Annotated in this window: 100 protein-coding genes, 1 tRNA gene and 1 pseudogene; 41 read left to right on the forward strand and 61 right to left on the reverse strand. The window is 70.5% G+C overall.

The window, feature by feature from the left end:
- The 4 genes from SSP29_RS36165 to SSP29_RS36180 all read right to left on the reverse strand — a co-directional run.
- The coding region (locus SSP29_RS36165; RefSeq protein WP_089105146.1) for an AAA domain-containing protein at nt 1-1,276 on the reverse strand (1,276 nt) is incomplete at its 3' end.
- Complete coding sequence (locus tag SSP29_RS56955) at nt 1,273-2,898, reverse strand: hypothetical protein (RefSeq protein ID WP_089105147.1); 1,626 nt, start codon at nt 2,896-2,898, stop codon at nt 1,273-1,275. The genes SSP29_RS36165 and SSP29_RS56955, both read right to left, overlap by 4 nt.
- A complete protein-coding gene (locus SSP29_RS36175) occupies nt 2,889-4,094 on the reverse strand; it encodes a hypothetical protein (protein WP_150135572.1) in 1,206 nt (401 codons plus the stop codon). Before SSP29_RS36175 ends, SSP29_RS56955 begins: the two co-directional genes overlap by 10 nt.
- Nucleotides 3,991-4,944, reverse strand: a complete 954-nt coding sequence (locus SSP29_RS36180; protein ID WP_089105148.1) for a phosphatase PAP2 family protein — start codon at nt 4,942-4,944, stop codon at nt 3,991-3,993. The genes SSP29_RS36175 and SSP29_RS36180 overlap by 104 nt, the downstream gene beginning before the upstream one ends.
- Before the next feature lie 222 nt (nt 4,945-5,166).
- Between SSP29_RS36180 and SSP29_RS36185 the strand changes: the two genes are divergently transcribed.
- Entirely contained in the window at nt 5,167-5,763 is a 597-nt protein-coding gene (locus tag SSP29_RS36185; protein WP_089105149.1) for a histidine phosphatase family protein, read from the forward strand.
- Nucleotides 5,764-5,993: 230 nt separating this feature from the next.
- Here the strand turns inward: SSP29_RS36185 and SSP29_RS36190 are convergent, their stop codons facing one another.
- On the reverse strand, nt 5,994-7,418 hold the full coding sequence (locus tag SSP29_RS36190; protein ID WP_089105150.1) for an NsdA family TPR-like regulatory protein: 1,425 nt from the start codon (nt 7,416-7,418) through the stop codon (nt 5,994-5,996).
- Between the two features lie 255 nt (nt 7,419-7,673).
- Between SSP29_RS36190 and SSP29_RS36195 the strand changes: the two genes are divergently transcribed.
- Entirely contained in the window at nt 7,674-8,087 is a 414-nt protein-coding gene (locus tag SSP29_RS36195; protein WP_089105151.1) for a hypothetical protein, read from the forward strand.
- A 36-nt stretch (nt 8,088-8,123) separates the two neighbouring features.
- Nucleotides 8,124-8,993 (forward strand): spermidine synthase, encoded by an 870-nt coding sequence (locus SSP29_RS36200; RefSeq protein WP_089105152.1) that lies wholly within the window; start codon nt 8,124-8,126, stop codon nt 8,991-8,993.
- A gap of 209 nt (nt 8,994-9,202) precedes the next feature.
- On the opposite strand, the gene SSP29_RS36205 is transcribed toward SSP29_RS36200, so the two are convergent.
- Entirely contained in the window at nt 9,203-9,727 is a 525-nt protein-coding gene (locus SSP29_RS36205; RefSeq protein ID WP_089105153.1) for a hypothetical protein, read from the reverse strand.
- A gap of 98 nt (nt 9,728-9,825) precedes the next feature.
- Here SSP29_RS36205 and SSP29_RS36210 point away from each other — a divergent pair, with 98 nt between their 5' ends.
- From SSP29_RS36210 to SSP29_RS36230, 5 genes are all read left to right on the forward strand, one after another.
- Complete coding sequence (locus tag SSP29_RS36210; protein ID WP_089105154.1) at nt 9,826-10,536, forward strand: response regulator transcription factor; 711 nt, start codon at nt 9,826-9,828, stop codon at nt 10,534-10,536.
- Entirely contained in the window at nt 10,533-11,963 is a 1,431-nt protein-coding gene (locus tag SSP29_RS36215) for a sensor histidine kinase (protein ID WP_150135574.1), read from the forward strand. Before SSP29_RS36210 ends, SSP29_RS36215 begins: the two co-directional genes overlap by 4 nt.
- Nucleotides 11,964-12,095: 132 nt before the next feature.
- A complete protein-coding gene (locus SSP29_RS36220; protein ID WP_089105155.1) occupies nt 12,096-13,568 on the forward strand; it encodes a glycoside hydrolase family 18 protein in 1,473 nt (490 codons plus the stop codon).
- A 97-nt stretch (nt 13,569-13,665) separates the two neighbouring features.
- Nucleotides 13,666-13,977 (forward strand): trypco2 family protein, encoded by a 312-nt coding sequence (locus tag SSP29_RS36225; protein WP_089105156.1) that lies wholly within the window; start codon nt 13,666-13,668, stop codon nt 13,975-13,977.
- The gene (locus SSP29_RS36230) at nt 13,964-18,202 is read left to right on the forward strand and encodes a trypsin-like peptidase domain-containing protein (RefSeq protein WP_089105157.1); all 4,239 of its coding nucleotides are present in this window, start codon (nt 13,964-13,966) and stop codon (nt 18,200-18,202) included. The genes SSP29_RS36225 and SSP29_RS36230 overlap by 14 nt, the downstream gene beginning before the upstream one ends.
- Before the next feature lie 39 nt (nt 18,203-18,241).
- On the opposite strand, the gene SSP29_RS36235 is transcribed toward SSP29_RS36230, so the two are convergent.
- The 5 genes from SSP29_RS36235 to SSP29_RS36255 all read right to left on the reverse strand — a co-directional run bounded on the left by SSP29_RS36235 (nt 18,242) and on the right by SSP29_RS36255 (nt 23,939).
- Complete coding sequence (locus tag SSP29_RS36235) at nt 18,242-18,925, reverse strand: hypothetical protein (RefSeq protein WP_089105158.1); 684 nt, start codon at nt 18,923-18,925, stop codon at nt 18,242-18,244.
- Between the two features lie 232 nt (nt 18,926-19,157).
- A complete protein-coding gene (locus SSP29_RS36240; RefSeq protein WP_438363832.1) occupies nt 19,158-20,570 on the reverse strand; it encodes a GH1 family beta-glucosidase in 1,413 nt (470 codons plus the stop codon).
- A gap of 117 nt (nt 20,571-20,687) precedes the next feature.
- Complete coding sequence (locus SSP29_RS36245; RefSeq protein ID WP_089105160.1) at nt 20,688-21,587, reverse strand: carbohydrate ABC transporter permease; 900 nt, start codon at nt 21,585-21,587, stop codon at nt 20,688-20,690.
- Nucleotides 21,588-21,597: 10 nt separating this feature from the next.
- Nucleotides 21,598-22,608, reverse strand: a complete 1,011-nt coding sequence (locus tag SSP29_RS36250) for a carbohydrate ABC transporter permease (protein ID WP_089105356.1) — start codon at nt 22,606-22,608, stop codon at nt 21,598-21,600.
- Nucleotides 22,609-22,613: 5 nt separating this feature from the next.
- Nucleotides 22,614-23,939: an ABC transporter substrate-binding protein gene (locus SSP29_RS36255; protein ID WP_089105161.1), complete on the reverse strand. Its 1,326-nt coding sequence runs from the start codon at nt 23,937-23,939 to the stop codon at nt 22,614-22,616.
- Nucleotides 23,940-24,280: 341 nt separating this feature from the next.
- On the opposite strand from SSP29_RS36255, the gene SSP29_RS36260 reads away from it, so the two are divergent.
- A complete protein-coding gene (locus SSP29_RS36260) occupies nt 24,281-25,336 on the forward strand; it encodes a LacI family DNA-binding transcriptional regulator (protein ID WP_089105162.1) in 1,056 nt (351 codons plus the stop codon).
- Between the two features lie 153 nt (nt 25,337-25,489).
- Here the strand turns inward: SSP29_RS36260 and SSP29_RS36265 are convergent.
- The 9 genes and pseudogenes from SSP29_RS36265 to SSP29_RS60285 all read right to left on the reverse strand — a co-directional run.
- Nucleotides 25,490-25,906 (reverse strand): annotated as a pseudogene (locus tag SSP29_RS36265) (methyltransferase); the annotation flags it as partial.
- A 412-nt stretch (nt 25,907-26,318) separates the two neighbouring features.
- Complete coding sequence (locus tag SSP29_RS36270; protein ID WP_089105163.1) at nt 26,319-27,113, reverse strand: SDR family NAD(P)-dependent oxidoreductase; 795 nt, start codon at nt 27,111-27,113, stop codon at nt 26,319-26,321.
- Between the two features lie 107 nt (nt 27,114-27,220).
- Nucleotides 27,221-27,796, reverse strand: coding sequence for a TetR/AcrR family transcriptional regulator (locus SSP29_RS36275; protein ID WP_089105164.1), 576 nt, complete (start codon nt 27,794-27,796; stop codon nt 27,221-27,223).
- Between the two features lie 220 nt (nt 27,797-28,016).
- Nucleotides 28,017-28,370, reverse strand: coding sequence for a hypothetical protein (locus SSP29_RS36280; protein ID WP_089105165.1), 354 nt, complete (start codon nt 28,368-28,370; stop codon nt 28,017-28,019).
- 480 nt (nt 28,371-28,850) lie between these two features.
- On the reverse strand, nt 28,851-29,003 hold the full coding sequence (locus SSP29_RS58775) for a hypothetical protein (RefSeq protein ID WP_167450075.1): 153 nt from the start codon (nt 29,001-29,003) through the stop codon (nt 28,851-28,853).
- Nucleotides 29,004-29,122: 119 nt separating this feature from the next.
- Nucleotides 29,123-29,195, reverse strand: a tRNA-His gene (locus SSP29_RS36290).
- A gap of 124 nt (nt 29,196-29,319) precedes the next feature.
- Nucleotides 29,320-29,922 carry an oligoribonuclease gene (gene orn, locus SSP29_RS36295; protein WP_089105167.1) on the reverse strand — a complete coding sequence of 201 codons (603 nt, stop codon included), beginning with the start codon at nt 29,920-29,922 and terminating at the stop codon, nt 29,320-29,322.
- 469 nt (nt 29,923-30,391) lie between these two features.
- The gene (locus tag SSP29_RS36300; RefSeq protein WP_089105168.1) at nt 30,392-31,564 is read right to left on the reverse strand and encodes a helix-turn-helix domain-containing protein; all 1,173 of its coding nucleotides are present in this window, start codon (nt 31,562-31,564) and stop codon (nt 30,392-30,394) included.
- Nucleotides 31,565-31,941: 377 nt separating this feature from the next.
- Entirely contained in the window at nt 31,942-32,277 is a 336-nt protein-coding gene (locus SSP29_RS60285; protein ID WP_150135577.1) for a hypothetical protein, read from the reverse strand.
- A gap of 352 nt (nt 32,278-32,629) precedes the next feature.
- Between SSP29_RS60285 and SSP29_RS36310 the strand changes: the two genes are divergently transcribed.
- The 7 genes from SSP29_RS36310 (at nt 32,630) to SSP29_RS36340 (ending at nt 41,221) form a co-directional block, all read left to right on the forward strand.
- The gene (locus tag SSP29_RS36310; protein ID WP_089105170.1) at nt 32,630-33,157 is read left to right on the forward strand and encodes a universal stress protein; all 528 of its coding nucleotides are present in this window, start codon (nt 32,630-32,632) and stop codon (nt 33,155-33,157) included.
- Nucleotides 33,158-33,310: 153 nt separating this feature from the next.
- Nucleotides 33,311-33,877: a GPR1/FUN34/YaaH family transporter gene (locus tag SSP29_RS36315; protein ID WP_089105171.1), complete on the forward strand. Its 567-nt coding sequence runs from the start codon at nt 33,311-33,313 to the stop codon at nt 33,875-33,877.
- A 284-nt stretch (nt 33,878-34,161) separates the two neighbouring features.
- Nucleotides 34,162-36,195 (forward strand): Hsp70 family protein, encoded by a 2,034-nt coding sequence (locus SSP29_RS36320; RefSeq protein WP_089105172.1) that lies wholly within the window; start codon nt 34,162-34,164, stop codon nt 36,193-36,195.
- Nucleotides 36,192-37,541 carry a GTPase gene (locus SSP29_RS36325; protein WP_089105173.1) on the forward strand — a complete coding sequence of 450 codons (1,350 nt, stop codon included), beginning with the start codon at nt 36,192-36,194 and terminating at the stop codon, nt 37,539-37,541. Before SSP29_RS36320 ends, SSP29_RS36325 begins: the two co-directional genes overlap by 4 nt.
- Nucleotides 37,542-37,555: 14 nt before the next feature.
- Nucleotides 37,556-38,167 carry a nucleotide exchange factor GrpE gene (grpE, locus tag SSP29_RS36330; RefSeq protein ID WP_145968988.1) on the forward strand — a complete coding sequence of 204 codons (612 nt, stop codon included), beginning with the start codon at nt 37,556-37,558 and terminating at the stop codon, nt 38,165-38,167.
- Nucleotides 38,164-40,071: a dynamin family protein gene (locus SSP29_RS36335; RefSeq protein WP_089105175.1), complete on the forward strand. Its 1,908-nt coding sequence runs from the start codon at nt 38,164-38,166 to the stop codon at nt 40,069-40,071. The genes grpE and SSP29_RS36335 overlap by 4 nt, the downstream gene beginning before the upstream one ends.
- 79 nt (nt 40,072-40,150) lie before the next feature.
- Entirely contained in the window at nt 40,151-41,221 is a 1,071-nt protein-coding gene (locus SSP29_RS36340) for a 5'-methylthioadenosine/S-adenosylhomocysteine nucleosidase family protein (RefSeq protein ID WP_089105176.1), read from the forward strand.
- Nucleotides 41,222-41,272: 51 nt separating this feature from the next.
- Here the strand turns inward: SSP29_RS36340 and glmS are convergent, their stop codons facing one another.
- Nucleotides 41,273-43,090 (reverse strand): glutamine--fructose-6-phosphate transaminase (isomerizing), encoded by a 1,818-nt coding sequence (gene glmS, locus SSP29_RS36345; protein ID WP_089105177.1) that lies wholly within the window; start codon nt 43,088-43,090, stop codon nt 41,273-41,275.
- A 20-nt stretch (nt 43,091-43,110) separates the two neighbouring features.
- Nucleotides 43,111-43,368 (reverse strand): hypothetical protein, encoded by a 258-nt coding sequence (locus SSP29_RS36350; protein ID WP_089105178.1) that lies wholly within the window; start codon nt 43,366-43,368, stop codon nt 43,111-43,113.
- A 165-nt stretch (nt 43,369-43,533) separates the two neighbouring features.
- Here SSP29_RS36350 and SSP29_RS36355 point away from each other — a divergent pair, with 165 nt between their 5' ends.
- Nucleotides 43,534-45,096, forward strand: a complete 1,563-nt coding sequence (locus SSP29_RS36355) for a purple acid phosphatase family protein (RefSeq protein WP_089105179.1) — start codon at nt 43,534-43,536, stop codon at nt 45,094-45,096.
- 92 nt (nt 45,097-45,188) lie between these two features.
- Here the strand turns inward: SSP29_RS36355 and SSP29_RS36360 are convergent, their stop codons facing one another.
- A complete protein-coding gene (locus SSP29_RS36360; protein WP_089105180.1) occupies nt 45,189-46,067 on the reverse strand; it encodes a DUF4429 domain-containing protein in 879 nt (292 codons plus the stop codon).
- A 149-nt stretch (nt 46,068-46,216) separates the two neighbouring features.
- On the opposite strand from SSP29_RS36360, the gene SSP29_RS36365 reads away from it, so the two are divergent.
- Nucleotides 46,217-47,788 (forward strand): beta-N-acetylhexosaminidase, encoded by a 1,572-nt coding sequence (locus SSP29_RS36365; RefSeq protein WP_089105181.1) that lies wholly within the window; start codon nt 46,217-46,219, stop codon nt 47,786-47,788.
- An 81-nt stretch (nt 47,789-47,869) separates the two neighbouring features.
- On the opposite strand, the gene SSP29_RS36370 is transcribed toward SSP29_RS36365, so the two are convergent.
- The 6 genes from SSP29_RS36370 to SSP29_RS36395 form a co-directional block, all read right to left on the reverse strand.
- On the reverse strand, nt 47,870-49,639 hold the full coding sequence (locus SSP29_RS36370; protein ID WP_089105182.1) for an IucA/IucC family protein: 1,770 nt from the start codon (nt 49,637-49,639) through the stop codon (nt 47,870-47,872).
- A complete protein-coding gene (locus SSP29_RS36375; RefSeq protein WP_089105183.1) occupies nt 49,636-50,181 on the reverse strand; it encodes a GNAT family N-acetyltransferase in 546 nt (181 codons plus the stop codon). Before SSP29_RS36375 ends, SSP29_RS36370 begins: the two co-directional genes overlap by 4 nt.
- The gene (locus SSP29_RS36380; RefSeq protein ID WP_089105184.1) at nt 50,178-51,461 is read right to left on the reverse strand and encodes a lysine N(6)-hydroxylase/L-ornithine N(5)-oxygenase family protein; all 1,284 of its coding nucleotides are present in this window, start codon (nt 51,459-51,461) and stop codon (nt 50,178-50,180) included. Before SSP29_RS36380 ends, SSP29_RS36375 begins: the two co-directional genes overlap by 4 nt.
- The gene (desA, locus tag SSP29_RS36385; RefSeq protein ID WP_089105185.1) at nt 51,445-52,887 is read right to left on the reverse strand and encodes a lysine decarboxylase DesA; all 1,443 of its coding nucleotides are present in this window, start codon (nt 52,885-52,887) and stop codon (nt 51,445-51,447) included. Before desA ends, SSP29_RS36380 begins: the two co-directional genes overlap by 17 nt.
- 145 nt (nt 52,888-53,032) lie before the next feature.
- Complete coding sequence (locus SSP29_RS36390) at nt 53,033-53,869, reverse strand: siderophore-interacting protein (protein ID WP_089105186.1); 837 nt, start codon at nt 53,867-53,869, stop codon at nt 53,033-53,035.
- Nucleotides 53,870-53,915: 46 nt separating this feature from the next.
- A complete protein-coding gene (locus SSP29_RS36395; RefSeq protein ID WP_089105187.1) occupies nt 53,916-54,962 on the reverse strand; it encodes an ABC transporter substrate-binding protein in 1,047 nt (348 codons plus the stop codon).
- Between the two features lie 237 nt (nt 54,963-55,199).
- Here SSP29_RS36395 and SSP29_RS36400 point away from each other — a divergent pair, with 237 nt between their 5' ends.
- The gene (locus SSP29_RS36400) at nt 55,200-55,511 is read left to right on the forward strand and encodes a hypothetical protein (protein ID WP_145968989.1); all 312 of its coding nucleotides are present in this window, start codon (nt 55,200-55,202) and stop codon (nt 55,509-55,511) included.
- Nucleotides 55,512-55,647: 136 nt separating this feature from the next.
- On the opposite strand, the gene SSP29_RS36405 is transcribed toward SSP29_RS36400, so the two are convergent.
- The 7 genes from SSP29_RS36405 to SSP29_RS56965 all read right to left on the reverse strand — a co-directional run bounded on the left by SSP29_RS36405 (nt 55,648) and on the right by SSP29_RS56965 (nt 59,978).
- The gene (locus SSP29_RS36405; protein WP_089105189.1) at nt 55,648-56,130 is read right to left on the reverse strand and encodes a hypothetical protein; all 483 of its coding nucleotides are present in this window, start codon (nt 56,128-56,130) and stop codon (nt 55,648-55,650) included.
- 132 nt (nt 56,131-56,262) lie between these two features.
- Nucleotides 56,263-56,589, reverse strand: coding sequence for a DUF6087 family protein (locus tag SSP29_RS36410; protein ID WP_089105190.1), 327 nt, complete (start codon nt 56,587-56,589; stop codon nt 56,263-56,265).
- A gap of 105 nt (nt 56,590-56,694) precedes the next feature.
- Nucleotides 56,695-57,810, reverse strand: coding sequence for an ATP-grasp peptide maturase system methyltransferase (gene tgmC / locus SSP29_RS36415; RefSeq protein WP_245883435.1), 1,116 nt, complete (start codon nt 57,808-57,810; stop codon nt 56,695-56,697).
- A complete protein-coding gene (tgmB, locus tag SSP29_RS36420; RefSeq protein ID WP_089105191.1) occupies nt 57,800-58,741 on the reverse strand; it encodes an ATP-grasp ribosomal peptide maturase in 942 nt (313 codons plus the stop codon). The genes tgmC and tgmB overlap by 11 nt, the downstream gene beginning before the upstream one ends.
- Nucleotides 58,742-58,770: 29 nt before the next feature.
- Nucleotides 58,771-59,073: a putative ATP-grasp-modified RiPP gene (gene tgmA / locus SSP29_RS36425; protein WP_089105192.1), complete on the reverse strand. Its 303-nt coding sequence runs from the start codon at nt 59,071-59,073 to the stop codon at nt 58,771-58,773.
- A gap of 117 nt (nt 59,074-59,190) precedes the next feature.
- Complete coding sequence (locus SSP29_RS36430) at nt 59,191-59,523, reverse strand: phage tail protein (protein ID WP_150135581.1); 333 nt, start codon at nt 59,521-59,523, stop codon at nt 59,191-59,193.
- 23 nt (nt 59,524-59,546) lie between these two features.
- A complete protein-coding gene (locus tag SSP29_RS56965) occupies nt 59,547-59,978 on the reverse strand; it encodes an ATP-binding protein (RefSeq protein WP_089105357.1) in 432 nt (143 codons plus the stop codon).
- 253 nt (nt 59,979-60,231) lie between these two features.
- Between SSP29_RS56965 and SSP29_RS56970 the strand changes: the two genes are divergently transcribed.
- The 3 genes from SSP29_RS56970 to SSP29_RS36450 all read left to right on the forward strand — a co-directional run bounded on the left by SSP29_RS56970 (nt 60,232) and on the right by SSP29_RS36450 (nt 63,818).
- Nucleotides 60,232-61,488, forward strand: coding sequence for a helix-turn-helix domain-containing protein (locus SSP29_RS56970; protein WP_089105194.1), 1,257 nt, complete (start codon nt 60,232-60,234; stop codon nt 61,486-61,488).
- The gene (locus SSP29_RS36445) at nt 61,473-62,003 is read left to right on the forward strand and encodes a GNAT family N-acetyltransferase (protein WP_089105195.1); all 531 of its coding nucleotides are present in this window, start codon (nt 61,473-61,475) and stop codon (nt 62,001-62,003) included. Before SSP29_RS56970 ends, SSP29_RS36445 begins: the two co-directional genes overlap by 16 nt.
- Before the next feature lie 600 nt (nt 62,004-62,603).
- Nucleotides 62,604-63,818, forward strand: coding sequence for an IS110 family RNA-guided transposase (locus SSP29_RS36450; protein ID WP_089105196.1), 1,215 nt, complete (start codon nt 62,604-62,606; stop codon nt 63,816-63,818).
- Between the two features lie 16 nt (nt 63,819-63,834).
- Here the strand turns inward: SSP29_RS36450 and SSP29_RS52630 are convergent, their stop codons facing one another.
- The 3 genes from SSP29_RS52630 to SSP29_RS36465 all read right to left on the reverse strand — a co-directional run bounded on the left by SSP29_RS52630 (nt 63,835) and on the right by SSP29_RS36465 (nt 67,808).
- Complete coding sequence (locus SSP29_RS52630) at nt 63,835-64,251, reverse strand: hypothetical protein (RefSeq protein WP_145968990.1); 417 nt, start codon at nt 64,249-64,251, stop codon at nt 63,835-63,837.
- Nucleotides 64,252-64,422: 171 nt separating this feature from the next.
- The gene (locus tag SSP29_RS36460) at nt 64,423-66,960 is read right to left on the reverse strand and encodes an NB-ARC domain-containing protein (protein WP_245883437.1); all 2,538 of its coding nucleotides are present in this window, start codon (nt 66,958-66,960) and stop codon (nt 64,423-64,425) included.
- Nucleotides 66,961-67,424: 464 nt separating this feature from the next.
- Nucleotides 67,425-67,808 (reverse strand): hypothetical protein, encoded by a 384-nt coding sequence (locus tag SSP29_RS36465; RefSeq protein WP_150135586.1) that lies wholly within the window; start codon nt 67,806-67,808, stop codon nt 67,425-67,427.
- A 303-nt stretch (nt 67,809-68,111) separates the two neighbouring features.
- Between SSP29_RS36465 and SSP29_RS36470 the strand changes: the two genes are divergently transcribed.
- Together SSP29_RS36470 and SSP29_RS60290 are read left to right on the forward strand one after the other, a co-directional pair.
- Entirely contained in the window at nt 68,112-68,627 is a 516-nt protein-coding gene (locus tag SSP29_RS36470) for a hypothetical protein (RefSeq protein ID WP_145968991.1), read from the forward strand.
- A gap of 66 nt (nt 68,628-68,693) precedes the next feature.
- Nucleotides 68,694-69,071, forward strand: a complete 378-nt coding sequence (locus tag SSP29_RS60290) for a hypothetical protein (RefSeq protein ID WP_150135587.1) — start codon at nt 68,694-68,696, stop codon at nt 69,069-69,071.
- A gap of 259 nt (nt 69,072-69,330) precedes the next feature.
- On the opposite strand, the gene SSP29_RS36480 is transcribed toward SSP29_RS60290, so the two are convergent.
- Nucleotides 69,331-69,861, reverse strand: a complete 531-nt coding sequence (locus SSP29_RS36480; protein ID WP_245883439.1) for a PaaI family thioesterase — start codon at nt 69,859-69,861, stop codon at nt 69,331-69,333.
- 125 nt (nt 69,862-69,986) lie between these two features.
- Nucleotides 69,987-70,493: a winged helix-turn-helix transcriptional regulator gene (locus SSP29_RS36485; RefSeq protein WP_089105201.1), complete on the reverse strand. Its 507-nt coding sequence runs from the start codon at nt 70,491-70,493 to the stop codon at nt 69,987-69,989.
- Between the two features lie 137 nt (nt 70,494-70,630).
- Here SSP29_RS36485 and SSP29_RS36490 point away from each other — a divergent pair, with 137 nt between their 5' ends.
- Nucleotides 70,631-72,226 carry an MFS transporter gene (locus SSP29_RS36490; protein ID WP_089105202.1) on the forward strand — a complete coding sequence of 532 codons (1,596 nt, stop codon included), beginning with the start codon at nt 70,631-70,633 and terminating at the stop codon, nt 72,224-72,226.
- 75 nt (nt 72,227-72,301) lie between these two features.
- Here SSP29_RS36490 and SSP29_RS36495 read toward each other — a convergent pair whose 3' ends face one another.
- The 4 genes from SSP29_RS36495 to SSP29_RS36510 are packed head-to-tail and all read right to left on the reverse strand — an operon-like array spanning nt 72,302 to nt 77,962.
- Nucleotides 72,302-73,462, reverse strand: coding sequence for an acyl-CoA dehydrogenase family protein (locus tag SSP29_RS36495; RefSeq protein WP_089105203.1), 1,161 nt, complete (start codon nt 73,460-73,462; stop codon nt 72,302-72,304).
- A 5-nt stretch (nt 73,463-73,467) separates the two neighbouring features.
- The gene (locus SSP29_RS36500; protein WP_089105204.1) at nt 73,468-74,415 is read right to left on the reverse strand and encodes a hydroxymethylglutaryl-CoA lyase; all 948 of its coding nucleotides are present in this window, start codon (nt 74,413-74,415) and stop codon (nt 73,468-73,470) included.
- Complete coding sequence (locus SSP29_RS36505; RefSeq protein WP_089105205.1) at nt 74,412-76,334, reverse strand: acetyl-CoA carboxylase biotin carboxylase subunit; 1,923 nt, start codon at nt 76,332-76,334, stop codon at nt 74,412-74,414. Before SSP29_RS36505 ends, SSP29_RS36500 begins: the two co-directional genes overlap by 4 nt.
- An 11-nt stretch (nt 76,335-76,345) precedes the next feature.
- A complete protein-coding gene (locus tag SSP29_RS36510) occupies nt 76,346-77,962 on the reverse strand; it encodes a carboxyl transferase domain-containing protein (RefSeq protein WP_089105206.1) in 1,617 nt (538 codons plus the stop codon).
- Between the two features lie 86 nt (nt 77,963-78,048).
- Here SSP29_RS36510 and SSP29_RS36515 point away from each other — a divergent pair, with 86 nt between their 5' ends.
- The 5 genes from SSP29_RS36515 (at nt 78,049) to SSP29_RS59160 (ending at nt 82,659) form a co-directional block, all read left to right on the forward strand.
- On the forward strand, nt 78,049-78,654 hold the full coding sequence (locus tag SSP29_RS36515) for an SACE_7040 family transcriptional regulator (protein WP_089105207.1): 606 nt from the start codon (nt 78,049-78,051) through the stop codon (nt 78,652-78,654).
- Between the two features lie 448 nt (nt 78,655-79,102).
- On the forward strand, nt 79,103-80,260 hold the full coding sequence (locus SSP29_RS36520; RefSeq protein WP_089105360.1) for an acyl-CoA dehydrogenase family protein: 1,158 nt from the start codon (nt 79,103-79,105) through the stop codon (nt 80,258-80,260).
- Between the two features lie 35 nt (nt 80,261-80,295).
- Entirely contained in the window at nt 80,296-81,162 is an 867-nt protein-coding gene (locus tag SSP29_RS36525; RefSeq protein WP_089105208.1) for an acyl-CoA thioesterase, read from the forward strand.
- Nucleotides 81,163-81,171: 9 nt separating this feature from the next.
- Nucleotides 81,172-82,203 (forward strand): cation diffusion facilitator family transporter, encoded by a 1,032-nt coding sequence (locus SSP29_RS36530; RefSeq protein ID WP_089105209.1) that lies wholly within the window; start codon nt 81,172-81,174, stop codon nt 82,201-82,203.
- A 123-nt stretch (nt 82,204-82,326) separates the two neighbouring features.
- Nucleotides 82,327-82,659, forward strand: coding sequence for a hypothetical protein (locus SSP29_RS59160; protein WP_150135590.1), 333 nt, complete (start codon nt 82,327-82,329; stop codon nt 82,657-82,659).
- A 96-nt stretch (nt 82,660-82,755) separates the two neighbouring features.
- Here the strand turns inward: SSP29_RS59160 and SSP29_RS36545 are convergent, their stop codons facing one another.
- Entirely contained in the window at nt 82,756-83,544 is a 789-nt protein-coding gene (locus SSP29_RS36545; protein ID WP_089105210.1) for a phosphatase, read from the reverse strand.
- Between the two features lie 65 nt (nt 83,545-83,609).
- A complete protein-coding gene (locus tag SSP29_RS36550; RefSeq protein ID WP_174856038.1) occupies nt 83,610-85,145 on the reverse strand; it encodes a PucR family transcriptional regulator in 1,536 nt (511 codons plus the stop codon).
- A gap of 124 nt (nt 85,146-85,269) precedes the next feature.
- Between SSP29_RS36550 and SSP29_RS36555 the strand changes: the two genes are divergently transcribed.
- From SSP29_RS36555 to SSP29_RS36565, 3 genes are all read left to right on the forward strand, one after another.
- Nucleotides 85,270-86,733: a sodium:solute symporter family protein gene (locus tag SSP29_RS36555; RefSeq protein ID WP_089105212.1), complete on the forward strand. Its 1,464-nt coding sequence runs from the start codon at nt 85,270-85,272 to the stop codon at nt 86,731-86,733.
- A gap of 67 nt (nt 86,734-86,800) precedes the next feature.
- Nucleotides 86,801-87,769 (forward strand): agmatinase, encoded by a 969-nt coding sequence (gene speB, locus SSP29_RS36560; protein WP_089105213.1) that lies wholly within the window; start codon nt 86,801-86,803, stop codon nt 87,767-87,769.
- The gene (locus SSP29_RS36565) at nt 87,766-89,451 is read left to right on the forward strand and encodes a thiamine pyrophosphate-binding protein (RefSeq protein WP_089105214.1); all 1,686 of its coding nucleotides are present in this window, start codon (nt 87,766-87,768) and stop codon (nt 89,449-89,451) included. Before speB ends, SSP29_RS36565 begins: the two co-directional genes overlap by 4 nt.
- A gap of 7 nt (nt 89,452-89,458) precedes the next feature.
- Here SSP29_RS36565 and SSP29_RS36570 read toward each other — a convergent pair whose 3' ends face one another.
- Nucleotides 89,459-90,442 carry an ArsR/SmtB family transcription factor gene (locus SSP29_RS36570; protein WP_089105215.1) on the reverse strand — a complete coding sequence of 328 codons (984 nt, stop codon included), beginning with the start codon at nt 90,440-90,442 and terminating at the stop codon, nt 89,459-89,461.
- A 244-nt stretch (nt 90,443-90,686) separates the two neighbouring features.
- Between SSP29_RS36570 and SSP29_RS36575 the strand changes: the two genes are divergently transcribed.
- Together SSP29_RS36575 and SSP29_RS36580 are read left to right on the forward strand one after the other, a co-directional pair.
- Entirely contained in the window at nt 90,687-91,139 is a 453-nt protein-coding gene (locus SSP29_RS36575; protein ID WP_145968992.1) for a hypothetical protein, read from the forward strand.
- A 64-nt stretch (nt 91,140-91,203) separates the two neighbouring features.
- Nucleotides 91,204-92,076, forward strand: a complete 873-nt coding sequence (locus SSP29_RS36580) for a hypothetical protein (protein WP_089105217.1) — start codon at nt 91,204-91,206, stop codon at nt 92,074-92,076.
- Between the two features lie 45 nt (nt 92,077-92,121).
- On the opposite strand, the gene SSP29_RS36585 is transcribed toward SSP29_RS36580, so the two are convergent.
- The 5 genes from SSP29_RS36585 to SSP29_RS36605 form a co-directional block, all read right to left on the reverse strand.
- Complete coding sequence (locus SSP29_RS36585; protein WP_089105218.1) at nt 92,122-92,478, reverse strand: peptidase inhibitor family I36 protein; 357 nt, start codon at nt 92,476-92,478, stop codon at nt 92,122-92,124.
- Between the two features lie 138 nt (nt 92,479-92,616).
- The gene (locus SSP29_RS36590) at nt 92,617-93,423 is read right to left on the reverse strand and encodes an endonuclease I family protein (protein WP_089105219.1); all 807 of its coding nucleotides are present in this window, start codon (nt 93,421-93,423) and stop codon (nt 92,617-92,619) included.
- Between the two features lie 134 nt (nt 93,424-93,557).
- Nucleotides 93,558-95,894, reverse strand: a complete 2,337-nt coding sequence (locus SSP29_RS36595; RefSeq protein ID WP_089105361.1) for an ArnT family glycosyltransferase — start codon at nt 95,892-95,894, stop codon at nt 93,558-93,560.
- 115 nt (nt 95,895-96,009) lie between these two features.
- The gene (locus tag SSP29_RS36600; protein WP_089105220.1) at nt 96,010-97,065 is read right to left on the reverse strand and encodes an esterase-like activity of phytase family protein; all 1,056 of its coding nucleotides are present in this window, start codon (nt 97,063-97,065) and stop codon (nt 96,010-96,012) included.
- Between the two features lie 110 nt (nt 97,066-97,175).
- Nucleotides 97,176-98,021, reverse strand: a complete 846-nt coding sequence (locus SSP29_RS36605) for a serine hydrolase (protein WP_089105221.1) — start codon at nt 98,019-98,021, stop codon at nt 97,176-97,178.
- A gap of 104 nt (nt 98,022-98,125) precedes the next feature.
- On the opposite strand from SSP29_RS36605, the gene SSP29_RS60295 reads away from it, so the two are divergent.
- A complete protein-coding gene (locus tag SSP29_RS60295; protein ID WP_150135594.1) occupies nt 98,126-98,626 on the forward strand; it encodes a hypothetical protein in 501 nt (166 codons plus the stop codon).
- A gap of 30 nt (nt 98,627-98,656) precedes the next feature.
- On the opposite strand, the gene SSP29_RS36615 is transcribed toward SSP29_RS60295, so the two are convergent.
- Together SSP29_RS36615 and SSP29_RS58780 are read right to left on the reverse strand one after the other, a co-directional pair.
- Nucleotides 98,657-98,953, reverse strand: coding sequence for a hypothetical protein (locus SSP29_RS36615; RefSeq protein ID WP_089105222.1), 297 nt, complete (start codon nt 98,951-98,953; stop codon nt 98,657-98,659).
- Nucleotides 98,914-99,084, reverse strand: a complete 171-nt coding sequence (locus tag SSP29_RS58780) for a hypothetical protein (protein ID WP_167450077.1) — start codon at nt 99,082-99,084, stop codon at nt 98,914-98,916. The genes SSP29_RS36615 and SSP29_RS58780 overlap by 40 nt, the downstream gene beginning before the upstream one ends.
- Before the next feature lie 107 nt (nt 99,085-99,191).
- On the opposite strand from SSP29_RS58780, the gene SSP29_RS36620 reads away from it, so the two are divergent.
- On the forward strand, nt 99,192-99,986 hold the full coding sequence (locus tag SSP29_RS36620; RefSeq protein ID WP_089105223.1) for a helix-turn-helix domain-containing protein: 795 nt from the start codon (nt 99,192-99,194) through the stop codon (nt 99,984-99,986).
- Nucleotides 99,979-100,191 (forward strand): DUF397 domain-containing protein, encoded by a 213-nt coding sequence (locus tag SSP29_RS58785; RefSeq protein ID WP_150135596.1) that lies wholly within the window; start codon nt 99,979-99,981, stop codon nt 100,189-100,191. The genes SSP29_RS36620 and SSP29_RS58785 overlap by 8 nt, the downstream gene beginning before the upstream one ends.
- A gap of 171 nt (nt 100,192-100,362) precedes the next feature.
- Here SSP29_RS58785 and SSP29_RS36630 read toward each other — a convergent pair whose 3' ends face one another.
- Both SSP29_RS36630 and SSP29_RS36635 read right to left on the reverse strand, forming a co-directional pair.
- A complete protein-coding gene (locus tag SSP29_RS36630; protein ID WP_089105224.1) occupies nt 100,363-102,105 on the reverse strand; it encodes an MOSC and FAD-binding oxidoreductase domain-containing protein in 1,743 nt (580 codons plus the stop codon).
- A gap of 126 nt (nt 102,106-102,231) precedes the next feature.
- Nucleotides 102,232-103,221, reverse strand: a complete 990-nt coding sequence (locus tag SSP29_RS36635; protein ID WP_089105225.1) for a helix-turn-helix transcriptional regulator — start codon at nt 103,219-103,221, stop codon at nt 102,232-102,234.
- Between the two features lie 232 nt (nt 103,222-103,453).
- Between SSP29_RS36635 and SSP29_RS36640 the strand changes: the two genes are divergently transcribed.
- Nucleotides 103,454-103,837, forward strand: coding sequence for a VOC family protein (locus SSP29_RS36640; protein WP_089105226.1), 384 nt, complete (start codon nt 103,454-103,456; stop codon nt 103,835-103,837).
- 78 nt (nt 103,838-103,915) lie between these two features.
- Complete coding sequence (locus tag SSP29_RS36645) at nt 103,916-107,719, forward strand: ABC transporter ATP-binding protein (RefSeq protein ID WP_089105227.1); 3,804 nt, start codon at nt 103,916-103,918, stop codon at nt 107,717-107,719.
- Nucleotides 107,720-107,776: 57 nt separating this feature from the next.
- Here the strand turns inward: SSP29_RS36645 and SSP29_RS36650 are convergent, their stop codons facing one another.
- From SSP29_RS36650 to SSP29_RS36670, 4 genes are read right to left on the reverse strand one after another with little or no spacing between them, the layout of a single operon-like run.
- Entirely contained in the window at nt 107,777-108,580 is an 804-nt protein-coding gene (locus tag SSP29_RS36650; RefSeq protein ID WP_089105228.1) for an MBL fold metallo-hydrolase, read from the reverse strand.
- Nucleotides 108,577-110,202, reverse strand: a complete 1,626-nt coding sequence (locus tag SSP29_RS59385; protein ID WP_150135598.1) for a zinc-binding dehydrogenase — start codon at nt 110,200-110,202, stop codon at nt 108,577-108,579. The genes SSP29_RS36650 and SSP29_RS59385 overlap by 4 nt, the downstream gene beginning before the upstream one ends.
- 26 nt (nt 110,203-110,228) lie before the next feature.
- Nucleotides 110,229-110,789, reverse strand: coding sequence for an ester cyclase (locus SSP29_RS36665; protein WP_089105229.1), 561 nt, complete (start codon nt 110,787-110,789; stop codon nt 110,229-110,231).
- Between the two features lie 10 nt (nt 110,790-110,799).
- Nucleotides 110,800-111,912: an MBL fold metallo-hydrolase gene (locus SSP29_RS36670; protein WP_089105230.1), complete on the reverse strand. Its 1,113-nt coding sequence runs from the start codon at nt 111,910-111,912 to the stop codon at nt 110,800-110,802.
- Between the two features lie 99 nt (nt 111,913-112,011).
- On the opposite strand from SSP29_RS36670, the gene SSP29_RS36675 reads away from it, so the two are divergent.
- On the forward strand, nt 112,012-112,689 hold the full coding sequence (locus SSP29_RS36675; RefSeq protein ID WP_089105231.1) for a TetR/AcrR family transcriptional regulator: 678 nt from the start codon (nt 112,012-112,014) through the stop codon (nt 112,687-112,689).
- Nucleotides 112,690-112,719 lie beyond the last annotated feature (30 nt).

A 112,719-nucleotide genomic window follows, 5' to 3' on the forward strand; every position in this document is an offset into this window, starting at 1 on the left:
AGCCGTCGGGGAACTTCACGAGGGTTCCCAGCTGGACCGGTTCTGTCGACGGGTAGTCGTCCAGGAGGTCGGTCACGCCGGCGCGGCAGATCATGATGCAGGCCTGGCGGTGGCGGGAGGCGAGGACGCAGAGGCGGCCCGTCTCCAGGTGGAAGGCGGTGGCGTCGGGGCGGCCGGAGAGCGGGTGGAGGACGACCGTCACGTCGTACTCACGGCCCTGGAGGCGGTTCGCCGTGTCGACGGTGACGTCCGCCGCGCCCAGCTCCGCCAGGGCCGCGCGGACGGCCGCCGCCTGGTCGCGGTGGGCGGTGCCGACGGCGATGCGGTCGGCGGTGAGCGGCGCGGGGTCGGGCGAGCGTTCGGAGAGGGACGAGCCGCCCCGGTCGAGCAGGCGCCGTACCACCGCCGCCACCGCCCGGACCGCCTCCGGGTCGGTGCGCGGGGTGTGCCGGGCGGGCAGCTCCAGCAGGCCCCAGCCGGACTCCGCCGCCTCGTCGATCACCCGGTCGGGCCCGGAGCCGTCGGAGGGGACGGCGAAGGCGAGGCGCCGGTCGCCGTGGTCGGTGCCGCTGCGGAAGGGGGTGTACGGGTAGAACGCGCCGGAGACGAGAGGGGCCGCGGAGGCCGGCAGGCGCCAGGAGACCGGGAGGCGGTGCTGGGGGAGCCCCGGGTTGTGGGCGAGGAGGGTGGAGACGGCGGAGGCCGACGGGTCGTACGACAGGCCCGCCCACTGCTCGCTGCCCACGATCGCGAACGGGTCCAGCTGGCCGGGGTCGCCCACGAACAGCGCCCGTTCGAACAGGCCGGCCACGGCGAGCAGCGAGTCCGAGCGCATCTGGTACGCCTCGTCGACGATCGCGTGCCGCCAGGGCTCGTCCACCTTCACGTGCGCCCACTTCGCGGCGGTGGACAGCACGACCTGCGCTTCCCTGAGGTCGGCCGCCTTCGCCGACTTGCGGACGCTCGGCAGGTCGTCCAGCGCCTTGTCGTACGGGTCGGCGTCACTGCTGTGGAGGCGGCCGACGGGGAGCTCCGGGTTCTTCTCGGCGAGCCGCAGGACGAGGTCGTCGACCTGGGCGTTCGTCTGCGCGACCACCATCAGCGGGCGGCCCGCGCCGGCGAGTTCCAGCGCGGCGCGGACCACCAGCGTGGACTTGCCGGCACCCGGCGGGGAGTCCACGACCACGCCCCGGTCGGTACCGTGCAGGGTGTCGTGCAGGATCGCGGCCGTGGCCTGTGCGGCGGCCGCCCCGGGATCGAAGTCCGTGGTCGTCACAGGATGTCCTCCGGCGTCGCGGTGTCGGCCGCCTCGGGTGCCGCCTCGCCCGGCGGGCCGCCGTGCGTCCACGGGGTGTCCTCCGGGTCGGGCAGCTTGGCGCCGCCGCGCTGCTCGTGTTCGAACAGGGTGAAGACGAGCCGGTCGCCCTTCTCCGGCACGGAGCCCTCCTCGGGTTCCTTGCCGCGGCCCATCTTGTCCAGGACGCGCAGCACCAGGACCCCCTCGCCCTCGTACCCCACGAACTCCGTCGACTGCGGCCTGCCGCCCAGCGAGCGGTACGCCTTGGCGCGCTCGCCCAGCTGCGGCCGGTCCTCCGTGCGCACGGTCAGCAGCGGGCGCGGGCTGGGCCGCCTGCCCTCGCTGTACGCCATGACGACATCGAGGACCTCGCCCGCGAACGCCTCCCCGGACAGCCGCCGCCCCGCCATCACCAGCGGGTCGTCGAGGGCCTCCTGGGCGTCCAGCCGGGCCTGCTCCCGCTCGCGCGTGGCCAGCTTGTTCGCCGCGGTCACCGCGTCGTCGCGGCGCGGCTGCGGGGGTTCGCCGGCCAGCACCCGGTCGCGGTGACCGGTGAACGACCAGCGGTCACGCGTCCAGCGCTCCTCGGCCCGGGCGCCCTCCGGCAGCCCGCGCAGCAGGTCGAGGCCCTGCCAGACCGCGTCCCAGGTGGGCCGGGTACGGCTCTCCACCAGTGCGCGGATCTCCCGCTCGGCCGCAGTGAGGATCGCCAGCCGGTCGTCGGCCTGCAGGCCGTCCTCGGCCGCGGCGAGGGCGGTGCGGGCCCGGTCGTAGCGCTCGAAGGCGGGGGCCAGCAGCTTGTTGTCGAAGGCCGGGTCGGTGGCGGGGCCGGCCGGCGGGCACAGCAACTGCCCGTCGCCGTCCCGCGCCAGCTCGGCCGTGAGCGCGGCCGCCGCGCCCGTGCTGCCCGACTGGGGGTCCCCCCGGTCGAGCGAAGCCGAGACTGGGGGAGGGGCGATCCAGGCGAGCAGCGCGCCCAGGTGCTGGTCCTCGATGCCGGACTGGCCGGTCGCCCAGTGCCGGGACAGCAGGTCCGTCATGGCGAGGAGCAGGGCGGAGCCGGGGACCCGGGCGCGCTCGCCGAAGTGGGTGAGCCAGCGGCCGAGCAACGGCACCCGGGGCGGGGCCGGGTAGGGCGCCTCCGGGTCCTGCTCCGCCGTGCGCCGGAACCGCATCGACCGCCCCAGCAGCCGTACGAACTCGACGCCCGCGCGGCCCGGGACGATCAACTGGGGTGCGTCCGCGCACAGTTCGACCTCGACCTTGACCCGCTTGCCGGTCTCCGGGTCGGTCTCGGTGCGCTCGGCGGCCTCGACGCTGTCCGCGTAGGAGTCCAGGTACGGCAGGACGACGTCGGCGAGCTCGGCGAGGAAGGCGAACCGCAGGTCCCGGTCGCGCGGCTGGGGTACGACCAGCAGGCGCGGGGCGTCCCGGTCGGTGCCGACCAGGGCGCCGAGCGGGGCACCGGCCTCACCGGCGGTGGTGAGCGGCACGAACACCAGCGGGTGGTCGGAGAGGTGCCGGTGGCGGACGGTCGCGGCGGGCTGCGCGGTGCCCGTGCTCACCGCTTCGAGGCGGGCGAGGGTGGTGATCAGGGACACAAGGCCCCCTGGGCATCGGCGTCGGCACTGGCACTGGCGCTCAGGGCTTCGGCGCGCAGGGCCGCCGCCCGGCGCAGGGCCGCCACCGCCGGGTCGGCCGGGTCGCCGCTCTCGCCGCGCGCCGCCGACAGCACGTCCTCGACGGTGGACAGCCCGCCCAGCTCGGCGCGGGCCGCGCGGCCCAGCGCGGTCACCTCGTCGGCCGCGCGGGAGCGCTGCCGGCAGTGGAAGGCCAGTTCACAGGCGGACAGGCACTCCGGCGCGTAGGCCGCGGGGACGGCGTCCACGGCCGCCGTGAGCTGCTCCGCCGGCAGGTCCGGGGCGAAACAGGTGCCCTCCGGGAGGGTGTCGGCGATGTCCTGGATGCGGGTGAGCCGGGCCAGCTGGCGGGCGGTGACCGCGCGCTGCTTGCGGACGTCCACGGCGGCGGCGGTGGGCAGGTTGGCGAAGTCCTTGGGGCAGACGAGGAGTACGTCGTGGCGGACGCGCGGGGCCGGGGCGAGCCGGGCCGCGACCTGCTCCAGGGCCAGCACGTACACCGCGGCCTGCCGGGCGGCCGCGCCCACCTTCGCCGGGTCGGCGGAACCGTCCAGCATCGGGAAGGACTTGATCTCCACGACCGTCCAGCTGCCGTCCGGGTGCACGACCACCGCGTCCGGCTCCAGGAAGGCGGGGGAGCCCGCCACCTCCAGGGCCAGCATCGGGTGGTCGAACAGCGCCCAGCCGCCCGCCTCGACGGCCTCGCGCAGCGCCAGCGCCGTACGGGCCGTACGCCCCTCGGGCCCGATCGCGGAGAGGCCCGGCACGGCGGCCCGCTCGGCCGGCTCGGCCCCCGGGTCGAGGTGGGTGCGCACCAGCCGCAGCAACTCGGCGCCGCCGTCCGCCTTCACCTTCGCCTCGAAGGCGTTGCCCCGGGTCAGTGCGAACTGCGACTGGCCGAAGGCCGACGGTGAGCCGAGGGCGCCCGCCAGCGCGGTCTTGTCCACCCCGGCGCCGTCCAGGATCGCCCGCCGCCTGCACCCCGGGTTCGCGGCGAGCGCCGCCAGGGCGCGCGCGTCGAGGGCCTTGGCCGGGACGGCGGGGCCGCGCAGCTCAGCGAGCCGGTGCCGGAGCGCCGTCCCCCGCGTCTGTGGGGGAGGCGTCGGGTTCGGCTGCGGCGGCGAGCCGGGACTCGCGCTGCGAAGGAATTCGCTCACCCGCCGAAGTCTGGCATCCGCCACTGACAATCGGGGTGCCTGCGCCGTCCGAGCGCGCTGCGACGAGGGAGGCGCCCGGGGTGATCCGCACCCTGACGAGTTCCGCGGCCCGCATCACGTACGGTGCCAGCAGGTAGCCCGCGCCCATCACGGCCGCGCCCGCGACCGCGTCCAGGAAGTAGTGGTTGGCGGTGCCCATGACCACGATCGCGGTCAGCAGCGGGTAGGCCACACCGAGCACCTTGGTCAGGCGGTTGCCGCCGTGGCGCCAGAGCATCACCCCGCACCACAGCGCCCAGCCGCAGTGCAGGCTCGGCATCGCCGCGTACTGGTTGGTCATGCCGCCGAGACCGCGCGGCGCACTGGCGTCGCCGCCCCACCAGCCGTACGAGCTGTACTGGGCCATCGTGTCGACGAAGCCGTACTTCACGTCCAGCAGCCGGGGCGGGCAGGTGGGCAGCAGGGTGAAGCCGATCAGGCCGATGAACGTGGACGTCATCAGCCAGGTGCGGGCCCGCCGGTAGACCTCGGCGCGCTTGCGGAACAGGAAGACCAGGATCACCGGGGTGATCAGGTAGTGCAGTGAGGCGTACCAGAAGTCCGCGGGTATGCCGAGCCAGGCCTCCCGGGTGAAGAGGCGGTTGAGCGGGTGCTCGGCGTTGAGGTGCAGGGCCTTCTCGATGCGCAGGATCGCCAGGCCGTGGTCGACGGCGGTGGCCGTGTCCCCGCGCGCCAGCAGGCGGCCGGCCGAGTAGCAGGCGTACACCAGCAGGATCAGGGGCAGCTCGGTCCACCAGCGCAACCGGGTTCGCGCAGCCGCCTCGGTGCCTGGTTTCTCGGTCTGCGGCATCCGACTGCCTCCCCCTTCTCGTCCCTGTCCGCGCGGCACCCGGCGGGCCGACCGTGACACTTTACGTTGCGCGCATTAGCGCCCATGCGGGGCGCTCAGACCTCAAAGACGCCGGGGACGCGCCCCGGGTTGCCCGCTCCCGGCTCGTTCCCGGCGTGTTCCCAGCGTGGGTGATGATGGAGGTGTCCCGCCTCCGAATTTCTCCCGAAAGGTTCCCTCTCCATGGCACCGCGCATCCTGCTGGCCCGGCACGGACAGACGGAGTGGTCACTGTCCGGCAAGCACACCGGCAGGACCGACGTACCGCTCCTGGAGGAGGGCCGGCGGGGGGCCAAGTCGCTCGGCGAGCGCCTGCACCGGCCGCCGTTCGACGGCCTCGCCGACGCCGAGATACGCACCAGCCCGCTGGCACGCGCGCGTGAGACGTGCGAACTCGCCGGGTTCGGCGAGCGGGCCGAGCGGTGGGACACGCTGATGGAGTGGGACTACGGGGCGTACGAGGGCCTGACCCCCGCCGAGATCCAGTCCGTCCGCCCCGGCTGGCTGATCTGGCGGGACGGGGTGCCCGGGGGCGAGTCCCTGGCGGAGGTGACCGCGCGGGCGGACGAGGTGGTGTCCTGGGCGCGGTCGGCCGACCGGGACGTACTGGTGTTCGCCCACGGGCACATCCTGCGGTCGATCGGGGCGCGCTGGCTGGGCCTGCCGCTGGACTTCGCGGCACGGATCCGCCTGAACCCGACGTCGTTGTCGGTACTGGGCTGGGCCTATGGGGAGCCTGCCATCGAGAGCTGGAACGATCTGGGGCACTTGGTCGGCTGACGGCGGGGGTGGGCACGCTTACCGGCGCTTGCAGGGTGCCTCCCCCAGAGGGGGGACCCCCAGCGCCCACCCGTGCCGCCTGGGGGCACCTCCCAGGCCCTTAAGGCACTGGGGGAGGCACGACTGCCCGCAGCTGAGGCGCCCCTTTAGGGGCGCGGGGCTGTATCTGATTTGCGGCTCCGCCGCGTGGGCGCGATCAGCCCCCACCGGCCGGCAGCCGACAACCGGCCCTACACGACCCTCGGCGTGGACGCGTGCCGGTCCAGGAACTCCTGGACCCCACTGGCCCGGCGGTGCGGGAGCAATACCCGTGCCGTGCCCGCCAGCATCCCCTGGATCCGGGACGACTGGACCTGGCCCAGCAGGTCCAGGACCCGCATGCCCGCCGTCGCCGCCTCGTCGGGCCGCCCCCCGCGCGCGAGGTCGTCGGCGAGTTCCGCCGTGTACAGCGCGATGTTCCTGGTGAAGTGCGGGTCCTGCAGGTCGGCGGCCCGGCGTGCGTGCCGTGCGGCCCGCGGCCAGTCGCCCAGCATGGACCAGCACTGCGCCTCCAGGCCCTCCAGCTCGGCCTCTCCGTAGAAGCTCATCCACTCGGGGTCGGCGTCCGAGTGGCCTCGCTCGAAGAGGGCCTGCGCACGGGCCAGCGCCTGCTCGGTGCCGGTGCGGTCGGCGAGCCCGGCCCAGCCGCCCGCCTCGCGCAGCGCGAGCAGGGACATGAGGCGGGCCGAGCCCAGGGGCCTGCCTACGCGTTGCGCGGCCTGCGCCGCCCGCACCGCCTCCCGGGGCCGCCCGGAGTCCCGCGCCAGGAAGGCCGTGTTGCAGAAGGCGTGCGCCTCCAGCCCCGGGTCCCCGGTCATCCGCGCGGTCGCCAGCGCCTCCGCGTAGTGCGAGCGGGCATCGTCGAAGCGGCCGGAGTCATGGGCCAGCCAGCCCACCGAGATGGCCAGTTCACCGGCGCCCGAGTGCAACCGCTCGGCGGTCGTCTGCCGGGTCGCGCCCGCGTCCAGCAACGCGTACGCCGCGCGCAGCGGAGCCGCCGCGCGCCGGTACAGCCCGTCCGCGCCGTGCCGGTCGTCCAGCAGCCGGATCCGGCGTACGGCCTCCTCCAGGGCGGCCGCGTGCGAGGACCCGGCACGGCGCACCGGCCGGTCCGCCGCCACGGCGTCGATCGTGAACCCCAGGGGGCCCAGCGTGGCGGCGGCCACTGTGGCGCCCCCGCCGGTCATGAATAGGCGACGCAGCACGTCGCTCTCCTCGTAGTTGTCGTGCGTCTCGTACGGGTCCTGCGGGTCATACGGCTCGATGGCCCCTTGCGTCTCACCACTGGCGAGAGCCAGGGGCACGTCCTCCGGCGGCCGCGTCGCGCGTCCGCGGACGGACGAGCGGGGCGCGAAGCCGAGGTCGGCGAGCGTGCGACCGGGGAACATGTGCAGGAACACCCGTTCGTACGCGTAGTTCGGGCAGCGGATCTCGCCCGCCTCGACCCGGCCGATGTAGCGCGCGTCACAGCTCACCCGCTCGCCGATCTCGCGGGCGGCACGCCGTACCAGCGCGGCGAACTCGGCCGGCGAGTGCCGGCCGCGCACCTGCCGGAAGGCGAGGTTCGGCCGTACCGGCCGATCGGGCTGTGGCGAGCTCGTGGTTGACGACGTCATGGCCGGGTCCTCTCGTGCGAACCGTCGAACCATGCCGGACTCGTGGTGAGTTGTCCGAGTGGACCCTTGATTCCGGCGGGCAAGAACGTACCTGCTGTGTCGGGCTCGTGACGCTGCGTTTGGCTACAAACCGGATATCTCATCCACGATCTGCCATGAACTGCCATCCTTTGCGGCTGACTTCCGCCGTAGCCGTTGACGCGGTGGCGCGTTGGACGTCATGGACTGCAAGAGGGCTGCGTGGTGGAGGCCGGGATGGAGACCAGCCAGAGCAACGATCCTTGTACGCCGCCGGTGACTTCGTTGACTTCGGCGGCAGACGATGCGGGGTGCGATCTTGTGACGGTGCCGGCCCGGCAGGGTCTGGAGGCGGTCGACATCCTGCGCCGGGGGGCCGGGGACGCGGTGGGGCCCGTACTCCACGACGACGGGGGCGACACCCTCGGCTTCGTGGTGCCGGCCGGTACGGCGGCGGGCTGGGACGTTCCGGGCAGCACCTGCACGGAGACCGACGGGCGCGGGCTGCGGCTCAGCCCCGAGCCGCCGGTCGAGGGCTCCGACTGGCTGCTGCCGCCCGGCGAGGCCGACCTCGCGACCGACCCGACGGTGCTGCGCCGGGCGCTCGGGGAGGCGGCCCGGCTGATCGAGGCCGCGGACAGCTGCCGCTGAATTTCCCGGACGGCCGGCGCCTGGGAAAATGACGGAATGGGCAAGTCCAGAAACTCGCGGCGCAGGGCGACCGCCGCCGACGCCGTTGTCGAGGCCGTCGACGGCGGCCTCGCCCAGCTCATTCCCGACCCCGACCGCGGCCGGGCCTGGACGCTGCTCATCGACGGCGCCCCGCAGTCGCACGTCGACCTCGACGACCCGGGGTACCTCTCCTTCGAGTACCAGCGCCGGCTCGGCCATGTGATCGACCTGGTCGCACCGCCGGGCAGGCCCGTGCAGGTCGTGCACCTGGGGGGCGGCGCGTTCACGCTGGCACGGTACGTCGCGGCGACCCGGCCCCGGTCCACGCAGCAGGTGGTGGAGCGGGACGCGGCCCTCGTGCAACTGGTGCGGCGGGAGTTGCCGTTGGATCCCGGCGCGCGGATACGGGTGCGGTCCGTGGACGCCCGGGAGGGTCTGGGCAAGGTCCCGGAGGCGTGGGCGGACCTGGTCATAGCGGATGTGTTCAGCGGGGCGCGCACTCCGGCGCATTTGACGTCCACGGAGTTCCTGGACGAGGTGCGGAGGGTGCTGCGGCCGGGCGGTGTGTACGCCGCCAACCTCGCGGACGGGCCGCCGCTCGCGCACCTCAGGGGGCAGATAGCGACGGCGGGGGCGCGGTTCGCGGAGGTCGCGGTGGTCGCGGACGCGGGGGTGTGGCGGGGGAAGCGGTTCGGCAACGCGGTGCTGGTGGCGGCCGACGTACAGCTGCCGGTGGGAGAGCTGACCCGGCGTTGCGCATCCGATCCGCACCCTGGGCGGGTCGAACACGGGCGGGCGCTGCGGGACTTCACCGGCGGGGCGGTCGCCGTGACGGATGCGGTGGCCGTGGCTTCGCCCTCGCCGCCGCCTTCGGTGTTTCGCTGAGTCCGCGGGCCGGTGGGGGCTGGTCGCGCAGTTCCCCGCGCCCCTGAAGGGGCGCTTCGCCCGCCGTTTCTCCCCAGCCGCGGGCAGTCGTGCCTCCCCAGTGCCTTAAGGGCCTGGGAGGTGCCCCCAGGCGGCACGGGTGGGCACGGGCGGTGCCCGGCAAGCGCCGGTGAGCGTCCCCACCCCCCGGCCCGGCCGACCGGACACTCTCAGTACGTCTCCACCTGCACCTGCGGCGGCCCGTCGTGCCAGGTGCAGAACACCGACACGCGGTCCGTGCTCTTGCTGAACTCGATGCGGATCCACGTCTCCGTCTTCCAGACCTGCATCGACCAGCCCGTGCCCGGCGTCGCCGACACCAGCGTCGCGCTGGTGTCGCCCAGGTCGAAGACCGCCCGGCCGCCGTCCGTGTCGTAGGCCTTGACCTGACCGGTGGCGGTCGCTGTGGCCGAGGGGCTCGGAGTCGTCGTCGGAGTCCGGGACGGCGTCGGCGTGGGAGTCGCCGACGGGCGCGCCGCGGCCGTGTGCGAAGGGCTCGGCGCGCGGGACGTGGCCGGCGTCAGCGGCTTGGAGCCCTGGGTCGTCGGGTCGTCGTCCGCCGCCGTGACGGGCAGGGCGCGGGGCGGGTCGTAGGCCGTGGCCGCGATCACCGTGTGGACACCCCACCACGACAGCGTGACCGCCGCGCCCGTGGCGAGCAGCCAAGCCAGTATGTGTACGAGTCCTCTGCGCATCGCGGGCCATACTGCCCCAGGGGTACCGCCGTGCGCACTCGACCCGAGTTATCCACAGGCTCCGGCCGGCGTCGGCGGCATGGCGTACGGTGCGGCGCATGGCAAGTGTGCTCGTGGTCGAGGACGACCAGTTCGTACGCTCGGCGCTCATCCGGCATCTCACCGACGCCTCGCACACCGTGCGCAGCGTCGGCACGGCACTGGAGGCGCTGCGCGAGGTCGCCCATTTCCGCTTCGACGTGGTCGTGCTGGACCTCGGACTGCCGGACCTGGACGGCTCCGAGGCGCTGAAGATGCTGCGCGGCATCACCGACGTGCCCGTCATCATCGCCACCGCCCGGGACGACGAGACGGAGATCGTCCGGCTGCTCAACGCCGGCGCGGACGACTATCTGACCAAGCCGTTCTCCGTCGAGCACCTGTCGGCACGGATGGCCGCCGTGCTGCGCCGGGCGCGGTCGGGCGGGGGCGAGGCGGCGCCGTCGAGCGTGCTGAGGGTCGGCGGGCTGGCCGTCGACCCGCTGCGCCGGCAGGCCGAGTTGGACGGAGTGCGGCTCGATCTCACCCGCCGGGAGTTCGATCTGCTGGCCTTCCTCGCCGGGCGGCCGGGGGTCGTGGTGCCGCGCAAGGAGCTGCTGGCGGAGGTGTGGCAGCAGTCGTACGGGGACGACCAGACCATCGATGTGCATCTGTCCTGGCTGCGGCGGAAGTTGGGGGAGACGGCGGCCCGGCCGCGGTATCTGCACACACTGCGGGGGGTCGGCGTGAAGCTGGAGCCGCCGGGCGGGGAAGCGAGGCCGGTCGGATGAGATGGGCTCTGGTCAAGGTCTGTCTGGCGGTCACCGCGATGGTCGTGGTCGCCTTCGCCGTTCCGCTCGGCCTGGTCGTCAAGGAGCTGGCCCGGGACCGGGCGTTCTCCAACGCCGAGCGGGAGGCCGCCGCCGTCGCCCCGGCCCTGTCCATCACCACCGACCGGGACAAGCTGGAGCGGGTGGTGGCCTCGGCCGGCGCCGACCGGGGCATGGCCGTGCACATACCGGCGGCCGGTGGTCAGGCCGCCGTCGACATCGGCCGGCAGCGCGCCGCCGACCGGGACATCGCGGCCGTACGGAAGCTGGGGCGGGCCTCCACGACCGGGGTGGCCGGCGGGTCGACCCTGCTGCAGCCCGTCGCGCTGAGCTCCGGTGCCATCGCGGTCGTCGAGGTGTACGTGCCCGAGTCCGAGGTGAACAACGGCGTCGGCACGGCCTGGGCGGTGCTCGCCGCCGTCGGCCTGGCGCTGATCGTCGGCTCGGTCGCGGTGGCCGACCGGCTGGGCGTACGGATGGTGCAGCCCGCCCAGCGGCTGGTGGAGGGCGCACACGAACTGGGGGAGGGCAAGCTGGGCGCGCGGGTGCCCGAGGAAGGGCCGAACGAACTGCGGCTGGCGGCGGTCGCGTTCAACTCGATGGCCGACCAGGTCGTCCAACTGCTGGCGAACGAACGGGAGCTGGCGGCGGATCTGTCGCACCGGCTGCGCACTCCGCTCACCGTGCTGCGGCTGAACGCGGCCTCGCTCGGGGACGGGACCGCCGCCGAGCAGACCAGGGCCGCCGTCGCGCAGTTGGAGCACGAGGTCGACACCATCATCCGGACCGCCCGGGAGGCCAAGCCGCAGACGGCGGCCGCCGGGCCGGGGGCCGGCTGCGACGCGGCCGAGGTGGTGCGGGAGCGGATGGGGTTCTGGTCGGCGCTCGCGGAGGACGAGGGCCGCAAGTGGCGGGTGGCCGGCGTGGACCGGCCGGTGCGCATACCCGTCGCCCGCGCCGACCTGGCCGCCGCGCTCGACGCGCTGCTGGGCAACGTCTTCCGGCACACCGCGGAGGGCACCGCCTTCGCGGTCGACGTGCACAACGCGGAGGACGCGGTGATCGTGCTGGTCTCGGACGCGGGACACGGCATCCGGGATCCGGAGGCGGCGATGGCCCGGGGGCGGGGTTCCGGGGCGGCCGGGTCGACCGGGCTCGGCCTGGACATCGTGCGCCGGCTCGCCGAGTCGACCGGTGGCGATGTGCGGATCGGGTCGTCGGTGCTCGGCGGGACCGAGGTGCGGGTCTGGATCCAGCTGGACGGCCGGAAGCCGGAGCGCAAGGGGCACCGGGGAGCGGTGCGCCGGCGCCGTTCGCGCAGGCAGCCGGGGGATCCGGGCCGGAGGGGAACCGGGGGAACCACCGGAAGAATTGGTCTCGACCTTTAATCGCTCCCGATGCCTTCCTTAAGCGCACCCTAAGATCCTCAATGGCCGTCCCGATCAGGCCGTTTGTCCGGTTCCTGACCGCTAGCGTGCTGCCGCACCCCACCCCCTCCGGCAGGCGAAGGCAGGCACGGCATGAGTACGCACCGGCGCAGAATCAGTGGCAGGAACAAGGTGACAGGCGGTCTGGTCGCCGCGGCCGTGGTCGGTGGCGGGGCGATCCTGTTCACCGGGATCGCGCAGGCGGCCGGAGTCGGCGCCGCGTACACGAAGACGAGCGACTGGTCGACCGGGTACACCGCGCAGTACGTCGTCACGAACAACAGCGGTGCCAGGGAGCAGGACTGGACGCTGGAGTTCGACCTGCCGGCCGGCGCGAAGCTCAGCTCGCTGTGGAACGCCGAGTACACCGTGAGCGGGCAGCACGTCACCGTGAAGCCGCCGAAGTGGGACACGGACGGCCTCGCGGCCGGCGAGTCGGACACCGTCGGCTTCGTGGTCGACGGCAGCGGGGACCCGACCGGCTGCCGTATCGACAACGCGAGCTGTTCGGCGGACGGTACGACGACCCCGGAGCCGAGCGGCCGCCCGACGCAGTCCGTCACCCCGACCCCGACGGCCACCGCGACCCCCAAGCCCACGGCCACCGCCACCCCCACCGCGACGGCCACCCCCACCGCCTCCCCGACCCAGAGCAGCGGCACCGGTACCACCGTCTCCGCCGGTTTCGCCCCGTACGTCGACACCTCCCTCTACCCGGCGTTCGACCTCCTCGCGGCGGCGAACGCGACCGGCGTGAAGAACTACAACCTCGCGTTCGTCACCGACGGCGGCGGCTGCACGCCCAAGTGGGGCGGGGTGACGGACCTGGCGAGCGACGGTGTGGCGTCCCAGATCGGCGCCCTGCGCGCCAAGGGCGGTGACGTCCGGGTCTCCTTCGGCGGCGCGTCCGGTTCCGAACTCGCCACCACCTGCTCCTCGGCGGACGCGCTGGCGGCGGCGTACGGCAAGGTCGTGGACGCGTACAGCCTGACCAAGGTCGACTTCGACGTGGAGGGCGGCGCGCTGCCCAACACCACGGCGAACACCAACCGCGCCAAGGCCATCGCCAAGCTCCAGGCGAGCCACCCGAACCTGGACGTCTCCTTCACCCTCCCGGTGATGCCGGAGGGCCTCACCCAGGACGGCGTGAACCTCGTCTCCAACGCCAAGGCCAACGGCGTGAAGATCAGCACCGTCAACATCATGGCGATGGACTACGGCGCCTCGTACAACGGCGACATGGGCACCTATGCCACCCAGGCCGCCACCGCCACCCAGGCCCAGATCAAGAGCGTCCTCGGCCTCTCCGACTCCGCCGCCTGGAAGGCGGTCGGCGTCACCCCGATGATCGGTGTCAACGACGTCTCCTCCGAGGTCTTCAAGGTGGACGACGCCAGTCAGCTGGTCGACTTCGCCAAGTCCAAGGGCCTCGGCTGGCTCTCGATGTGGTCGGCCACCCGCGACCAGCAGTGCGCCGGCGGCGCCAAGTCCACCGCCGACGCCACCTGCAGCTCGATAACCCAGGACAAGTACGCCTTCTCGAAGGCCTTCGCGGCGATCGGCTGACCCGCGAGCACCGTCCGATACGTCCCGCCCGGTCTTCCCCTTCCCGGCCGGGACGTACAAACTTCTTTATCAGGGCGCCGGAGAACAAGGGGGACGAATGATCGAGCTGTACGACATGATTCGTGAGCTGAGGCGGCAGCTGATCGCCGCCGCGGCCGACGGCGGCGGCCAGGCTGTACGGTTCGAACTCGGGCCCATCGAGGTCGAGGCCACCGTCGCCGTCAACCGGGAGGCGGGTGCCGGCGCCAAGGTGCGGGTTTGGGTCGTAGACCTGGACTCGAACGGCAGGTACGCCCAGGCGCAGACCCAGCGGGTCAAGCTGACACTCATACCCAAAGCCGTACCCGCGGGCGGGGGATCGCCGCAACCCGCCATGCTCGCGGGGGACGAGGTCGATGGCGAGCGCTGACCGGGGGCTGAGGGCGGAGCGGGTCGCGGAGATCCGCGTCGGGCCTCCCGGCAGGCAGGCCCGCCGGGGCACCGGGTACCTCGTCGCGGCACGCAAGGTGTTGACGGCCGCACACCTCGTCGAGACCGTGGAGGACGCACAGGCCGTCACGGTCCGCTTTCAGGCCGACCGGCCGGGAGAACAGGTCGTCGGGGCGACCGTGTGCTGGCGGCACGCGGGCATCGATATCGCAGTCCTCGCCCTGGACAGCGAGGTGCAGATGCCGGAGACCCCGCCCGTCTCGTACGGTCGGGTGGGAGAGCGGGACGCGGTGCTGCGCTGTACCGCGCTGGGTTTCCCGCGTTTCAAACTGCGTACGGACGACGACGGTTCACGTTTCCGGGACGCGGAGCACGTGCACGCGACCTGCGCCGTGCTCTCCAACCGCCGCGAAGGCACCCTCGACCTCGCTGTCGCCTCCTCTCCCGCCGACGACCCCGATCCCGACCGCGACGCCTGGGAGGGCATGTCCGGCGCGGCCGTCTTCGCTGGCGGCCACCTTGTCGCAGTCGTCACCCGGCACCACCGCACGGACGGTCCGGGACGCATAGCGGCGGTCCGGGTCGACCGGTGGTCCGAGGAGCTGAACCCGGTGGAGACGGAAGAACTGGCGAAGTGTCTGGGCTGCTCTCTGGGCCCCGAGGCGCTGTCCGACGCCATTCCCCCTGCAGTGCCGGAGTGGACTCGGGAGGTCTACCGCGCCCACCTCGCCGGTATGGCGCCCGCCGAGCTGAAGGCCCGGGAAGCGGAGCTCGGCGAACTCGTCTCGTTCTGCGCCGGCCCCGATCCCTATCTGTGGGTCCAGGGGCCGCCCTGGGCCGGAAAGAGCGCGCTCGCCGCCTGGTTCGCCCTGCACCCGCCACAGGGCATCGTGCCGGTCTGGTTCTTCGTCACAGCAGGCTCCACCGATCAGTCGGACAGCTCCGTCTATACGGCGACGGTCATCGACCAGCTCGCCGCGATCGTCGGCCGTGATCCGGCTGTCGTCGCCACCCCCACGGCCCGTGACGGAGTGCGCCGGCTGCTGCTGGAGGAGGCCGCGGAGCGCGTCGGACGGGGCGGTGGCACACTGCTCCTCGTGGTGGACGGTCTCGACGAGGATCAGTCCTTGCGCAGCGGTGGCATCGGCACGAGCATCGCCTCCCTGCTGCCCGACCGGCCCCCGCCGAACGTGCGTGTCCTGGTCACCAGCCGTACCAGCCCGGGTCTCCCCGTCGACGTCAAGGGCAGCCATCCGCTTCGCCGTTGCCGCGAGCTGCGGCTGTCCGCCAACGAAGCCGCACAGCACGACGAGCACGAGGCCAAGGGCGAGCTGCGCCGGGTGCTCACCGGAGACCGGCTGCCGCGTGACCTGGTCGGCCTCCTCGTCGCCGCCCGGGGACCTCTCACCACCGACGACCTCCGTGTCCTGACCGGCGAGCCCAACGACGCGCTACGACGGCTGCTCGACAGTGCCTTCGGACGCACCGTGCGGGTACGCGAGGCACACCAGAGCGACGGCGCCGACGGCGAGGACGACCACAGTGACGACCTGAACCTGTACGTGTCCGGCCGTGGTTGTGTCTTCACCCACGAGACGCTGTTCGCCGCCGCCCAGGAGGAACTCGGGCCGGACGTGGCCCCGTACCTGGAAATGCTGCACGCCTGGGCCGAGCACTTCTCGGGCCGGGGCTGGCCGCCGGACACCCCGAACTATCTTCTCCAGCCCTACGGCCGGAGGCTCGCCCTGCTCCGTGACGCGGACCGTCTGCTCGCCCACGCCACTGACGTCCGCCGACGCGAGCGGCTGCGCCAGGCGACGGGAAGCGACGCTGCGTTCCTCTCGGAGGTGGCGGCTGCCCGCACGACGGCGCGCGAGGACGACCTGCCGACACGGGTCGTACTCGCGGCCGTGGGTGACCTCGTCACCCGACGTAACCGGACACTCCATCCCGGCGTCCCGGCCGTCCTTGCTCGCCTCGGCCGGACCCGCGAGGCGATCGGGCTGGCCCGAAGCGTCCCCGACCGTCTCAGCCGCGCGCGGGCGCTGGCCGGAGTGGCAGGGGTACTGGCGGACCGGGACGACCTGCGCGCCGTTCGGTTGGCGGAGGAAGGGGTGGAACTGGCGACGCCGGTGGCGCGAACCACATTAGACCGACTTGTGACACTTCCTTCGCACCCCACGGGAGCTGTCACGGCGGTCCTCGCGGTGCAGAGCGCTGCCGCGGGCGTGTTCGCGAGGCTCGGCAAGGAACACGAAGCCGTACGCCTGGCCTTCGGCTGGCCCTGGCGGTTGAAGGTCGCGTACAGCGAACTCGTCAAGGCGCTGACCGCGACCGCTCGCCAGGTCCGTGTCCCCGCTCATGCGGACGAACTGTGCCGCATGGCCGAAGAGATCGCCGAGCGGTGCGAGTTCGATCCGGACCGTGTCCGCTCTCTGGTGACCGTCGGGCAGACATGGTCGGCCCTGGGTTCGCCCGACGAAGCCGACCGCCTCTACGATGCGGTGGTCCGCTGGGTCCGGCAGCACGGAATCGACCGACCCCACGTCTCCGCGATCGCCGCCGAGGCTCTGCGGGAGGTGCGCCCAAGGGACGCGCAGCGACTGACCGGGGCAGTTCACGGGCCTGCGCGCTACAGGCTGGGGGTGGGGACCTATGACGACGTGTACGCACTCATCGCCGACAACCGACTGGAAGACGCTGAACGGCTCCTGAACTACGGGCCTTTGCCACAGCGCCCGGGACGAGGGCGCTCTCCTTGGCACCGGGAACGAGAGCCTTCTTCTTGGTATACGGGCGTCTCCGCAGTAGAGCAGAAGGAACTACTGCTCGGCGATGCCTGGACCATGATCGCGCGGGCGTGGGCACGCGATGGCAGAGCGAAACCGGCCTGGGAAGCTCTCGCCAAATCCCGTAGCAGGCCGAGTCTCAACAGACGTGGACAGCAGGATGTTGTCCAACTCCTGCTGAAGGCAGGTGAAGATGCCATCGAGGAGTTGGAGTCATTCCTGCTCGCCCGGCATGCCCTGGGCAATGGGATCGGCATCGACGCCCTGGTGGAACTCGCCGCTCACTTCGCTGCCGGACAACCGGACCGCGCACGATATCTGGTCGGCGAGGTGAACCGGCGGCGCCAGGGAGGGGGCAGCTCCACCCAGGCCGATCCCGCGAGTCTCGCTGTCCTTGCCGGAGCCTTGGCCGCGGTCGACCGACTGGACGACGCGGAACGCGTTCTCGCCGAAATAGAGGACCGCGACGTATATGTCTGGGGCTGCGCTGTCGCGTCCCTGGCCGTGGCCGAACGCGACGAGGCCCGGGCACTCGGTCTGTGCGAAAAGGCAGCGGTGGCCTCACCCCGGTTGTCCTACTACCCCTTGCCCGAAGGCATGGTGGCGGCTGTCGCCCAGGCAATGGCCCGCACAGAGATCGGGGAACGTACCGAGGACTTTCTCGGGCAGTGGCCCACGACTGACGGTTTTCTGTCCGACTACCGTGGCAGAGCCGCCGTCCATGCGGCTGCGGGCCTGTGGCCGCACGCTCCGGAGGCGGCACGCCGGCTACTCGGCGAGGTGCGGCTCCGCAAGAGCACCGGGGACGACGTGCGTGCCTCTCGGCTCCTCGTCGAGGTGGGCCCGGACGGGCGCGGCAACCTCCCGCGGGTTGAGGAGGTTCTTGACGGCGCTGGGTCTCGGAGGCTGTTCCACGAGGACGAGGACGTCTCCCTGTACGCGCTTCTGGAGGCCGGCAGCGACCCGGCGGCTGCACGACAGCGGCTCAAGGATGTGCTGGGGAGGCAACGGGGAAGTCTCACCGGCGGTGGACCAGGTGCCGTGGCGACCGTCGCCCTTGCCGCACTGGGAGATCCCGACGCGGCGGAGGAATGCGCCCGAGGCGAGACGCAGAATCACGAGCGCGCTCTTCGTCTCCTCTGCCTGGCCGCCCACCTCGCCGGAATGCCAGGCCTCGCCATGGCCGTACCGCTCCTTGAATCCCCCCGCCAGTCCCTGCCCGTCTCCACACGCCTCGCCGTCTGTCTCATCCCGGCCACTCCCACCCCCGACCTCCCCCGAGCACGTGCCCTTGTCGCCGAAGCGCTCACTCTCGGAGCCTGGGTGCCTGCCCTCCCGGTCCTCGCGGTCCTCGACCCTGCGGCCGTCCTTCGGGTACGGGACGTGGTCGTCGCTCATCTCGGACTGGCCCGCTGAGGAGCCCGGCGGTCGCGCGGTCTTCGCGTGGCTGCCGGCTCAGAAACCGCCCGGGCCGCCGGGCCCCCCGAAGCCCCCGAACCCGCCCGGCCCGCCCATCGGCGGGCCGTGGTGGTGGAAGCCGTCCAGAAGGGCGTCCGCCAGGAGCATGCCGCCGACCCCTGCCGCGCCCGCGACCAGGGCCGTCTTCCACCAGGGCGTGCTGTACCAGCCGCCGGGGACGGTACGGCCGGCGACCGTTCCGCCCGGGTAGTAGTAGGGAGTGCCGGCGCCCGGGCGGTCCGAGGACGTGTACGTCTGGCCGCCCACCGTCACCTGGCGGCCCGCCGCGGCCGAGCCCGTCGGGGGCAGGGCCGGGCCGGGGTCGAGGCCCAGGGCGGTGCGGGCCGCCCGCACGTAGTGCAGGCCCTCGACGGCGGTCTGGGTGACCAGGGCGTACTGCGCCGGGGTGTACGCCGTCGCCAGCTGGGCCTGGGCCGCGCGGTGGCGTTCCGTCGCGTCGGCCAGGGACTGGCGGGCCGCCCGGTCGTCACCCGCGGCCAGGGTCGCGATGCCGCCGCCGAGCCGGTCCACCCAGCGGGTGGCCTCCGCCCCCGCGTCGGCGGCGAGGTCCTGCTGCGACAGCTGCCCGGCGCCGTCCGCGGCCTGCTGCCGGTTCCGGCCGACGAAGGCCACCACAGAGCCGATGACCAGCGCCAGCAGCACCAGCGCGATGAATCCCATGACGTCCTCCGGTGTCCACGTCCACGAGGATCGCTCGATCACCTCGTACCGACCATGAGACGCCCGGCAGTTGAGAGACCGCTGATCGACGGCTGAGCGCTCCCTGTGAGCCGGGCGCGGCACTTCCCTCCGAGCACTGCGCCCCGCTCGACAGCGCCCCCGAAGGGGCGCGGGGAACTGCGCGACCAGCCACAGCGGAGCCGCAGACGAACGACGGCATAGGGCGACTCTGTCAGGCGGCCGCCGGCGGCAGCGTTCCCGTGCGGGCCGCCTCCGCGTACCAGCGGGCGCTCGACTTCGGGGTCCGGGCGAGGGTCGCGTAGTCGACGTACACCGCGCCGAACCGCTTCCCGTAGCCGTACGCCCACTCGAAGTTGTCCATCAGGGACCACAGGTAGTAGCCGCGCACGTCCGCGCCGTCGGTGATGGCGCGGCGCACCGCCGAGAGATGGCCGTGCAGGTAGGCGATGCGCTCCGGGTCGTGGACGTTGCCGTCGGGGTCGGGCTTGTCGTCGTAGGCCGCGCCGTTCTCGGTGACGTAGAGGGGAAGGCCCGGGGCCTCGGCGGTGTACCGCATGATCAGCTCGTGCAGGCCCGTCGGGTCGATCGTCCAGCCCATCTCCGTGCGCTCACCCGGCGTCTGGTGGAAGGCGACGTCGTCGGCGCCCGGCCAGGGGGAGTGGGTGCTGGCGCCGTGGCCGTCCGCCCGGGGGCCGCCGGCCGTGCCGGACGCGGCCGACACCAGGGTGGGCGTGTAGTAGTTCAGGCCGAGGGCGTCCAGCGGCTGGTGGATGGCGGCGAGGTCGCCGTCCCGGACATACGACCAGTCCGTCACCGACGCCGTCGCCGCGAACAGCGACCGGGGGTAGGAGCCGTGCAGGATCGGGCCGTGGAAGACCCCGTTGGCCAGGTCGTCGATGGTGCGGACCGCGACCAGGTCGGCCGGGTCCTGCGACAGCGGCCGTACCACCGAGGAGTTGAGGCTGATCGCGACCTGGTTGCGGGCCGGCATCACCGAGCGCAGCGCCGAAGTGCCCAGGCCGTGCGCGAGGTTGAGGTGGTGCGCGGCGCGCAGGGTGGCCGCCGGGTCGGTACGGCCGGGGGCGTGCACGCCGGAGCCGTAGCCCAGGAAGGCGCTGCACCAGGGCTCGTTGAGGGTGATCCACTGCTCCACCCGGTCGCCGAGCGCCTCGCCGAGGATCTGCGCGTACTCGGCGAACCGGTACGCGGTGTCCCGCTCCGGCCAGCCGCCCGCGTCCTCCAGCTCCTGCGGCAGGTCCCAGTGGTAGAGGGTGACGGCCGGCTTGATGCCCTTCGCCAGCAGTTCGTCCACCAGGCCGCGGTAGAAGTCGAGACCGACCTGGACCGCCGGGCCGCGGCCGGTCGGCTGGACGCGCGACCAGGAGACCGAGAACCGGTAGGCGTTCAGGCCGAGGTCGGCCATCATGGCCACGTCGTCACGGTAGCGGTGGTAATGGTCGACAGCGATGTCACCGGTCTCGCCGCCAGCCGTCTTGCCCGGCGTATGGCTGAAGGTGTCCCAGATCGAGGGGGTGCGGCCGTCCTCCCGCACCGCCCCCTCGATCTGGTACGCGGAGGTGGCGGCGCCCCAGAGGAAGGCGGGAGGAAAGGTCACGGAGGTCATGGGTTCAGGCATGGAAGCGCTCCCATAGGAGGTCGTGGAGACCGACGGGTAGGTGAGGAGGAAGGGGAGGAGAGGGGGCCGGGACGGCGGTGACCCGGCCCCCCGTCTGGACGGCGGTCAGCCCTTCACGGCGCCCTGCATGATGCCGCCCACGATCTGCTTGCCGAAGATCGCGAAGACGAGCAGCAGCGGCAGCGTGCCGAGCAGCGCGCCCGCCATGATCAGGGACTGGTCCGGGGTGTAGCCGCGGCCCAGGCCCGCCAGGGCGACCTGCACGGTCGGGTTGCCGGTCTGCGTGAGGACCAGGAACGGCCACAGGAAGTCGTTCCAGGCCTGCACGAACATCAGCATGCCGAGCACGGCCATGGCCGGGCGCGCCGCGGGGAACACGATGTGCCACACCACCCGCCAGCTGCTCGCGCCGTCCACCCGGGCCGCCTCGATCAGCTCGTCCGGCAGCGCCTGGATCAGGTACTGCCGCATGAAGAACACGCCGAACGCGCTCACCAGGGACGGGAAGATGACCGCCTGGAGCTGGTCCGCCCAGTTCAGCTTGGCGACCATCATGTACAGCGGGATGATGCTCAGCTGCGGCGGCACCATCATCGTGCCGATCACCGTCAGCATCAGGATGTTGCGGCCTCTGAAGCGCAGCTTGGCGAAGGCGAACCCGGCGATCGTGGACAGCACGACGATGGTGATCGCCGAGATCCCCGCCACGATCGTGGTGTTGAGGAAGGCCTGCCCGAGGTTGGCCTCGTTCCACGCCACGTCCAGGTTGTGGAAGAGGTTCCCGCCGAACCAGAACGGCGGCGGGGTCTCGGCCAGCCGGTTGTTGTTCCGGGACGCGGCGATCGCCGTCCACACCAGCGGGAACAGCGAGCCGATGGAGAAGAGGACGAGGATCGTGTACGCGATCGGGCCCGCGTGCATGGTGCCGCCGGCGCGCGCCGACTTCGAGCGCCGGGCCCGCTTGGGCTCGACCGCCTCGGAGGGTTTGGTCAGGGTCGTCGTCACGGCCGGTCTCCTAACTACTGGCGCGCAGCCGGCGCGAGATGACGTAGTTGACGATCCCGATCACGATGAGGATCAGGAACATCGTCCAGGCGATGGCGGAGGCCCGGCCCAGGTGCTGGTTCACCCAGCCCTGCTCGTACAGGTACAGGCCGAGCGTCTGGAACTGGTGCTCCGCACCGCCCGACGCGCCCTTGTTGGCGTCGAAGATCAGCGGCTCGCCGAACAGCTGGCTCGCGCCGATGGTCGACACCACGCAGGTGAACAGGATCGTCGGCCGCAGCTGCGGCAGCGTCACATGGACGAACTGCCGCCAGCGCGAGGCGCCGTCCAGCGCCGCCGACTCGTACAGGTCCTGCGGGATCGCCTGCATCGCCGCCAGGTAGATCAGCGCGTTGTAGCCGGTCCACCGCCAGATCACGATCGACGACACGGCTATCTGGGACGGCCACTTGTCGTTCTGCCAGTCGATGTGACCGACACCCACGAAGTGCAGCGCCCAGTTGATCATGCCGTAGTCGCGGCCGAAGAGCAGGACGAAGACGAGGGAGGCGGCGGCGATCGAGGTGGCGTACGGCGCCAGCATCACGACCCGGTAGAAGGTCGAGGCGCGCAGCCGGTAGTTGAGGATGTGGGCGAGCCCCATCGCCATCAGCAGCTGCGGGACCGTCGAGATGATCCCGATGGTCAGGGTGTTCTTCGCCGCGTTCCAGAAGAAGTCGTCGCCGAAGATCCGGGTGTAGTTGTGCAGCCCCGCCCACTGCATGTCGGTGGGCGCGGTCAGCTCCACCGTGTGCAGCGAGGCCCAGCCCGTGTAGACGAGCGGGAAGAGCCCGAAGGCGAGGAAGAGCACGAAGAACGGCGAGATGAAGCCGTACGGGCTCCACTTGATGTCCCGCTGCCAGCGGCGCGAGAGACGGGCGCGGCGCCGCCGCTCCGCCTCCGTGGGAGCGGCGGGCGGGCGGACCGGGGCCGCGCCCCCCTCCTGCGCGAGGGGGGCGGCGGTGTCGTGCCGGGTGGCCATGGCGGTCACTTGTCCAGGCTGTTGTCGATGGTCTTGGTGGCCGTCGCCCAGGCCTCCGCGGGCGTCTTGCCCTTGGTGACGAGGATGACGCCGTTGTTGGCCAGACCGTCCTGGATGATCTGGTCCTTCGGGCCGATGACCTGCACCGGGCTGCTCTTGGCGGCCGCGGCGAAGATCGTGCCGATCGGGGCGTCACCGGTCATGTCGTTCTTGGCGCCGGTCACCGCCGCCGAGGTGTACGTCGACGGCGCGCTCGGGAAGGAGCCCTGCACGCTGAAGAGCTTGGCCTGCTGGTCGGGTGCGGTCAGCCAGGCGGCCAGCTTCTCGGCCTCCGCGACGTTCTTGCCGCTCTTGGGCACGGTCAGGAAGGAACCGCCCCAGTTGCCGGCCTTCGGCGCCTGGGCGACGTCCCACTTGCCGGCCGCGTCCGCCTTGGACTGGCCCTTGATGTAGCCGAGCATCCACGGCGGGCAGGAGATCGCGGCGAACTTGTTGTTGGCGATCGTGCTGTTCCAGGACGGCTGGAACTGGGTCTGCGCCTGGACCAGCCCCTCCTGCGCGGCCTTCGCGGTCGTGTCGAACGCGGTCTTCACGGCGGGGTTCGTCTTGTAGATGATCTTGCCGGAGGAGTCGTAGAACTTGGTGCTCTCACCGGACAGGATCGCGTTCAGGAGGCCACCGGGGGAGTCCATGAAGGTGGTGCCGGAGGGCGCCTTCTTCTTGTAGTTCTCGCCGACCTGGAGGAACTTGTCCCAGCTGCCGGCCCACAGCTTGCTCACCGCGTCGCGGTCGGTGGGCAGGCCGGCCTGCTGGAAGAGGTCCTTGCGGTAGCAGATGGCGAGCGGACCGACGTCGGTGCCGAGCCCGATGGTCTGGCCGCCGCTGGTGGTGGCCTGCTTCCACTTCGAGTCCAGCCAGTTGCTCTCCGAGACGCCGTCGACCTTGGACAGGTCCTCCAGCTTGTCGGCGAACGTGCTGGTGACCTCGGCGATGTTGCTGACCTCGACGGCCTGGATGTCCATCAGGCCGCTGTTGGTGGTCAGGTGGTTGACGAGCGCCGGGTAGTAGTTCGCGTTCTGCTCGACCGAGGTGTCCTTGATGACGATGTTCGGGTGGAGCTTCTCGTACTCCTTGTAGAGCCCGGCCTCCTTGAAGCCGAAGGTGCCGAACAGGCCGAGCGTGATCGTCGTCTTGCCCTTGCCGCCGCCACTGGTGCCGTCGCTGCTGCCACCGCTGTCGTTCGCGCAGCCGGCCAGCAGTGCTCCTCCCAACGACACTACGGCCGCCAGGACCACCGCCTTGCGCGAGGCGGTTCGGGTACGTGCTCGCATTACGTCCTCCTGTTGCCCTGACGTGCCGACCCCCCGGCCAACTGCATTGTTGGGCCCGTTAGTTCTCGCTGCGGCTCGGGCGGGGAACGTGCGGGATGTGTATGTGTCAGGTACTGTGGGAGCGCTCCCACCAGTGATGTGTTGAAGAGTCGTCGGTTCGGAGCGGGGTGTCAAGGGAGCGGGCGCGGCGAACCGCGTTCAGTTATCCGGCTGTTAGCTAACGCGGATCGGCACCCGAGAAAACCGCATATGTCCTGACAAAACGGCCGCGGCTGCGCCGACGGGCGGCACTGTTAGATTCCAGGCCAGCGAGTTGTACGTCGGCGAGGAGGGCGGAGCCCATGGCAAGCCACGGAGCGCGGGGGCGTAGCGGTGGTCGGCCCACCCTCGAAGAGGTGGCGGCCCGGGCCGGGGTGGGGCGCGGCACCGTGTCCCGGGTGATCAACGGGTCGCCGCGGGTCAGTGACGCCACCCGGGCCGCCGTCGAGGCCGCCGTCGCGGAGCTCGGTTATGTCCCGAACACGGCCGCCCGCGCCCTCGCCGCCAACCGCACCGACGCCATCGCCCTGGTCGTCCCCGAGCCGGAGACCCGGTTCTTCGCGGAGCCGTACTTCTCGGACATGCTCCGCGGTGTCGGCGCCGAACTCTCCGACACCGAGATGCAGTTGCTGCTGATCTTCGCGGGCAGCGACCGGGAGCGGCAGCGGCTCGCCCAGTACCTCGCCGCGCACCGCGTCGACGGTGTCCTGCTGGTCTCCGTGCACGCCGACGACCCGCTGCCGGACCTCCTCGTCCAGCTGGAGATCCCGGCCGTGATCAGCGGCCCGCGCTCCGCCGCAGAGACGCTGACCTCCGTCGACTCCGACAACTACGGCGGCGGCCGCTCGGCCGTGGAGCACCTGCTCGCCTCCGGCCGCCGGACGATCGCGCACATCACCGGCCGCCTGGACGTGTACGGCGCCCAGCGCCGCGTCGACGGCTACCGCGACGCCCTGCGCGACGCCGGCCACAAGGCCGACGAACTCCTCATCGAGCCGGGCGACTTCACCGAGGAGGGCGGCCGGCGGGCGATGTCCGTGCTGCTGGACCGGCACCCCACCCTCGACGCCGTCTTCGCCGGCTCGGACGTGATGGCGGCGGGCGCCCGCCAGGTGCTGCGCGAGGTGGGCCGCCGGATCCCCGACGACGTGGCGCTGGTCGGGTACGACGACTCGGCCATCGCCCGCCACATGGACCCGCCGCTCACCAGCGTTCGCCAGCCCATAGTGGAGATGGGCCGCGCGATGATCGACCTCCTCCTCGCGGAGATCGCCGACCGCCGCCCGGCCGCGTCCCGGGGGCTGGAGCGACGGCATGCGGTGCTGCCTACGGAGCTGGTGGTGCGCGCGTCTTCCTAGGGCCTGTCGCGAAAGTGGCGTCGTCGGCCGAAGCGCGGCAGGCGCCACTTTCGCAACAGGTCCTGGCCGCCCGCGCCGCGGACGCGGTGCCCGGCTTGCGAACGGCTGGAGTGCCGCCGGCTGCTCGTCAACGTTCAGGGGCGAGGTCGACGCTCACTTGGTGGCGTAGACGGCGGTGCAGCCGCCGATGAGGTGACGGGCCTCCACCTTGGCGAAGCCGGCGGCCCGGAGCCACTGGGTGGCATCCGCGACCGTGTACTCCGATCCGCCCTCCGTGTCGATGAGCATGTTGAGCGACAGCATCAGGCCGTAGGTGTTGTGGCGGCGCTCGTCGTCGATCATGGCGTCGTAGACGATGAGGGTGCCGCCCTCGGGCAGGGCGTCGTAGGCCTTCTTGAGCAGGAACTGGCGCTGCTCCAGGTTCCAGTCGTGGAGGATCTGCCCCATGACGTAGACGTCGGCCTCGGGCAGCGGGTCGGAGAAGAAGTCCCCGCCGTGGAAGGCGAGGCGGTCGGTCAGGCCGTGGGCGGCGACGAACTCCTCGAACACCGGGCCGACGGGGGGAAGCTCGAAGACGGCTCCGGTTCGGCCAGCGCGGTGAAGATTCCCAACTCCACTGCGCTCAGAAGAGTCTTGGAAGCCATGAAGCCCAGGCCGAGTTGAAGAAGCGGCTCAGGGGTGATCGGGTCGGTGACCGACATTTCTCTCCATTTGTTGAAAGTTGAATGGCGAACAGTTGTCGGTTCGTGGCCAGGTGGGGGGACTGGTGTGGGTGTGATGCCGGAGTGAACGGCGGGGGAGCGCCCTTCTGGCCGCCCGAGTCGCCCTTTCGGGCGCGGTCCTGTGGCCCGGGCCGGCCTCGTCGCGGCGCGGGGAGGGGCCGGCCGTCTCGTTCCCGGACGGCCGGCGATGGCGGGGCGGTCGCGGAGTGCGGCCCGTCTCCTGTCCGGCGGCCTTGAGGTGTGGGTGTCGTCCGTCGGTCTCAGAGCGTCTTGGTCTGGCCGCCGTCGATGAGGGTCTCCGTTCCGGTGATGTTCGCGGCGAGGGGCGAGGCGAGGAACAGGGTGAGGTCGGCGACTTCGTGTGCCTCGCTGATTCGTCCGGACGTGATGCCCATGCTCTGCGGCACGACGACGTCCAGCGCTTCCTGTGCGGTGGTCCCGGCGGCCGCGGCGGTGGCGTCGGCGAAGCCGCCCGGCGCGGTCCAGAACGGCGTGCGGACCGGGCCCGGGGCGATGGCGTTGACGCGCACGCCCTGAGGCGCGAACTCCTCGGACAGGGACTTGTTGAGGTTGGTCAGTGCGGCCTTGGCCGCCGAGTAGTCGACCACCATGGGGAAGGGCAGCCGGGCGTTGATCGAGCTGATGTTCACGATGGCCGCGTCACCCGCTGCGATCAGATGGGGGAGGGCGGCGCGGCTGGCGCGGACGGCGCTGAAGAAGGTCAGGTCGAAGATCCGCTGCCAGTCGGCGTCGTCGACCTTGAGGAACGACTCGCGGGGTTCGGCGGCGCCGACGTTGTTGACCAGGATGTCCAGGCGCTGGTGGCGCTCGACGGCCTGCTGGATCAGGGTCTCCGCGCCCTGTGTGGTGGACAGGTCCACCGGCACGATCAAGATGTCGTGGTCGGCTGCCAGGGCGTCCAGCTCGGGAGTGGAGGAGCGGCTGCCGGCCACCACCTTGACGCCCTCGTGGGCCAGCTTCTCGACCACGGCCAGGCCGATGCCCTTGCTGGCTCCGGTGACGACGGCGACCTTGTCCTTGAGGTGCAGTTCCATGACGATCCCTTTCTGGATTGATCAATACATAATTAAGGTAGGACTAACCGCGGATGTGGGCGCTGTGCGCGTTTTCCGTGGTGTGCTGTGCGGGTTTTCCGCGGTGTTCAGTCCAGTACGCGCATCGCCGTGGACAGGGCGTCCTCTATGAACTCCCTCCCCACGCGTGCTCCGCCGACGATGCGGATCCCCTGGATGAACGTGGTCAGGAACCTGGCCAGTTCACCCGGGTTCTTCTCGGGGGAGATCTCCCCGCGCGCTTGTGCCCGCTCCAGGGCGCCGGCGAGCGAGGACTCGACCTGCCGGATCGCGGTGTTGACGCGGTCCGCGGCCAAGGGCTGGTCGCCGCACTCCGTGGCGGTGTTGACCACGAGGCAGCCACGCGTGGGGTCGGCCAGGTCCGCCTCGATCATGGAGGTGAGCACCCTGCGGACCGCGGGCCGGATCCCGGGCGTCTCGCCGAGGGTCGTCTCCAGGTCGCCGCCCTGGAGGGAGATGTAGCGGTCGAGGGAGCGGATGTAGAGCTGCTCCTTCGAGCCGAAGGCCGCGTAGAAGCTGCCGCTGCCTATCGACAGTTCCTTCAACAGGTCCTGCAGGGAGGTCTCGGCATAGCCCCGGCGCCAGAACAGGTCCATGGCGCGGTCTACCGCCTGGTCCGTGTCGAATTCCCTGATGCGTGCCATGGGGACAGCGTAGCGCGCTTTGTGGAATAGTCAATCCACAATGAAGGGCTTGGCTCGCTCGACGGTATCCATGCAGGTGAGGGCGTGTGCGCTGGGAGTCCGCTGCCGGAAGATCACGACGTCCACCGGTGACGGGCCGGCACCTCGCTCAGGCGGGCACCGTGAGCTTCAGGTCCAGCACAGGGATGTCGACGCGGCCGTCACTGTCGGTGTACCAGCGTCAGTGTGCGTCCTGGGCCTCCCCGTAGACGAGTCCGGTCCAGCCCGCACCGCCCGGGCCGCACAGGGCTGCCAGTTCGGCGGCCTCCCGCCCGTTCGGCGTCCCCGCCACCACGACCAGGCCCCTGACCGGCCGGCGCGAGGCGGCGCCGCGCGCCGTGCCTTGTGCGGGGACCGGAGCGGTCACGGCCTGCGGGGTGACCTGCGGCAAGTGCTGGAGGCTCGGCGGTACGGCGAGCGGCGGAGCGTCGGCCGTTCCCCGCAGTACGGTCACCGGAGTGCCGGGACGGGTACGGGCGATCTCCGCCAGCAGGTTCTGTGCGACATCGCGGGCCACAGCCTTCTCGCCGGTCACGCTGAGGGCGCCGTCCAGGCGGCTGAGGTCGACGAACGCGGGCAGGCCGTCGGCGTTCGTGCCGGCCCGGACCAGGCAGGCCGGGATGGGGGCGGCGGGCGATCCGCACGCCGTCCCACCGGAGTTCGAGGACGAAATGCAGGCCGCCGCGGACGACGTGGTTGTGCGAGTCGTTCAGGCCCGGCACGACGCGGTGCCCCCAGGCGTCGATCACCCGAGTCTGCGGACCTGCCAGCGGAGCGACTTCCCGGTCCCCGCCGACGACGGTCACCGAACCGTTGCGCACGGCGAGCGCGGTCGCGGCCGGCCGCTTCGGGGCGCCGGTGAAGATCTTCGCGTGCGCAGGACGAGATCCGCGGGCTGTGCGGGGGGCACCTGGGCGGATGCCGGCCATCGGCATGGATGTCATGGTCCCTCCCTCGGGATGGCGGCCGACGGCCCCAGCGCTCCTGGCCGCGCGAACCGTGATCGCCGACCACGTCAGGACAGCACCGGGGAAGCGGCATTCGCACGGGGGCTCCACCCCAGCAGGACGCACCCACCGCCGGCGGCACCGCCGGCGGAACCGCCGAGCGTCTGATCCACGATGTCGGCCACGGCTGGGTACGGGCAGAGCACGTCGAAGAAGCTCACAACCCGCATGATGCGGGCGGGAATTGAGGCAGCCATGGGTTCCGCGCGGTCTGGCCGAACCGGATGACCGAAAAGGCCCCTGGCCTGCGTTTCCGCAGACCAGGGGCCTTTCATGTAAGGGTGAGTGACGGGACTCGAACCCGCGACATCCTGGACCACAACCAGGTGCTCTACCAGCTGAGCTACACCCACCACGACCGGCGGTGACTTTGTGGTTCTCCGACCGGCCGAGAAAAAGTGTACAGGGTCCGAAGGGGTGCTCGCGCACGGCTTTCCCGGCGCCCCTCCGGAGACCTCCTGGACGCCCCCTGGACTCCTATTCCGCAGGCAGGACGTGCTTGGCCGCGATCGTCCGCGCGGTGTCCGAGTCGGGGCCGGGCTGCGGTACGAAGATGGCCTCGCGGTAGTAGCGCAGTTCGGCGATCGACTCGCGGATGTCGGCGAGGGCGCGGTGGTTGCCGTTCTTCTCCGGGCTGTTGAAGTAGGCCCGCGGGTACCAGCGCCTGGCCAGCTCCTTGACGCTGGACACGTCGACGATCCGGTAGTGCAGCCAGCCCTCCAGGGCCGCCATGTCCCTGGCGAGGAAGCCGCGGTCGGTGCCGACGGAGTTGCCGCACAGCGGGGCCTTGCCGGGTTCCTTCACGTGTTCCCGTACATAGGCCAGGACCTGCTCCTCGGCCTCGGCGAGCGTCGTGCCGCCCGCCAGCTCGTCGAGCAGGCCGGACGTGGTGTGCATCTGCCGCACCACCTCCGGCATCGTCTCCAGTGCCTTGGCCGGCGGACGGATGACGATGTCCACGCCCTCGCCGAGCACGTTCAGCTCGGAGTCGGTGACCAGTGCGGCCACCTCGATGAGCGCGTCGTCGGACAGCGAGAGGCCGGTCATCTCGCAGTCGATCCACACCATGCGATCGTTCATGCGACCACCCTAAAGCTGACGTCGGCGTTTGGGTGCCCCCGGTGCAAGGCCGACGTCTCCGTGGGCTGCCGCCCCCGTACCCCCGCATCATCGGCCTACGGCCTCGTCCTCAAACGCCGGACGGGCTGGGAGGGCGGCCGAGCGCCGTGGTCTTCGAGCGCCGGACGGGCTGGGAGGGCGGCCGAGCGCCGTGGTCTTCGAGGGCCGGACGGGCTGGGAGGGCGGCCGAGCGCCGTGGTCTTCGAGGGCTGCGGCTCACGCTATGGCCTTGTCCCCGAGCGCCCGACGGGCTGGGGAGGACGGCTGCGCGTCGTTGTCTTTATAGGGGCCGCCCCCGCTACGGCCTCGCGCCGGACCGGCTGAGTCGGGGCATGCCTCTGCCTCGCCTCTTTGTCCCGCCGAGTCGGGTGGTGGGTGGGCGAGGGGGTGGTTCCGGCCCACCCGAGGGTGTCGGGTGGGCCGGGGTGGGTCAGCTGCCTGTGCGGGGGCCCGGGAGGCTGGGTGAGAGGCCCACCGCCGCTGTCCTGCGGGTCTGCATCGGCAGTACGCCCTCGGGGTACGGGACCGCGAGCGGGCCCGTCGGCGGCAGCGGTGCCGGTTCCGGCGCGTCGGCCCGTTCGGCCTGCGGCCGCCTCGCCCGGTACGCCGCCCGGTACGCCGCCGGGGACGAACCCAGCTGGCGGCGGAAGTGGCCGCGCAGGGCGACGGGGGAGCGGAAGCCGCAGCGGCCCGCCACCTCGTCCACCGAGTAGTCCGACGTTTCCAGGAGACGCTGCGCCTGCAGTACCCGCTGCGTGATCAGCCACTGCAAGGGCGCGCTGCCCGTCAGTGAGCGGAACCGGCGGTCGAAGGTGCGGCGGCTCATGTACGCGCGAGCCGCCAGCGTCTCCACGTCGAACTGCTCGTGGAGGTGCTCCAGCGCCCAGGCGACGACCTCGGCGAGCGGGTCGGCGCCGATCTCCTCTGGTAAAGATCGATCGAGGTAGCGCTCCTGACCGCCCGAGCGGCGCGGCGGGACCACCAGGCGGCGGGCGAGCGCACCGGCCGCCTCGTTGCCGTGGTCCGTCCGCACGATGTGGAGACAGAGATCGATTCCGGCCGCCGTACCGGCGGACGTGAGGACGTCGCCGTCGTCCACGAAGAGCTCTCGCGGGTCGACGTGTACCGACGGGTAGCGCTTGGCCAGCGTCGGTGCGTACATCCAGTGGGTGGTGGCCGGGCGGCCGTCCAGCAGGCCTGCGGCGGCCAGCACGAACGCGCCCGTGCACAGCCCGACTATGCGGGCCCCTTCTTCGTGGGCGCGGCGCAGCGCGTCCAGCGCATCTTCCGGCGGCGGCGCGGTGATCGAACGCCAGGCCGGTACGACGACCGTGCCGGCGCGCGAGATCGCTTCCAGGCCATGCGGCGCGGTGAGTTCCAGGCCCCCTGTGGTCCGCAGCGGGCCTTCCTCGCCACCGCACACCAGCAGTCGGTAGCGCGGTACGCCGGCGTCCTGGCGGTCTATCCCGAACACCGACAGCGGTATGGAACTCTCGAAGATGGGGCCGCCGCTGAACAGCAGCACCGCGACAATCTCCTTGCGGCGTCGCCCGGAGAGTTTCCGGGCCGCGGCTTCCGGCGCGGCAGTGGAGTCGTGGCTCATCCTGCTAAGCCCCCCTCGGTGGTCGCGGCTCCTCGGTTGTGTCGCTCCTGCACGTTTCCCCTCGGTCCTGCACGAGTCCCCCGCCGTAAGACGTCAAGATCGAATCTACTGGTTTCCGCAGTGTCGCGTTGACCAGTTCGACACGCCGTCGATTGTCGACATGACAACTTGGCGTGAAGCATTCGATCACGAAGGGTTGCACTCACGGGCCGTGCAGGGAAGTGCGCCTCGTGGCAGTGGCCAAACCGCGTAGGGTGCGGAGGGTCCTGCGGACCCTTTCCGTGCAGGTGGAACGGGGGTTGGGGGGTAGTTGGTGCCCCTCCTGTACGGGTCCGGGAAGTTGGCTGAAAAGAAGCGTTCGCGTGCACGGAAACCGGTCAGTCGACCGGTGTAGTGCTCCGGGTGTGACGTCCGCCTCCCCGGGGCGCCGTCCCGCGCTCCGAGCGGCGCAGCAGGAAGCGGCAGGCGGCGGTGACGGCGGCGAGGCCGAGGGCGGTGCCGGCCGCGCCGGCCGGTGCGGTGCCGTACCAGAGGAGCACCACGGGGACGAGGACGCAGGAGAACACGGCCCAGCGGACCACGTCGCCGGCGGTGTCCGGGGCTGGGCGCGGGGCCGGGCGTGGGGCGGGGCGTGGGGCCCGGTGCGGTGCGGGGCGTGGGGCCCGGTGCGGTGCGGGGCGCGGATCGGGGGTGGTGGGGCGCGGTCCGGACATGGTCGTACTCCCTCGACGTACTCCCTTGTGCTCCCTTGTGACGCACTCGTACCGGGATCAACGCGCGTTCGGGCGGTCGGTCACCGTGCGTGGAGCTCCGGTGCTGTCCGAATCCTGTGCAAACCGCCTGTACGGGGCAGCAACCATTGCGTTACGGGCGCGGCTCGTGCATGCTCCCTGGAACCCCTAACCGACTCCGGGGAAGGTCCCCTACGGAGAGTGCGCGGGATCTGGGCTGAGGAGGCGTGCCGCCGTACCCTTGGGGGTATGGGGTTGGGAAGATGTTTCCCGGACACAGCTCCGCCGCACACTGTCGTCCCCTCCACACAAGGATCACAACGCCGAGACAGCCATGGCCGGTCACGAATTCTTCGATCCAGCGGACCGCAAGCGGCCGGTCGCCGACCCCACGGCGGCCGATGCGCTGGCGGCGGAAGAGTCACGCCCTTCCTGCGATCCCGCCTTCAAACACGGGGTGGTCGTCGGCTTCGACGGCTCCACCTCCAGTGAACGCGCCCTCGCCTATGCGATCGGGATGGCACACCGCTCCCGCGCAGGGCTGATCATCGTCCACGTAGCCAACCGACTGCCGACCACCGTGTGGGCCGGCTGCGAGCCACCCGTCTTCGTCGACGTGCCGGATCACCGGACGGAGGTGCTCGGGCTCGAACTCGCCTGCGCCGAGTACCTGGCCGAGGTGCCCTGGATCCTCGTCGAGCGCGGCGGCGACATCTGCCACGAACTCGAAGAGGTGGGGCGGGAGTACGAGGCCGACGCGATCGTCGTGGGGTCGACCCACGGGATCGTCGGGCGGATCTTCGGCTCCGTCGCCGGGCGACTCGCCAAGCGGGCCAAGCGCCCTGTCGTTGTCATTCCGTAACTCCACGTTCTCCCAGGTGAGATGTGCCATGGGAACGGTCCGGCTCTCTTCGTGCAGTGCCTGAAATTCCTGGCGTGCAGAGGTGTTTGTGCCCTTGTGAAGGGCATATATCGGTCACCGCGCACAACTGCACAGGCATGAAGGGAGCCCGCCGTGGACAATGACGTCTCTGCGGGAATCGGAACCACCACCGTGGCCGGCCGACTCGCCCTGGGGATCACCCTGTTGGCGTTCGGCCTCGGCACCACCGGTGTCATCGACAACGTGACCACGTCCGACGCCGTGTCAATCGCCCACTACGTGGGCGGAGTCGCCCTCTTCCTGGTCGGCCTGCTGGCCTTCCGCGACCGTGACACCGCAAACGGCACGGGCTATGTGGCCCTCGGTGCCCTCTGGTTCACCTGGGCCGTCTCCTCCGGCGGCCACTCCTCGGCCAACGGGGCCGGGCTCTTCCTGCTCCTCTTCGCCCTCGTGGCCCTGTCGCTGACCCTCGCGGGCGGCGACCAGCTCGGACAGGCCATGCACGGGCTGCTGTTCCTGGCGATGCTCGTGCTCGCCGTCGCGCAGTTCGCCGACAGCTCGTCACTGACCAAGGCCGGCGGCTGGGTTGCGGTGGCGGCGGGGGCGGTGGCCTGGTACGCCGCGACGGCCGCGCTGGCGCACTGGCCGACGGTGCTTCCGGGGCGGGCTGCCGGTCGGGGGGTGACGGCCCACGGCTGATATGGCAGCCGGCGCCGGGGAGTTGGGCGTCCCCGGCGATCCAATGAGCGGACCCCCCGTGGCCGGTGGCGCACGTGGGGGTCCGTTCGGTCGTCCGGGCTGCGTGCCGACGGCGCGGTGCTTCAGTGGCTCTTGCTCCGCATGGCAGCAATCCCCATTTAGTCGTATTGACCGAAACTTGCCCTCGTGGCTAGCCTGAAATCCGCTGTGTTCGTCAGCCTGACGAAAAACGCCGCCGGGGGGGCTCGGTCCGGCTCAAGTCCGTCCGTGACCGGGGGTGTTGAGTGATCGCCGCCATCGACTTCGGGGCCTCGGCGACGAAGGCTGCCCTCTTCGAGGAGGGCTCCTCCAGGCCGGTACTCATCGACGCAGCACATGAATCCTCCAGCGCGGTGTTCCTCCACCGGGACGGCCGGCTCCTCTCCGGTGTCGGTGCGCTCGCCAGCGCCCAACGCCGCCCGCACCGCATGCAGGCCGCGTTGAAGAGACGGATCAACCGTCCCGACGAGATCGAGCCCGTCCACCAGGAGGTCGAGTTCGACACGGTGGTCCTGCGCCCGCTCGTGCGCTGCGTGGCGGCGGTGATCGGCCATGCCTGGCAGGCCGTGCTCCAGGAGACCGGCGGCGTGGAGGTGCCGCTGTTGCTGACCCACCCCGTGGGCTGGAACGAGATCCAGCGTGCGGCCCTCCTCGAAGCAGCGGCCCTGGCGGGGGTCCGGCCCGCCGGTCTGCTGAGCGAGGCGGAGGCCGTCGGGTGGCACATACGGGCTGCCCGGCAGTTAACGGGCACCTTGCTCGTGGCGGACGTAGGGGCATCCACGCTCGACGTCGCCGTCCTCGACCTCGAACCGTCCGACAGGATCACCGTCCGGTACACCGACGGCGACAACTACCTCGGCGGGGACGACTTCGACCGGGAGGTCCTCGCGCTCGTGGCGGCGGCGCTGTCCGACGACCCCCGGGACGCGGCGCTCCTGACGGAGTTCACCGAGTTCTGCGACGCGTTGCCGCACCTCGCGGCCCGCGAGGCGGAACGGGTGAAACGGATGGCGGCCGAGACCGGGGCGGCCGTCTTCGCGCGTGGCGACATCGCGGTCGAAGTGGCCCGCGACGAGTTCTTCGACGCCACGGCACACCTGGTCGACCGGATCGTCGGCCGGGTGCGGCGCGCGATCGAGGGCGGCACCACACGGCCGGAGGCGATGGTCGTCTCGGGCGGCGCGGCACGCCTGTCCAGCATCCACGACGCGCTTGCCGAACTGGCCGACGAGGCAGGCGTCGCCTGTCTCGCCTGGGACGAGTCGGGCTTACCGGGCACCGCCACGACGGCGGTGTCGCTCGGTGCGGCAAGCATGCCGCGGCCGTGGGGAGGGAACACCGCCAGGGCGCGGCGGCCGGTGACCCTTGAGCACGCGGTGCTCTCCGCGGGGGCGGCGCAAGCGGTCGCGGTCCCGGACGGGCTCGTCGTCGGCACGCCGATGCTCGGCCTGCGCGAGCAGTCGGCCAACGCCCCGGTGGAACTGGTCCGCCGCAGCACACGGCGCCCGCGTGACGACAGGCTGCTTCTCCGGCCGCACGGTGTGGCGGCCCTGGGCTACGACCCCTCCGGCGACAGGCTGGTCACGGTCGCGCAGGACCGCAGCGCGTGTGTCTGGGACATCGGCGAGGACCGCCCCCTTCGGTCGTACCGCGCGTATTGGCAGAGCGGCTCAGCCAAGCCGTCGAGCAGCGTCGTGGCAGTCGCCGCGCGCGGACGGCAGGTCGCGTGGGCCGACTCCGACGCAGTGGTGTCGATCGTCGGCTCCGACCGGACATCCCTGCGGCTCGGCCACCCTCCGCACCGGCTGGCTTTCACGGCGGTTCCGTACCTGCTGGCCGTGGGAGCCGACCGGATCACCCTGATCGATCCCGGAACGGCCGAGACCCTGGACGTGCTCCAGCTCCCCGGGCCGGCTCCGCGCACCGCTGTCGCACTCGCCGGGGAGGCATCGCTCGTGTTCACGGCCTCGGACCGGGACATACAGTGCTACGACTGCTCGCGCGAACGCTTCACCCCGGTCTGGAAGCGCGATGCCTTCGTCGCGTCGGCCCTCGCCGTGGTCCGGGTGGAATCCCACCCCGTGCTCATCGCATATGACACGAAGATCCGGCTGTACCGGGCCCTGGACGCGCGCACCGGGGTGCAGAAGGCCCTGAAGGATGCCGAACACGCCGCCGCCCCGGCCGAGTTGCTGGCCGACGGGACGACCGGGGTGGCCTATGCCCGGCACGAGCGCGGCGAGGTGTCCGTCCTGACGTTCGCCGGGGCGCTGCCGTGATCGCCGGGCCGGGCCCGGCCTCCGAGGCGCTGGCCGTTCTGGCCGAGGAGCTGGCGGTGCGGGAGGACCTGCGCGGCGAGGGATTCCTGGCCGACGTCGCCGCACAGTGCCGGCAGCCGTTACGGGTGATGGTCGCGGGCTATGTCTCCTCGGGCAAGTCGACACTCGTCAACGCCCTGCTCGGGCGGGAGCTGGCCGGCGTGAACCGCCGCGAGACCACGGCCGAGGTGACCTGGTACCGCCACCCGGATCTCGCGGGGCAGCCGCCGCTCGGGGGCGGGCACCGCGCGGTCGAGACCGGCTTCCCGCTCGCCGACCGGCTCGTCCTGATCGACAGCCCCGGTCTCAACACGGATTCGGGATCACAGCAGGCCACGCTGAACCTGCTGTCCGCGTCTCACGAGGAGGCCGGCACCGCTGCCGCGCTGGTCTACCTGGTCGTCGGTGAGCCGGCTGCCGGGGATGTCGAACGGCTGGCGGACTTCATCGCCCTGGGCTCGGGCGATCTGGGCAACGTGGTCCTGGTCGGCGGCAAGGCGGAGACCGTCTCGGAGACCTCGATCAAGGACTCGGTCGAGCGGCGGGAGACCGTCGAGGAATCCGCCGCGAAGACCGAGCGGCGGCTGCTGATCCGGAAGGCGTGCGTGCGCAGCGTCGCGGTGAGCCAGCAGCTCGCGATGGTGGCCCGGTGCGGGCGGGTGCGGCAGGAGCACGTGGACCTCGTCCGCGTGATCGTCGGTGATCCCGAGCTGCGCCGGTTCGCGGAGAACGGATGGGCTCAGCTGGGCCTGGTGTGGAGCGCGCGCGGCCGGGCCGCCGAGGCTCTGGCTCCCCTGCGTGCCCTGATACCGAGTCTCGGATGGCTGGTGTCGGAGCTTCCGGCCGCCGGTGAGCTCGACGTGGCGTCGCTGTCGGCCTGCTGCGAACGGGTTTCCCGGCTGTCGCGCCTGGAGCAGGTTCTTGCCGAACTGGCCGACGACGCCGACCTGCTGACCGTGACGGCCGCGACCGAGCGGCTGCGGCGATGGGTGGACCAGCGCGGGCGGTTGCGTGCGGCCAAGGTTCGTGAACAGCTCGACCGCATGTGGAGTGGGGAGGAGTTCGAGGCGTTCCCCCGACGCCGGGCCGCGCTTCTGCTCAGCACCTCGCTGCTGGCCGACATCCCGGTCGCCGACCGGGACTGGGCGATCGCCCTGCTGCGCGGCAAGCCCTATGAAATCCCCGAGCCCTTGACGGCGGTGATTCAGCGCTGGCGGCGCCGGACCGGTTCCGGAACCCGGGGAGTGCTGGCAGCCGACGTGGCCCAGACAGTCGTCACCGCTGCGGTGCGGCAGCTGACCGGATGATGAGGAACGACACCATGTTCGACATCGTGTTGTGCGTCGGCGGCGCCCTGGTGGGCTTCTGGGCCGGATACCTGGCCCGGGGACCTCGGGCGCCGGTTCGGGACGGCCTCGCCCCGGCAGCCGGTGAACCGCCCACGGCGGAGAGCGCCGTGACACCCGAACCCCCGGTGTCTCCGCCCCCGCCTCCGCCTCCGCCTCCGCCTCCGGACAGCAGGGTGTCACCGGAGCCGCGACGTCCGGAGAGCGCCGAGCGGCTGGAAGGCGCCGAGCGGTCGGAGAGCGCCGACCGGCCGGCCGGGTCGGACGCCCCGGCTGGTCGGTCGGCTCCCGGAGATGCCCTGCGCACCGCCGCCGAAGTACTGGACGTGGCCGATCTCGTCACCAACCCGGAGCTGAGCCGTCGACTGGCCGAGGCCGTCGTGCTGCTCCCCGGTGTGGTCGCGATACGTCCCCTGCCCGGCGACGCGTTCGAGCCGCTCAAGCACGAGTGGGTGGGGAGCCGGGCCACGGACGACAGCAGCCGCTGGGACACCGTGGCCGAGGTCCGCTCTCCCGGTGCGTCCGCGTCGGGACGGCTGCTGCGTGCCGCGTACGTCGTCGTCTTCGAACCCCCGGAGGAGTCATGAGCACGACCGCGACCGGCCCCGACCCGATCGACGAGAAGATCACCTATCTGGTGGGGCGCGTCCGTTCGCTCGCCGACGGCCTCACCGCGCCGCCCACCCTGGACGCCCTCGACAGGCTGGTCCGCCGCCGGGAGACTCCGGCGGTCCGGGCCGTCGTGGTCGGCGAGGTGTCCCGGGGGAAGTCCACCCTCATCAACGCCCTGATCGGGCGGCGCCTGCTGCCCGATGCGGCGGCCGCGCTCACCGCGACCTGGACGGTCCTCAGCCACGGCAGCCGCCTGATCGCCAGGGCCCACGTCGCCACCGACTCCGGGCTCGAACAGATCATGCTGGAAGGCCCGGACATCGACGCCTACATGACGGTGGTCGGCGAGCGCCTCGTACGTCGGCGCCACGGTGCGCAGGCGCGGGTCGCGTCCGTCGAGATCAGGATCGACGCACCGGCGTTGGCCGGTGGCCTCGAACTCATCGACACTCCCGGCGTCGGCGGGCTGTCGGCGTCGCACCGCTACGCGACCCTGGCCGCGCTCGGCGAGGCCGATGTCCTGATGTTCGTGATCAAGCCCGGCGAGCCGATCAGCGCCACCGAGCGCACCTTCCTCGCCGAGGCCGTCGCACACCTCGACACCTGCGTCGTCGTGCAGTCCCAACGGGACCTGGCGGCGGACCCGGACAAGCACCTGGCCGACGACGTGGAAAGGCTCCGCTCCGCGGACGCCTGGGAGAAACTGCTGCAGGACCCGGACCAGGCCCGGGAACTGGCTGCCTACTTCAGCAGGACGAAAGCCGTCTCCGTCTCCGCGTTGAACGCCCTGCGGGCCGCTGCCGACCCCGCGGACCCGGCCGGCGCGCGACTCCACCAGAACTCCGGTGTCCCGGAACTGCTGGAGATCCTGGACGACGTGGTCGCCCGCGGCCGCACCGTGCACCGCAGGAACCTGCTCCGTCTGGTCGAGTCCGTGGCCCGGGAGTCCCGCAACCACCTGCGTGACCGGGTCGAGATGCTCGCCGGGAGCGACGCCGGGCAGCGGCTGCTCGACGAGCGGGCGGAGCGCGTCGCGAAATGGACGACGAACGACGGAGCGCACTGGCGGACCGTGCTGGACGGAATCCACCGCGAAATCGTCGAGGACGTCACACGACACGCGAGGAAGCGGGCCGAGGAGATCGGCGACGACTACCGGCGCCGACTGCGGGACATGAAGACCGCGGAGATCGTCGAGGAGACCAAGGGGATGCTCACGCTGCCCGACTCCGTGCTCGCCGAACTGAGCCGCATCTCCGCGGACGGGATGACCAACGGCATCGCTCGCATACGCCAGTTGTTCGTCGACGACGAACTCGACGGCCCGCTGAGTCATCTGACCGAGACCCAGGCGGTGTTCAGCCGGCTGCCGGCCGACTTCGCGGCGCTCACCGGGCCGACCGATCCCAACGACCTCCGCGGGGTCCTGGCCGGCGGGGTCGTCGCGGTCAGTGTCACCGCGCTCGGCGCCGCGGCACTGGCGAACGCGGCGGCCGTCGCCCTGGTCGCACCCATCGTGGTGCCGTTCCTCATCGGCGCCGGGGCGTTCCACCTGTTCAACCGGAAGTCCCGGCAGCAGAAACGCACCCTGCAGGGCGCACTCGACACGCTCGGGATCGTCTGCGACGAGATCCGGAACACCGCGGCCCCCGCTGTGCTGAAGAGCGCCGGGGAAACGAAGGCGACCCTGGTCAAGCTGATCGACGGGGGGCTCACCGAGCTGGCGGCGCAGATCCGGCGGGACCAGGAGGACCTGCTCCGGACCGAAGGGCTGACGCCTCAGGAACGGCGGGAGCGGCTGGCCGAGGCGGAAGGGGAACTGCGCGACGCGGAGGAGGTCATGCAGGCGGCGGCCGTCCTGCGTGGCCGGCTCGGCTGATCCGCGCCGGCGGACCGGGCCTGGCCGGCCTGTCGGCCGTCCGGTTCGTACCCTCTGACGATCTTTTCAGGAGCGTGCCATGACGAAAGTGCGCCGCGTCGGGGTGATCGTGCCCCTGGGCGAGGAGTTCGAGTACGTCCGCGACGTGCTGAAGCCTTCCCGGGCCGAGGTCGTGGACGGCGAGCAGTACCACGGCTTCGACCTGCCGGCGAGCTCCGTCACCGGGGTCATCCGCGTGCTGTCGGACATGGGCCAGGCTCAGGCCGCCCTGACCGCGGACCGGATGATCAACCGGCTGGGCGTGTCGCTGGTCGTGGTGATCGGGACCGGCGCCGGCCTGGACGGTGACGTCCGGCTGGGCGACGTGGCGGTGGCCGATCAGATCCAGGAACACCTGCGCAAGGCCAAGGTCGTCCCGGGCGGCGACGGATCCGGCGTCACCTTCGAGCGGGCCGCCGAGTCCTGGCGCGCCAACGCCCGACTCCTCGACCATGTGCGCAACTTCGGCTGGCTGAGCTCCGGCGAGGCCGCGCTCGCCCGCTGGCGGCAGAGCGCGGCAGGCCGCTGGCCGGGCGGCGGCGCGGGGCCGACGCCGCCGCGCGTACACGTCGGACCGGTGGCCACCGGCGATGTGGTGGTGGCCGCGGGTACGTTCGCGAGATGGATCCGCGAGGCGAACCGCAAGTTCGTCGCGCTCGACATGGAGGCCGGGGGAGCGGCACTCGCGGCGTACCGCAACGAGTCGGCGGACCTTCTCGTCATCCGGGGGATCTCGGATCATGCCGACGAGCACAAGAAGGCGCGGGACGCGGGACATGGCGCGGTCCGCGAGCGGAACGCGTGGCGCCGCTATGCGGTGCGCAACGCGGTGGAATACCTCGTGATCCTGCTGTCGAGCACCGGTTTTCCCTGGCGGGACGGAAAGGCCGCCGGAACCGGGGTGCCCTCTCGCGTCTCCGCCGCGTTGAAGATCGCGCAGTCGGCGTCGCTGGCCGAGGCCGCCGTGAGCCTGGTCAGCGACCACCTCGCCCACCCCGACACCGGGTACGAAGCCGACCGGTCCACCGTCGACCAGTACGACGTCGACCAGTACGAGGTGGACCAGCCCGACGACGACCAGCACCCGCACGACGGCGCCGGTGACTTCTGAGCCCGGGAGGCGACCCGGCGGAGAGTCTCGGTTCCGGCGTTCCCGGGACTCCTACTCCACCGTCACCGACTTCGCCAGGTTCCGGGGCTTGTCGATGTCGCGGCCCAGGGCCTTCGCCGTGTGGTAGGCGAGGAGCTGGAGGGGGATGCCCATCAGGATGGGGTCCAGTTCGTCCTCGTTCTTCGGGACGACGATCGTGCGGTCCGCCTTCTCCTGGGGCTGGTGGGCCACCGCCAGGATCTTGCCGCTGCGGGCCTTGATCTCCTCCAGGGCCGCACGGTTCTTCTCCAGGAGGTCGTCGTCGGGGACGATCGCCACCGTGGGAAGGGCCGGCTCGATCAACGCCAGCGGGCCGTGCTTCAGTTCGGACGCCGGGTAGGCCTCCGCGTGGATGTAGGAGACCTCCTTGAGCTTCAGGGAGGCCTCACGGGCCACCGGGTAGCCCCGCACGCGGCCGATGAAGAGCATCGAGCGGGCCTCGGCGTACTCCGCGGCCATCTTCTCGATCTCCGCCTCCTGCGCGAGGATCTCCGAGATCTGGGCCGGCAGCTTGCGCAGACCGTCGATGATCCGCTTGCCGTCGCGGACCGAGAGGTCGCGGATGCGGCCCAGGTGCAGGGCGAGGAGGGCGAAGGCGACCGTCGTGTTCGTGAAGCACTTCGTCGAGACCACGCAGACCTCCGGACCCGCGTGCACGTACGTGCCGCCGTCCGCCTCCCGCGCGATCGCCGAGCCCACCACGTTCACCACGCCCAGCACCCGCGCGCCCTTGCGCTTCAGCTCCTGGACGGCGGCGAGGACGTCGTACGTCTCACCGGACTGGGAGACCGCGATGTACAGGGTGTCGGGGTCGACGACCGGGTTGCGGTAGCGGAACTCGGAGGCCGGCTCGGCGTCCGCGGGGATGCGGGCCAGCTCCTCGATCATCTGGGCGCCGATCATGCCGGCGTGGTACGAGGTGCCGCAGCCGAGGATCTTCACCCGGCGCACGGCACGCGCGTCGCGGGCGTCCAGGTTGAGGCCGCCCAGGTGCACGGTGGAGAAGCGGTCGTCGATCCGGCCGCGCAGCACGCGGTCGACCGCGTCGGGCTGCTCGAAGATCTCCTTGTGCATGTACGTGTCGTGGCCGCCCATGTCGTACGACTCGGCCTCCCACTCCACGGTGGTCGGCTCGGCCGTCGTGCGGGTGCCCTCGGTGGTGTAGGTGCGGAAGTCGTCGGCCTTGAGGGTGGCCATCTCGCCGTCGTCGAGGGTCACTATCTGGCGGGTGTGGGTGACCAGGGCCGCGATGTCCGAGGCGACGAACATCTCCTTGTCGCCGATGCCGAGGACCACCGGGGAGCCGTTGCGGGCCACCACGATCCGCTCGGGGAAGTCGGCGTGCATCACCGCGATGCCGTAGGTGCCCTCGATCAGGCGCAGCGCCTGACGGACCTTCTCCTCCAGGGTCTCCGCCTGGGAGCGGGCGATCAGGTGGGTGAGGACCTCGGTGTCGGTCTCCGAGAGGAAGACGACGCCGTCCGCCTCCAGCTTGCGGCGCAGTTCGGAGGCGTTGTCGATGATGCCGTTGTGCACGACGGCGACCTTCTGGTCGGCCGACATGTGCGGGTGGGCGTTCACGTCGGAGGGGGCGCCGTGGGTGGCCCAGCGGGTGTGGGCGATGCCGGTGGTGCCCTTGAAGCGCGCCGGGACCTTGGCCTCCAGGTCGCGGACCCGGCCCTTGGCCTTCACCATCTTCAGGCCGGCCGTCTTCGGGGCCGAGACGACGATGCCCGCCGAGTCGTAACCGCGGTATTCCAGCCGCTGCAGACCTTCGAGGAGAAGGGGGGCGACGTCGCGCCTACCGATGTATCCGACAATTCCGCACATATATAGGTGTTCCGTATCCCTCAGCCGTAGACCATGCGGCGCAGCTGCCGGAGGGTGAGCTCCGGCGGGGCGACCGCCCTGTACTTCAGATCCGCCGCGATCCGTTCGAAGATCTCCGCGTTCACCAGGCCTTCCGCCTGGAGTTCGCGGTGGCGGCGCCGGACGTAGTCCCCGGCCGTCTCGTCGAAGTAGGCGAGCACGTCCTGGATCACCCGCAGCGCCTCGCCCCGGCTGAGGGGCGTGGATCGCGTCAGGTGATCGACGAGTTCATCGTGCACCCGGATGATCCTGAAGTACGAAGGCCGGTTTCGCAAGAATCCTGCCCGATTCCGGGCAGCAGACTGTTCAATCGCTTATGGGGCTCTGTTCGTAAGCTGTCCATCCTGTGTCTTGCGCCACGTCGCTTGTGGAGACGATTTTCAGACGCCATGGACATTCCTCGTATGGGCGTACCCGATGAGCTCGCCGAGCGCATGAGCATGGCCGAGCAGCACGAGTACCTCCGCGCCAAGTTCTCCCGGCGCTCCATGATCAGAGGCGGCGCCGTGACCCTCGGCGCCGTCACGGGCGGCACCCTCGTCATGGGCGGCACCGCCCAGGCGGCCGTCCCCACCCAGTCCTCCGCTCCCGCCACCCAGTACGTCGACGGCGCCTTCGTCGCCCCGTTCGGCCGCCACCTGGCCTTCGGCAACGACGCCAGCACGGAGATGACGATCTCCTGGCAGGTCCCGGTCGCGGTGAAGAAGCCCTTCGTCCGCATCGGCACCCACGCCTCGCACCTCTCGGTCAAGATCGACGCCGAGATACGCGCCCTCTACACCCCGGCCGGCATCGGCGCCAGCGGCGACCACACCCAGTACTACGTGCACGCCAAGCTGGCCAACCTCAAGCCGGGCCGCACCTACTTCTACGGCGTCGGTCACGACGGCTTCGACCCGGCCGCGCCGAAGTTCGCGAGCACCATCGGCACCTTCACCACCGCGCCCGCGCACAAGGAGCCGTTCACCTTCACGGCCTTCGGCGACCAGGGCGTCAGCTACCACGGCCTGGCCAACGACGCTCTGATCCTCGGCCAGAACCCCAGCTTCCACCTGCACGCCGGTGACATCGCCTACGCCGACCCGTCCGGCGCCGGCAAGACCGCCGACACCTTCGACTCGCGCACCTGGGACCAGTTCCTCGCCCAGACCGAGACCGTCGCCAAGTCCGTGCCGTGGATGGTGTCGTACGGCAACCACGACATGGAGGCCTGGTACTCGCCCAACGGCTACGGCGGCGAGGAGGCCCGCTTCTCCCTGCCCGACAACGGGCCGGACAAGAAGAACCTGCCGGGCGTCTACTCCTTCGTCCACGGCAACACGGCGATCATCTCGCTCGACCCGAACGACGTCTCCTTCGAGATCCCGGCCAACCTCGGCATCTCGGGCGGCACCCAGACCACGTGGTTCGAGGCGCAGCTGAAGAAGTTCCGCGCCGCGAAGGACATCGACTTCATCGTCGTGTTCTTCCACCACTGCGCCTACTGCACCTCCACGGCGCACGCCTCGGAGGGGGGCGTGCGACAGGAGTGGGTGCCGCTGTTCGAGAAGTACACGGTGGACCTGGTCATCAACGGCCACAACCACCAGTACGAGCGCACCGACGTCATCAAGGGCAACACGGTCGTCAAGAAGCTCCCGATCGGCGAGACGGCCTACTCCGAGACCGAGGGTGTCGTCTACGTCACCGCGGGCGCGGCCGGCCGCAGCCTCTACGCGTTCACCGCCCCGGACTCCTACGAGGGCCACCTGAACGAGGTCGACTCCGTCGCCTCCTTCATCAACACCAAGGACGGCAAGGTCAACGAGACCGTCGCCTGGTCCCGGGTGCGCTACCTCAACTACTCCTTCCTGCGCGTGGACGTCGAGCCCGCCCCGCGCGGCCAGTACGCCAAGCTGAAGGTGTCGGGCATCGCCGAGACCGGCGACCGCATCGACCACTTCACGGTGGCCCGCAAGGCCAAGTAAGGCCCGGCGGGCCCACGCAGGGCCCGGCAGGTCCGTAAGGCCGTACGCCCCGAAGGCAGGGCGCAAGGCAGCAAGGCACCCGCAGGCGGTCCTCACATGCGTTTGAGGACCGCCTGTTTGGCCATCGTGAACTCCTCGTCCGTGAGCACCCCCTCGCGGTGCAGCTCACCCAGCTCGCGCAGCCTGCGCAGCAACGCGTCGTGATCCGCCTCGGCCGCCTCCGGCGCCCGGGACACCCCCGGCGCCCGGGACACCTCCGGTACGCCGGCCGCCGACGGATGCGGCAGCCGTGCCTGGACCGCCGCCGCGACCAGCGCCATCAGCGGATCCCGCTTGAACCCCCACAACTCCACCGCGTTCGGGTCGTACTTGGCCCGCTCCCGGGCCGGCGCGCCGGCCACCCGGAACCGCAGATGGCCGTTCTCCAGACCGGCGGACGGCTGCCACTCCACGCCGAGGATGTCCGCCAGGGCCAGCGTGCGCGGACCCGCGGCGGCCTTGACGTCCTCCGTCTTCCAGTTCCACTCCAGGCGCACCCGCTCCCCGTCGAACGACGCCGTGCCGTCCCCGGCGGAGACCGACAGCGGCAGCGGCGGCCCCGGCAGCAGGTACTCGCCCACCGGCGTGCCCGGCACCTGCGCGAGCAGCAGCGCGTCGCGCACCTCGTCCGTGAAGTACTCGGCGACCCCGTACCGGTCCGACTCGACGGTCAGCCGATAGGGGTCGTGGGGTTCGGCCAGGCGGCCCCCGGTGGCGTGCAGCAGCGGATCGGCGCCGTCCCGCAGCCGCAGCCTCAGCCGCCCCTGCCTGCGGCCCTGCTCGAACGAGATGCCCGCCAACGCGCCCAGCGGAAGCTCCAGTTCACCCAGCGCCCGGCGCAGCACACTCACGTTCCGGTCCCGCCCGGGAATCAGCCGCAGGGCGTCTCCGTCGAAGACCCAGATGCCGTCCTTCTGGATGATTTCCGCCATGCGGGGATTGTTCCACCGGAAGTGCGGGAGAGTGGTCTCGACCAATCCTGGTTCGGTCTCACCCCCCGCTGAAGGGAGCGCATGTGCGAACGCACCACAGAACGACTCCCCGAACTCCCCGAACTCTCCGGACTTCCCGAACTCCCCGCATGGCCCGCGTCCTCGGATCCCTGCTGCTCGTCGCGGCCGCCGGTGCCTTCACGGTCGGCGCCACCCCGACGGCATCCGCGCCCGCGCCGGTGCCGCTCGGCCGGGTCGTCCCGGCGCCCGCCTCGGTCACGCCCGGCGGAGCGCCGTACCGCATCACCCGGGACACCGCCATCCGCGTCGACGGCTCCGGGGAGGCCCGCCGGGTCGCCGAGTACCTCGCGGACCTGCTGCGCCCGTCGACCGGCTACCCGCTGCCCCTGACCACCCACGGCACGGCGGGCATCCGGCTGCGCCTGGCCCCCGGCCCGTTCGGCGCCGAGGGCTACCGGCTCGACAGCGGCCGCGACGGCGTCACCGTCACCGCCGCCGAGCCCGCCGGCCTCTTCCACGGCGTCCAGACCCTGCGCCAGCTGCTCCCCGCGGCCGTCGAGAAGGACACCGTGCAGCCCGGCCCCTGGCTGGTCGCCGGCGGCACCGTCACCGACCGCCCCCGCTACGCCTACCGCGGCGCGATGCTCGACGTTTCCCGGCACTTCTTCACCGTGGCCCAGGTCAAGCGCTACATCGACCAGCTGGCCCTCTACAAGATCAACGAGCTGCATCTGCACCTCAGCGACGACCAGGGCTGGCGCATCGCGATCGACTCCTGGCCGCGCCTTGCGGCCTACGGCGGCTCGACCCAGGTCGGCGGCGGCCGGGGCGGTCACTACACCAAGGCCCAGTACGAGGAGATCGTCCGGTACGCGGCCTCCCGCTACCTGGAAGTCGTCCCCGAGATCGACATGCCGGGCCACACCAACGCCGCCCTCGCCTCCTACGCCGACCTCAACTGCGACGGCACCGCACCGCCGCTGTACACGGGCACGGAGGTCGGCTTCAGCTCACTGTGCGCCGGCAAGCAGGTGACGTACGACTTCGCCGACGACGTCATCCGCGAACTGGCCGCCCTCACCCCCGGCCGCTACCTCCACATCGGCGGCGACGAGGCGCACTCCACCAGCCACGAGGACTACGTCACGTTCATGGACCGGGTGCAGCCGATCGTCGCGAAGTACGGCAAGACGGTGATCGGCTGGCACCAGCTGACCGGCGCCCACCCGGCGCCCGGGGCCCTCGCCCAGTACTGGGGCCTGGACGACACGAGCGCCGACGAGAAGGCCCAGGTGGTCAAGGCCGCCCGGAACGGCACCGGGCTGATCCTCTCGCCCGCCGACCGGGTGTACCTGGACATGAAGTACACCGAGGACACCCCGCTGGGCCAGGACTGGGCGGGCCTGGTGGAGGTGAAGCGGTCCTACGACTGGGACCCGGGCAACTACCTCGCCGGTGTGCCCGGTTCGGCGGTCAGGGGCGTCGAGGCACCGCTGTGGACGGAGACCATCGTGACGAACGCCGACATCGACTACATGGCCTTCCCGCGGCTGCCGGGCGTGGCCGAGCTCGGCTGGTCCCCGGCCGCCACCCACTCCTGGGACGCCTACAAGGTGCGGCTCGCCGCCCAGGCCCCGCGCTGGGACGCCCTCGGCATCGCCTACTACCGCTCGCCGCAGGTGCCCTGGCCCGCGCACTAGGGTGAAACCAGGGTGAATCTAGGGTGAAACGACCGACGGGCTCCCCCGAGGACCGTACTCGGGGGAGCCCGTCCGCCCGGATCAGAACCCCGCGACGGGATTTTCCAGGGTTCCGACCAGCTGGAGGGCGCCCGACGGGTCCGCCAGGTCCACCATCTGCCGGTTGTCGCGCAGCTGGAGCCGGTTGAGGCAGGACAGTGCGAACTCGGGCGCGAACATGTCGTACCGCGCGAACTTCTCCGCGAGTTCGGGCGCCGACTCCTGGTACTCACGGGTGACCTCGGCGACCGTCCGCCAGAAGTCGTCCTCCGTCAGGACCCCCTCGGTCGCGAGGTTCGCGGCGAGGAAGCGGAAGAAGCAGTCGAAGACGTCCGTGAAGATGGAGAGCAGCTTCTTGTCCTCGGGGACCTCGACGCGCAGCCGCTCCACCGTCGGCGGCAGCACCGCGTCCGGGTCCATGACCGCGATCTCCTCGGCGATGTCCTTGTAGACCGCCCGCCGCACCACACCGTCCTCCAGGACCAGGATGACGTTCTCGCCGTGCGGCATGAAGACCAGGTCGTAGGCGTAGAAGCTGTGCAGGAGGGGCGTGAAGTAGGCCCGCAGGTAGGCGCGCAGCCACTCCCGCGCCGGCAGCCCGCTCTGCTCGACCAGCGCGGCCGCGAAGGAGGCGCCCTCGTGGTCCACGTGCAGCAGGGAGGCCATGGTCGCGAGCGACTCGCCCTCCTGGAGGGACGGCACCGGGCTCTCCCGCCACAGCGCGGCCAGCATCTTCCGGTACGGCGAGTAGCGGTCGGTCGCCTTCTCGTACTCCAGGTGCCGGTAGCCGACGGCCGCCCGCTCCCGGATGATCGACAGGCCGGTGGACTTGAGCACCGGGTCGTTGTCGATGAGCTGGGCCAGCCAGTCGTTGATGGCCGGGGTGGCCTCCATGTAGGCGGCGGAAAGGCCGCGCATGAAGCCCATGTTGAGGACCGAGAGAGCGGTCTTGACGTAGTGCTTCTCGGGGCTGGAGCTGTTGAAGAAGGTCCGGATGGACTGCTGGGCCAGGTACTCGTCGTCGCCCTCGCCCAGGCAGACGAGGTACCCGCGGGCGACCTCGGCGGCGAAGGTGACGGTGAGCTTGTTCCACCACTGCCAGGGGTGGATCGGGATGAGCAGGTAGTCGGCGGGGTCCAGGCTCCGGTCGCGCAGCACGCCGTCGAAGCGCTCGACGGCCGCCGCGCCCAACTCGTCCCGCACGAAGGTCTCGTACTCGATCCCGACCCCCGCCGTGAACGCGGCCCGCGACCTGTGCGCCGCCAGCCACACCAGCCGGACCGGGTTCGCGGTCTCCGGGGCGTACGACAGGTACTCGTGGACGCCGAAACCGAGCCGCCCGTTGTTGGCGACGAAGCAGGGGTGGCCCTCGGTCATCCCGGTCTCGATCGCCTGGAAACCGCTCCTGGCGAGCTCGGCGACCGGGACCTGCGGCTTGGTGAGCTTGTAGCAGGTGCCGGAGAGGGTGGAGGAGATCTCCTCCAGGTAGACCGGCAGGACCTCGTCGCCGAGCCCCAGGGCGTCCTTCAGCTCGATGAAGAAGTCCAGGGCGGCGAGAGGGAGTTCGGCGCCGTCCCGGGTACGGGTGATCGAGTCGGCGTCCACCTGCCAGTGGTCGAGGGCGCGGCGGACGGCGGTGAAGCGGTAGCGGGTGAGCCCGTCGTCGCTGCGGACGACGTACGACGGCCCGTCCGCCTCCGGGGTGATCAGGCGCTCGTGGGCGAACTCCGCGAGGGCCTTGCGTATGAGCAGCCGGTTGGCCTTCTCCCAGCGCTCGGGGGAGAGGTGGGCCACGGAGTCGGCGAGGGTCATACGGCGGCCACCGCCTTCTCGAACCGCTCCCGGGTGCAGTAGCTCAGCAACGCCTTCTTCTCCGGCTTCTGGATCTCCCGTACGGGCACGAACCCGACGGCCTCGTTGAGTGCGTGCACGGCCGTGTTGCCGACGTCCGGCTCGACGACGATCCGGCGGACCGCCGGGTCCTCGAAGAGATGCGCCACCACGGCTGTGATGACGGCCTTGGTGAACCCGTGCACGGGCGTCTCGGTGGCCGGGGTCAGGAAGTGCATCCCGACATCCCCCGGCTCGGGCTCGTACAGCCCGACCAGCTCGCGGTGGGCCGGGTCGTAGTACTCCATGAGGAAGGCCGGCTCGCCGTCCTCGCCGAGGCCCAGCAGGGCGTGGTGGTGCTCGTCGGCCGCGATCTCCATGTACGCCCGCTCGACGTCCTCCAGCCGGGCGTCCTGCATCATCCAGTAGGCCGCCTTGGGGTGGGTGACCCAGCGGTGCAGCAACTCGGCGTCCGTGAGGGGGGCGAGGGGACGGAAGGTGAAGGCCATCGTCATCGTGGTCATACGGCGAACTCCTGGAAGGCGATCGTCTTCTCCACCGGGTAGTACTCGGAGCCGAGCAGCTCGCGGATGATGTACGCGTTCCGGTAGGGGCCCATGCCCAGGTCGGGGCTGGTGATGCTGTGGGTGTGGACGCCGGCGTTCTGCAGGAAGACGCCCCGGCCGGTGATGTCGACGGCGTAGTTGCGGGCCACGTCGAAGTTGCCGTGCGTGTCGTAGCGCAGCCGGTCGCGGACGGGCTTCAGGAACTCGGGCTCGGTGTACCTGTAGCCGGTGGCCAGGACCAGGCCCTGGGTCTCGATCTCGTACTCCTTCCCCTGCTCCTCCTGGCGGAGGGAGAGGGTGTAGGTGCCGTTGTCGTAGGCGGCCGCGTTCAAGGAGGAGTTGGTCAGCAGTCTGGTCGGCACCGGGCCGCCGAGGTTCTTCTGGTAGAGCAGGTCGAAGATCTCGTTGATCAGGTCGCCGTCGATGCCCTTGAAGAGGCCCTTCTGCTCGGCGGTGAGCCGGTAGCGGGTCGCCTCGGGCAGGGCGTGGTAGTAGTCGATGTACTCGGGGCTGGTCATCTCCAGCGTGAGCTTGGTGTATTCGAGCGGGAAGAAACGCGGGGAGCGGGTCACCCAGTTCAGGCGGTAGCCGTGGACGTCGATCTCGCTGAGCAGGTCGTGGTAGATCTCGGCGGCGGACTGGCCGCTGCCGACCAGCGTGATCGACTCCTTGGACTGGAGTTCCTGCTTGTGCCGCAGGTAGCGCGAGTTGTGGATGAAGTCGCCGCCCAATTCCCGGCAGGCCTCGGGGATGTGGGGCGGGGTGCCGGTGCCCAGGACCAGGCGACGGGCGCGGTACGTCTCGCCGGCGGCCGTCGTGACGACGTAGACCTCGTCCGTGTCGTCGTACCGGACCTCCGTCACCGTCGTGCCGAAGCGGACGTTGGTCAGCCGGTGCGCCGCCCAGCGGCAGTAGTCGTCGTACTCGACGCGCAGCGGGTAGAAGTTCTCGCGGATGTAGAACGAGTACAGCCGGCCCTTCTCCTTCAGGTAGTTGAGGAAGGAGTACGGCGAGGTGGGGTCGGCGAGGGTGACCAGGTCCGACATGAACGGGGTCTGGAGGTGGGCGCCGTCCAGGAACATGCCGGCGTGCCACTCGAAGTCGGGCTTCGAGTCCAGGAAGACGCCGTCCAGTTCGGCGATCGGCTCGGTGAGGCAGGCGAGGCCGAGGTTGAAGGGCCCGAGCCCGATCCCCACGAAGTCATAGGTTGTGGTCGGGTTGTCAGGACGCGCGGTCAAGGGACTCTCCCAGGTACTGCTCGGCGTGGCCGGCGATCAGGTCGAGGACGGCGGTGATGTCGGCCGTCGTGGTCTCGGGGTTGAGCAGGGTGAACTTGAGGTAGTGGCGGCCGCCGACCTTGGTGCCCGCGACCACGGCGTCGCCGGAGGCGAACAGGGCCTTGCGGGCGTACAGGTTGGCGCGGTCGATCTCGGCCGGGTCGGTGACGGCCGCCGGGATGTAACGGAAGACGAGAGTGGAGAGCGACGGCTCGACGACGACGTCGTAGCGCGGGTCGGCCGCCAGCAGCCTCCAGCCCTCCTCCGCCAGCTCGCAGACCTCGTCGAAGAGTTCGCCGATGCCGTCGGCGCCCATGGTGCGCAGGGTCAGCCACAGCTTGAGGGCGTCGAAGCGGCGGGTGGTCTGGAGGGACTTGTCGACCTGGTTGGGGATGCGTTCGGTGACCATGCGGCGGGGGTTGAGGTAGTCCGCGTGGTAGGTGACATGGCACAGGGTCGAGGCGTCCCGGACCAGCACGGCGGACGAACTCACCGGCTGGAAGAAGGACTTGTGGTAGTCGACGGTGACCGAGTCGGCGCGTTCGATGCCGGCGATCCGGTCCCGGTTCTTCAGGGAGGCGAGCAGGCCGCAGCCGTAGGCCGCGTCGACGTGCATCCACACGCCGTACTGCTCGCACAGTTCGGCGATCTCGGGCAGCGGGTCGATGGAGCCGAAGTCGGTGGTGCCGGCGGTGGCGACGACCGCCATGGGCACCAGGCCGTCCTGCTTGCAGCGCTCCAGCTCGCGGGCGAGGGCGACGGTCTGCATCCGCTTGTCGGCGCCGACGGGCACGGAGACCACCGCGTCCTGGCCCAGGCCGAGCAGTTTCGCCGACTTCTTCACGCTGAAGTGGCTGACCTCGGAGGCGAAGATCCGCAGTCTGTCGAGGCTGTCGCTCTTCGACTCCTCCCGCGCCAGCAGCAGCGCCTGGAGGTTGGACTGGGTGCCGCCGGAGGTGAACACGCCGTCGGCGGCCGGGCCGAGGCCGACCCGCTCGGCCGTCCAGTCGATCAGTTTCCGCTCGATGAGGGTGCCGCCGGCCGACTGGTCCCAGGTGTCCAGGGAGGAGTTGACGGCGGAGAGCACCGCCTCGCCGAGCACCGCCGGGATGACCACAGGGCAGTTGAGGTGGGCGAGGTAGCGGGGGTGGTGGAAGTAGACGGCGTCCCGGAGGTAGACGTCCTCCAGCTCGTCCAGGGCCGCGGTGGTGTCGTGCAGCGGCCGGTCGAGGTCGATGCCGTCGATGAGGGGGGAGAGGGCGTCGACGGTGACACCGGTGAACGGACGGTCGGTGGTGGCGAGTTTGGCCGCCACCCGCTCTACTCCTTCGGTCACGGAGCGGCGGTACTGCTCCGCGGTGAGGTCATTGAGCAGGTGCGAGCGCATGAGGGGGTCCTCCGGGACGATCCGTGCGGGGGAGGGGAGCGATCGGCTCCACTTAGGTTAGCCTAACCTAAGTAACGCGAGCGAAGCGCTGCCCCTCCCGTGACAGCCGTCACGTCGGCGGCCGTAATTACTCGCCGGCCTCGGACTACTCGCCGGCCGCCCGGAGTTGTTCCTCCGTCAGACCCTGCCGCCAGTACCCGACGAAGGTGACCCGCCGCCGGTCGATCCCGCGCTCGCCCACGAGGTGCCGGCGCAGTTCCTTCACCCGCCCCGACTCCCCGGCGATCCAGGCGTACGGGTGTGCGTGGGAGGGGAGTTGTGCGGCGCGGATCTCCTCCGTGGCATCGCGGCCGCCCACCAGCCAGGTGATCTCCGCGTCCGCCTCGGTGGCCACGTCCTGGACGTCCCCGGCGCACGGCACCTCCAGCCAGGCGCGGACGCGCGTGCCGGCGGGGAGCGATTCGAGGACGGCGGTCGCGGCGGGTACGGCGGTCTCGTCGCCCCAGATCAGCACCAGGTCGGTGTCCTCGGGCGGCCGGAAACGGATCGCCCGGTTGTCGGCGATCGCCGGCCCGAGCAGGACCACCCGGTCACCGGAGGCGGCCCGCGACGCCCACCGGGAGGCGGGCCCCGCCGGGGTGGCGGCCCCCGGCTCGATCCCGTGCAGCACGAAGTCGATGTCGATCTCGTCCGGGTCCCGGCGCAGTTCCCGCAGCGTGTACGACCGCATCACGGCCCGTACGTCGTCGGGGAGTTCGCGCCAGCCCTGCCACCAGCCGTCGCCCAGCTCTGTCGGGACCGCGGGCTCGGTGTGCCCCTCGGCCGGGAGGAACAGGGAGAGGGACTGGTCGCGTCCGTCGGAGTGGAAGTGCGCCAGGTCGGCGCCGGCGAAGGTGACCCGGACCAGAGACGGACCGAGCCGCCTCGTCCGTACGACCTGGAGGGAGAAGAAACGGAACGGGGCGGCTACGGCCGTCGTCATATGTGCTCCTGAGACTCAGGAAGTTGTGTGGGTTGCCTGGGCGAGGTCAGCTGACCTTCTTCGCCGTCTCCAGCGCCTTGGCGAGGTTCTCCACCATCGCGACGCACTTGTCGTAGGAGAAGATCGGCTCGGGGGAGCGGGCGATGACCTGGCCGGCCTTGACCGCGGGGAGCTTCTTCCAGGTGGCCTGGGTGATGTCGGCGGGCTGGATGGTCGCCGTACGGTCGTCCATCATGATGATGTCGGCCTTGTACTTGTCGACGTTCTCCCAGCTCAGGCTCTCGTACCAGCCGCCGCTCGCCTTCAGCACGGACGCCGACGGCTCGACGAAGTTCACGCCGAGGGCCTTGAAGTACTCCAGGTCCACGGAGAGGTCGGAGCCGGAGACGTAGAACAGGTCCTGGGCGGCGGAACCGGCCATCACCGTGATGTCCGGGTGTGCCTTGGCGGCTGCGCGCAGCCGGGAGGACGCCTCCTCGAACCGCTTCTTCGCGTCGGTCACCTTGCTCGCCGTCATGTCCGCGCCGAGCGACTCCGCAAGGGCCCAGATGCGCTGGAGCGGGACGGTGAGCTGACGGTCGTAGGCCGAGATGCCGACGCTCGGGGCGAGCTTGGCGATCTTGTCCTTGGACTCGTCCGGGACGTACCAGAGGGTGCCGGCGGCGTCGAACAGCGTGGTGATCAGTACGTCCGGCGCCAGGGCCGCGTACTTCTCGACGTTGAACTGCCCCCACTCGTTGCCGAGGACGGTCAGCTTGCTGATGTCCATGTCGCCGGCCTGGACGTCGGCCTTGCCGGCCTTGGTCTTCGTCGGGCCGAAGACGCCCTTCACGCTGACGCCGTAGTCGTGGAGCGCGGCGGCGACGCCGACGAACGCGACGATGTTCGCCGGGACCTTGTCCAGCTTCACCGTGGTCCCGCGGTCGTCCTTGAACGTCCAGGGACCGGACTTGGCGGCGGCCGTCGTCTCCTTGTCGGAGGAGCCACCGCTTTTGTCGTCACCGCAAGCGGCAAGCGCGGCGCCGAGACCGAGGGCGCCACCGGCGGTGAGGATGCCACGGCGGGTGAGGTGGGCTGCTCTGACGTTGGACATAGGTGTGGCTGCTTTCGGACGTGCGGGAACACCGCCGGACGGGATGGAGCTTAGGTTAGCCTAACCTCAGATCTTGTCCAGGTCCGGCTCTCGGGGGATGACACCCGGGACCGGCTCACCGAAGTCAACTCCCGCGCGGGCGACTCTCGTTGGATTGCTGCACCCTGGGGCAGGAGCCCGTCCCCAGGCATGCTTGCCTGTCTGCTGGGCGGAACGGTGCGGCTGTAGCCTGCGGCGGTGAATGAGGCGACGGTTGGTTCTCCGCAGTCCTGCGACTGGTGCGGGCGGCCCGGATCGGTGATCCAGTTCGACAGCTGGGCAGAAGACGGAACGCTCCTCTACCGTGACCCCGCCCTGTGCGCGGTGTGCGAGTTGCTTGCCGACGCCGACAGCGGCGATGTCGGAGACGCCTTCTGCCAGGTCGTGACAGACCTCGATCTTCGACTGGCGAGCTTTGAGGCCGGCTTGGCTGCCCGGTGGCGAGAGAAGGTCCGTGCCGGGCAGCGGCAGCCACAGCGAGCGGATGAACGGCCGCCGGGATGGCGCTGAGCGTCACGACTGCTGACACCGGACAGAGGCGTACACCAACGTCTACGTCCGGCCGTCGCCTCAGCTGACAGCAACTGCTGGCGTGAGTTCGGATCGAACTCCTAAAGCGGTGTTCAGAACCGCGACGCGCCACGCGTCAGTCTTCTCCGACTTGGAGCAGAGCCACGACAAACCCGTTGCCCGTGCCTGCGACCACTCCGTCGAAGGAGAACCGAGATACCGGGTTCAACCCATGGCCTGCATCCGACAGTTCGGTGTTCGTCCACCACGTGGAGTCCCGTCCCAGCAGCTTCACCACTCGCTGCGCCGCTCGATGGGCGTGCTCACGATCACGACGCAGCCGGCCGGGAAAGACCAGGTCACCCGCAGACAGGTAGGCCATGACGGTTCCCGCCTCTTCCCTGTCGATGGCCGTCAGGGCATCGGCGATGTCGGCGGGGCGGGTCGGCCCCCGAGAACCCTCGATCGCACAGGGCGCCCAAGCCTTCTGGGCATCAAGGACCAAGCCGTACACGTGCTCTTCAACGGAGCCCGCATCCCCGCTCCCGACCCGGCCGAAGACACCGTCCTCCTTGGCCAACGACTCAAGCATCACTCGCAGGTCCGCCGCGGTCTCCACGCCCGCATACTCCCATGTAACGGCAGCACCATAACGAGCTACGGAACCGTATCGACGGCCAGCTGAGCTGTCTCAGCCACAGTGCGTTCTACCGCTCCACCCGCAGAGCAGCCTCGGACGCGTCGGCGCTGATCACCTCGTCGTCGGGCCCCCGCCGTCCGAAGTGGGTGACTGAGGTTTGCGGTGCCTGCCGGTGCCGGAGCCGAGCGGCTTCGACACCGGCCCGGTCGGCGTCGGCTCATCGGCCTCGGGGTACAGGATGGCCTTGGCCTCGGCCAGGTTGGCGGCGAAGCCGTACGGCTCCCACACGTGCCCGTTCCAGCGCTCGATGGCTCGGGGCGCGTCCGGGTTCAGGTGGGACGCCCTGGGACCGTCGCCGGGGACGACGGGTACGGCACGGAGCCGGCCGATCTTCGCGTCACGGCGTTCCGCCCAGTCCTTCAGCGGCTCGTCGTCCATCCGGTGTTCCTCAGTCGGGGGGTGGGTGGTTGTGTCAGGAGGGTAGCGGCCACTGCGGGCCGCTCGGATTCCCGAGCCAGACGACCTGTTCGCCGCGGGAGACGGTCACACCGAACGCGGCGGTGCTTGGTGCGCCGTACTCCTCCCAGGTGGCGACCGCCGACTCGATTGCGTCCCAGAGGCGTCGGGGCCGCCTTGACGGACCTGCCAGCCGCTATCGGTGGCGGTGAGTACGGCGAAGGAATCGGTGACGCTGTCGAGTACGAAGGTGCTGACCGGGCCGCCGTCGACCGCCATGGAGAAGAAGCGGGCGCCCGGCGCGGCCAGCTGGGCCATGAACGCCGGTCCTGCCTCGGTGAGTACTGCCGGCCCGTACATGGCCTTCCGCCTCGTTCCGTCGGCGGGGCCCGGGACCGTTCCGAGGCTCTCCGGCGCCTCCTGCTGTCTGGCGATCATGAAGCTCGGATCGTCCTCGCTGAACCAGCCGCTCGCGCTGTCCCCGGTGACGATGAGCTTGACTAGGCCGAGTGAGCGCATCCAGCCACGCAAGGTGGTGAGGATGACGCCGCCCGGCAGTACCTGCTCAAGCCAGGCGGGCGGGATGTTGCGGAAGCCGCAGGTGGCGATCAGCCGGTCGTACGGCGCTCCGTCCCGGTGGCCGGCGCGGCCGTCCCCCACCAGCAGATGAGGGGTGTAACCGGAGCCGGCGAGAGCCTGGCGGGCGCGCCGTGCCACGCCTTCGTCCGTCTCGATCGAGGTCACGCTGTCGCTGCCGAGGCGGTGGCACATCAGGGCGGTCGAGTAGCCGGTGCCCGTGCCGATCTCCAGCACGTTCATGCCCTGCTCCGCGTCCAGGTCTTCGAGCATCCGCACCACGAGGCCCGGCAGGGTCGACGAGGAGGTCGGGGTCGCGTTGCTGATCGGTTTCGGGTCGGTCCAGTCGATGTCGTGGCCGTCGAACTGGGTCATCCATGTCTCGTCGGTGTAGACGAGCCGGAGCCACTCGTCCTGACCGATGTTCTGCGGCGTCACGGGTTCCCAGGTGGTGACGCCGGGTGCGTCGCTCTCCCGGTAGAAGTGCGGGATGAACAGGTGGCGGGGCACCGCTTCGACGGCGGCTCGCCAGCCCGGCGACCGCAGCCGGCCGTCCTTCTCCAGTTGCCGGGCGAGCCGAAGCCGTAGACCGGCTGCGGTTGTCTCGATGTCGGGCTCACCGGCCACAGATGCCTCCTTCCAGCAGATCGGCGAGTGCGGCGGTCATGGGCAGACCGGTCGGCGGCTCCATCCATGCCCACTGCCCGGAAGGATTGCACTCGATGAAGACCCATTCGCCGGAGTCGGTCAGAGCGAAGTCGAACGCCCCGAAGACGAGCCCGAAGTGCCTCAGGTAGGCACGCATCGATCGCTGCACCGCAAGCGGTGCGGGAAGTGGGGTGTACGTGTGAGTGCTGTAGTCCGTCCGCCAGTCGAGTAGGCCGGAGTCGATCCGCACGGCGAAGATCTGCTCGCCGATCACGGTGACCCGGATGTCGGCGACCTTGTCCACGCGCTTCTGGAAGAGGTGCAGGGTGCCGGCGATGGAGTCGTCGATCTCGTCGGCGCTCACCTCCGTCACTGGGACGGTCTGGGCCTGGCCGTCGACCAGGTAGAGCGGTACCGAGATCGGCTTGAAGATGGCCTGCTCGTGTTCCTTGATGAAGGCCCGTGCGTCGTCGGGAACATTGGTGATCAATGTCGGCGGCACCATGAACCCGGCTGCTGCCGCTGCGGCAAGTCCCGCCGGTTTGTATTCGGCGTCGCCGATGCGGTTGGGGTGGTTGACGTAGAGGCAGCCCGGCAGGGAGGTCAGGATGCCGCCGAGCCCGTAGCGGGCCTGGGCCACGGCGAACCGTTCGTCCTGCTTGTCGAGGTGGGGGAACGCGAACCCGGAGGGACGCCGGTAGTACATCGAACGCACGGCGCCCAGCTCGGCTTGTCGGCTCGGGGTCTGCACGCTTCCTCGCCAGCTGTCAGTGTCGTCGCCGATGGCGGCCGAGCACGTGAGGGTGGCCGGGAAGTCACCGGAGTCGAACCGCACGACCGGGACACCCCGGTCGTGCAGCTCGGCGATCACGAAGTCCGCGGTCGGGTCGTCGAGGTTGGTGACGACCATGACCGGACGATCGTTGTTCGGCTCCGGAGTCACTGGTCGGTGTCGTTTCCCGTGTCGCTGTCCGGGGAGTCGCTGTTGCGGTCCCCCTGGCCGGTCGTGCCGGTCTTGGGGTTCGTACCGGAGGACGTGCCGTGGCCAGGGGACATCGTGGGGGCGCCGGATGCGTCGAAATACCGGGCGGTCTGCGTCGCCGGGTCCAGCTTCACCGTCGCGTAGCCGGAGTCCTCGACGGGCGGGTACGGGGCGATCCGACGCAGGCCCCATGGGGCGACGGTCAGGTGTCCCTGCGGCAGCGGGCTGCCCGTGGGGAAGCGATCCATGTGGTTGAACACGGTCTTCCTTTCAGTGTGGGAAGTGGCTGAGTGGTGACTGCCTTGCATGCCCGCCGGACGCCTGCGACCTCGGTCTGCCCAGCGGGGGCGGTGAGCGCCGGTCGGCGTCAGGCGAGATCAGACCGGCGTCAGAACTTGCCGCCGTAGGCCATCGAGCACGCGTCTGAGCAGAGTTACTTCCGGCTCTCCGGCTTCGACTGCGGCTCGGCCCTCCTCGTACCAGCGGCCGAGACGCCGCTGCCATGCGATGTCCGCTCGATGGGCCTCGGCGCGGATCTCCCCGAGCGCCAGGTCGGACTCCATGTGCAGCCGGAGGAGATCGGCAGGTGTGATGCGCAGTGGCTCGGCGAACACCGCCGAATCGGGATCGCCCGCCGGTCTGAGGGGACTGAGGGTGACTTCCACGCAGGCGTCCGGGCTCGGATCGTCCACCAGTTCGTCGGACTGCATCAGACGCAACGAAATACGGGGCCTCAGCATGCGACCGGTGTTTCCGTGGCCGGCGCCTCCAGCTCGGCCCATACGACCTTGCCCCAGCGCTTTCGGTCGTAGCCCCACCGCCGGCTGAGGGCCTCGACCAGGAACAGCCCGCGCCCGCCCTCCGATTCGTCGTCGGGGTTGCCCAACTCGGGAGTGTCCCGGCAGCTGTCTGCGACACCGATGCGCACCACGCCCTCGGCCGGACGCGTGACCCGGACCCGGACGACACGACACCGCGTATGACGGACGGCGTTGTTGACGAGCTCGGCGACGACCTGAACCCCGTCCTCGGCCAACTCGCCTATGCCCCAGGTGTTCAGAGCGGCGGAAACGAGCAAGCGCGCTCGGCGAGCGGATTCCGGCTCGCACGGCATCGTCTCGGTGTAGCCGGGGGCACCGGTCGCTGTCGGTCGGGCTGCGGTCATGGTCACGAGAACATCCCTCCGAGGGTGGGCCGCCCGCCCCGTCGACGGGGTGACGACGGAGCGGGCTCTCCTCCACGCCGCCGGGAGGAAGGGGGAATCGGGACCTCCCGACGGGCGATGACCAGTCAACGACCTGGAGCAGGAGGGGAACAGGAAAGGTCGCTCCCTCGCAGGTCGCCTCGAACCGGAAGACTTTACGGTCCCGTGACCTGAGGGCTGGTTCACTCGATGCCACGGGTCTACCGTCGGTGACATGGCAGCGAACGCCATCCTGAAGAGCCGGATGGACGAACTCGGGCTCACACAGGAGGAATTGGCCGGCCGGATGAACACCGCACTGGCGGAGATCACCGGCCGACCCGGCGATATCTCCGCCCGGACGGTCCGGAACCTGCTGAGCGGAACCTCACGCCGGCCCATCGGACGTACGTGCGTCGCTCTGGAGCGGGTGTTCGGCTGTCCGGTCGAGGACTTAGGGTTCAGCGCACCACGCACCATGCACCATCCGCAGGAGGAGGATCCCGTGCGGCGTCGCACCTTCATCGCCTCGGCCACCGGGACCGCAGCCGCCGCCGTCCCTCTGGTCGCCCAGCGCCGTACGGTCGGCATGTCGGACGTGGCACGCGCCGCTGCCGGAATGAACGCGCTCGTCGAAGCCGACGACCGCCAAGGCGGCCACTCGGAACTGGAAAAGGCGGCCGCCACGGGCCGCAATGGCGTCCTGGAATTGCAGCAGCGCAACGCCAGTGAACGCGTCCGCCGAGCCTTGTACGCACTGGCCGCCGAATACACCACCATCGCGGCCTGGTCCTGCATCGACGCCCGCAACCTCGACCAGGCGCAGAAGTACCTGAACGAATCCGCGACGTACGCCGGCCTCTCCCAGGACGGCCCCACCGAGATGCGCGTCTGGGTCAACCTCTCCATGCTCGCCTACCAGCGCCACAACTGGCCCGAAGCACTCGCGGCAGCACAAGCCGCGCAAGCTTCCTACGCAGCTCGCCGGGACCCGTTCTTCGACTCACTGGGCCGGGTCCGCGTCGCCCTCGCCTACGCGGCACTCGGTGACGGACGGGCCGGCCTGCGATCCCTCGGCTCCGCCCAGAACACCTATACCAAGGTGGCGGAGCGCGAACGTCCGCGCTGGACGGCCTTCTACGGCCAGGCCGATCTCGACCACCTCGCCGCCGTCGTGCAGTTCAACAGCGGACGCCCCGCTCACGCCGAGGCCATGGCCCACCGTGCCCTGGCCAAAATCCCGGGTCCCTTCCGGCGCAACAGGGCACTCGCAACTGCCCAACTCGCACTCGCCCAGCTCCACCAGGGCGACGCCGAGCAGGGAACGGCCACCGCCGCCGACGTGTTCACGATCATGGACGGCGACCCCCTGCCCGGCCGCATGCGCACCCTCATCGGCGACTTCCACCGGGGCCTGTTCGTCCGGGCCTCCTCCGCCTCCTACGCCCGAGACTGGGCAGACCGCATGCGCACCGAATGGAGTCGAGCGTGACCGACCTGCGTCATTTCCAGAACGGAAACCTCCCCGAAGGCTTCCGTCAGATGCTCATCGACGTACACGCCGACGCCTACGCAGACCAGATGGACGACCCCTTCCACCAGCGCTTCGCCTGGTTCGCCGACCACTGGTCCGGTATGGACGGCTTCTCTTGCGTCGTGGCCTACGACGGAGATGAACCAGTCGGCTTCGCCTACGGCGCCCCGCTCACGCCCGGCCGCGAATGGTGGCGCTCCACCGGATACCAGCCGAACAACGGCTACTCCGCCACCTACGCCGTGTCCGAGGTCATGGTCCGCCCCCACTGGCGCAAGCAGGGAATCTCCGAACGACTCCACGAGGCGCTGCTGAAGGAGCGAACGGAAGACCTCGCCGTACTCCTGGTCGACGTAACCCACCCCAAGGTGCAGGCCCTCTACGAGACATGGGGCTACGCCAAGGCCGGCGAGCAACAACCCTTCGCCGACTCACCGGTGTACGCCGTCATGGTCAAGCAGCTCCGAGCCTGACGCAGAAACCTGCCGTTCTGAACTCACCCCGCCCAAGATCCACAAGGTCGTCAGCCGGTGAGTTACACCTTTCTCTACAGGTTCAAGGCGGCTCACTCCGCTCCCCGCGCGCGGCCCGGCCCCCGGCCGAGCCTGCGCTCCTGTCTGTCTCCGCCCCGCTCTAGCCCGGCCAGCGTCCGTGCCGCGCGCACAGCAGTCAGCCGCTTGACGTCAAAGAAGGGGTTCGTCGTGGCTGGGGCGGCCGGCTCCACGGCTTTACGGAGCCACTTTGGCGCGAGCCTCGAAGATCATGGCCCCAACGTCGTGCTTTACCGGGCAGGTCCACAGACTGCCCTACGCGCCAGAAGTTTACGGGGCCATGATCACTCGCGCCAAAGCAGCGCCACCCCAAAGCCGCTCCGTAAGTTGTTTGGCGGTCCGGAAGAGTGGGGTGTGGCTCTAAAGTCGCTTGCCCCCGGTGGCTCCGGTGGAGTGGCCGCCCCGCTCTTCTGGACGCCCAGGCCGCTGATTGAGATGTGCGAAACGGTCGCTGCTTACGGAGCTGACGGCGGGGTGTCCTCGGACCAACAGCACGCTGTCTGCAGCCCGAGGAGACCCCACATGACGACACAGAGGCCCCGTTTATTGGTCGGTATCGACGCCAGCAAGGCCCACCACTGGTGGGTCGCCATCGACGACATGGGCACCACCGTCTGGAGCCGGAAAGTCAGCAACGACGAGGCCGCCATCCTGGCCGGCCTGAGCGAGGTGCTCGCACTGTCCAGCGAGGTTCGATGGGCAGTGGACCTCACTGGCACCGCACCGGCCCTGCTGCTGGCCATGCTCGCTGACCACGGCCAGCCGGTCGTCTACGTGCCCGGTCGGACGGTCAACCGCATGTCCGCCTCCTACCGGGGCGAGGCCAAGACCGACGCCCGCGACGCCTACGTCATCGCCGATGCCGCCCGCATGCGACGGGACTTCGCCCGCGTCGAGGTCCCCACGAACCTCGCCGCTGACCTGGCACTGCTCACTACCCATCGCTCCGACTTGATCGCCGACCGGGTCCGGCTACTCAACCGCCTCCACGACGTGCTCACCGGCATCAGTCCCGCCCTGGAAGCGGCCTTCGACTACGCCGACCACAAGGGCGCCCTCGTCCTGCTCACCGGCTACCAGACCCCCGCCGCCCTACGACGCTGCGGCCAGACCCGCCTAACCCGCTGGCTCACCGCCCGAAACGTGCGCCACCCCGAAACGGTCGCCGCCACCGCCCTCACCGCTGCGCACGCCCAGCACATCCAACTGCCCCGCCAGGACACGGCCACGGGCATCACCGCAGACCTCGCCGCGCAGATACTGGCCCTGGACGAACAGCTCAAGCAGCTCGACCGGAGGATCAGGGACGCTTTCCACACCCATCCGCAGGCAGCTGTCATCGAGTCGGTGCCCGGCATGGGGCCGATCCTGGGAGCTGAGTTCCTCGTTGCCGCGGGCGACCTGACGAGCTACCCCGACGCCGGCCATCTCGCCTCCGCCGCCGGCCTGGTCCCGGTCGCCAAAGACTCCGGTCGTCGCACCGGCAACCTGCAGCGCCCCCAGCGCTACAGCCGCCGCCTTCGCCGCGTCTTCTCTCTCTCCGCCCAGACCAGCATCATCCGCGACGGCCCCAACCGCACCTACTACCTCAAGAAACGAGCCGAAGGCCACAAGCACATCCCCGCCGTCATCGCCCTCGCCCGCCGGCGAGTCGATGTTCTATGGGCCCTGCTCCGCGACAACCGGCCCTTTACAACCACACCACCGGCGAGGGCGGTTGCCTCCGCGGAAGGTTGAGCCCGCCGGCTGTGCATCACAGTCGCGCGTTGAGGGTCATGAACGCGCGGCGCTCGATGAAGTGTCCAAAGGTCGGTTCGGGCAGCCCGCTCAAGAGGTCCACTCCGCACATGTAGAGCTCTGGACGATTCGATAGCAGCTCGAATTCGCGCAGCGCATCGTCGAAAGCACAGATGACGCCCGGCTCGGACGCGGAGTCGATCAACAGGACGTGATCGTGGGCGCCCATAGGAGTCATTCTTGCCCACTCCACTGCCTCATCATCTGAGACGCCATGAAGCCCGAGGGATCGACACGGCAGGTCTCGCCAGTCGATGCCATGGCCCGCCCACGGGAGGGTGCAGAGGTAGGCATCGAACGCTGAAGCAAGCTCGACCGTGCTGATCGATGCATCGTGATCCGCGATCCAGCGGGAGACCTCTTCAGCACGCACACGCGCAGGCTAGTCGAGCCGACCTCGGCGGACCATCGACGTCAGTCAGCTCTGGACCAGGTGGTGCTCCTCGACGTGGGCAACCATGCTTGACTGAGTCATTAAGACTCCACCGACCTACGGGTCAAAATCGCTCCGTGGCTTCACATCAAAGATATACCTGCAACACATCTACCCCAACCAGCACATATGCGTTGCTCTCGGCCCGCGAACATTTGCATCGTCCGGAGTAAATGCAATATCGACCCCCGGAGCCAAGTAGCTCCAATCTTCCTCCACTTGAAGATCTCTCAAGTGAAAAAAGTAGTCCCTCCCCCACGACTGGACGAATCCGAACGCTCTCTCCTGGACTAGGTTCTTAACCACCCCAATTCGCCTTTTGAGGAGGTCCGGATCAATAGACCGAAGACGGTCTTTCAAACGTGCAGAAAAGTTGTCGCAACTGGAAACAATGTAATCATCGTCTACCTTCTCTCTTAGGTCGGCACTAAGCTCACTGAGCTGCAGAAGGCGATCTGTGGATTCCCCTGTCAGCATCTCCACTCTTCCGGTTTCCGCCAGGTCAACGGCTGCTTCGATCATCTCGACCGCGGCACCGACCTCAGCGCATTCCAGGCTCCTTTTAGCTCCGTATACGGCAGCTCTTAGGCCCATCACAAGCGCCACCGAGCCATCGGAATTAGCGGGTCGGAGGGTGAGGGCATGCGCTGCACTAGCGATAGCAGAACCGAAGTCGTGCAGCTGGATGTGCGCCCAGGCGATCTGAATGATTACGGCAGGAGGAACCTGTTCCGTGTGCACAGCCTTTTGGAGAAGGTTGAGCCCCAGATCGAGATCCATCCCCTCGTCCACGAGAAATGCACCGTAAAGATAGTTGAGAGTTGGCGAATCCGGCGCAAGTTCGTGAGCACGCTCATAGGCCGCGCGTGCCGAAAGCATGTCTCCCCGTGCTGTCTGAATAAATGCCTCGACTCGCCAAGATTCATGATATCCGGGAGCGAGCTTCTGGCCTTCACGACAACTCAACAAGGCTGCATCGAAGTGACCACGCTCATATCGCCGAAGAGCCTCTCGCAGAATACGGGCAACACTGAAGTCGCCGGGACCCCTAATGTCGATCGTGTTCGGGTCGTATGGTGAAGCAGTGCTTTCAGCTTGAAGAGTCACACCAAGCAATTTCAGCAGCTTACTACGATTCTCGAACCATTGACGTTCGTCGGCTTTCACTGCATGACGCTTGTTGAGATACTGCTTACCAAAGTCGGTAAGCTCGTAAGTCGTCTCAGAAGTCTGCCCGATAGAAGCTCCCTGCATTTGTACGAAATTTGTTGTCATCAGCTCAAGTAGGCTTGACTGAATTAAACTGGCTGAATAGTCGTTAAGGAAAGCCAACTCTGCCTGACTGCGACGCCCCGGGAGCACCTGCATCGAGCGCAATACTGATTTTGCTTCATCACCTAGATACTCATAAACATTGGACATGCAAAAGTCTAGGACGAGATCATTCTTATGTAGTAGTTCTTCAGGGCGCCTGCCGGCCTGCACTCCCGCAACGAACCATCTAATATAGGCGGGGTGCCCTTTCATTGATTTCACCATCTGCGTGATGGCGGGAGCGGGGATACCTTGCAAGGCCTGCACACCACGTACGCGCGCCAAAGCGCGAAGAAGCCGCGCCGAGTCCTCGTCCGACAATGGTTCCAGAGAAACGGGATTCTCAATGCCGAGGCCGATCCTGCTCGTAATGATGACTTTGCTCCCCATGGGGAGATCAAGCAGAAACTGTCGCAGGCGCTGATCCAGAACGGTCTCTAGGTTATCGAGAATTAGGAGGACTCGAAAATGTTCCAAATAAGATAGGACCTCTTCCATCGGATCGCCTGATTGTCCCGCGCCCTCTCCTCCTAGTTGTTCTGCTGCGGAAGCGAAGAGACCCAAAGAGTTCTCGATTGCCCCACTAATGCGCTGAATTTCATTGACTGTGAGAATCGTAGCCTTTGCGGTAACCCAAACGAAGGCATCGAACTTGCTCTTTGGATCGTCAAGCAGCTCATAAGCCGCTTTCAAGGCGACGGAGGTTTTACCAATGCCTCCATCTCCGAGAATAGAGACAACTGGATAGGCCCCTTTGATGGCCTTCTTGATTCGATCTACTTCCTTTCGCCGACCGAAAAATCCAGTTTCATCAAACTCAGGTGCTGGCAGATTGTGCAGGGGGGCCTCGTCTGGGTCTGAAACGAGACTGATGGTTAGCCCGAGCACGTAGGACGGATCGTCTTCCAGTCGCTGAAGCGTCTCGCAAACCTGTGGCCAGTCCCCCCGTGAATCGACACAGATATCCTTGGCGACGTCATACACAGTTGCCAAGTCGTCGATTTCCATCGGCCTCGTGTGGGCGACTCGGTTGCGAATCTGCGTGACCTTAGACAAATGAGGTGCAAAGAGTCTCAGAGACTGCTGAAGGCTATCTGGAAGTCGATTCTTGATTCCGCTCAGCACTTCGTAAGATTCCGCGAAATCTAGATGGGGGACTAGAGCTGAAACGGTAGGCGACGATGAACCAGGAACATCACGAGCGCGCCGTTTCTGGGCCTTTTCGTAACGCTCTACATGAAACAGTCCCAGAGGGTCGTCGCTCTCGTCGGTGGCGGTCAGAATCGCGTTACGTAGATCTTCTTCAATGGCTGCGAGCAGCGCGAAAGACGTCAAACGCGTAGCCGTAGAGCTCATGGCGCCCCCTGGTTGTCCTCGCCAATGGGGCATGGGCCCCTGCGTTAAATTCTATGCACAGCTACGTGCCAAATGGGAGATGAGCGCCTAAACTCCTCGTCGCTACCCATGGGTAGCGATCAAGAGTGCACGTGTCACACCAGTCGCATGCTTGGCCGTTCCACGTGAGGATCGAAAGGGAGACCTTGATCCGCCGACGCCTCGGAACGTAGTGCGACCGGGCCGCAACGACCAGCCACCTGACGGTGGGTGAAGCGCCCGACCTGACGGCACCGTCTCAGTTGCCTTCTCATTCAGCACGGTTCACCGACGATCAACCGGGGCCACAGGCTGTGAACTGGTAGCCAACCGCCCATGAACGCAGGTGAACACTCCTGCTCGAGCGCCACGTTGAAAAGCGTGGTGGAGGCCCGAGCTTCGGCAGGCGTCGGACCGTGCGGATGTCAGGGCTCGGTTGGGGTTCGCCGTACGCCGGTGCATGCCACCAGTGCGCTGCCGTCCTGATTGAGGAACAGCACGAACGTCCAGGCCCCATCGGCTTCCCTGATCTGGCCCAGCCGGACCGGTCCGCCGTAGCGGCTGAGGCGTTGCACGGCCTGCTCCAGCCCCGTCGTCTCAATGCCCTTCCGCAGGGTGAGCCTGAGTCGGCGGCCGTAGATCCTGGCGAGTGACTCGGCGGAAGTTGTGCCGTCCCACACAACATGAGATGCGCCAGCACAGAGAACAGCTAGGTCAGCCACCGACGCTTCGTCGTCACTGCCCAGCAGTTGTTCGAGTCGGTCCCGCTCCACGCCCTCACCCCCGGCCACGATCGTGTGGTACAGCAACCAGGTATAGCAACCGCAAGCAGCCCCCACCGGCCGCCATGTCCATCCCCGCTGCCTCTATGGCCCTCAATGACTGATCTCTGCAGAGCTACGGATCAGAAGGTTGTGAGGGGGGCGGAGCCGTTCGGCATCCCGGGACCCAGTGGTCCGGGGCCCCTATCTGGCCACCCCCTTGGCCGCCGTGGTCTTCAGCGAGAACATCGAACCGGCTCATCTCTGCCACGGAAGCTAACAGCCCCCACTGACAACGCCCTTGTCTCTGTGGCCGGCGCCCTGGCAGACGTGCCAGAACCGTGCCAGTTCGTGCGGGAAGCCACGGGGAACACCGGGGAGCGCAAGCTGCGGACGTCAGGCGTCGACACCGCTGCGCCGCAGGTCAGCAAGTTTCTCGCCCCTGAAGCACCCAAGCTTCCCAAGCTGATGGCCGCAAGCCCGCGAGTAAAGATCGCGTTGACGGCGATCCCAGCCCCGCTCATGGCATTGACCGGTCCGTCGCGTCGCCTCACGTTGATCCGCGTGACGTGCACCGTCGATCTTGCAGGCTCCGCTCCGGCAAGTGCTTCTACCGGCACGGCCGGTGCCGTCTTCCTCATCCTGGTGGGAGTCGGCCTGCTGTGCAGAGGGACTGTCATCGCCACCGACTACAAGAAGGCGGCGTCCCGCCTCTACGCGAAGGCGACGAGTACGCAGCGGAACAAGGCGGCCCGTGTCTATGGCGGCCCTCCGGCGGGGCCGTCGTACCTCAGAGTGATCGGATTCTTTCAGATCCTCGGCGGCACCGGTGTGGCTGCTGCCGGCGTCTACTGCCTCAGCCGTTAGTCGGTACGGGGTGATGCCCGAGCTGTTCCGCTGACGTCCAGGCGCCGTCGTTGAGAGGCTGGGGGCATGCTGCTGCCGCCAACGCATGGGAAGGCCGAACTCATCGAGGTCGTCCGCATCACCGACCCCGTCAGGCACCTCGGTTCGGAGGACCTGGCCGGCGACACTGCCGCGGTCTGGGAGGGAGACCAGGCCCGGCAGGCCCTGTCCCTGATCGCCGACCTGCCGGGAAGCGAGCCGTACCGCTGCTTCCTCCCGGGCTGGGGAATCCGGGCGCACGGCTCCACCGGTTTGCTCTTCGAGATCGCCTTCTGCTTCCGCTGTCACGGTGCCCGTCTCTGGGGGCCGGGTCTTCCTGTCGAGCAACAAGGCCAGACCTTCGACGCAGAGAGCCCGGCCGCACTTGAACTGCTCCACCGATTCCGCGCCTGCCTGCCGGACTGATGACAGGTCCCGGCAGCTTCGGGACGAAGAGGCCGCCGTGCCACCGCCGTACCAGGCCGGCGGGTGCATCCGTGTCCGCCGTCTCGGCCGCCCGAAGGGGCAGTTCACCGGCCCGGCGCCGCGCCTTTTCTCCTGGGCGCTCGCCCGTTTCCGTTGCCGTAGCGGCTGGGCGGCTGCCGCGGAGGTTCGCGGTGGGATGCGCGTCGGCCCGCGGGAACTCCGCTCGGTGGTTCCCGCGGCTCAGCACCGTTTCCCGGGCTCACGTGTCCTGGCGCCCCCGCACCGGAAAGAGCATGCAGCTGCTGGTGGCATGGGCCAGCAGTCGGTCCTCGGAGTCCAGGAGCTGGGCCTGGGCGAGGGCGGTGCGGCGGCCGCTGTTGAGGACGGTGCCGATGGCGCGGACCTTGCCGGTGTCGACGGTGATCGGGCGCAGGAACTTCAGGGTCAGGTCGATCGAGGTGTACCCGGTGCCCTGGGGCAGCACGGACTGCACCGCGCAGCCGGCCGCCGAGTCGAGGAGCGTGGCGTAGACGCCGCCGTGGACGCTGCCTATCGGGTTGTAGTGCTCCTCGCCCGGCACCAGCGCGAAGACCGCCCGGCCGTACTCGGCCTCCTCCAGGGTGATACCCAGGGCGGCCGTGATCGGCGGTGCGGGCAGGCGCCCGGCCAGGATCTCGCGGAGGAAGCCGAGACCGCTGTGGTGCGGGACGGCGTCGGCGGAAACCGCGGGGTCCTCCCAGCCGAACGTACGTGATCTGGACCCCTGCCCGGGGTGGAAGTCGAGTGTCAAGACAACTCCTCGTAGTGGGTGATCCGCGCCCGCCGTGGGCGTCCCGCTGTGGGCGTCTCGCTGTGGGCATCCCGCTGTGGGCATCCCGCTGTGGGCGCCCCGCCGTGGTCGTTGCGCAGGGCGTCTCAGGCGCCGTCGGGTTCGGGGGCGTCCGGGCCGACGCGGATGAGACCCGGGCCGGCGTCGACGTACGACTCCCTGAGCCGTACGTCGTGGCCGTCGTCGCAGCGCAGCACCGCGTGCACCGCGGCGCCGCAGTCCCGGTGGCGTACGACCAGCGGGGGCCCCTGTTCGTCCGTGGCCCAGGTGTCGCCCCACTGCCGCAACGCCGTGAGGACGGGCAGGAAGTCCCGGCCCTTCTCGGTCAGTTGGTAGGCGTACCGGGTCCGCTGGCCTGGTTCCTGGTACGGCACGCGCTCCAGGAGCCCGGCTGCGGTCAGTTCCTTCAGGCGCGCCGAGGCGGCGGGTTCGCCGATGCCCACGCGCTTGGCGAAGTCGTCGAACCGGCGGGTGCCCAGGAACGCCTCGCGCATGATCAGCAGCGCCGTCCTGGTGCCCGCGATCTCCAGCGTCCGGGCGACGGAGCAGTTGGCCATGGACCAGGCGTCGCGCTCCTGCAGCAGGTCCGTCATCTCTTCACCCTCCGCCTGACTTGCCTCGTGCGAAGCCAGCCTATAGCGTCACCGCTGACTTCTGCAATCATAAGTCAGCTCGGGTCGTCGAGGGCGCTGCCGCCCGCTGCCCGCAGCTCGGCCGAGACGAGGACACGATGGTTTCCACCCCTTCCCCCGCCCCGGGCCGGCTCAAGCCGACCGACCGGCAATCCGGCGACCGGCTCCCCTCCCGCCAGCCCTCCCGGCGTGCGGCGGCCGTCACCCTCGTCGCGATGTGCCTGGGCGCCATGACGACCTTTCTGCTGATCACCGCATCGGTGTCGGCGCTGTCGGCCATCCAGGACGACCTGCACGTCTCCCCGACCGGCCTCGTCTGGATCCCCTCCGCGTACACCCTGCTCGTGGCCAGCCTGGTGATGTCCGCGGGCACCATCGGCAACCTCTACGGCCGCAAGCGCGCCTTCCTCGCCGGCGCCGCGGTCATGATCATCGGGTCCCTCACCGTCTACACCGCGGGTTCGACCGGAGGCGTCATCGCCGGCCAGCTCGTCTCCGGCCTCGGCGGCGCCCTCATCCTGCCCAACAGCCTGGCCATCCTGGGGGCCGCCTTCCCTGACCCCCACCGGCGCACCGAGGTCGTCACGGCCTGGGCGGCCGCCTCCGGCATCGGACTCGCCGCCGGCCCGCTGATCGCGGGCACCCTGCTGGACCACTTCCACTGGAACACGGTCTTCCTGTCGACCGCCGCCCTCGCGGTCGTCACCATGGCCGCCGCCGTCTTCGTCGCCGAGTCACGCGGCCCCGCCGGCAAGCTGGACATACCGGGCCAGGTGCTGGCCGCCCTCGGTATCGCCGTCCTCGTCTACGCCCTCATCGAAGGCGGACACGACGGCTACACCAGCCCCCGGATCCTCGTCGCCTGGTTCGTCGCGGCCGCGGCCCTGAGCGGTTTCGTCCTCGTCGAGCGGGCCGCCCGCACCCCCATGCTGGACATGAGCCTGTTCCGGTCGGCGTCGTTCAGCGCCGTCATGTTCGTCGCGGCCGTCTCCCTGTTCGGCTTCACCGGGGTGGCCATCCTCTCGGTGCTCTTCTACGAGCGCGTCCAGCAGCTCTCCGCCCTGGACGTCGGCTGTCGGCTGCTGGCCTTCTTCGGCGTCTACGTCGTCGTCGCCTACGCGACCGGACGCGTGATCCGCCGTACCGGCTTCAAGCTCCCGCTCACCCTGGGCTTCCTCGTCGGAGCCGCCGCCACGGCCGGATTCACCACGCTGGAGCCGACCACGCCCTATGCCCGGGTGTGGTGGCTGTACGTGCTCTTCGGCGCCGCATCCGGGATGGTGGCCGCGCCGAGCACCGCCGCCGCGCTGGTCAGCGTCTCCCACGAGCGCGCCGGCATGGCCTCCGGAGCCGTCAACGCCTTCCGGCAGATCGGCTCCGTCACCGGCTCCGCCCTGCTCGGCGCTCTGCTCGCGAGCCGGCTCCAGTCCCGGCTGCCCGACCGGCTCGACGCCCACCACGTCCCCCGGGCGGCCTGGCCCGCCGTCGAGCACGCCGTCTCCACGGGCACCGGCGGTCACGGGGCGACCCCGCCGAACGTGACTGCCGCGGTCGGCGACGCCTTCACCTCCGGCGTCCACGTCGGCATGACCGTCGTCGCCGCCGTGTTCCTGTGCGCGGCCCTGGTCTCGGCCCTGCTGGTACGCAACCGGCCGCACCACATCAGCGGCACCGCCACCGCCACGACGAACTGACGCGCGACGCGGACCCGCCCGCGGGCGTGCTCCGGCACCGAGGCCGGCCGGAGCCCGCGCCGCCGCGGGCCGGCCTCAGCTCACCAGCCCCAACTCCCGCGCGATCAGCATCCGCTGCACCTCGCTCGTGCCCTCCCCGATCTCCAGGATCTTGGAGTCGCGCCACATGCGGGCCACCGGGTACTCGTTCATGAAGCCGTAGCCGCCGTGGACCTGGGTGGCGTCGCGGGCGTTGTCGACGGCGATGGTGGAGGAGTACAGCTTGGCGAGGGCCGCCTCCTTCTTGAAGGGCTCGCCGGAGACCAGGCGGGAGGCCGCGTCGCGCCAGGCCAGACGGGCCGTGTGGGCCTTCATCTCCATGTCCGCGATCTTGAACTGGATGGCCTGGTTGGCGCCGATCGGGCGGCCGAAGGCGTGCCGTTCCTTCGCGTACTTGACGGACTCGTCCACACAGCCCTGGGCCAGGCCGGTGGCGAGGGCGGCGATGGCGATGCGGCCCTCGTCGAGAATGCGGAGGAACTGGGCGTAGCCGCGGCCCTCCTCGCCCAGCAGGTTGGCGGCGGGGACCCGGACGTCGGCGAAGGACAGCTCGCGGGTGTCGGAGGCGTTCCAGCCGACCTTGGAGTAGGGGGCGGCGACCGTGAATCCGGGCGTGCCCGAGGGGACGATGATGGACGAGATCAGCGGCTTGCCGTCGGGCTTGCGGCCGGTGACCGCGGTGACCGTCACCAACCCCGTGATGTCCGTCCCCGAGTTGGTGATGAAGCACTTGCTGCCGTTGATCACCCATTCGTCGGTGGCGGGGTCCAGGCGGGCGGTCGTACGCGTGGCGCCCGCGTCGCTGCCGCCGTCCGGCTCGGTGAGGCCGAAGGCGCCCAGGAGTTCGCCGGAGCAGAGGCGCGGGAGCCATTCGCGCTTCTGGTCGTCGGTGCCGAAGAGGTGGATCGGCATCGCGCCGAGGGAGACTCCGGCCTCCAGGGTGATCGCCACCGACGAGTCGACGCGGGCCAGCTCCTCCAAGGCGATGCCGAGCGCCAGGTAGTCGCCGCCCATGCCGCCGTACTCCTCGGGGAACGGCAGGCCGAACAGGCCCATGCGGCCCATCTCGCGGACGATCTCGTACGGGAACTCGTGCCGCTCGTAGAAGTCGCCGATCTTCGGCGCCACGACGTCGTGCGCGAACTCCTCCACCGTACGGCGGAGTTCTTCCAGTTCGGGGGAGAGGCGGTGGTCCATGGTCGTCACTCCTGGTGGGAGAGGGCGCGGACGGTACGGGACGGGCTGGGTCGGCCCAGTTGTTCGGCCATCCACACGCTGGTGGCGGTGAGTTTGCCGAGGTCGACTCCGGTCTCGATGCCGAGGCCCTGGAGCATCCAGACCAGGTCCTCGGTGGCGAGGTTGCCGGTGGCGGACTTGGCGTACGGGCAGCCGCCGAGCCCGCCGGCGGACGCGTCGACCGTCGTCACGCCGTGTTCCAGGGCCGCGTAGGTGTTGGCGAGCGCCTGGCCGTAGGTGTCGTGGAAGTGCACGCCGATGACGTTCGTCGGCACGCCCTCCTCGTTGAGCAGGGAGAGCAGTTCGAGGACGTGGCCGGGGGTGGCCACGCCGATCGTGTCGCCGAGGCTCAGCTCGTCGCAGCCCATGTCGCGCAGCGCCTTGCAGACCCTGACCACCTGGTGGAACGGGACGGCGCCCTCCCAGGGGTCGCCGAAGCACATCGAGACGTAGCCGCGGACATGCACGTCCGCGTCCTTCGCCTGCCGGACGACCGGGTCGAAGACGGCCAGGGACTCGTCCAGCGAGCGGTTGAGGTTGGCCTTGGCGAAGGACTCGGTGGCGCTGGCGAAGACGGCGACCCGGCGGGCGCCGAGGGCGAGGGCGCGGTCCAGGCCGCGCTGGTTGGGGACGAGGACGGGCAGGGCGATGCCCCGCAGATCGGAGAGTTGCGGGAACAGGTCCTCCGCGTCGGCCAGTTGGGGCACCCACTTCGGGTGCACGAAGCTGGTCGCCTCGATCGTGGTCAGGCCCGCGTCGGCCAGGCGGTGGACGAACTCGGCCTTCACCGACGTCGGTACGGCCGTCTTCTCGTTCTGCAGGCCGTCGCGCGCGCCGACCTCGTGGATCCGGACCCGGGCGGGCAGATCGGTGGCCGGTACGACCATGGGGAGGGCGCTCTCCGGGGTGGTCATGCCGTCTCCTCCTCGTGCGGGGCGATCACGGCCAGCACCTGGTCCATGGCGACCGTGGCGCCGGGCTTCACGTCGAGTTCGGCGACCGTGCCGGCGTGCGGGGCGGAGATGACGTGCTCCATCTTCATCGCCTCCACCACCAGCAGGCTCTGCCCGGCGGTCACCTCGTCCCCTACGGCGACCTTCACGACGGTCACCGTGCCGGGCATCGGCGCGGTGAGGGAGTCGGCGCCGGCGTGCGCGGTGCGGCTCAGCGAGGCCGCGACGGGGTCGTGGTCGCGGACCTGCCAGGCGTCGCCGTCGCGGCCGATCCAGTCGGCGGCGCGGTGGAAGGTGTGGCGGACGCCGTCCACGGTCACCGACACGCGGTCGGCGGTGACGGTGTGCGTGCCGTGCGGGGCGTACTCCACCGGGTCCTGCACCCGGAGGTGGAAGCCGACCGGCTTGGGCGTACCGCCGAGGCGCCAGCCGCTGGGCACGGAGAAGGGGTCCGTCCAGCGCCCGTCCGCCGCGACCGGCTTCAGCGCCTCCAGCCGTACGGCCGCCGCCGCCTCGTACACCTCGTCCGGGACGTCCGTGGAGACCAGGTCGGCCACCACCCGCTCGACCAGGCCCGTGTCCAACTCGCCCGCCACCACGGCCGGATGGGCGAGGAGGCGGCGCAGGAAACCCGCGTTGGTCTGCACGCCCAGCGTGACCGTCTCCGCGAGGGCCCGGCGGAGCTTCCTGAGCGCCGTCGCGCGGTCCGGGCCGTACGCGATCACCTTGGACAGCATCGGGTCGTACAGGCTGCCGACCTCGGTGCCCTCGCTGAGCCCGGAGTCGGTGCGGACGCCGTCGCCGTGCGGTTCCCGCAACAGCAGCACCGTGCCACCGGTGGGCAGGAAGCCGCGCGCCGGGTCCTCGGCGCAGATCCGGGCCTCGACCGCGTGCCCGGTGAGCGTGACGTCGGCCTGGGCGAAGGGCAGTCGCTCTCCGGCCGCCACCCGCAGCTGCCACTCCACCAGGTCAAGACCCGTGACCAGCTCGGTGACCGGGTGTTCCACCTGGAGGCGGGTGTTCATCTCCATGAAGTAGTACGACGAAGGGTCGCCGCCCGGCACGATGAACTCCACCGTGCCCGCGCCGACGTACCCGCACGAGCGCGCCGCCTGCACCGCGGCCTCGCCCATCGCCGCCCGGGTCTCCTCGTCGAGGAGCACGCTGGGCGCCTCCTCGATCACCTTCTGGTGCCGGCGCTGGAGCGAGCACTCGCGCTCGCCGAGGTGGACGACGTTCCCGTGGCCGTCGGCCAGCACCTGGATCTCGATGTGCCGGGGCCGGTCGACCCACCGCTCGACGAGGAGGGTGTCATCGCCGAAGGAGGCACGGGCCTCGCGGCGTGCGGCCGCGATCTCCTCGTCCAGGAGGCTCAGGTCCCGCACCAGCCGCATGCCCTTGCCACCGCCGCCGGCGGACGGCTTGAGGAGCACCGGGGCACCCAATCGGCGGGCCGCGTCGGCCAGTTCGGGGTCACGGCCGCCGGGCACCACCGGCACCCCGGCCGCCGCCACCGTCTCCTTGGCCCGGATCTTGTCGCCCATCAGCGCGATCGCATCCGCAGGCGGGCCGATGAAGACCAGCCCGGCCTCCTCGCAGGCCCGCGCGAAGGCGGCGTTCTCGGCGAGGAAGCCGTACCCCGGGTGGACCGCCTGGGCACCGCTCACCGCGGCCGCCTCCAGCAGCCGCTGCACCGACAGATAGCTCTCGCCCGCCGGCGCCGGACCGATCCGGACCGCGGTGTCGGCCTCCCGGACGTGCCGGGCGTCCGCGTCGGCGTCCGAGTACACGGCCACCGAGCGCACGCCCAGCGAGCGCAGCGTACGGATGACCCGGACGGCGATCTCGCCCCGGTTGGCCACGAGTACGGTGTCGAACACGAGTCCCCTCCTCACATCCGGAAGACGCCGAACTGGGGCTCACCCAGGGGCGCGTTGCCACAGGCCGTCAGTGCCAGGCCGAGCACCTGCCGGGTGTCGAGGGGGTCGATGACCCCGTCGTCCCAGAGGCGGGCGGTCGCGTAGTAGGCGTTGCCCTGGCGTTCGTACTGGGCGCGGACGGGCGCCTTGAAGGCCTCCTCGTCCTCGGCCGGCCAGTCCTCGCCGCGGGACTCCAGCTGGTCCCGCTTGACGGTCGCCAGCACGGACGCGGCCTGCTCGCCGCCCATCACCGAGATCTTGGCGTTGGGCCACATCCACAGGAAGCGGGGGGAGTAGGCCCTGCCGCACATGGAGTAGTTGCCCGCACCGTACGAACCGCCGACGACGACGGTCAGCTTCGGGACCCTCGTGCAGGCCACTGCCGTGACCATCTTCGCGCCGTGCTTGGCGATGCCGCCGGCCTCGTAGTCCTTGCCGACCATGAAGCCGGAGATGTTCTGCAGGAACACCAGGGGGATGCCGCGCTGGTCGCACAGCTCGATGAAGTGGGCGCCCTTCTGGGCGGACTCGGAGAACAGGATGCCGTTGTTGGCGACGATGCCGACCGGGTGGCCGTGGATGCGGGCGAAGCCGGTGACGAGGGTCTGCCCGAACTCGGCCTTGAACTCGGCGAACCGGGAGCCGTCGACGACCCGGGCGATGATCTCGCGGACGTCGTAGGGGGTGCGGGAGTCGACGGGGACGGCGCCGTAGAGGCCGTAGGGGTCGGCCTTCGGCTCGGCGGCCGGGGTGACCTCCCAGGGCAGGGAGCGCCGGGCCGGGAGGGTGGCGACGATGTTCCGGACGATCCTGAGCGCGTGCGCGTCGTTCTCGGCGAGGTGGTCGGTGACACCGGAGACGCGGGAGTGGACCTCGCCGCCGCCCAGCTCCTCGGCGGTCACGACCTCGCCGGTGGCCGCCTTCACCAGCGGGGGGCCGCCGAGGAAGATCGTGCCCTGGTTGCGGACGATGACCGCCTCGTCGCTCATCGCCGGGACGTAGGCGCCGCCGGCCGTGCAGGAGCCGAGGACGGCGGCGATCTGCGGGATGCCCGCCCCCGACATCCGGGCCTGGTTGTAGAAGATCCGCCCGAAGTGGTCGCGGTCCGGGAAGACCTCGTCCTGCATGGGCAGGAAGGCGCCGCCGGAGTCGACGAGGTACACGCACGGCAGGCGGTTGTCGAGGGCCACCTCCTGCGCCCGCAGGTGCTTCTTCACGGTCATCGGGTAGTAGGTGCCGCCCTTGACCGTGGCGTCGTTGGCGACGATCACGCACTCGCGCCCGCCGACCCGCCCGATCCCGGCGATCACGCCGGCCGCCGGGGCCGCCCCGTCGTACATGCCGTCGGCCGCCAGGGGGGCCAGCTCCAGGAAGGGGGAGCCGGGGTCGAGGAGGGTGTCCACCCGGTCCCGGGGCAGCAGCTTGCCCCGCGCGGTGTGCCGGGCCCGCGCCTTCTCGCCGCCGCCCAGGGCGGCCGCGGCGAGCTTGGCGCGCAGCTCGTCCACGAGGACGCGGTGCGCCTCCTCGTTGGCCCGAAAGGCCTCCGACGCGGGGTCCGCCGCGCTCGTCAGCTCCGGTGCCTGGTCCATGCCGCGATCCCCTCACTTTGTTAATGAGCGTTAACGCATTTCCCTCAGGTTAACGACCGCTAACCTCCCTGTCTAGAATTGCCTTCATGGTCACGAGAACCGACGCCCCGACCCGCCGCGAGCAGATCCTCAAGGAGGCTGCCCGGCTGTTCGCCGAGCGCGGCTTCCATGGTGTCGGTGTGGACGAGATAGGGGCCGCGGTCGGCATCAGCGGGCCCGGTCTCTACCGGCACTTCGCGGGCAAGGACGCGATGCTCGCGGAGCTGCTGGTGGGGATCAGCGGGCAGCTGCTGACCGGGGCCAAGCGCCGCCTGGCGGAGGCCGACGGGGGTACCGCGCCCGCGGCGGTCCTGGACTCCCTCATCGAGGGCCACATCGACTTCGCCCTCGACGACCGTCCACTGATCACCCTGCACGACCGGGAGCTGGACCGCTTGCGCGACAGCGACCGGAAACTGGTGCGGCAGCTGCAGCGGCAGTACGTCGAGCTGTGGGTGGAGGTGGTCCGCGGCGTCTACCCGGCGCTCGCGGAGCCCGCGGCCCGCTCGGCGGTCCACTCGGTCTTCGGCCTCCTCAACTCGACCCCGCATTTGGGCCGACCGGGTTCCCTGCCGGGGCGGGGGGCGACGGCAGTGCTGCTGCACCGGATGGCGAGGGGCGCGTTCGGGGCGGCGGCGGAGGAGCGAGGGTGAGGGGCCGCCCCTTGAATCCGCCGCGACGGCGATCGGCCGCGACGAGGGTGCTCGGCGGTGCCGAACCGCTTGAATCCGCCGCGACGGCGATCGGCCGCGACGAGGGTGCTCGGCGGTGCCGAACCGCTTGAATCCGCCGCGACGGCGATCGGCCGCGACGAGGGTGCTCGGCGGTGCCGAACCGCCTCGGGCCGGTTCGGCACCGCCGGACTGCGCCGCCGTGGCCGATCGCCGTCGCGGCGGGATTTTGGTGGGCGGTGAGTTGAGGGGTGCGGCCGACCGGTTCGTGCGCGGCGAGTCGGGGCGCGGCGGATCGCCCCGTGCGTGGCGGCGTGACGAGCGTTACCCCCCTCGCTCCCCTTTCCGCCCTGGACCCGTCGGCTACCCGCCGGTACCTTGGGGTCTGAGCAAGCGCTTAGACATGCCGGAGTCCGTGGAGGTGGCGGCCGTGCGCCGTACGTTGTTCAACGAGGATCACGAGGCGTTCCGGGAGACCATCCGCGCCTTCATCGAGGCCGAGGTCGTACCGGTGTACGACGAGTGGTTCGCGGCAGGCCAGGCCCCCCGGGACTTCTACTACAAGCTCGCCGAGCTCGGCGTCTTCGGTATCCGCGTCGACGAGGAGTACGGCGGCGCCGGCATCGACTCCTACAAGTTCGAGGCCGTCCTGTACGAGGAGACCGCCCGTGCGGGCGTCGCCTTCGGCGGCTCCGGCGTGCACGTCCTGCTCGGCCTGCCCTACATAAAGCTGCTGGCGACCGACGAGCAGAAGAAGCGGTACCTGCCGAAGTTCGTCTCCGGCGAGGAGATGTGGGCGATCGCGATGACCGAGCCGGGCACCGGCTCCGACCTCGCGGGCATGAAGACCACCGCCAAGCTCAGCGAGGACGGCACGCACTACGTCCTCAACGGCGCCAAGACCTTCATCACCGGCGGTGTGCACGCCGACCGCATGATCGTCTGCGCCCGTACCGCGGCGCCCACCAAGGAGGACCGCCGGCACGGCATCTCCCTCTTCGTCGTGGACACCAAGGCGGAGGGCTACTCGGTCGGCCGCAAGCTCGACAAGCTCGGCCTGAAGACCTCCGACACCGCCGAGCTCGCGTTCGTCGACGTCAAGGTCCCGGCCGAGGACCTCCTCGGCGAGGAGAACAAGGGCTTCTACTACCTCGGCCACAACCTCGCCTCCGAGCGCTGGGGCATCGCCTTCGGCGCCTACGCGCAGGCCAAGGCCGCCGTCCGGTTCGCCAAGCAGTACGTGCAGGAGCGCGTCGTCTTCGGCCAGCCCGTCGCCGCCTTCCAGAACACCAAGTTCGAGCTGGCCGCCTGCCAGGCCGAGGTGGACGCCGCCGAGGCCGTCGTGGACCGCGCCACCGAGGCCCTGGACGCCGGTGAGCTGACCCCCGCCGAGGCCGCCAGCGCCAAGCTGTTCACCACCGAGGTCGCCCACCGCGTGATCGACCGCTGCCTCCAGCTGCACGGCGGCTACGGCTTCATGAACGAGTACCCGATCGCTCGCCTGTACGCGGACAACCGCGTCAACCGGATCTACGGTGGCACCAGCGAGATCATGAAGACGATCATCGCGAAGGACATGGGCCTGTAAGGTCCCCGCAATTACCGGCCAGTAGAAAAGGTGCCATGGACGAGGCACTAAGTGATCTTCTCGATCTGCTCGACCTGGAGCAGATCGAGGAGAACATCTTCCGCGGCCAGTCCCGGTCCGCCGTCGTCCCGCGCGTCTTCGGCGGGCAGGTGGCGGCCCAGGCGCTGGTCGCCGCCGGACGCACCGTCCCGGCGGACCGGCACGCCCACTCGCTGCACGCGTACTTCCTGCGCCCCGGCGACCCGGGCGCGCCCATCGTCTACACGGTCGAGCGCCTCCGCGACGGCCGCTCCTTCACCACCCGGCGCGCGGTCGCCGTCCAGCACGGCCGGCCGATCTTCGCCCTGTCGGCCTCCTTCCAGCTGGACGAGGAGGGTCTCGAACACCAGACCCCGATGCCGCCCGCGCCCGACCCGGCGACCCTGCCCACCTCGGCGGAACGCCTCCGCGGCTACGACCACCTCGATCCGGCCGTCGTGGAGAAGTTCATTGAGGCCCGCGAGGCCATCGACCTGCGCTACGTCGAGGAGCCGCCGTTCGGCAAGTACGGCGAGCCGCGCGAGCCGCACAGCCAGGTGTGGTTCCGCACCAACGGCAAGCTCGACGACGACCCCCTGCTGCACGTCGTCCTCGCGACGTACGTCTCCGACATGACCCTCCTCGACTCCGTCCTGCTCGCGCACGGCCGCGGCGGCTGGGCGGTCGGGGACGTGGTGGGCGCCTCCCTCGACCACGCCATGTGGTTCCACCGGCCGTTCCGCGCCGACGAGTGGCTGCTCTACGACCAGGAGTCCCCGTCCGCGCACGGTGGCCGCGGGCTCGGCCAGGCCCGGATCTACACCCAGGACGGTTCACTCGCCATTTCCGTGATCCAGGAGGGTGTGGTCCGCGTCCCCAGGTAGAACTGGGGCATGGCCCAAGCCGAACACCTCGAACAGACCCGGCAGGACGGCGGCGAGAGCACCGGCACGGTGATCGTCGCCGCCGTCGCCAATCTCGGGATCGCGCTCGCCAAGGCGGTCGCCGGAGTCATCAGCGGCTCCAGCGCGATGCTCTCCGAGGCGGCGCACTCGGTCGCCGACACCGTCACCGAGCTGCTGCTGCTCACCGCGCTCAAACGCAGCGAGAAGCCCGCCGACGAGGAGCACCCCCTCGGCTACGGCCCCGAGCGGTACATCTGGGCCATGCTCGCCGCCGTCGCCACCTTCGTCGGCGGCGCCGTGTTCTCCCTCTACGACGGCATCCACACCCTGGCCGTGGGGGAGAAGCCGGGCGACCCGCTGGTGTCGTACATCGTGCTCGCCGTCGCCTTCGCGCTGGAGGGTTTCTCGCTGCGCACGGGGCTCAGGCAGGCGCGCGGGGAGGCGGCCCGCTTCAAGGCGCCGTTCAAGCTGTACCTCCGGAACACCCCGGACACCGCCGTGAAGGCCGTGGTGATGGAGGACTCGGCCGCGCTCGTCGGGCTGGTGCTCGCGGCCGGCGGGCTGCTGGGCGGCCAGCTGACCGGCTCCGGCGTCTGGGACGGCCTCGCCTCCCTCCTCATCGGCCTGCTCCTGCTGTACGTCGCCTGGGTGCTGGGCCGGTCCAACGCCGAGCTGCTCATCGGGCGGCCGCTGCCGAGGTCCGTGCGGGAGCAGATCCGGGCGGAGCTGCTGGAGTCCGAGCACATCGTGGCCGTACTGGAGCTGACCACGCTGGTGCAGGGCCCGGACGAGGCGCTGGTCGCCGCCAAGGTGGACTTCCGGGACGTGTCGACGGCGGCCGAGATCGAGTGGGCCTGCGAGCGGGCCGAACAGCGGCTGCGGGCCGCGTTCCCGGCGATCGGCCGGGTGTACCTGGACCCCACTCCGGGACCGACCGCAGGGTCGGCTCCGGGGTCGGCTCCGGGGTTGGCTCCGGAGTCGACCCCGGGGCCGGTGAGCTCGGGGGATCACGGTCGGTGATCGTCCGACGTGCCGTCCGCCTTGTCCGGAATTAAGCTCTATGAGTGAAATGCCGCACAGTGCATGTGCCGCATAGCGGACGTGCCGCGTAGCGGACGTAAGTCCGGCAGAAAGGTATTTCCCATGCGAGTACAGCGCGCGAGGCGTCTCGCCGCGATGTCTGCCGCCGGCCTGCTGCTGGCCGGTGGAGCCGCGGTCGGCGCCGCGGGTACCGCCTCGGCGGCCCCCGCCTCCACTCACCAGAACGTGGTCACCGGCGGCTTCGGCTGCAACAACTCCCGGTTCGGCGGCGGGTTCAACAACGGCTGCCGATTCAGCAACTTCGGGTTCGTCCCCGTCGTCCCGGTCGTCCCCGTAGTGGTCGTCCCCACCGTCGGGTTCGGCGGCTTCGGCGGGTTCGGCGGCTTCAACGGTTTCGGCGGCTTCGGTGGCTTCAACGGTTTCGGTTTCGGCTGAACCGACCGGGCACAACCGGCCCAGGAACCGAGGGTCTAGGTCAGGCCACGATGTGCGGCTCCCGCGTGAGGGGGCCGCACATCGCTCTTCCGGATGTCAGGCCAGTCCCGCCTCGGCCAGCAGATACGCGGTCATCGGGTCGTAGTACCGCGGGCTGAGCACATGGTCGTCCAGCGGTACGGCCACCTGGAGGGTGCCCTCCGACTCGGCGAGGAACAGCGCCGGGTCGTTGCAGTCCGCGTATCCGACCGAGTCCAGGCCGACCTGCGCCGCGTACCCCGCCCAGCCGTGGTCGGCGACGACCAGGTCCGGCTGCGGCCTGCCCTCGCGCTCCAGACCGCCCAGGATGGCCTTCATCGGCTCACCGGAATGCGTGTGCCACAGCGTCGCGCCGTGCTCAAGCACCGCCACGTCGGCGAACTGCATGACGTATCCCTCGTCCGTCTGCAGCCCGTCCGGGATGACCACGATCTCGCAGCCGGCGGTGCGCAGCGCGGCAGCCGTCGCCCGGTGCACATCCAGCAGACCGCCCGGGTGGCCGGTCGCGAACAGCACCCGCTGCCGCCCCTCGGCCGCCTTGCGCAGCCGCGCCGCCAGCCGGTTCAGGCCGTCCACGGTCAGCTCGGGGTCGATGGTGTCCTGGCCGTACCGGTACTCGGGGTCGTCGTTCACCCCGACCCGCTCGGCCATCACGGCCAGCACGTCCTGCTCGTCGGTCCAGCGGTCGCCGAGTTCCAGTCCCAGCCACCAGTTGCGCTCGCCGTTGGCCAGCTTGCGGTAATGGAGCAGGTTGTTCTCGCGGGGGGTGGCGACATCGCCCGCGATACGGGTCTTCACAAGGTGCTCTACGAGCTCGGCGCGGCTGGGCGTCCCGGGTATCGGCATAGCCTCATTGTGGGGCAGCGCACTGTGCGGTTTCCCTGCGTATCGCCCGCTGGGACGTGCGTCACTCACTCCTGCCGCAGGGCGAACCACAGCTCCATCCGTACGTCCGGATCGTCGAGTTCGACGCGGAGGAGCTCCGCGGAGCGGGCGATGCGCTGCCGCACGGTGTTGCGGTGGACGGACAGGGCGACCGCCGTACGGTCCCAACTGCCGTGCAGGGAGAGCCAGGTGCGCAGCGTCTCGACGAGAGCGGGGTGTTCGGCGAGGGGTTCGAGCAGTTCACGTGCGTGGGCCTGGGCCGCTTCCCTCGGGACGAGGTCGTCGAGAGCCGGACGGGTGCGGTGCCGGACGAGGGGGGTGCGGGTCGCTCGGGCGCGGGCCAGTGCGCGGGTCGCTTGCGCGGCTGCGGCCGACAGGTGCTGTGGGGGTGCGGGGGCGCTGACACCTAGGGTCCAGCCGGGCTGTGGCTGGGGTGCGAGGTCGGCGGGGACGAGGACTTGGACGATGTCCCCTACCGGGTCGATGAGAGTCGAGCCGAGTGAGGCGCCTAGTGCGGTGGCGGCCAGGAGGTCCGGCGGCTGCGGGTGGGTTGTGGCTGGTCGCGCAGTTCCCCGCGCCCCTACAAGAAGGTTGGCACGGTCGCGTTGGTCGTTCGGTGAGGCGTGGACGACGAACCAGGTGTCCCCCCTGCCCAGCAGCGGGGCCACCTCCTCAGCCGTGCCTCCCAGCAGGAGTCTCACGAGTGCCGAGGTGCGGGCCGCGCCCGAGCCGCTCTGCTGTTCGCCGGTGAGGAGGGTGAGGAGGACCGCGGCGACGGAGGCGATGGTGTGGTCGCCGGGTTCGCGGGCCGGGGTGGCCACGCCGAGTACGAAGCCGGTGCCGAGGGTGTAGGCCGCGAGGTGGGTGCCGGCCGTGGCGTGGGTGGCGGAGGCGGGGGTGCCGGGGCCCGACGGGCGTACGACCTCCGCGAGCTCGGCCAGGGAGGCGGTCTGCGGAGCCTCCGGTCGCCGGCCCGCCGACGCGATCTCCGCACCCTCCGGGCCGTACAGGGCCGTCCAGCCGCCGACCCGCTGGGCCAGCTGCCGCAGCACCGACGGCACCGGGTCCGGGCGGGCCGCCGCGGTGGCGAGGCTCTGCTGGGCCTCCGTGACGCGGCGCAGCTCGGCCAGGCGGGCCTGGGCCAGGAGCTGCCAGACCGCGCGGGCGACGGCGGTGAACGGGGTCTGCGGCGGGACCTCGACGAGCGGGAGGCCGTAGGTGTCGCAGGCCTCGACCAGCGCGCGCGGGACCGTGTCGTGCACGGGCACCAGGCCGAAGCCGAGGGCGGCGCCGCCCGCCGCGACGATCCGGGAGACGTAGTCGTCGAAGTAGGTCCCCGAGCCCGCCGCGTCCGGGATGTGCACCCCGGCCGTCAGCAGCAGCTCGCCGCCCAGCAGGTACGGGTACGGGTCGGCCATCTCCGAGGTGTGCGCCGCGTGGACGACCGGGGGCGGGTCGGACGGCCCGGCGATCTGGCGCAGGGCCAGGTCCTCGCGGGCCAGGAGGGCGGCGAGGGGCACGGCGGGGGTGGGAGGCGTGGGGGGAACCGCGGGGTCCGGCATGGTGTGCGTTTCCTTCATCCCGTACGGCTCGAATGGATGAAACGTACACTTCGCAGCCGCTTTCCGGCCACCTAGTGTCGGTGACCGTCACCCGCCGGCGAGACCCCCAGTGAAGGAGGGCCCTGTGGCCGTCGACTACGCAGTGATCGTGATCTATCTGGCAGGCATGCTGGCCATGGGCTGGTGGGGCATGCGCCGCGCCAGGTCGAAGAGCGAGTTCCTGGTGGCCGGGCGCCGCCTCGGGCCCGTCATGTACTCCGGCACCATGGCCGCGATCGTCCTCGGCGGCGCGTCCACCATCGGCGGGGTCGGGCTGGGGTACCAGTACGGGCTGTCCGGTGCCTGGATGGTGTTCACCATCGGACTGGGCCTGCTGGCCCTCTCCGTCTTCTTCTCGGCCCGGATCGCCCGCCTCAAGGTGTACACCGTCTCCGAGATGCTCGATCTGAGGTACGGCGGCCGGGCCGGGGTCATCTCGGGCGTGGTCATGTGGGCGTACACCCTCATGCTCGCCGTCACCTCGACCATCGCGTACGCCACGATCTTCGACGTCCTCTTCGACATGAACCGGACCGTCGCGATCATCCTCGGCGGCTCGATCGTCGTCGCCTACTCGACGCTCGGCGGCATGTGGTCGATCACGCTGACGGACATGGTCCAGTTCGTGGTGAAGACCATCGGCGTGCTGCTGCTCCTGCTCCCCGTCGCCGTGGTGAAGGCCGGCGGCTTCGGCGAGATGAAGGCGAAGCTGCCGACGACGTACTTCGACCCGCTCGGCATCGGCGGCGAGACGATCTTCACGTACGTGCTGATCTACACCTTCGGCATGCTCATCGGGCAGGACATCTGGCAGCGGGTCTTCACGGCGCGCGGCGACCGGACGGCGAAGTGGGGCGGCACGGTGGCCGGCACGTACTGCCTGGTCTACGCCCTCGCCGGGGCGGTGATCGGTACGGCGGCCAAGGTGCTGTACCCGAAGCTGGGCAGCCCGGACGACGCCTTCGCGACCATCGTCAAGGACGAACTCCCGGTCGGTGTGCGGGGGCTGGTGCTGGCGGCCGCGCTGGCCGCGGTGATGTCGACGTCCTCCGGCGCGCTGATCGCCTGCGCGACCGTCGCCAACAACGACATCTGGTCGAGGCTGCGGGGGCGGGCCGGGGCCGCTGATCGGGACCACGACGAGGTGCGGGGCAACCGGGTCTTCATCCTGGTCATGGGGATCGGGGTGATCGGCACGGCCATCGCCCTCAGCGACGTCGTCGAGGCGCTGACCGTGGCGTACAACCTGCTCGTCGGCGGTCTCCTCGTGCCGATCCTCGGCGGGCTGCTGTGGAAGCGCGGCACGGTCCAGGGCGCCCTATCCGCCGTGATCGTCGGCGGCCTCGCGGTGATCGGCCTGATGGCGGGCTACGGCATCCTCGCCAACGAGCCGGTCTACTACGGCCTCCTCTCCTCCCTCGTCGCCTACGTCGCCGTCTCCCTGGCGACGAGGCCGACCGACGCGACCGTGCTGGCGAACTGGCGCGAGCGGCTCGCGGGCCGGGGCACCCCCGAACTCGTGTCCGAACCGGTCCCGGCCCACCAGTAGAGTCGTAGCCAGAAGCAGTACATACGCGATGAAGCGTAAGAAAGCCTAAGGAAGAAGGCATTCCACCATGAGCGGTAACGAGACGCCCCGCGGCCCCGTCGACTCCTCCCGCATCCCGCGGTACGCCGGTCCCGCGACCTTCGCCCGGCTGCCCCGTCTCGACGAGGTCGGCCGCGCCGACGTCGCGGTGGTGGGCGTGCCGTTCGACTCGGGCGTCTCGTACCGGCCGGGCGCCCGCTTCGGCGGCAACGCCATCCGCGAGGCGTCCCGGCTGCTGCGCCCCTACAACCCGGCGCAGGACGCCTCCCCCTTCGCGCTGGCGCAGGTGGCGGACGGCGGCGACATCGCGGTGAACCCCTTCGACATCAACGAGGCGGTCGAGACGATCGAGGCGGCCGCGGACGATCTCCTCGGTACGGGCGCCCGGCTGATGACCCTCGGCGGCGACCACACCATCGCGCTGCCCCTGCTGCGCTCGGTCGCCAAGAAGCACGGCCCGGTCGCGCTCCTCCACTTCGACGCCCACCTCGACACCTGGGACACCTACTTCGGCGCCGAGTACACGCACGGCACCCCGTTCCGCCGGGCGGTGGAGGAGGGGATCCTGGACACCTCCGCCCTCTCGCACGTGGGCACCCGCGGGCCGCTGTACGGCAAGCAGGACCTGACCGACGACGAGAAGATGGGCTTCGGCATCGTGACCTCGGCGGACATCTACCGCCGGGGCGCCGACGAGGTGGCCGACCAGCTGCGGCAGCGCATCGGCGACCGGCCCCTCTACATATCGATCGACATCGACTGCCTGGACCCCGCACACGCCCCGGGCACCGGCACGCCCGAGGCCGGTGGTATGACGTCCAGGGAACTGCTGGAGATCCTGCGCGGTCTCTCCGCATGCAACCTCGTCTCGGCGGACGTCGTCGAGGTGGCCCCCGCGTACGACCACGCCGAGATCACCTCGGTGGCGGCCTCGCACACGGCGTACGAACTGACCACGATCATGACCCGACAGATTGCCGAGGCTCGTTCGAAGTGACCCACGACCACGACCTGGTGCTCCGCCCGACTCAGGCGCAGACGGCCGCAGCCCTGAACCCGCCCGCCGGCCGCAACGGCGGGGACCTGGTCGTGGAGACCCTGGCCGGGCTCGGCGCGACCACCGTCTTCGGGCTGCCCGGCCAGCACGCCCTCGGCATGTTCGACGCCCTGCGCCGCTCCTCGCTGCGCTACGTCGGCCTGCGGGTGGAGAACAACGCGGGCTTCGCGGCGGACGCCTACGGCAGGATCACCGGCGAGGCGGCCCCGCTGCTCCTCTCGACCGGCCCCGGCGCGCTGACCTCGCTGGCCGCGCTGCACGAGGCGGCCTCCGCCTCCGCCCCCGTCCTGGCCATCAGCAGCCAGATCCCGACCGCCGGCCTCGGCGGCGGACGCCACGGCTACCTGCACGAACTCCCGGACCAGGCGGCCTCCTTCCGGGGCGTGGTGAAGTCGGTGCACACCGTCCGCACCCAGTCGCAGATCCCGTCCGCGCTCGCTGCCGCCTGGAAGTCGGCGCTGACCGCCCCGCACGGCCCGGTGTGGGTGGAGATCCCGCAGGACGTACTCCTCGCGGAGACCGCGCTGCCCGTGGTGACGGCGGTGGACGCGACCCCGGACGAACTCCCCCCGCGCCCCGAACTGACCGCGGTGGCAGCCGACCTGCTGTCGCATGCGACCCGCCCGGCGGTCATCGCGGGCGGCGGGGTGGTACGGGCGGACGCCTCCGGCAAGCTGCGGCAGCTGGCCGAGAAGCTGAACGCCCCGGTCGTCACCACCTTCGGCGGCAAGGGCGCGTTCCCCTGGCACCACCCCCTCTCCCTCCAGTCCTGGCTGGAGGACCGCCACACCACGGACTTCCTGGAGGACGCGGACGTCCTGCTGGTCGTCGGCTCGGGCCTCGGCGAACTCTCCTCGAACTACCACACGTTCAAGCCACGCGGCCGGGTCGTCCAGATCGAGGCCGACCTCGGCAAACTGGAGTCCAACCACCCCGCCCTCGGCATCCACGCGGACGCCCGCCTCGCGCTCCAGGCGCTCCTGGAGACGGTGACCCCGCGCGAGGACGACGAGGCGGCGGGCCGGGTGCGGGCCGTGCTCGACCAGGTCGCCGGCCGCATCGCCGCCCAGGAACTCACCCTGGAACAGGAGGTGCTGGCGTCGGTCCGGCGCGCCCTGCCCGCCGGCTCCCCGTCGTTCTGGGACATGACGATCCTGGCGTACTGGGCCTGGTCGGCGTTCGACGCCCAGGCGCCGAACCTGATGCACTCCGCCCAGGGGGCGGGCGGCCTCGGCTACGGCTTCCCGGCGGCGCTGGGCGCGGCGGCCGCCGACCCGACCCGCCCGGTGCTCGCGGTGTCGGGCGACGGCGGCGCCCTCTACTCCGTCGCCGAACTGGCGACGGCACGACAGCACGACCTCCCGGTCACCTGGCTGATCGTCGACGACGGCGGCTACGGCATCCTGCGCGAGTACATGACCGGCGCCTTCGGCGAGGCCACGGCGACGGAACTGTCCCGCCCCGACTACGTGGCGCTGGCCGAGTCCTTCGGCGTGCCGGGCGTACGGACGTCCCCCGAGACCCTGGAGACCGACCTGGCGAAGGCGCTCGCCGCGCCGGGCCCCTCGGTGGTCGTGCTCCCGGCCCTGCTGCGGATGTTCGCGCCGACGCACCTGGGCTGACGGCGGCTCAGGGAACCGGGGCCGCCGGCCGCTTGGCGCCCTGCAGCAGCGCAGCTCCGAGCGGGGTGAGCGTGTGCAGGACGCTGGTGCCGTAGCGGAGGCTGCTGATGAGTCCGGCGTCCCGCAGGGCCGCGATGTGCTGGCTCACCGTGGGCGCCGACACCCCGGCCAGCCGGGCCAGTTCGCCGGTGGTCGCGCCCGGCACGATACCGCGCAGCACCCGGGCCCGGGTCCGGCCCAGCAGCGCGCCGAGCGGCCGGTCGACGGCGGGCGGCCGCGCCTCGCGCAGCAGGGGATAGACCAGCACGGGCGGCAGCGTCGAGTCGGCCAGCGCGATCGGACAGCCCCAGCAGAAGTACGACGGCACCAGGGTCAGTCCCCGCCCGTCCAGCCTGAGGTCGCGGTCCACCGGATAGTGCACATGGAGCACCGGCGCCTCCCAGCGCAGGTGCGGTCCCAGCCCGTCGAGCAGCCCGTCCGTCCCGTCGGCCAGGAGTGTCCGCCCCCGGACCGACCGGTCCGCCTCCACCCTGGCCAGCACGCGCTCCCGGAAGGGCGCCACGGCGACGTCGTAGTACCGCCGCATGGCCGCCGCCACGTCCTGACGTGTCTCGCGTTCCAGGAGCCGCGGTGCCCAGGGCGGCGCCGCGACCTCCGCGAAGCGCACCATCTCGTGGCGTACCCGGTCGACGGGGGTGTCCACGATCGCCGCCAGTCCGGCCGTGAGGCCCTGGGCGCCTTCCGGCGGGGTCAGGAAGTCCGGGAAGTAGGCGGATCTCGGGAAGAGGGGCAGCAGGAGGTGGCGTAAGACCCCCTCCAGACCCTCGTCCGCCAGCCGGACGCGGGTGGTCCGGTACCACTCCGCGTGTGCGCTGCGCCCCTGCTGGGTCTGGAACCGGTGCAGGCTCAGGGTGATCTCCCAGAGCGGATCAGGCTCGGACGCCAGCCGGGTGCGGGCCAGATCGGCCTCGGTGAAATGGATGCGCAGCATGACGGCCCCCCCGTCCGGCCCCCCGTTGTGGCCGCGCGAGTCATCATGGCCGCCGCCGGACACGGCTGACAACACCCGTCACAGATGTTATTCGGACATGTGCTCGTGCGTCCGTGGATCACATGATGTGCCGGATTTATGTCGCTGACCTGGGCTTTTCGGCCGTGGCCGCAAAGCATGGGAAATCGGGCGGACCGCTGCCAGTGTGGTGCGGGTCAGCCCGAGACCGACAGGAAGGAATGTCATGTCTATGGCACTACGGCCCAGGTGGACCCGGTCACGCAGGGCGTTGGCGGCGACCGCCGGCCTGGCCGCCGCGCTCGCCGTCGGCGGAGTCGTCACGGCGTCCCCGGCGTCGGCCGACACCAACTGCGAGCTCGGCTATCACTGTGTGTTCTACCTCGGCTACGACAGCGCCAGGCACCTGTACTACAACAGCGACCCCAACTTCACGAACGACCAGTTCGACAACGTTCGGTACGGCACCAGCGGCCAAAACCAGTACGTCAACGACAACATCTATTCCGCCAGCAACCACACCAGCACCAGCTACTACTCGAGGTACTACCTGAACATCAACTACACCGGCGGCATGCTCTTCTGCGTCAAGCCCGGCAGCGAGATCGAAGACCTGGCCGCCGCGGTGCCGTCCAGCTCTCTCTCGCTGACGACCTCGAACCCGGGCGGCTGCTACTGACCTGGGCCATGTCGTGGATCCGGCGGCGCGCCGCCGGATCCTCCGTGCCGGGAGGAGGAAAACCTTGGTCACGCGCAAGATCGCTGTACTCACGACCGCCGTGGTGGTCGTCGTCGCCTGTGCCGCCTGGGTGTACGCCGGCCGGTCCGGTCCGTCTGGGCCCGCCGGCCGGCAGCCGGGGCCGGACATGGCCCGCCTGAGCGCCCGCCTGCCCTTCTACCCGCTCCTGCACGCGCCCAGCGAGCGGCAGTGGAGGATCGACGAGGCGGAACGGCAGCTGGCCATCACGTGCATGGCCGACCGCGGCTACCGGTACGCGCCGGCCGCCATTTCCCGGCCGAGCGAGGCGACCGTCGACCATCCGCTGCCGTTCGGCCTGGAGTCGCTCGCCACCGCCGCGGCCGCCCCCGGGCCCGCCGCCTCGGAAAAGCAGGAGAGCAAGGCGTTCTTCGCCGCGCTCTACGGTTCCGACGACCGTCGTATCTCCGCCCGGGGCAAGACCATCAAGGTGTCCTGGCCGGCCACCGGCTGCCAGGCACTGGCCGAGAAGCGGCTGCTGGGCTCCCAGCGCCTGCGCTGGCTCCAGGTGACCATCCAGCTCGGCGAGGGCGAGCAGCAGGCTCGCAAGAACCTGGACAAGGACCCGGCCTTCCGCGCGGCCGACGCCCGCTGGGCGCGCTGCATGCGGGCCGCCGGAGTCGAGACGGACGACCCGGTCCGCCTGCTCAACAGCCTCCCCCGCGACACCGACTTCGCCACCAGCCCGGTCGCCAAGGCCGACATCCGCTGCAAGTCCGACACCGACTACCTGCGTACGGCCTACACCAGACTGGCCGTCGTCCAGCGCGCCTGGCTCGACGCGCACCCCGCGGTTCTCGCGACCTGGCGGTCCCTGATGCAACGTCAGGACAGGGTCGCGAGAGAGGTCCTCGGGTGACAGGGGAGATGCCGCCGAGGCGCCCGGCCCGGTAGGGCGACGGACTCAGCAGCCGCCCGCCCCCACCCCGTCGATCCGGCCGCCGAAGTCGCCGAGGTACTGGGAGCGCCAGTCGCCGTTGAAGACGTCGCGCTTCTCGGTCGGGGACCAGTTGACGAGGCAGGCGCGGGTGGAGGCGACGAAGGAGCCGACGTGGTCGTGGAGGTTCGGCGGCATGTCGCGGTAGCCGCTGCGGGCCGTCCACTCCCAGTAGTCGCCGCCGAAGCCCTCGCCGCTCCAGAAGCACACCGAGCCGTCGGGACAGGAGGGGGCGGCGGCCGCGTGTGCGGAGGCGCTCTGCGCGGGCGCCACCAGGGCGGTCAGGGCGAGGGCGGCGGCGAGGGACCAGGAACGAAGCTTCACGGGACTCTCCGGAGAAGGGAGTTGGGGACGCCCCGGCGGAACTGCCGGGGCGCCCCCATGCTGCTGGGCGGTCACTCGGACACGCCCGAGCCCAAGATCGACTTCACCTGTGTGAGGTAAGTAGTACGACCGGCTCCTCTACCAGATCGCGTCCACCCACTCCGGGTGGTCGATGAACGGGTTCCGGTTGTGCTGGTAGGTGTCGTAGATGACCTGGTTGCGGTTCTCCTCGAAGGAGTCCGGCGGGTCCTCGTCGTTCCACTGCTTGAGGACCGAGAGCTTGCCGATGTACGGGTTGGAGCCGTTGCCGACCTTGTCGTCCGGCTCCAGGTCCGCGAACCCGTCGTCGCCCTCGTAGCGGACGGCCATGTAGAGGATCATGCGGGCCACGTCGCCCTTGACCGCGTCGCGCGGCTCGAAGGAGTCCGAGTCGACCTTGCTGCCGCCGCTGTTGGTGAAGGTGGAGCCGCCCTCGTCGAAGTCGAGGTTGCCGCGCTTGCCGTTGACCGCCACGTCCTCGGGACGGATGTGGTGCAGGTCCGTGCCCGGACCGGTGGACGTGGTGAGGTCGCCGTGCGAGATCGCCCACACGTGCTCACGGTTCCAGTCGCCGCTGTCACCGCCGTTGAGGGACTTGCTGCGCGAGATGCCCGAGTACAGCAGGATCACGTTGCTGCTGTTGTTCGGGTCCTGGTCGGTCTTCTTCAGGGCGTCCCAGAGGGCCGAGTACGACAGCTTGGTGACGTTGGCGCTGATGATCGTGTGCAGGGACGACTTGAGGCTCGTACCCGTCTTGCCGATCGCGTTCTTGTAGTACGTCGAGTCGTACGCGGTCGTGGTGGCGGAGGCCGGAGTCGCCGTCAGCGCGGGGGCGGTGAGGCCCACCAGGACGGCTGCGGTCGTCAGGGCCACCGACTTCCAGCGCCGGATGTGTGTCGCCAGCATAAAGAGTTTCCCATCTACGCGGGTTGATGAGGCGGCAAGAAGGAGGGTGACATGAACATGAGGACGTACAGGTAAACGGGACGTAAAAAGAGGCCCCCGACCGTGTGGTCGGGGGCCTCGGTGCTGCCGGTGCGTCAGCTGACGTCCGACGGGTCCAGCCGGTAGAGCGTGGAGGTGGTGCTCTGCGAGGAAGAGGAGGAGGACGAGGAAGAGGAAGAAGAAGAGGACGAGGAGCTGGAGCCCGAACCGGAGCTGCTCGTCGTGCTCTTGCTGTACGCGCTCTCCTTCACCGCCGTGCCGTTCTTCTCCACCCACGCGGTCACCTGGGAGCTGAGGGTGTTGTTGCCGCCCATGCCCATGCCGCCGCTGCCGACCTGGATGTAGTGCAGCTTGCCCGCCTTCACCAGTTCCTTCAGCTTGGCGACGGTCATCGCGTTGTCGGACCCGGTGAAGCCCCACATGGAGATGACGGGCTCGTTCGAGCTCAGCTCGATCTGCGACGCGGACTGCGAGTTGGAGACGGCCAGCAGCCAGGTGGCGCCGTCCATGTGCTTCTTGAGGTAGGCGATCAGGTCGCTGCTCACGCTGCCGCCCATGCCACCGCCGCCGCCGAAGCCGCCGCCCGCCGCACGACCGGTGCCGGTGCCGGTGCCGCTGCCCGTTCCGGTTCCGCCGGGAGCCTCGCCGCCGCCGAAGCCGCCGCTCGGCAGTTCACCGGTGCCGCCGCCGGGCGTCACCTGGCCGTTGCCGCCGCCGGGAGCCTGGCCGTTCGTGCCGCCGGTCGGGGCCTCGCCGTTCATGCCGCCGGGGAAGCCGCCGCCGGCCTCGGTGTTCTGCCCGCCCTGGCCGCCCTGCTGGGTGCCGCCCGGCAGCTCGCCGCCGCCCGGGAAGCCGCCCCGGGTGCCGCCACCGCCGCCGGGTCCGCCGCCGAAGCCGCTGCCCGTCGAGGGGCCCGCGGTCGGGTTCGTGCCGCCGCGCATGCCGCCGCCGCTGCTGCTGCCGAACGGCAGGGTCGCCGCGTACGCCGTCGGACCCGCGAGCGCCGCGATCACGGCCGCCGCCAGGGAGGCCGCCAGCAGCCGGGCCTTGTTGCCGGAGCGGAAGAGGATCATGCCCACGATGCCGGCCACGGTCAGCACGCCGATCGCCGGCCACAGCCAGGTGTTCCAGCCGGAGGCGCGGCGCAGCAGCACGATCGCCCAGATGCCGGTGACGCCGAAGGCGGCCGGGAGGACCCAGATCCACCGCTTGTCGGTGCGGAACGCCTCCAGCAGCATCACGCCACCGCCGCCGCACAGCACCGCGATGCCGGGGGCGAGCGCGGTCGTGTAGTAGGGGTGCATGGTGCCCTGGGCGGTCGCGAAGATCACGTAGTGCAGGAGGGTCCAGCCGCCCCACAGGACCAGCGCCATCCGCTTCAGGTCGGTGCGCGGGGCGCGGCCGCACAGCACCAGGCCGCCGATCAGGGCGATCGCGGAGAAGGGGAGCAGCCAGGAGATCTGGCCGCCGAGGATGGAGTTGAACATGCGGCCGAGGCCCGCGGAGCCGGAGAAGCCGCCGCCTCCGCCACCGCCGCCCGCGCCGTTGCCCTCGCCGCCGAAGACGCGGCCGAGACCGTCGTAGCCCATGATCAGGTTCCAGGCGGAGCCGTCCGTGGAACCGCCGATGTACGGCCGATCGGAGGCCGGGACCAGGGAGACGGCGATCGCCCACCAGAAGCTGGAGACGGCCAGGACGACCGCTGCAAGGGCCAGGTTGACGGCCCGCTTGGCCCAGGTGGCCTTCGACGCGTAGAGGTAGAGCGCGAAGACGGCCGGGAGCGCGATCCAGCCCGCGAGCAGCTTGGTGTTGAAGGCGAGACCGAAGCAGGCCGCCGAGCCGAGCAGCGGCAGCAGCTTCTCGTCACGGGTGGCGCGGAAGGCGAGCGCCGCACCCGACACCATGAGGAAGACGAGGATGGTGTCCGGGTTGTTGTCGCGGTTGATGGCGACGGTGATCGGGGTCAGTGCCAGCACCAGCGCGGCGACGGTCGCCGCCCCGTGACCCCACACCCGCTTCACGGTGGAGTGCAGGATCCAGATCGTGGCGAGCGCGACCACGACCTCGGGCGCCATCATCTGCCAGGTGCCGAAGCCGAAGATGCGGCAGGACAGGCCCATGACCATGAGCGCGAACGGCGGTTTGTCGACGGTCAGGAAGTTGCCGGGGTCCAGCGAACCGAAGAACCAGGCCTTCCAGCTCTTCGTGCCGGCCCAGATCGCTCCGCTGTAGAAGGTGTTCATGTCGGAACCGGAGAGGTTCCAGGAGTAGAGCACCGCCGCCAGGACCAGGATCGCGATCAACGCGGGCAGCGACCAGCGTGGCGCCTTGTCCGGCTGGGGAGCCGCGGGGGCGGGCGTGGGGGACGCCGTGGGCGGGCCCCAGTCGGGGGACACGGGCGTGTGGGGGACGGGATCGGTGGCAGATGTCACCATCCCACCATGCAGAGGGCCGATGGGCGCGGGCTGTGCCGATCCTGGGTGCAGCCTGTGGGTGGATGAGATGTCGGTAAGAGGGCGGCCGGCGCGGCCGCCCTCCACGAGGGGGTCAGTGCGCGCGGACCGACAGCCGGTAGAACCGCGTCGTCTGTACGGCGTTCTGGTTGTCGTCGCTGACCAGGAGGACCTTGTACGCGCCCTTCGCGCGGCCGGTGACGACCATGCCCTCGATGTTGTCGAGGAGCGGGTTGGGCTGCGGCTGCTTGGCCGTGGCGCCCAGCGACGGGCAGCTCGCGATGTCCGTGAGCAGGGTCTTCTTGATCAGCCGGACGCCGGCCTGCCCGGTGAGGTTCGCTGTGCCGCTGGTGTCCGTGGCGTGCCGCGGGTCGGCCAGGTAGAGGCGGACGGTGTTGCCGACGCCGGAGGTGAAGCCGCGCTCCAGGACGAGGAGACGGCCGTCGGGCAGCGCCTGCACCTCGGGGACGCCGAGGATCGGGGCGTCGGTGCGGTAGGCGTACTGGGCCGACAGCTCGAAGTGGTCGCCCTTGGTGCGCTGCCAGGTCTGGAAGCGGACGATCCCGGCGGTGTCGCCGGAGATGGCGTACTCCATCGAGGCCAGCAGGGTGCGGCCGCCGTTGAGGAGGGTCAGGCCCTCGAAGGTCTGGTTGGAGGTGGCCCGCCCGGCCGGGGACACGAGCAGCGACGACGGCACGGGGAGGCGGTCCAGGATCTTGCCGTCCACCGAGTAGCGGCGGACGGAGGGCTCGGTCTCGGAGGTGATCAGGCGGGTGCCGTCCCGGTCCACGACCAGGCCCTCGGAGTCGAGCGCGGCGCCGTTCTCGTCGGCGAGCCCGACGACCGACTTCGGCGCGAGTGTCTTCGCGTCCAGGTCGAAGAGGTAGGACCGGTCGGCGAGGGCGGCCAGGGAGCCGTCCTTGTCCACGGCGAGCGCGGAGAGGTTGCCGACGAAGTAGCCGCCGAAGGTCGTCTTGTCGAGGGCGTCGGAGAAGCCGTCGAGGGAGACCGAGGACGAACACGCGTGGGCGGCGGCGGTGTCGGCCGCGCCGGTGGCGGGCGCGACGGCGTTGGCGGACCCGGCGGCGGACAGACAGGTGGCCGCCGCCAGGCCGGCGGTGACGGTGGCGAGTACGGTTCTCAGGCGCATGGCGGTCACCGTAGGGGGAACCGGTGACGGGGTGGAGACCGCCCCGTGAAGGAAAGGGTCGATTTCCGGCCGCCGGGGCCGCACTTCGGTACGCGAGCCGCAGCCCCGCCTCAGGAGGCCGCGAGGTCCTTGTGGACGACCTTCGCGACGGCCTGGATGGTGTTGATGCCGTAGCTCATGGTGCTGTTGTCCTGGGTCAGCACGGTCATCTGGTAGTCGTGGCCGCCGCCGGTGAACGTGCCGAGGCTGTGCACCCGCCAGCCGTGCGTGGCGCGCTGCAGCCAGCCGTTCTTGACGTGCACGGAGACACCGGACGGGGCGCCGTACGGAGTGCCCCACCGCTGGGACGAGATGACCTGCCCCATCAGCTTCAGGATGTAGGCGCGCGAACTGTCGCTGAGCACGGTGTTCGTGGCGGTGACCAGCGCGAGCAGCCGCTGCTCGTCGTGCACGTCGATCTGGGTCAGGCCCCAGTAGCCGTTGGCACCCGGGGTGGTCTGCGTCATCCCGGCGGCGCTCAGGAAGCCCTTGATCTTCGTCAGGCCGAGCTGCTTCCACAGCTTGGTGGTCGCGTCGTTGTCCGACTGCGTGATCATGGCCTTGGCGAGCGACTGCTCGGTGGCGGTCAGATACCGGTTGTGCTTCTTCGCGTCCCACAGCAGCGTGGCGAGGACGGTCACCTTGACCGTGCTGGCCGAGTCGTAGTGCGTGGTGGAGCGGAGGGTGCAGGTCGTCTTCGTCGAGCGGTCGTACAGCCCGACGGCGATCGTCCCCTTGCGGTTCGCGATGGCCGTGGTGATGTCCTTCTTCAGCTTCGTGGCGAGGGCCGCCTTGGCCGACGTGCAGCTGACGGTGGGCGTGGCGGCCGAGGCGGGCGCGGCCACGGCCGCGCCGGCTATGAGAAACCCGGTGCCGAGTGCGGTGGCGACCAGCCCTCTCCTTCGTCTGTGAGTCATACCCACGTTGACACACGGGTTCGCGCGAATGGTTGTACGAGCGTTCAGGGCTTTAACCAAACGTCACCTGCGCCGACCAACGCCGCCGGGTGATGATGGCGCCCATGGGAAAGCTGAGAGTGCTGGCAACGGCGGTGTCCGCGGGCACGGTTGCGCTGCTCGCCGTCGGGTGCGGCAGCGGAGGCCCCGGCCGTGCCGCACCCGCCCGCGGGACCTCGTCGCCGCCCGCTTCCGCGACGACGCGGCCGGCCTCCGTCGCCGGGACGTCCTTCTCCGTCACCAAGGCTCCCGCATACCCCGGCGGGGAGGTCGTCGCCCAGGCGGCGAACGCCACCGGGAGCCGGGAGATGGACATCAAGGGCGGCGTCGGGGACATCCCCCTCGACGTCCTGGTGAACTGCGAGGGCAAGGGCGAGCTGACCGTCGCCGTCGAACCGCTCGGCGTGAGCTTCCCGTTCGCCTGCACCGCCGGTCAGGCCGACGGCATCGCGAACGGGTTCGACCTGAAGCGCCCCCACACGCCGGGCACGGTGCGGGTGACGGCGTCGGCGGGGGTGCGGTGGGCGATCACTGTCGCGCGCCCCACGAAGAGGACGGGTTCATGAGCCGGGCGGCTGCCCTGACACGCCGCCGGGCTACAGGCGTCGGCTCTCGGCGATCCGCAGTACGTCGGTCAGCGCCTCCCGCATCCGGGCCACCAGGAAACGGAGTTCGGCCCTCGTGACCTGCCGCTCCTTGAGCATGGCGGCCGAGTGGTCGAGGAGTTGGGTGGCCATCCCCAGCTGCACGGACTCGACGGCGTCCGCGGTCCGGGAGAGATAGCCGTCTCCGTCGGTGACAAGGAAACAGGGCTTGCCCTCGGGGCCCGTCCAGGGGAGCAGGCGCGGTGTGCTCACCGGGTGACCCTCGCGTCCTTCGTGAGCATGCCGCACGAACCCATGCCGATCCCGTACACGCCGACCGGGTCGACCGGGGGCCGGTGCCCGGTGTGGTGGACGGTCGGGCCGTGCACACGCGGGCGCCGGAACAGCGACCGGAGGAGACGGGTGATGCGGTGACCCATGGGGGGCGACTCCATTCTGTAGCGATCCGCTCACAGAGTGGGGCGGGCGCGGCTAGCCTGACCAGGGGGTGGAGTGTGACCAGGCATTTGTCACAAGGAAGTTGGCCATGGCGAACACTTACGGTGACTGGCTCAGGCAGCAGCGGGAGACCGCCGGGCTGACGCAGCAGGAGCTGGCCGACATCGCGGTGATGACGCGTTCGCACATCGCGCACATCGAAGCGGGGCGGCGGATCCCGTCGAAGGAGGACGCGCGACGGCTGGACAAGGCTCTGAACACGGGGGATGTGCTGAGCAGTTTCCTGCCGACGGAGGAGCCGGCGGTCGCCGACTACTTCGAGTCGGTACGCCAGCTTGAACAACAGGCGGTGATGATCAGGGAGTTCGCCCAGGCGTACTTCCCCGGCCTTCTCCAGACGGAAAGGTACGCGCGTGCGGTTCTGAGTTCGGTGTTCCCTCCGGTGAGTGAAGAGGAATGTGACAGGCGCGTTGTCACACGCCTTGAACGCGCGAGGATCCTCGAAGAGCCGGTTGCGCCCGTACTGTGGGTGCTGCTCGACGAGGCGTTGCTGCGGCGTCCCGTGTGCGCCGAGGACGTCATGGCGGAGCAGATCATGCACCTGGTCGGCCTCGCCGAGGCTGGACGTATCCGCGTCCATGTGCTGCCGTTTGCGGTGGGGCTTCATCCCCTGCTGGACGGCACGCTCAGGCTCATGTGGTTCGACGACCAGCCGCCCCTGGCGTACACCGAGGGGTACGGGACGGGAAAGGTGCACGATTCCCCGTCCACGGTCCGCGAGTTGCAGCATCGCTACGATCTTGCGCTGAGCGATGCAAGGCCGTTGAAGGAGTCACTGGCTCTGCTCAGGGCTACGGCGAAGGAGTACAGGCACCATGACTGACCGGGCCATATCCGATGCTTCCGCACTGCACGGCTGGCGCAAGTCCACTTACAGCAGCCCCAACGCCGACAACTGTCTGGAAGTCCTCGACACCCACCCCTCCGGCATCCCCGTCCGGGACTCCAAGCACCCCCACGGCCCCGCCGTGATCTTCGCGTCCGGCGCCTGGCTCCCGTTCGTCGCGGCGGTCAAGGCAACCCCCTAGGGCCTGTCTGACCATTCCCGTCTGCCTCGCGACGCCATGCACGCACTCTCGCCGCACCGGGCGCAGACCCAAGTACGTCCAGTACGAGGGCCTACGCCCGGCACGCCGAGAGCACGCACCTGACGCCGCGAGGCCGCCCTCCGGGCGACGACGGGAATTGTCAGACAGGCCCTAGAGGTCGAGGACGACCTCGGTGGCCGGTGTGGTGCAGCAGACCAGGGTCGTGCCGGGCTCGGGGAGTTCGAGGGGCGGGGTGGTGTAGGTGACGTCGCCTGTCAGCAGGGGGGTGACGCAGGTGTGGCAGACGCCGGTGCGGCAGGACCAGCGGGTGGGGATGTCGCAGGCCTCGGCGAGTTCGAGGAGCGAGGCGTGGGCGGGTGACCACGGGGTGGTGACGCCGGTGCGGGTGAACGTGACGAGGGGGCCCGTGCCCGGTGGGCCGGGTGGCTGGTGCGGGTGCACCGCGGCGGTGGGGGTGACGCCGGGGTTGACGGCGGCGAGCGCGCCGAACCGCTCCGTGCGGATCCGCTCGGGGCGCAGGCCGAGCTCGCGCAGGTGGCTGGAGAGGTCGTCCATGAAGGCGGTCGGGCCGCAGAGGTAGGCGTCGGCGTCGGCGGGGATGCCCAGGGCGGTGAGCGAGGCGGCGGTCGGGCGGCCCCGGGTGATGTGGTTCTCGTCGGGGCGGGGGGCCGCGGCGGTGTAGTGGACGTGCTCGCGGGCGTGCGGGAGCCGTGCCAGGAGGGCGTGGGCCTCGTCCGCGAAGGCGTGGTGGGCGCGGTCGCGGGCGGTGTGGATCCACCAGACGGGGCGTGGGTCCCGTACGGCTGCCAGCCGGTGGAGCATGGCCAGCACGGGAGTGACGCCGATGCCCGCCGAGAGGAGCACGACCGGACCGGTGCCCTCTTCGAGCACGAACGTTCCGCGCGGGCCGGCGACGTCCACGAGGTCCCCGGCGCGGAGCCGGGCGTGGATGTAGCCGCTGACCTTCCCGTGCGGCTCGTGCTTGACGCTGATGCGGTAGGTGCCGGCCGTGGGCGCGCAGGACAGGGAGTAGCTGCGTACGGCGCGGGCGGTGCCGTCGACGGCGAGGCGGAGGGAGAGGTACTGGCCGGGGCGGGCCTCGGGCAGGGACGTGCCGTCGGTGGTGCCGAGGTGGACCGAGGAGACGTCGGCGGTCTCGGGGACGATGCGGGCGACACGCAGGGGCCTGAAACCCGGCGGTGCCGGCTCGGGACCGCCGGACTGACCGGACTGACCGGACTGACCGGACCGCTCGGCGGCGGCGAGTTCGCGGAAGGACTGCTGCCAGCCGGGGCTGAGGGCGGGGACGGCCAGGGCGGTGCGCAGCTTCGCGGGGTCGCGGCCGGGCAGGTAGAGCAGCGCGTCGGTGTCGGCGACGCTGAGTTCCCCCGGGCCCCGGCGGGTGCGGGTGATGCCGTCACCGGCCTGGACCCGGCCCTCGGTGATCACCCGCAGGTAGAAGCCCGGACGGTGGTGGGCGACCAGGAGCGAGGCCATGGCGGGCTCGCCGAGGCGCATGCCGACGCGGTAGCAGGTGACGCGGGGCTGGGTCACCTCGAACTCGGCTTCGCCGATGCGGTACCGGTCGCCGATGCACACCTCGTCGTCGGGCAGGCCGTCGACGGTGAAGTTCTCCCCGAACATCCCGAAGGCCAGGTCGTCGCGACCCAGCTGCTTCCGCCAGTACCGGTACGACTCCAGCTGGTAGACGAGGACGGCCCGGATCTCACCGCCGTGCCCGGCCAGGTCGCCCTGACCGTCCCCGTCGACGTTCAGCCGCCGCACCATACGGCGGTCGTGCACGGGAGACTTCCACGCCCCGGTGCGCACGGTCCTGCCCTGCCAGGAGACGTCCTCGGGCATCCCCACGTTGACGGACAGCAACGTCGCCATGCGGACCTCCTGCGGCGGCCGGTGCCGCCACGCTCCCCTGCCACGCATCCTGGTGCCTTGGCGGGGAATCCGCGAACGGAGGAACAGGGGGCGGGCGGGCCGGTCCCGGACACCGGTTCCGCGCCGTCAGACCTGGCGGGCGCGGGACGCGAGGCGGTCGGCGAATGCGGTGACGAGGGTGCGCAGCTCGGCGGGGCGCTCGATGACGAACGGCCGGTCGAGTGCGGCGAGCAGCGGAGGCAGCCAGTCGAGCCGCTCCGCCCGCAGCTCGACGCGCAGCCAGCGCTCGGCGGCCCGGTCCCGGTCCGCCGCGGGCTCGTGTTCCTCCAGGGTCGCGACGCCGGCGGGCAGGCGGGCGCGGATCTGCTCGGCCGTCCCGTGGATCCGCAGGGTCACCTCGTGCCGGTACTCGGCCGCCGCGAACCCCGACAGCACACGCTGGGCCGGATCGGGCCCCGCGGGCGCTTCGAAGGAGCCGGGCAGGGTCCTCGCGTCCGCGATGCGGTCGAGCCGGAAGGTCCGGTCCTCGCCGATCCGGGCGTCCGTGCCGGTGACGTACCAGCGGCCCGAGTGGGCGACGATCCCGTACGCGTGCAGGGTGCGTTCGCTGTGCCGTCCGTCGCGGTCGGTGTAGCGGATCGAGACCGGCCGGCGGTGGCGCACCGCATCGGCGACGGTGAGCAGGACACCGGCGTCCGGGGTGTCGAACCCGCCGGGCCGATCCGTGAAGGCGAGGGCCTCCAGGAGGGTGTCGAGCCGACGGGCGAGGTGCCTGGGCAGTACCCGCCGGATCTTCGCCGATGCCGTCTCGCCCGCCGTGTGCTCCGTCGTCGTCAGCCCGGTCCGGCGGCCGGCGACCAGGCCGAGCAGCACGGCCAGCGCCTCGTCGTCGCTGAGCATGAGCGGAGGCAGGCGGTACCCGGGGGCGAGCCGGTAGCCGCCGTAGCGGCCGCGCACCGACTCCACGGGTACGTCCAGGTCGATCAGCTGGTCCACGTACCGCCGCACGGTGCGCCCTTCGACGCCGAGCCGGTCGGCGAGTTCGGCCATGGTCCGGGTACCGCCCGACTGGAGCAGTTCCAGGAGGGTCAGCACGCGGCCGGTGGGTCGGGACATGGGCACAACCTAAGCGCTCCGCTGGAAGTGCCGCGATGTGCGGCCGTCTGCCGACTGCGGCGCCGTCGTGGCTGGTCGCGCAGTTCTACCCCCAGCGCCCCGTACGGGGCGCTGCCCAACCGCAGCGGACTTCGACGGACCCGCTCAGCGCGAAATACCGGACCGATTCTGTCCACTATCTCTCCTAGCCTGCGCAGTGCACGCACGCTTCCAGCACTGCCAGGGAGATCCCATGGACTTCGTCTCGATCCGCATCATCACCGGCGACGTGGCGCGCCTCGTCGAGTTCTACGAGCGGGCCACGGGGGTGCGGGCGGCCTGGGCCACCGAGGACTTCGCCGAGCTCAGGTCCGCGGGCGCGACCCTCGCGATCGCGGGTACCCGCACCGTCCCGCTGTTCGCCCCGGGCTCCGCCCGCCCGGCGGACAACCACAGCGTGATCACCGAGTTCCTCGTCGACGACGTGGACCGCGTGTACCGGGACCTGACCGGCTTCGTCACCGACTTCGTCACCGAGCCCACCACGATGCCCTGGGGCAACCGCTCCCTGCTGTTCCGCGACCCCGACGGCAACCTCGTCAACTTCTTCACGCGGCCCGCCGGGCAACGCCCGTGAATTGTTGCGGAGGGATGAAATCCGCTTCCTTTCGTGTTGTGGCCATGAGGAAGAACAGGGCGAACGAAGGGCACCCGCGTGGCAGCGCAACAGGGGGAGCGGCAGCAGGGCGGCGGCTGGGCGCGCAGGCTGGCGGGGTACGCCTGGCGGCATCCCCGGGACGTCGTGCTCGCGCTCGGGTCCTCGCTGGCCGGCATGGCGGTGCTGGCCGTCGTCCCGCTGATCACCAAGGTGATCATCGATGACGTGATCGGCGGTCACAGCCGGTCCATGGGCCCCTGGGCCGGTGCCCTGATCGGCGCCGCCGTCCTCGTCTACGCGGCCACCTTCGTCCGCCGCTACTACGGCGGCCGCCTCGCCCTCGACGTCCAGCACGACCTGCGGACCGAGATGTACGAGACCATCACCCGGCTCGACGGACGGCGGCAGGACGAGCTGTCCACCGGCCAGGTGGTGGGCAGGGCCACCAGCGACCTCCAGCTGATCCAGGGCCTCCTCTTCATGCTGCCGATGACCATCGGCAACGTCCTCCTCTTCCTGATCTCCCTCGCGATCATGGCCTGGCTGTCGCCGCCGCTCACCCTGGTCGCCCTCGCCGTCGCCCCGGCCCTGTACTGGATCGCCAAGCGCAGCCGCAGCAAGCTCCACCCCGCCACCTGGTACGCCCAGGCCCAGGCCGCCGCGGTGGCCGGCGTGGTCGACGGCGCGGTGAGCGGCGTGCGCGTGGTGAAGGGGTTCGGGCAGGAGGACCAGGAGACCGGGAAGCTGCGGGAGGTCGGGCGCCGGCTCTTCGCGGGACGGCTGCGCACCATACGGCTGAACAGCAGGTTCACCCCGGCCCTGCAGGCGGTCCCGGCCCTCGGGCAGGTCGCCATGCTGGCGGTCGGCGGCTGGCTGGCCGTCCGCGGTCACATCACCCTCGGCACCTTCGTCGCCTTCTCCTCCTACCTCGCCCAGCTGGTCGGCCCGGTCCGGATGCTCGCCGTGGTCCTCACCGTCGGCCAGCAGGCCCGCGCCGGCACCGAACGCGTCCTGGAACTGATCGACACCCGCCCGACCATGAAGGAGGGCACCAAGACCCTCCCCGCCGACGCGCCCGCCACCGTCGAGTTCGACGACGTGTCGTTCGGGTACGACCATGAGCGCCCGGTCCTCCAAGGGCTCAGCTTCGAGATCCGGCCGGGCGAGACCCTCGCCGTCGTCGGCTCCTCCGGCTCCGGCAAGTCCACGGTCTCCCTCCTCCTGCCGCGCTTCTACGACGTCACCCACGGCGCCGTCCTGATCGGCGGCCACGACGTCCGCGAGCTGACCCACGACTCGCTCCGGGCCGCGATCGGCCTGGTCCCCGAGGACTCGTTCCTCTTCTCCGACACGGTCCGCAACAACATCGCGTACGGCCGTCCCGACGCGACCGAGGACGAGATCCTCGCCGCCTCCCGCGCCGCCCAGGCCGACCGGTTCATCGCCGAGCTGCCCGACGGCTACGACACCAAGGTCGGCGAACAGGGCCTCACTCTCTCCGGCGGCCAGCGCCAGCGCATCGCCCTCGCCCGCGCCCTGCTCACCGACCCCCGCCTCCTCGTCCTCGACGACGCCACCTCGGCCGTCGACGCCCGCGTGGAGCACGAGATCCACGAGGCCCTCGGCCACGTGATGCGCGGCCGCACCACGCTCCTCATCGCGCACCGCCGCTCCACCCTCAACCTCGCCGACCGCATCGCCGTCCTCGACGGCGGCCGGCTCGCCGACATCGGCACCGACGAGGAGCTCCAGCAGCGGTCCGCCCTGTACCGCAGGCTCCTCACCGACCCCGACGAGCTGGGCGGGGTCTCCCCGGGGCACGCGCTGCCCCTCGAACCGCGCGAGGACACGTCCGTACGGGACGAGCTGGACGCCGAGTTCGACGCCGAGCGGGGCGTGACCCCGAGGCTGTGGACCGGCGACCGCACGCCCCGCGACCTCGCCCTCGCCGGCACCCCGGCCACCCCCGAGCTCCTCGCCCAGGTCGAGGCGCTGCCCCCGGCGACCGACGTCCCCGACATCGACGAGGCCGGCGCCGTACGCCCCGAGGACTCCTACGGCCTGCGCCGCCTGCTGCGCGGCTTCGGGGCGCCCCTGCTGGTCAGTCTCGGGCTCGTCGCCGTGGACGCCGGTATGGGGCTGCTGCTCCCGGTCCTGATCCGGCACGGCATCGACCAGGGCGTCAGCAGGATGGCGCTCGGCGCGGTCTGGGCGGCCTCGCTGCTCGGCCTGTTCGCGGTGCTCGCCCAGTGGGCGGCGCAGATCGGCGAGACCCGGATGACCGGCCGTACCGGCGAGCGGGTCCTCTACTCCCTCCGCCTGAAGATCTTCGCCCAGCTCCAGCGGCTCGGACTCGACTACTACGAGCGTGAGCTGACCGGCCGGATCATGACGAGGATGACCACGGACGTGGACGCGCTGTCCACCTTCCTGCAGACGGGCCTGGTCACCGCCTTCGTCTCCGTCGTCACCTTCTTCGGCATCATGGTCGTCCTGCTGGTGATCGACGTACAGCTCGCGCTCGTCGTTTTCACCACCCTGCCCCCGCTGATCATCGCGACCTTCTTCTTCCGCCGGGCGAGCGTGAAGGCGTACGAACTGGCCCGGGAGCGGGTGTCGGTGGTCAACGCCGACCTCCAGGAGTCGGTGTCGGGGCTGCGGATCGTGCAGGCCTTCCGGCGCGAGCGGGACAGCGGCCGCCGCTTCACCGAGCGCAGCGAGAGCTACCGCCGCGCCCGTATCCGCGGCCAGTGGCTGATATCGGTCTACTTCCCCTTCGTCCAGCTGCTGTCGTCGGTGGCCGCGGCGTGCGTGCTGATGGCGGGCGCCCACCGGGTGGAGGCGGCGACCCTCACCACCGGCGCCCTGGTCGCGTACCTGCTCTACATCGACCTGTTCTTCGCCCCCGTCCAGCAGCTCTCCCAGGTCTTCGACGGCTACCAGCAGGCGACCGTCTCCCTCGGCCGCATCCAGGAACTCCTGCGCGAGCCGACGTCCACGGCGGCGGCGGACCGGCCTCGCGAAGTCGGTTCCCTGCACGGCGACATCGCCTTCGAGAACGTGCACTTCGCGTACGGCGCTGCCGACGAGGGTGACGCGGCCCTGAGCGGGATCGACCTGACCATCCCCGCCGGGCAGACCGTCGCCTTCGTCGGCGAGACCGGCGCCGGCAAGTCGACCCTCGTCAAGCTGGTGGCGCGGTTCTACGACCCGACGGGCGGCCGGGTGACGGTCGACGGCACGGATCTGCGCGCCCTGGACCTCACCTCGTACCGTCATCGCCTCGGGGTCGTCCCGCAGGAGGCCTACCTCTTCCAGGGGACCGTCCGGGACGCCATCGCCTACGGCCGCCCGGACGCGACCGACGCCGAGGTGGAGGCGGCGGCCCGCGCGGTCGGCGCCCACGAGATGATCGCCACCCTCGACGGCGGCTACCTCCACGAGGTGGCCGAGCGCGGCCGCAACCTCTCCGCGGGCCAGCGCCAGCTGATCGCCCTCGCCCGCGCCGAGCTGGTCGACCCCGACGTGCTGCTCCTCGACGAGGCGACGGCGGCCCTGGACCTGGCGACGGAGGCCCAGGTCAACATGGCCACCGACCGGCTGACGGGCCGTCGTACCGCCCACCCGTCGCCCGACCACCACCCCTCAACGAGCGCTTACGCGCGCACCACCTTGATTGTCGCCCACCGGCTGACCACCGCGGCCCGCGCCGACCGGGTGGTGGTCATGGACCACGGCCGGGTCGCCGAGGACGGCACCCACGACGAACTGCTGGCCCTCGACGGCCGGTACGCCGAGCTGTGGCGCACCTTCATCGGCCAGCCCGAGGAACCGGAGGAGCCGGTGGGCGCGACCCGCTGACCTCTCGCGTCGGTCGCTCAGTACCCCGTTCCCCGGACCGGCCCCTGACGGCCACCGTCACGAGGAGCCCGCACGGGCCCGGGCCGAGGCGAGGAGGCCCGGGTCGTGGGCGTTGACGAGCAGGAGGTCGTGGTCGGCGGCCTGCCGCAGTTCGGCGAGCCGCTCGTGGTTGGCCCGCACTCTGCGCCAGTCGTGGGCGACGGCACGTTCCATGGCGAGCAGCGACTTCGGCACCTTGCCTACGCCGTCGACCTGGCCGTGGTGGTAGAACGCGTCGCCGGCGTGGAGCACCCAGTGGTCGCCGGTGTCGACGGCGATCGCGGCGTGCCCGCGGGTGTGTCCGGGCAGGCCGATCAGCACGATGCCGGGCGAGATCCCGGTGAGCTCGGTGGCGGCCGCGAACCCGCGCCAGGCCTCGCCCGTCTCGGGGTGGTGGCGGACGAGCGTCGGAGCATGGGCGCGCTGCGCGGGCCTGTACCGCCCTTTCTCGACGCGGGTGGCCGGGTGGAGCGCCGCGGTGGCCTCGGCGTCGGTGAGGTGGACGCGTGCCCAGGGGAAGTCGGCCAGCCCGCCGACGTGGTCGGCGTCGAAGTGGGTGAGCACGATGTCGCGGACGTCCTTCGGGTCGAGGCCGAGCCTCTCGACCTGCCGTACGGCCGTCTCGGACTCCTCGAACGCGGGGCGCACGAAGTGCCGGGCCGGTCCGAACCGCCGGCCGGGTGCGGCCCTGTCGAGAAGACCGAGACCGGTGTCGACGAGGGCCAGTCCGGTGCCGGTCTCGACGAGCAGAACGTGGCAGACCAGCCCCTCGGGTGCGCCCCAGGGACGCATGGTGCCGCAGTTCAGGTGGTGGACCTTCATCCGAACGCCTCCATCATCGCGGTCATGGCAGCGGGATCGCCGCCGATGAGGCCGGCGTCGATCTCCTGGACCGGGTTGGTGCCGTCCCAGTGGGCGGCGGCCAGCCTGATCAGGTCGAAGACGAACTTCTTGGTGCCGCCGGCATCGGAGATCTCGATGACGGTGCCGGGGTGGTGCTCGGTCTGCAGATAGGCGAACCGTCCGTCGGCTCCGCCGATCCGGCCCTCCTGCCCGACGGTGAATCCGGCGGCGCGGGCACGGTCGTAGAGGTCCTGGTAGTTCTCGCTCCAGTAGGCGATGTGCTGCACACCTTCGTTGCCGGCGGCGAGGAAGTCCCGGTACATCGAGGGCGCGTCGTTGACCGGGGTGATGAGCTCGATCTGGATGTCGCCGCTGTTGGCGACGGCCACGTCCATGACCAGGTCGGAGAGCTTGCCCTGGTAGGTGAAGTCTCCGGGCCTGACGCCCTTGAGGTGGAACCACGGGCCGATGCCCGCCCTGGTGAAGTTCTCCATCGACGCGTGGATGTCGCGGACGACGTAGCCGATCTGCGCGATGCTGCCGAACATGTTCGCCACCGTGCCGGGGGCGGGCGCCGGTCCGGTGTGGGCGTCGGCGAAGGAGAGCACGATCTTTCCGGTGGCGTCGCCGGCGCGCAGCCGGCGGGCAGCCTCGTGGGCCCTGGACACCGGGTGGACGGTGTCCAGGCAGGGGGCGATCCTTCCGTCGGCGACCGCGGGCAGCACGTGCTCGCCCAACGCCGCGACCACCTCGCCGAGTTCGGCACGGGTACGGATGCTGAAGGTGGTGCCGATCAGCTTCTGGCGGCGGAAGGCGACGGTGTCCAGATCGAGGGCGGTCGCGGGTCCGGCGAGCCGCCCGATGCTCATGATGGTGCCGCCGACCGCGGTGGCCGCCGGGAGCACGGCGAACAGGGCTCCGCCGACGTGGTCGAGGGTGACGTCGGCGCCCCGCCCGTCCGTGGCGGCGAGGACCGCGGCGGCGAGGTCCTCGGTCGCGGTGTTCACGGCGACGTCCGCGCCGACGTCCAGCAGGGCGGCCCGCTTGGCGTCGCTGGTCGTCGTGGCGACGACGGTGCCCGCTCCGAGCGCCTTGGCGAGCTGGATGCCGATCAGGCCGATCGAGCTGGTGCCGCCGACGACCAGAACGGACTTGCCCGCGGTGAACCCGGCCTGGGTGACCAGTGCGTCGTGCTCGGTGACGAGACCGACGGGGAGGGTCGCGGCCTCCTCGAACCCGAGCCGGTCCGGGATCGGGACGACCAGTCGTGGATGGCACAGGGCGTAGTCGGCGAACGCGCCGACCGTGATGCCCATGACCCGGGTTCCGGCGGGCAGGTGGGGTGCCAGCAGGCTCCCGGTCTCGACGACGCCCGCGACCTCCATGCCGGCGGTGAACGGCCCCTCGCCCTGTGAGTTGGCGGCGTAGGTGCCTTCGAGAGCGTAGAGGTCGGCCCGGTTCAGACCGGCCGCGTGGACCTGGATCCGGAGGGCTCCCAGTTGTGCGGGCAGTTCGGTCTCTTCGAGGCTCCAGTCGGCTCCCTTGCCGCCGATGAGTGCGCGCATGGTGGCCGGAGTCGTCATGGTGGTCGTCGAGGTCATCGGAGATCTCCTCTGGTCGGTGGTCGTCAACGGACGAAGTCGGGCGGCGTGGTCGTGAGCAGCCGCGGGTCGGGGGCGGCACCGGACATCGAGAGGAGTCCCCTGAGGATGCGGAGAAGCGTGAGCAGGCCACCCGGGCTGCGCTTGTCGACGCCGCCGATCAGCTGCCTGAGAATGGTGAGCCGGTCGAAGTAGATCCGCTCGGTGACGAGGTTCTCGTGCTCGTCGAAGATGAAGTACGCCGTCATACGGGTGCGGTGCTTCGATCCGGTCCGGGGGATCCTGCCGAGCGGCCCGTCGTGGGTGCCCAGCAGCCAGAACTCCACGATCACGGCGTCGACGCTGTGCCGGAACGCGATGATCTCGTGATCCTGGTCGGGGAAGGCCACGCGGGTGTCCTGGTAGTACTCGCGCACCTCTCCGTCGCCGTCGTGGACGGTCATCTGGGCGATCAGTTCGTAGTGCGGATGCGGGAACGTCGACAGCGTGGCGTCCCAGTCCTGGCGGACCTCGTCCTGGAAGTGGTCGAGCACGAGCTTCTCGCGGGCGCGCAGCACGGGCTCGGACGGCAGGGTGAATCGCGACATGGTGGCTTCCTCAGACCGGCTGGACGCCGTGGGTGATGTGACCGTGGCTGAACGTCGGCGTCGTGCCGGGGTTCGTCCAGGCGCCGGTCAGCTCGCTGGAGGGGAAGAACTGCAGGAAGCGCGGGTCGGCCTGGCTGCGGTCGGCCAACGTCTTCTCCAGGACGGTCGAGTTGTACTGGTCGGCGGTGGTCTCGATCGTGTTGGCGTTGAGCACCACCTCCTGCTGCCACCCCCGCGCCCACTTGGCGAGGCCCGGCAGCCGGGAGTGCTCGGGGGTGAGGGCCTCGGCGGCGATGACGTTCTCGCTGCTGACCCAGATGCCGGTCGACGTGTTGACGACGAGGCTCTGGTTGCCGAAGACGTGGCCCGGCGTCTTGACCACGGCCACGCCCGGACCGAGGACGATCGAACCGTCGATCGGCAGGAACGCCTCGGGCGGGACGTCGCGGTAGGTGTCCGGCTGGTACCAGGGCCTCTGTAGCGGGTGCAGCTCGGCCATGCCGGCGAGCTCGTCCCGCTGGACGACGACCTTGGCGCGGGGAAACGCGGCCCGCGGGCGGGCGTCGAGATCGTCCTGGTGGGCGGTCGTACCCACCCAGCGGCGCAGGTCCTGCGTGTGCAGGTGGTCGAACATCAGGTAGTCGACGTCGCCCGGCCGGATGCCGAGCCGGGCGAGGTGCCCCAGCACCGTGCCGTGCTCCCGGACCATCCGCCGTTCGAGGACGCCCGGCGTCTTCCGGGCGAGGTTGTCGAAGTAGGGCGTGTAGCGGCCCAGTTCGACGTCGCTCGGCTCGAAGAGCAGCACCCGCGGGCGACCGTCGCTGTCCCGCCACCGGATGACGAGCATGCGGTTGGTGATCGACAGGAACGGGGCGATCGCGCGCGACGCGCGGAACAGGCCGAACCGCGTGGGGTAGGGCAACGTGACCAGATCGCAGGTGACGACGGTGTCCGGCGTACCTGTCAGGGCGAACTCGGCACGGAACGCCCTGGCCTGGGCACGAGCCGTCCGCAACCGGACGCCCGGCGGCTCGGCCGACCTCGACAGGTCGGACAGGGTGTCGATGCCGGCGCCGACCGTCGGCAGGTCGGCCACGTCACCGGGGCCCCACGGAAATCGCATCGCCGCTCCTTCCCTCTTTACCCACGCCGTGGGTATTAACTGGGCTGAGGCAAATATACCCACGGCGTGGATTAATTCAACGGCGGGCATCATGGTGTGATGACCGAGACACGAGAGCCCCGACGGGGTCGCCCGCCCAAGGGGGCGCCGCTGCTGAACCGCGACGTGATCGTCAAGGCCACCCTTGAGGTCATCGACCTGGACGGCATCGACGCGGTCTCCATGCGCTCGGTCGCCCGCGTCCTCGGCGTCGACCCGAAGAGCCTCTACAACCACGTCGCCGGCAAGGACGGCCTTCTCGACGCGGTGGCCGAACAGATCCTCGGGTCGATGCGCCTGCCCGAGCCCACCGGAGACGTGCGCGGCGACCTGCGTGCCATCGGGCACGCCTTCCGCGACCGCGCCCTCGCCCACCCCCAGGCGGCGCAGCTCGTCCTCACCCGCCAGCTCGCGTCGTTCGAGGGGCTCGCCCCGGTCGACGCCGTCCTCGCCGCCCTCCGCGCCACGGGCTGTCCGCGGCGCGAGGCCGTCTCGATACTGCGCAGCCTGGTCGCCACGCTGATCGGCACCCTGCTCCGCGAGGTGCACGCGGGGCCCACGTACGGCGTGACCGACGCTTCCGGCATCGCACAGCGCCAGGCCGTGCTGGAGCGGTCAGGCCTTCCCCGCGTCGCCGAAGCCGCCGCCGACCTCGCTCGCTTCGACAGCGACGCGGAGTTCGAGTTCACCCTCGGCCTCGCCCTCGACGCCGTCATGGCCCGCCTCGCCGCGTCCTGATCCGATACGACCGTGCGAAGAGGGCACGGC

Origin of the sequence: Streptomyces hyaluromycini, from assembly GCF_002217755.1 — a bacterium.
Classification (GTDB): Bacteria; Actinomycetota; Actinomycetes; order Streptomycetales; family Streptomycetaceae; genus Streptomyces; species Streptomyces hyaluromycini.

Excerpts from the sequence above, each read along its gene's own strand:
- SSP29_RS36180 (WP_089105148.1), bottom strand. The coding sequence starts at position 4,944 with ATGCCGCAGACCGAGAAACCAGGCACCGAGGCGGCTGCGCGAACCCGG.
- SSP29_RS36185 (WP_089105149.1), top strand. The coding sequence starts at position 5,167 with ATGGCACCGCGCATCCTGCTGGCCCGGCACGGACAGACGGAGTGGTCA.
- SSP29_RS36190 (WP_089105150.1), bottom strand. The coding sequence starts at position 7,418 with ATGACGTCGTCAACCACGAGCTCGCCACAGCCCGATCGGCCGGTACGG.
- SSP29_RS36195 (WP_089105151.1), top strand. The coding sequence starts at position 7,674 with ATGGAGACCAGCCAGAGCAACGATCCTTGTACGCCGCCGGTGACTTCG.
- SSP29_RS36200 (WP_089105152.1), top strand. The coding sequence starts at position 8,124 with ATGGGCAAGTCCAGAAACTCGCGGCGCAGGGCGACCGCCGCCGACGCC.
- SSP29_RS36205 (WP_089105153.1), bottom strand. The coding sequence starts at position 9,727 with ATGCGCAGAGGACTCGTACACATACTGGCTTGGCTGCTCGCCACGGGC.
- SSP29_RS36210 (WP_089105154.1), top strand. The coding sequence starts at position 9,826 with ATGGCAAGTGTGCTCGTGGTCGAGGACGACCAGTTCGTACGCTCGGCG.
- SSP29_RS36215 (WP_150135574.1), top strand. The coding sequence starts at position 10,533 with ATGAGATGGGCTCTGGTCAAGGTCTGTCTGGCGGTCACCGCGATGGTC.
- SSP29_RS36220 (WP_089105155.1), top strand. The coding sequence starts at position 12,096 with ATGAGTACGCACCGGCGCAGAATCAGTGGCAGGAACAAGGTGACAGGC.
- SSP29_RS36225 (WP_089105156.1), top strand. The coding sequence starts at position 13,666 with ATGATCGAGCTGTACGACATGATTCGTGAGCTGAGGCGGCAGCTGATC.
- SSP29_RS36230 (WP_089105157.1), top strand. The coding sequence starts at position 13,964 with ATGGCGAGCGCTGACCGGGGGCTGAGGGCGGAGCGGGTCGCGGAGATC.
- SSP29_RS36235 (WP_089105158.1), bottom strand. The coding sequence starts at position 18,925 with ATGGGATTCATCGCGCTGGTGCTGCTGGCGCTGGTCATCGGCTCTGTG.
- SSP29_RS36240 (WP_438363832.1), bottom strand. The coding sequence starts at position 20,570 with ATGACCTCCGTGACCTTTCCTCCCGCCTTCCTCTGGGGCGCCGCCACC.
- SSP29_RS36250 (WP_089105356.1), bottom strand. The coding sequence starts at position 22,608 with ATGGCCACCCGGCACGACACCGCCGCCCCCCTCGCGCAGGAGGGGGGC.
- SSP29_RS36255 (WP_089105161.1), bottom strand. The coding sequence starts at position 23,939 with ATGCGAGCACGTACCCGAACCGCCTCGCGCAAGGCGGTGGTCCTGGCG.
- SSP29_RS36260 (WP_089105162.1), top strand. The coding sequence starts at position 24,281 with ATGGCAAGCCACGGAGCGCGGGGGCGTAGCGGTGGTCGGCCCACCCTC.
- SSP29_RS36270 (WP_089105163.1), bottom strand. The coding sequence starts at position 27,113 with ATGGAACTGCACCTCAAGGACAAGGTCGCCGTCGTCACCGGAGCCAGC.
- SSP29_RS36275 (WP_089105164.1), bottom strand. The coding sequence starts at position 27,796 with ATGGCACGCATCAGGGAATTCGACACGGACCAGGCGGTAGACCGCGCC.
- orn (WP_089105167.1), bottom strand. The coding sequence starts at position 29,922 with ATGAACGATCGCATGGTGTGGATCGACTGCGAGATGACCGGCCTCTCG.
- SSP29_RS36300 (WP_089105168.1), bottom strand. The coding sequence starts at position 31,564 with ATGAGCCACGACTCCACTGCCGCGCCGGAAGCCGCGGCCCGGAAACTC.
- SSP29_RS60285 (WP_150135577.1), bottom strand. The coding sequence starts at position 32,277 with ATGTCCGGACCGCGCCCCACCACCCCCGATCCGCGCCCCGCACCGCAC.
- SSP29_RS36310 (WP_089105170.1), top strand. The coding sequence starts at position 32,630 with ATGGCCGGTCACGAATTCTTCGATCCAGCGGACCGCAAGCGGCCGGTC.
- grpE (WP_145968988.1), top strand. The coding sequence starts at position 37,556 with ATGTTCGACATCGTGTTGTGCGTCGGCGGCGCCCTGGTGGGCTTCTGG.
- SSP29_RS36335 (WP_089105175.1), top strand. The coding sequence starts at position 38,164 with ATGAGCACGACCGCGACCGGCCCCGACCCGATCGACGAGAAGATCACC.
- SSP29_RS36340 (WP_089105176.1), top strand. The coding sequence starts at position 40,151 with ATGACGAAAGTGCGCCGCGTCGGGGTGATCGTGCCCCTGGGCGAGGAG.
- glmS (WP_089105177.1), bottom strand. The coding sequence starts at position 43,090 with ATGTGCGGAATTGTCGGATACATCGGTAGGCGCGACGTCGCCCCCCTT.
- SSP29_RS36355 (WP_089105179.1), top strand. The coding sequence starts at position 43,534 with ATGGGCGTACCCGATGAGCTCGCCGAGCGCATGAGCATGGCCGAGCAG.
- SSP29_RS36360 (WP_089105180.1), bottom strand. The coding sequence starts at position 46,067 with ATGGCGGAAATCATCCAGAAGGACGGCATCTGGGTCTTCGACGGAGAC.
- SSP29_RS36365 (WP_089105181.1), top strand. The coding sequence starts at position 46,217 with ATGGCCCGCGTCCTCGGATCCCTGCTGCTCGTCGCGGCCGCCGGTGCC.
- SSP29_RS36370 (WP_089105182.1), bottom strand. The coding sequence starts at position 49,639 with ATGACCCTCGCCGACTCCGTGGCCCACCTCTCCCCCGAGCGCTGGGAG.
- SSP29_RS36375 (WP_089105183.1), bottom strand. The coding sequence starts at position 50,181 with ATGACCACGATGACGATGGCCTTCACCTTCCGTCCCCTCGCCCCCCTC.
- desA (WP_089105185.1), bottom strand. The coding sequence starts at position 52,887 with ATGCGCTCGCACCTGCTCAATGACCTCACCGCGGAGCAGTACCGCCGC.
- SSP29_RS36390 (WP_089105186.1), bottom strand. The coding sequence starts at position 53,869 with ATGACGACGGCCGTAGCCGCCCCGTTCCGTTTCTTCTCCCTCCAGGTC.
- SSP29_RS36395 (WP_089105187.1), bottom strand. The coding sequence starts at position 54,962 with ATGTCCAACGTCAGAGCAGCCCACCTCACCCGCCGTGGCATCCTCACC.
- SSP29_RS36410 (WP_089105190.1), bottom strand. The coding sequence starts at position 56,589 with ATGGACGACGAGCCGCTGAAGGACTGGGCGGAACGCCGTGACGCGAAG.
- tgmB (WP_089105191.1), bottom strand. The coding sequence starts at position 58,741 with ATGGTCGTCACCAACCTCGACGACCCGACCGCGGACTTCGTGATCGCC.
- SSP29_RS36430 (WP_150135581.1), bottom strand. The coding sequence starts at position 59,523 with ATGCAGTCCGACGAACTGGTGGACGATCCGAGCCCGGACGCCTGCGTG.
- SSP29_RS56965 (WP_089105357.1), bottom strand. The coding sequence starts at position 59,978 with ATGACCGCAGCCCGACCGACAGCGACCGGTGCCCCCGGCTACACCGAG.
- SSP29_RS56970 (WP_089105194.1), top strand. The coding sequence starts at position 60,232 with ATGGCAGCGAACGCCATCCTGAAGAGCCGGATGGACGAACTCGGGCTC.
- SSP29_RS36445 (WP_089105195.1), top strand. The coding sequence starts at position 61,473 with ATGGAGTCGAGCGTGACCGACCTGCGTCATTTCCAGAACGGAAACCTC.
- SSP29_RS36450 (WP_089105196.1), top strand. The coding sequence starts at position 62,604 with ATGACGACACAGAGGCCCCGTTTATTGGTCGGTATCGACGCCAGCAAG.
- SSP29_RS60290 (WP_150135587.1), top strand. The coding sequence starts at position 68,694 with ATGCTGCTGCCGCCAACGCATGGGAAGGCCGAACTCATCGAGGTCGTC.
- SSP29_RS36485 (WP_089105201.1), bottom strand. The coding sequence starts at position 70,493 with ATGACGGACCTGCTGCAGGAGCGCGACGCCTGGTCCATGGCCAACTGC.
- SSP29_RS36490 (WP_089105202.1), top strand. The coding sequence starts at position 70,631 with ATGGTTTCCACCCCTTCCCCCGCCCCGGGCCGGCTCAAGCCGACCGAC.
- SSP29_RS36495 (WP_089105203.1), bottom strand. The coding sequence starts at position 73,462 with ATGGACCACCGCCTCTCCCCCGAACTGGAAGAACTCCGCCGTACGGTG.
- SSP29_RS36500 (WP_089105204.1), bottom strand. The coding sequence starts at position 74,415 with ATGACCACCCCGGAGAGCGCCCTCCCCATGGTCGTACCGGCCACCGAT.
- SSP29_RS36510 (WP_089105206.1), bottom strand. The coding sequence starts at position 77,962 with ATGGACCAGGCACCGGAGCTGACGAGCGCGGCGGACCCCGCGTCGGAG.
- SSP29_RS36515 (WP_089105207.1), top strand. The coding sequence starts at position 78,049 with ATGGTCACGAGAACCGACGCCCCGACCCGCCGCGAGCAGATCCTCAAG.
- SSP29_RS36525 (WP_089105208.1), top strand. The coding sequence starts at position 80,296 with ATGGACGAGGCACTAAGTGATCTTCTCGATCTGCTCGACCTGGAGCAG.
- SSP29_RS36530 (WP_089105209.1), top strand. The coding sequence starts at position 81,172 with ATGGCCCAAGCCGAACACCTCGAACAGACCCGGCAGGACGGCGGCGAG.
- SSP29_RS59160 (WP_150135590.1), top strand. The coding sequence starts at position 82,327 with ATGCGAGTACAGCGCGCGAGGCGTCTCGCCGCGATGTCTGCCGCCGGC.
- SSP29_RS36545 (WP_089105210.1), bottom strand. The coding sequence starts at position 83,544 with ATGCCGATACCCGGGACGCCCAGCCGCGCCGAGCTCGTAGAGCACCTT.
- SSP29_RS36550 (WP_174856038.1), bottom strand. The coding sequence starts at position 85,145 with ATGCCGGACCCCGCGGTTCCCCCCACGCCTCCCACCCCCGCCGTGCCC.
- speB (WP_089105213.1), top strand. The coding sequence starts at position 86,801 with ATGAGCGGTAACGAGACGCCCCGCGGCCCCGTCGACTCCTCCCGCATC.
- SSP29_RS36570 (WP_089105215.1), bottom strand. The coding sequence starts at position 90,442 with ATGCTGCGCATCCATTTCACCGAGGCCGATCTGGCCCGCACCCGGCTG.
- SSP29_RS36575 (WP_145968992.1), top strand. The coding sequence starts at position 90,687 with ATGTCTATGGCACTACGGCCCAGGTGGACCCGGTCACGCAGGGCGTTG.
- SSP29_RS36590 (WP_089105219.1), bottom strand. The coding sequence starts at position 93,423 with ATGCTGGCGACACACATCCGGCGCTGGAAGTCGGTGGCCCTGACGACC.
- SSP29_RS36600 (WP_089105220.1), bottom strand. The coding sequence starts at position 97,065 with ATGCGCCTGAGAACCGTACTCGCCACCGTCACCGCCGGCCTGGCGGCG.
- SSP29_RS36605 (WP_089105221.1), bottom strand. The coding sequence starts at position 98,021 with ATGACTCACAGACGAAGGAGAGGGCTGGTCGCCACCGCACTCGGCACC.
- SSP29_RS60295 (WP_150135594.1), top strand. The coding sequence starts at position 98,126 with ATGGGAAAGCTGAGAGTGCTGGCAACGGCGGTGTCCGCGGGCACGGTT.
- SSP29_RS58780 (WP_167450077.1), bottom strand. The coding sequence starts at position 99,084 with ATGGGTCACCGCATCACCCGTCTCCTCCGGTCGCTGTTCCGGCGCCCG.
- SSP29_RS36620 (WP_089105223.1), top strand. The coding sequence starts at position 99,192 with ATGGCGAACACTTACGGTGACTGGCTCAGGCAGCAGCGGGAGACCGCC.
- SSP29_RS58785 (WP_150135596.1), top strand. The coding sequence starts at position 99,979 with ATGACTGACCGGGCCATATCCGATGCTTCCGCACTGCACGGCTGGCGC.
- SSP29_RS36630 (WP_089105224.1), bottom strand. The coding sequence starts at position 102,105 with ATGGCGACGTTGCTGTCCGTCAACGTGGGGATGCCCGAGGACGTCTCC.
- SSP29_RS36635 (WP_089105225.1), bottom strand. The coding sequence starts at position 103,221 with ATGTCCCGACCCACCGGCCGCGTGCTGACCCTCCTGGAACTGCTCCAG.
- SSP29_RS36640 (WP_089105226.1), top strand. The coding sequence starts at position 103,454 with ATGGACTTCGTCTCGATCCGCATCATCACCGGCGACGTGGCGCGCCTC.
- SSP29_RS36650 (WP_089105228.1), bottom strand. The coding sequence starts at position 108,580 with ATGAAGGTCCACCACCTGAACTGCGGCACCATGCGTCCCTGGGGCGCA.
- SSP29_RS59385 (WP_150135598.1), bottom strand. The coding sequence starts at position 110,202 with ATGACCTCGACGACCACCATGACGACTCCGGCCACCATGCGCGCACTC.
- SSP29_RS36665 (WP_089105229.1), bottom strand. The coding sequence starts at position 110,789 with ATGTCGCGATTCACCCTGCCGTCCGAGCCCGTGCTGCGCGCCCGCGAG.
- SSP29_RS36670 (WP_089105230.1), bottom strand. The coding sequence starts at position 111,912 with ATGCGATTTCCGTGGGGCCCCGGTGACGTGGCCGACCTGCCGACGGTC.
- SSP29_RS36675 (WP_089105231.1), top strand. The coding sequence starts at position 112,012 with ATGACCGAGACACGAGAGCCCCGACGGGGTCGCCCGCCCAAGGGGGCG.